This window comes from Arthrobacter roseus (assembly GCF_016907875.1).
GTDB classification, from domain to species: domain Bacteria; phylum Actinomycetota; class Actinomycetes; order Actinomycetales; family Micrococcaceae; genus Arthrobacter_J; species Arthrobacter_J roseus.
The window spans coordinates 1,476,861-1,592,203 of record NZ_JAFBCU010000001.1; the positions used below are offsets into that span (position 1 = coordinate 1,476,861).

At 59.1% G+C, this 115,343-nt stretch carries 100 protein-coding genes, 1 tRNA gene, 3 rRNA genes and 2 pseudogenes (1 of these 106 only partly in view); 87 read left to right on the forward strand and 19 right to left on the reverse strand.

All coding sequences use genetic code 11. The annotated features are described in order from the left end of the window. Positions 1-41 precede the first annotated feature (41 nt). From hisB to JOE65_RS07340, 5 genes are read left to right on the forward strand one after another with little or no spacing between them, the layout of a single operon-like run. Positions 42-659: an imidazoleglycerol-phosphate dehydratase HisB gene (hisB, locus tag JOE65_RS07325; RefSeq protein WP_205162594.1), complete on the forward strand. Its 618-nt coding sequence runs from the start codon at positions 42-44 to the stop codon at positions 657-659. After that, positions 656-1,291 (forward strand): imidazole glycerol phosphate synthase subunit HisH, encoded by a 636-nt coding sequence (gene hisH / locus JOE65_RS07330; RefSeq protein ID WP_205162595.1) that lies wholly within the window; start codon positions 656-658, stop codon positions 1,289-1,291. The genes hisB and hisH overlap by 4 nt, the downstream gene beginning before the upstream one ends. Positions 1,292-1,311: 20 nt before the next feature. Then, positions 1,312-1,443, forward strand: coding sequence for a hypothetical protein (locus tag JOE65_RS15315; protein WP_275587541.1), 132 nt, complete (start codon positions 1,312-1,314; stop codon positions 1,441-1,443). Positions 1,444-1,464: 21 nt separating this feature from the next. Next, on the forward strand, positions 1,465-2,211 hold the full coding sequence (priA, locus tag JOE65_RS07335; RefSeq protein ID WP_205162596.1) for a bifunctional 1-(5-phosphoribosyl)-5-((5-phosphoribosylamino)methylideneamino)imidazole-4-carboxamide isomerase/phosphoribosylanthranilate isomerase PriA: 747 nt from the start codon (positions 1,465-1,467) through the stop codon (positions 2,209-2,211). A 7-nt stretch (positions 2,212-2,218) separates the two neighbouring features. Then, positions 2,219-3,064, forward strand: a complete 846-nt coding sequence (locus JOE65_RS07340; RefSeq protein WP_338021573.1) for an SseB family protein — start codon at positions 2,219-2,221, stop codon at positions 3,062-3,064. 53 nt (positions 3,065-3,117) lie between these two features. Here JOE65_RS07340 and JOE65_RS07345 read toward each other — a convergent pair whose 3' ends face one another. Next, positions 3,118-3,543, reverse strand: a complete 426-nt coding sequence (locus tag JOE65_RS07345) for a DUF1844 domain-containing protein (protein ID WP_205162598.1) — start codon at positions 3,541-3,543, stop codon at positions 3,118-3,120. Between the two features lie 194 nt (positions 3,544-3,737). Between JOE65_RS07345 and infC the strand changes: the two genes are divergently transcribed. The 5 genes from infC to JOE65_RS07370 all read left to right on the forward strand — a co-directional run bounded on the left by infC (position 3,738) and on the right by JOE65_RS07370 (position 7,959). Continuing rightward, complete coding sequence (gene infC, locus JOE65_RS15320) at positions 3,738-4,880, forward strand: translation initiation factor IF-3 (RefSeq protein WP_205162599.1); 1,143 nt, start codon at positions 3,738-3,740, stop codon at positions 4,878-4,880. A 114-nt stretch (positions 4,881-4,994) separates the two neighbouring features. Further along, positions 4,995-5,189: a 50S ribosomal protein L35 gene (gene rpmI, locus JOE65_RS07355; RefSeq protein ID WP_205162600.1), complete on the forward strand. Its 195-nt coding sequence runs from the start codon at positions 4,995-4,997 to the stop codon at positions 5,187-5,189. A gap of 113 nt (positions 5,190-5,302) precedes the next feature. Continuing rightward, on the forward strand, positions 5,303-5,965 hold the full coding sequence (rplT, locus tag JOE65_RS07360) for a 50S ribosomal protein L20, sunset domain variant (protein ID WP_205162601.1): 663 nt from the start codon (positions 5,303-5,305) through the stop codon (positions 5,963-5,965). A gap of 27 nt (positions 5,966-5,992) precedes the next feature. Then, positions 5,993-6,922 carry a TrmH family RNA methyltransferase gene (locus JOE65_RS07365; RefSeq protein WP_205162602.1) on the forward strand — a complete coding sequence of 310 codons (930 nt, stop codon included), beginning with the start codon at positions 5,993-5,995 and terminating at the stop codon, positions 6,920-6,922. 110 nt (positions 6,923-7,032) lie between these two features. Further along, positions 7,033-7,959, forward strand: a complete 927-nt coding sequence (locus JOE65_RS07370) for a cation diffusion facilitator family transporter (RefSeq protein ID WP_205162603.1) — start codon at positions 7,033-7,035, stop codon at positions 7,957-7,959. Here JOE65_RS07370 and JOE65_RS07375 read toward each other — a convergent pair. Beyond that, positions 7,956-9,188 (reverse strand): MFS transporter, encoded by a 1,233-nt coding sequence (locus tag JOE65_RS07375; protein WP_205162604.1) that lies wholly within the window; start codon positions 9,186-9,188, stop codon positions 7,956-7,958. The genes JOE65_RS07370 and JOE65_RS07375 overlap by 4 nt on opposite strands. A 104-nt stretch (positions 9,189-9,292) precedes the next feature. Here JOE65_RS07375 and JOE65_RS07380 point away from each other — a divergent pair, with 104 nt between their 5' ends. The 28 genes from JOE65_RS07380 (at position 9,293) to JOE65_RS07515 (ending at position 42,885) form a co-directional block, all read left to right on the forward strand. Further along, positions 9,293-9,766: a (deoxy)nucleoside triphosphate pyrophosphohydrolase gene (locus JOE65_RS07380; RefSeq protein ID WP_205162605.1), complete on the forward strand. Its 474-nt coding sequence runs from the start codon at positions 9,293-9,295 to the stop codon at positions 9,764-9,766. Positions 9,767-9,817: 51 nt separating this feature from the next. Beyond that, complete coding sequence (pheS, locus tag JOE65_RS07385; RefSeq protein ID WP_205162606.1) at positions 9,818-10,879, forward strand: phenylalanine--tRNA ligase subunit alpha; 1,062 nt, start codon at positions 9,818-9,820, stop codon at positions 10,877-10,879. A gap of 3 nt (positions 10,880-10,882) precedes the next feature. Further along, the gene (gene pheT, locus JOE65_RS07390) at positions 10,883-13,426 is read left to right on the forward strand and encodes a phenylalanine--tRNA ligase subunit beta (RefSeq protein WP_205162607.1); all 2,544 of its coding nucleotides are present in this window, start codon (positions 10,883-10,885) and stop codon (positions 13,424-13,426) included. A gap of 71 nt (positions 13,427-13,497) precedes the next feature. Beyond that, positions 13,498-14,529, forward strand: coding sequence for an N-acetyl-gamma-glutamyl-phosphate reductase (gene argC, locus JOE65_RS07395; protein ID WP_205162608.1), 1,032 nt, complete (start codon positions 13,498-13,500; stop codon positions 14,527-14,529). Positions 14,530-14,552: 23 nt separating this feature from the next. Next, on the forward strand, positions 14,553-15,704 hold the full coding sequence (gene argJ / locus JOE65_RS07400; protein WP_205164076.1) for a bifunctional glutamate N-acetyltransferase/amino-acid acetyltransferase ArgJ: 1,152 nt from the start codon (positions 14,553-14,555) through the stop codon (positions 15,702-15,704). Between the two features lie 28 nt (positions 15,705-15,732). Beyond that, on the forward strand, positions 15,733-16,629 hold the full coding sequence (gene argB / locus JOE65_RS07405) for an acetylglutamate kinase (RefSeq protein WP_239536971.1): 897 nt from the start codon (positions 15,733-15,735) through the stop codon (positions 16,627-16,629). 35 nt (positions 16,630-16,664) lie between these two features. Beyond that, the gene (locus tag JOE65_RS07410; RefSeq protein ID WP_205164077.1) at positions 16,665-17,813 is read left to right on the forward strand and encodes an acetylornithine transaminase; all 1,149 of its coding nucleotides are present in this window, start codon (positions 16,665-16,667) and stop codon (positions 17,811-17,813) included. Continuing rightward, complete coding sequence (argF, locus tag JOE65_RS07415; RefSeq protein WP_205162610.1) at positions 17,810-18,775, forward strand: ornithine carbamoyltransferase; 966 nt, start codon at positions 17,810-17,812, stop codon at positions 18,773-18,775. Before JOE65_RS07410 ends, argF begins: the two co-directional genes overlap by 4 nt. Continuing rightward, the gene (locus JOE65_RS07420; RefSeq protein WP_205162611.1) at positions 18,772-19,290 is read left to right on the forward strand and encodes an arginine repressor; all 519 of its coding nucleotides are present in this window, start codon (positions 18,772-18,774) and stop codon (positions 19,288-19,290) included. Before argF ends, JOE65_RS07420 begins: the two co-directional genes overlap by 4 nt. Positions 19,291-19,361: 71 nt before the next feature. Further along, on the forward strand, positions 19,362-20,564 hold the full coding sequence (locus JOE65_RS07425; protein WP_205162612.1) for an argininosuccinate synthase: 1,203 nt from the start codon (positions 19,362-19,364) through the stop codon (positions 20,562-20,564). Continuing rightward, complete coding sequence (gene argH / locus JOE65_RS07430; protein WP_205162613.1) at positions 20,561-21,985, forward strand: argininosuccinate lyase; 1,425 nt, start codon at positions 20,561-20,563, stop codon at positions 21,983-21,985. The genes JOE65_RS07425 and argH overlap by 4 nt, the downstream gene beginning before the upstream one ends. A 68-nt stretch (positions 21,986-22,053) precedes the next feature. Further along, a complete protein-coding gene (locus JOE65_RS07435) occupies positions 22,054-22,677 on the forward strand; it encodes a DNA-3-methyladenine glycosylase (RefSeq protein WP_205162614.1) in 624 nt (207 codons plus the stop codon). Positions 22,678-22,702: 25 nt separating this feature from the next. Beyond that, the gene (locus tag JOE65_RS07440) at positions 22,703-23,257 is read left to right on the forward strand and encodes an adenine phosphoribosyltransferase (protein WP_205162615.1); all 555 of its coding nucleotides are present in this window, start codon (positions 22,703-22,705) and stop codon (positions 23,255-23,257) included. Positions 23,258-23,340: 83 nt separating this feature from the next. Beyond that, entirely contained in the window at positions 23,341-25,599 is a 2,259-nt protein-coding gene (locus JOE65_RS07445; protein WP_205162616.1) for a HelD family protein, read from the forward strand. A 52-nt stretch (positions 25,600-25,651) separates the two neighbouring features. Next, positions 25,652-26,995, forward strand: coding sequence for a tyrosine--tRNA ligase (tyrS, locus tag JOE65_RS07450; RefSeq protein WP_420827494.1), 1,344 nt, complete (start codon positions 25,652-25,654; stop codon positions 26,993-26,995). 573 nt (positions 26,996-27,568) lie between these two features. Next, positions 27,569-29,091: ribosomal RNA gene (locus JOE65_RS07455) — 16S ribosomal RNA — on the forward strand. A gap of 501 nt (positions 29,092-29,592) precedes the next feature. Then, positions 29,593-32,729 (forward strand): 23S ribosomal RNA (locus JOE65_RS07460). Positions 32,730-32,909: 180 nt separating this feature from the next. Beyond that, positions 32,910-33,026, forward strand: a 5S ribosomal RNA gene (gene rrf / locus JOE65_RS07465). Together the 16S, 23S and 5S rRNA genes form the textbook arrangement of a ribosomal RNA operon. Before the next feature lie 190 nt (positions 33,027-33,216). After that, positions 33,217-34,227 (forward strand): tetratricopeptide repeat protein, encoded by a 1,011-nt coding sequence (locus tag JOE65_RS15135; RefSeq protein ID WP_239536651.1) that lies wholly within the window; start codon positions 33,217-33,219, stop codon positions 34,225-34,227. Between the two features lie 5 nt (positions 34,228-34,232). Then, positions 34,233-35,249: an HAD-IIA family hydrolase gene (locus JOE65_RS07475; protein WP_205162617.1), complete on the forward strand. Its 1,017-nt coding sequence runs from the start codon at positions 34,233-34,235 to the stop codon at positions 35,247-35,249. Then, a complete protein-coding gene (locus JOE65_RS07480; protein WP_205162618.1) occupies positions 35,246-35,392 on the forward strand; it encodes a hypothetical protein in 147 nt (48 codons plus the stop codon). Before JOE65_RS07475 ends, JOE65_RS07480 begins: the two co-directional genes overlap by 4 nt. A 2-nt stretch (positions 35,393-35,394) precedes the next feature. After that, the gene (locus JOE65_RS07485; protein WP_205162619.1) at positions 35,395-36,234 is read left to right on the forward strand and encodes a TlyA family RNA methyltransferase; all 840 of its coding nucleotides are present in this window, start codon (positions 35,395-35,397) and stop codon (positions 36,232-36,234) included. Between the two features lie 17 nt (positions 36,235-36,251). Further along, the gene (locus JOE65_RS07490; protein WP_205162620.1) at positions 36,252-37,208 is read left to right on the forward strand and encodes an NAD kinase; all 957 of its coding nucleotides are present in this window, start codon (positions 36,252-36,254) and stop codon (positions 37,206-37,208) included. Further along, positions 37,205-38,944 carry a DNA repair protein RecN gene (gene recN, locus JOE65_RS07495; RefSeq protein WP_205162621.1) on the forward strand — a complete coding sequence of 580 codons (1,740 nt, stop codon included), beginning with the start codon at positions 37,205-37,207 and terminating at the stop codon, positions 38,942-38,944. Before JOE65_RS07490 ends, recN begins: the two co-directional genes overlap by 4 nt. Before the next feature lie 85 nt (positions 38,945-39,029). After that, positions 39,030-40,733 (forward strand): CTP synthase, encoded by a 1,704-nt coding sequence (locus JOE65_RS07500; RefSeq protein ID WP_205162622.1) that lies wholly within the window; start codon positions 39,030-39,032, stop codon positions 40,731-40,733. Position 40,734: 1 nt separating this feature from the next. Continuing rightward, entirely contained in the window at positions 40,735-41,376 is a 642-nt protein-coding gene (locus JOE65_RS07505; protein ID WP_205162623.1) for an NUDIX domain-containing protein, read from the forward strand. Further along, on the forward strand, positions 41,376-42,332 hold the full coding sequence (xerD, locus tag JOE65_RS07510; RefSeq protein WP_205162624.1) for a site-specific tyrosine recombinase XerD: 957 nt from the start codon (positions 41,376-41,378) through the stop codon (positions 42,330-42,332). Before JOE65_RS07505 ends, xerD begins: the two co-directional genes overlap by 1 nt. A gap of 49 nt (positions 42,333-42,381) precedes the next feature. Then, positions 42,382-42,885 carry an 8-oxo-dGTP diphosphatase gene (locus tag JOE65_RS07515; protein WP_205162625.1) on the forward strand — a complete coding sequence of 168 codons (504 nt, stop codon included), beginning with the start codon at positions 42,382-42,384 and terminating at the stop codon, positions 42,883-42,885. 74 nt (positions 42,886-42,959) lie between these two features. Here the strand turns inward: JOE65_RS07515 and JOE65_RS07520 are convergent, their stop codons facing one another. The 5 genes from JOE65_RS07520 to JOE65_RS07540 form a co-directional block, all read right to left on the reverse strand. Further along, a complete protein-coding gene (locus JOE65_RS07520; RefSeq protein WP_205162626.1) occupies positions 42,960-44,099 on the reverse strand; it encodes a bifunctional 2-methylcitrate synthase/citrate synthase in 1,140 nt (379 codons plus the stop codon). Positions 44,100-44,113: 14 nt separating this feature from the next. After that, the gene (prpB, locus tag JOE65_RS07525) at positions 44,114-45,019 is read right to left on the reverse strand and encodes a methylisocitrate lyase (protein WP_205162627.1); all 906 of its coding nucleotides are present in this window, start codon (positions 45,017-45,019) and stop codon (positions 44,114-44,116) included. 11 nt (positions 45,020-45,030) lie between these two features. Further along, positions 45,031-46,566, reverse strand: a complete 1,536-nt coding sequence (locus tag JOE65_RS07530) for an MmgE/PrpD family protein (protein WP_205162628.1) — start codon at positions 46,564-46,566, stop codon at positions 45,031-45,033. An 11-nt stretch (positions 46,567-46,577) separates the two neighbouring features. Continuing rightward, positions 46,578-47,237: a GntR family transcriptional regulator gene (locus JOE65_RS07535; protein ID WP_205164079.1), complete on the reverse strand. Its 660-nt coding sequence runs from the start codon at positions 47,235-47,237 to the stop codon at positions 46,578-46,580. A 626-nt stretch (positions 47,238-47,863) separates the two neighbouring features. Beyond that, a complete protein-coding gene (locus tag JOE65_RS07540) occupies positions 47,864-48,256 on the reverse strand; it encodes a hypothetical protein (RefSeq protein WP_205162629.1) in 393 nt (130 codons plus the stop codon). 227 nt (positions 48,257-48,483) lie between these two features. Between JOE65_RS07540 and JOE65_RS07545 the strand changes: the two genes are divergently transcribed. From JOE65_RS07545 to JOE65_RS07580, 8 genes are all read left to right on the forward strand, one after another. Then, entirely contained in the window at positions 48,484-49,374 is an 891-nt protein-coding gene (locus JOE65_RS07545; RefSeq protein WP_205162630.1) for an AAA family ATPase, read from the forward strand. Between the two features lie 5 nt (positions 49,375-49,379). After that, complete coding sequence (locus JOE65_RS07550) at positions 49,380-50,258, forward strand: segregation and condensation protein A (RefSeq protein WP_205162631.1); 879 nt, start codon at positions 49,380-49,382, stop codon at positions 50,256-50,258. Continuing rightward, positions 50,255-50,893 (forward strand): SMC-Scp complex subunit ScpB, encoded by a 639-nt coding sequence (gene scpB / locus JOE65_RS07555; protein ID WP_205162632.1) that lies wholly within the window; start codon positions 50,255-50,257, stop codon positions 50,891-50,893. The genes JOE65_RS07550 and scpB overlap by 4 nt, the downstream gene beginning before the upstream one ends. A 20-nt stretch (positions 50,894-50,913) precedes the next feature. Continuing rightward, complete coding sequence (locus JOE65_RS07560; RefSeq protein WP_205162633.1) at positions 50,914-51,915, forward strand: pseudouridine synthase; 1,002 nt, start codon at positions 50,914-50,916, stop codon at positions 51,913-51,915. Beyond that, a complete protein-coding gene (locus JOE65_RS07565; RefSeq protein ID WP_205162634.1) occupies positions 51,916-53,031 on the forward strand; it encodes a prephenate dehydrogenase in 1,116 nt (371 codons plus the stop codon). After that, entirely contained in the window at positions 53,013-53,726 is a 714-nt protein-coding gene (cmk, locus tag JOE65_RS07570; RefSeq protein WP_205162635.1) for a (d)CMP kinase, read from the forward strand. The genes JOE65_RS07565 and cmk overlap by 19 nt, the downstream gene beginning before the upstream one ends. A 66-nt stretch (positions 53,727-53,792) precedes the next feature. Continuing rightward, positions 53,793-55,334 carry a ribosome biogenesis GTPase Der gene (gene der / locus JOE65_RS07575; RefSeq protein ID WP_205162636.1) on the forward strand — a complete coding sequence of 514 codons (1,542 nt, stop codon included), beginning with the start codon at positions 53,793-53,795 and terminating at the stop codon, positions 55,332-55,334. 94 nt (positions 55,335-55,428) lie between these two features. Then, a tRNA-Pro gene (locus JOE65_RS07580) sits at positions 55,429-55,502 on the forward strand. 56 nt (positions 55,503-55,558) lie between these two features. On the opposite strand, the pseudogene JOE65_RS15615 reads toward JOE65_RS07580, so the two are convergent. Next, positions 55,559-56,626: pseudogene (locus tag JOE65_RS15615) on the reverse strand (integrase core domain-containing protein). Positions 56,627-56,910: 284 nt separating this feature from the next. Here JOE65_RS15615 and gcvH point away from each other — a divergent pair. The 5 genes from gcvH (at position 56,911) to JOE65_RS07610 (ending at position 59,870) form a co-directional block, all read left to right on the forward strand. Continuing rightward, positions 56,911-57,297 carry a glycine cleavage system protein GcvH gene (gcvH, locus tag JOE65_RS07590; RefSeq protein ID WP_205162637.1) on the forward strand — a complete coding sequence of 129 codons (387 nt, stop codon included), beginning with the start codon at positions 56,911-56,913 and terminating at the stop codon, positions 57,295-57,297. 72 nt (positions 57,298-57,369) lie between these two features. Continuing rightward, positions 57,370-57,819 carry an FHA domain-containing protein gene (locus JOE65_RS07595; protein ID WP_205162638.1) on the forward strand — a complete coding sequence of 150 codons (450 nt, stop codon included), beginning with the start codon at positions 57,370-57,372 and terminating at the stop codon, positions 57,817-57,819. Positions 57,820-57,825: 6 nt separating this feature from the next. Then, positions 57,826-58,566 (forward strand): transcriptional regulator FtsR, encoded by a 741-nt coding sequence (gene ftsR / locus JOE65_RS07600; protein WP_205162639.1) that lies wholly within the window; start codon positions 57,826-57,828, stop codon positions 58,564-58,566. 15 nt (positions 58,567-58,581) lie between these two features. Beyond that, a complete protein-coding gene (locus tag JOE65_RS07605) occupies positions 58,582-59,082 on the forward strand; it encodes a bifunctional nuclease domain-containing protein (protein WP_205162640.1) in 501 nt (166 codons plus the stop codon). Positions 59,083-59,282: 200 nt separating this feature from the next. Beyond that, on the forward strand, positions 59,283-59,870 hold the full coding sequence (locus JOE65_RS07610) for a MerR family transcriptional regulator (protein ID WP_205162641.1): 588 nt from the start codon (positions 59,283-59,285) through the stop codon (positions 59,868-59,870). Between the two features lie 82 nt (positions 59,871-59,952). Here JOE65_RS07610 and JOE65_RS07615 read toward each other — a convergent pair whose 3' ends face one another. Beyond that, positions 59,953-60,780, reverse strand: a complete 828-nt coding sequence (locus JOE65_RS07615; protein WP_205162642.1) for an AAA family ATPase — start codon at positions 60,778-60,780, stop codon at positions 59,953-59,955. A gap of 90 nt (positions 60,781-60,870) precedes the next feature. On the opposite strand from JOE65_RS07615, the gene gcvP reads away from it, so the two are divergent. The 4 genes from gcvP to JOE65_RS07635 all read left to right on the forward strand — a co-directional run bounded on the left by gcvP (position 60,871) and on the right by JOE65_RS07635 (position 70,150). Beyond that, positions 60,871-63,735 (forward strand): aminomethyl-transferring glycine dehydrogenase, encoded by a 2,865-nt coding sequence (gcvP, locus tag JOE65_RS07620; RefSeq protein ID WP_205162643.1) that lies wholly within the window; start codon positions 60,871-60,873, stop codon positions 63,733-63,735. A 149-nt stretch (positions 63,736-63,884) separates the two neighbouring features. Next, positions 63,885-67,283 (forward strand): pyruvate carboxylase, encoded by a 3,399-nt coding sequence (locus tag JOE65_RS07625; protein WP_205162644.1) that lies wholly within the window; start codon positions 63,885-63,887, stop codon positions 67,281-67,283. 131 nt (positions 67,284-67,414) lie between these two features. Next, positions 67,415-68,698, forward strand: a complete 1,284-nt coding sequence (locus JOE65_RS07630; protein ID WP_205162645.1) for a MinD/ParA family ATP-binding protein — start codon at positions 67,415-67,417, stop codon at positions 68,696-68,698. Between the two features lie 21 nt (positions 68,699-68,719). Beyond that, positions 68,720-70,150, forward strand: a complete 1,431-nt coding sequence (locus JOE65_RS07635; RefSeq protein WP_205162646.1) for a mycothione reductase — start codon at positions 68,720-68,722, stop codon at positions 70,148-70,150. On the opposite strand, the gene JOE65_RS07640 is transcribed toward JOE65_RS07635, so the two are convergent. Continuing rightward, entirely contained in the window at positions 70,147-71,955 is a 1,809-nt protein-coding gene (locus JOE65_RS07640; protein WP_205162647.1) for an AMP-binding protein, read from the reverse strand. The genes JOE65_RS07635 and JOE65_RS07640 overlap by 4 nt on opposite strands. A gap of 193 nt (positions 71,956-72,148) precedes the next feature. On the opposite strand from JOE65_RS07640, the gene JOE65_RS07645 reads away from it, so the two are divergent. After that, positions 72,149-73,117: an ROK family protein gene (locus tag JOE65_RS07645; RefSeq protein WP_205164080.1), complete on the forward strand. Its 969-nt coding sequence runs from the start codon at positions 72,149-72,151 to the stop codon at positions 73,115-73,117. Here the strand turns inward: JOE65_RS07645 and JOE65_RS07650 are convergent. Together JOE65_RS07650 and JOE65_RS07655 are read right to left on the reverse strand one after the other, a co-directional pair. Next, entirely contained in the window at positions 73,087-73,530 is a 444-nt protein-coding gene (locus JOE65_RS07650) for a hypothetical protein (protein ID WP_205162648.1), read from the reverse strand. The two genes, JOE65_RS07645 and JOE65_RS07650, sit on opposite strands and share 31 nt — an antisense overlap. Beyond that, entirely contained in the window at positions 73,530-74,297 is a 768-nt protein-coding gene (locus tag JOE65_RS07655; RefSeq protein WP_205162649.1) for an alpha/beta hydrolase, read from the reverse strand. The genes JOE65_RS07650 and JOE65_RS07655 overlap by 1 nt, the downstream gene beginning before the upstream one ends. Before the next feature lie 63 nt (positions 74,298-74,360). Between JOE65_RS07655 and JOE65_RS07660 the strand changes: the two genes are divergently transcribed. Further along, the gene (locus JOE65_RS07660; protein ID WP_205164081.1) at positions 74,361-75,083 is read left to right on the forward strand and encodes a 1-acyl-sn-glycerol-3-phosphate acyltransferase; all 723 of its coding nucleotides are present in this window, start codon (positions 74,361-74,363) and stop codon (positions 75,081-75,083) included. Between the two features lie 76 nt (positions 75,084-75,159). Continuing rightward, positions 75,160-76,551 (forward strand): class II 3-deoxy-7-phosphoheptulonate synthase, encoded by a 1,392-nt coding sequence (locus tag JOE65_RS07665; RefSeq protein WP_205162650.1) that lies wholly within the window; start codon positions 75,160-75,162, stop codon positions 76,549-76,551. 10 nt (positions 76,552-76,561) lie between these two features. On the opposite strand, the gene pknB is transcribed toward JOE65_RS07665, so the two are convergent. After that, complete coding sequence (gene pknB, locus JOE65_RS07670; RefSeq protein WP_205162651.1) at positions 76,562-78,622, reverse strand: Stk1 family PASTA domain-containing Ser/Thr kinase; 2,061 nt, start codon at positions 78,620-78,622, stop codon at positions 76,562-76,564. 101 nt (positions 78,623-78,723) lie between these two features. Continuing rightward, the gene (locus tag JOE65_RS07675) at positions 78,724-80,097 is read right to left on the reverse strand and encodes a LysM peptidoglycan-binding domain-containing protein (protein ID WP_205162652.1); all 1,374 of its coding nucleotides are present in this window, start codon (positions 80,095-80,097) and stop codon (positions 78,724-78,726) included. A gap of 241 nt (positions 80,098-80,338) precedes the next feature. Here JOE65_RS07675 and JOE65_RS07680 point away from each other — a divergent pair, with 241 nt between their 5' ends. Continuing rightward, positions 80,339-80,692, forward strand: coding sequence for an Rv2175c family DNA-binding protein (locus JOE65_RS07680; RefSeq protein WP_205162653.1), 354 nt, complete (start codon positions 80,339-80,341; stop codon positions 80,690-80,692). A gap of 28 nt (positions 80,693-80,720) precedes the next feature. On the opposite strand, the gene JOE65_RS07685 is transcribed toward JOE65_RS07680, so the two are convergent. Next, positions 80,721-81,818 (reverse strand): polyprenyl synthetase family protein, encoded by a 1,098-nt coding sequence (locus JOE65_RS07685; RefSeq protein WP_205162654.1) that lies wholly within the window; start codon positions 81,816-81,818, stop codon positions 80,721-80,723. Positions 81,819-81,822: 4 nt separating this feature from the next. Continuing rightward, a complete protein-coding gene (locus JOE65_RS07690) occupies positions 81,823-82,122 on the reverse strand; it encodes a hypothetical protein (protein WP_205162655.1) in 300 nt (99 codons plus the stop codon). Between JOE65_RS07690 and dinB the strand changes: the two genes are divergently transcribed. The 26 genes and pseudogenes from dinB (at position 82,121) to nrdR (ending at position 111,535) form a co-directional block, all read left to right on the forward strand. Further along, entirely contained in the window at positions 82,121-83,737 is a 1,617-nt protein-coding gene (gene dinB / locus JOE65_RS07695; protein ID WP_338021575.1) for a DNA polymerase IV, read from the forward strand. The two genes, JOE65_RS07690 and dinB, sit on opposite strands and share 2 nt — an antisense overlap. 114 nt (positions 83,738-83,851) lie before the next feature. After that, the gene (locus JOE65_RS07700; protein ID WP_205162656.1) at positions 83,852-84,229 is read left to right on the forward strand and encodes a DUF3040 domain-containing protein; all 378 of its coding nucleotides are present in this window, start codon (positions 83,852-83,854) and stop codon (positions 84,227-84,229) included. 277 nt (positions 84,230-84,506) lie between these two features. Beyond that, a complete protein-coding gene (gene mraZ, locus JOE65_RS07705; protein ID WP_205162657.1) occupies positions 84,507-84,938 on the forward strand; it encodes a division/cell wall cluster transcriptional repressor MraZ in 432 nt (143 codons plus the stop codon). A gap of 184 nt (positions 84,939-85,122) precedes the next feature. Beyond that, positions 85,123-86,121 carry a 16S rRNA (cytosine(1402)-N(4))-methyltransferase RsmH gene (gene rsmH / locus JOE65_RS07710; protein ID WP_205162658.1) on the forward strand — a complete coding sequence of 333 codons (999 nt, stop codon included), beginning with the start codon at positions 85,123-85,125 and terminating at the stop codon, positions 86,119-86,121. After that, a complete protein-coding gene (gene ftsL / locus JOE65_RS07715) occupies positions 86,118-86,759 on the forward strand; it encodes a cell division protein FtsL (RefSeq protein WP_239536652.1) in 642 nt (213 codons plus the stop codon). The genes rsmH and ftsL overlap by 4 nt, the downstream gene beginning before the upstream one ends. A gap of 62 nt (positions 86,760-86,821) precedes the next feature. After that, the gene (locus JOE65_RS07720; RefSeq protein WP_205162659.1) at positions 86,822-88,588 is read left to right on the forward strand and encodes a peptidoglycan D,D-transpeptidase FtsI family protein; all 1,767 of its coding nucleotides are present in this window, start codon (positions 86,822-86,824) and stop codon (positions 88,586-88,588) included. Positions 88,589-88,611: 23 nt separating this feature from the next. Next, positions 88,612-90,204, forward strand: coding sequence for a UDP-N-acetylmuramoyl-L-alanyl-D-glutamate--2,6-diaminopimelate ligase (locus JOE65_RS07725; RefSeq protein ID WP_205162660.1), 1,593 nt, complete (start codon positions 88,612-88,614; stop codon positions 90,202-90,204). 5 nt (positions 90,205-90,209) lie between these two features. Beyond that, positions 90,210-91,691 (forward strand): UDP-N-acetylmuramoyl-tripeptide--D-alanyl-D-alanine ligase, encoded by a 1,482-nt coding sequence (locus tag JOE65_RS07730; RefSeq protein ID WP_205162661.1) that lies wholly within the window; start codon positions 90,210-90,212, stop codon positions 91,689-91,691. Further along, complete coding sequence (mraY, locus tag JOE65_RS07735) at positions 91,688-92,788, forward strand: phospho-N-acetylmuramoyl-pentapeptide-transferase (RefSeq protein ID WP_205162662.1); 1,101 nt, start codon at positions 91,688-91,690, stop codon at positions 92,786-92,788. Before JOE65_RS07730 ends, mraY begins: the two co-directional genes overlap by 4 nt. A 20-nt stretch (positions 92,789-92,808) precedes the next feature. Then, on the forward strand, positions 92,809-94,344 hold the full coding sequence (murD, locus tag JOE65_RS07740) for a UDP-N-acetylmuramoyl-L-alanine--D-glutamate ligase (RefSeq protein WP_420827495.1): 1,536 nt from the start codon (positions 92,809-92,811) through the stop codon (positions 94,342-94,344). Then, positions 94,344-95,633, forward strand: a complete 1,290-nt coding sequence (ftsW, locus tag JOE65_RS07745) for a putative lipid II flippase FtsW (RefSeq protein ID WP_205162664.1) — start codon at positions 94,344-94,346, stop codon at positions 95,631-95,633. The genes murD and ftsW overlap by 1 nt, the downstream gene beginning before the upstream one ends. Further along, the gene (gene murG / locus JOE65_RS07750; protein ID WP_205162665.1) at positions 95,630-96,739 is read left to right on the forward strand and encodes an undecaprenyldiphospho-muramoylpentapeptide beta-N-acetylglucosaminyltransferase; all 1,110 of its coding nucleotides are present in this window, start codon (positions 95,630-95,632) and stop codon (positions 96,737-96,739) included. Before ftsW ends, murG begins: the two co-directional genes overlap by 4 nt. Further along, positions 96,736-98,166 (forward strand): UDP-N-acetylmuramate--L-alanine ligase, encoded by a 1,431-nt coding sequence (gene murC, locus JOE65_RS07755; protein ID WP_205162666.1) that lies wholly within the window; start codon positions 96,736-96,738, stop codon positions 98,164-98,166. Before murG ends, murC begins: the two co-directional genes overlap by 4 nt. Further along, on the forward strand, positions 98,156-99,001 hold the full coding sequence (locus JOE65_RS07760) for a cell division protein FtsQ/DivIB (RefSeq protein ID WP_205162667.1): 846 nt from the start codon (positions 98,156-98,158) through the stop codon (positions 98,999-99,001). The genes murC and JOE65_RS07760 overlap by 11 nt, the downstream gene beginning before the upstream one ends. Positions 99,002-99,211: 210 nt before the next feature. Next, positions 99,212-100,444, forward strand: a complete 1,233-nt coding sequence (gene ftsZ, locus JOE65_RS07765) for a cell division protein FtsZ (protein ID WP_205162668.1) — start codon at positions 99,212-99,214, stop codon at positions 100,442-100,444. A gap of 119 nt (positions 100,445-100,563) precedes the next feature. Further along, positions 100,564-101,205 (forward strand): annotated as a pseudogene (locus JOE65_RS07770) (purine nucleoside phosphorylase YfiH/LACC1 family protein). Then, complete coding sequence (locus tag JOE65_RS07775; protein ID WP_205164084.1) at positions 101,186-101,938, forward strand: YggS family pyridoxal phosphate-dependent enzyme; 753 nt, start codon at positions 101,186-101,188, stop codon at positions 101,936-101,938. The pseudogene JOE65_RS07770 and the gene JOE65_RS07775 overlap by 20 nt, the downstream one beginning before the upstream one ends. Before the next feature lie 73 nt (positions 101,939-102,011). Further along, positions 102,012-102,533, forward strand: a complete 522-nt coding sequence (locus JOE65_RS07780; RefSeq protein ID WP_205162669.1) for a cell division protein SepF — start codon at positions 102,012-102,014, stop codon at positions 102,531-102,533. 71 nt (positions 102,534-102,604) lie between these two features. Then, a complete protein-coding gene (locus JOE65_RS07785) occupies positions 102,605-102,892 on the forward strand; it encodes a YggT family protein (protein WP_205162670.1) in 288 nt (95 codons plus the stop codon). A 157-nt stretch (positions 102,893-103,049) separates the two neighbouring features. Next, entirely contained in the window at positions 103,050-103,700 is a 651-nt protein-coding gene (locus JOE65_RS07790; protein ID WP_205162671.1) for a DivIVA domain-containing protein, read from the forward strand. A 116-nt stretch (positions 103,701-103,816) separates the two neighbouring features. Beyond that, positions 103,817-104,419 (forward strand): signal peptidase II, encoded by a 603-nt coding sequence (gene lspA, locus JOE65_RS07795; protein ID WP_205162672.1) that lies wholly within the window; start codon positions 103,817-103,819, stop codon positions 104,417-104,419. Beyond that, the gene (locus tag JOE65_RS07800; RefSeq protein WP_338021576.1) at positions 104,416-105,351 is read left to right on the forward strand and encodes an RluA family pseudouridine synthase; all 936 of its coding nucleotides are present in this window, start codon (positions 104,416-104,418) and stop codon (positions 105,349-105,351) included. Before lspA ends, JOE65_RS07800 begins: the two co-directional genes overlap by 4 nt. A gap of 50 nt (positions 105,352-105,401) precedes the next feature. Then, positions 105,402-108,938: a DNA polymerase III subunit alpha gene (gene dnaE, locus JOE65_RS07805; protein ID WP_205162673.1), complete on the forward strand. Its 3,537-nt coding sequence runs from the start codon at positions 105,402-105,404 to the stop codon at positions 108,936-108,938. Between the two features lie 98 nt (positions 108,939-109,036). Continuing rightward, positions 109,037-109,600, forward strand: coding sequence for a hypothetical protein (locus JOE65_RS07810; RefSeq protein WP_205162674.1), 564 nt, complete (start codon positions 109,037-109,039; stop codon positions 109,598-109,600). Positions 109,601-109,609: 9 nt separating this feature from the next. Next, on the forward strand, positions 109,610-110,968 hold the full coding sequence (gene hisD / locus JOE65_RS07815; RefSeq protein ID WP_420827496.1) for a histidinol dehydrogenase: 1,359 nt from the start codon (positions 109,610-109,612) through the stop codon (positions 110,966-110,968). 69 nt (positions 110,969-111,037) lie between these two features. After that, entirely contained in the window at positions 111,038-111,535 is a 498-nt protein-coding gene (gene nrdR / locus JOE65_RS07820) for a transcriptional regulator NrdR (protein WP_205162675.1), read from the forward strand. Between the two features lie 2 nt (positions 111,536-111,537). On the opposite strand, the gene ppgK is transcribed toward nrdR, so the two are convergent. Then, the gene (gene ppgK / locus JOE65_RS07825; RefSeq protein WP_205162676.1) at positions 111,538-112,323 is read right to left on the reverse strand and encodes a polyphosphate--glucose phosphotransferase; all 786 of its coding nucleotides are present in this window, start codon (positions 112,321-112,323) and stop codon (positions 111,538-111,540) included. Between the two features lie 28 nt (positions 112,324-112,351). Further along, positions 112,352-113,230: a type I methionyl aminopeptidase gene (gene map, locus JOE65_RS07830; protein WP_205162677.1), complete on the reverse strand. Its 879-nt coding sequence runs from the start codon at positions 113,228-113,230 to the stop codon at positions 112,352-112,354. 65 nt (positions 113,231-113,295) lie between these two features. Here map and JOE65_RS07835 point away from each other — a divergent pair, with 65 nt between their 5' ends. After that, entirely contained in the window at positions 113,296-113,460 is a 165-nt protein-coding gene (locus JOE65_RS07835; protein WP_205162678.1) for an SPOR domain-containing protein, read from the forward strand. 13 nt (positions 113,461-113,473) lie between these two features. Here JOE65_RS07835 and panB read toward each other — a convergent pair whose 3' ends face one another. Next, positions 113,474-114,355, reverse strand: coding sequence for a 3-methyl-2-oxobutanoate hydroxymethyltransferase (gene panB, locus JOE65_RS07840; protein ID WP_205162679.1), 882 nt, complete (start codon positions 114,353-114,355; stop codon positions 113,474-113,476). Between the two features lie 186 nt (positions 114,356-114,541). Between panB and JOE65_RS07845 the strand changes: the two genes are divergently transcribed. Next, positions 114,542-115,343: the 5' portion of a glutamine synthetase family protein gene (locus JOE65_RS07845; protein ID WP_205162680.1), read on the forward strand. Its footprint extends 539 nt past the window's final position; only the first 802 of its 1,341 coding nucleotides appear in the window; its start codon is at positions 114,542-114,544; its stop codon lies beyond the right edge, outside the window.

Genomic DNA, 115,343 nt, shown 5'->3' on the forward strand with positions numbered 1-115,343 from the left:
CAAGCGAACTCACTAAAATTTTCCACCAAAGGACTACCTCTATGAACACGCAGGTAAGCGGTAGGCGCACAGCATCGCTCGCGCGCTCCACCAGTGAATCGTCGGTGGTCGTCACCGTTGATCTTGACGGGACGGGACGCTCGGACATCGATACGTCGGTACCGTTCTTCGACCATATGCTCACAGCTTTGTCCAAGCATTCGCTGATCGACCTCACGGTCAAGGCGAAGGGGGACACCCATATAGATGTGCACCACACGGTGGAGGACGTGGCCATCACGCTCGGAGACGCATTGAAGGCCGCGCTTGGAGACAAAACTGGAATACGACGTTTTGGAGACGCTGCGGTTCCGCTTGATGAGGCGCTGGCGACGGCGGTTGTCGACATCTCGGGCCGTCCGTATCTGGTTCACGAGGGCGAGCCTGCCGGTCAGGAATACCACCTCATAGGTGGACACTTCACAGGCGCGCTTACCCGCCACGTCTTTGAGTCGATTACGCTCCACGCGCATATCTGTCTGCATATGCGTGTGCTGAGCGGGAGAGACCCACATCACATCGTCGAGGCTCAGTTCAAGGCGTTTGCCCGCGCGTTGCGCACTGCCGTGGAGAAGGACCCACGGGTTAACGGCATTCCATCAACAAAAGGTGCGTTGTGAGCAACCGTGTGACAGTTCTGGACTATGGGTCTGGAAACGTGCGGTCAGTTGTTCGCGCGCTCGAGCGCGTGGGAGCTGAGGTCACCTTGGGGTCCTCAGCCGATGAAGTGCTCGAGGCCGACGGTCTCGTGGTCCCTGGAGTTGGTGCTTTTGCCGCTGTCATGCAGGGACTGAAGAAGGTTGATGCGCTGAGGCTGATCGGCCGGAGGGTTGCCGGAGGCCGACCGGTGTTAGGCATCTGCGTTGGGCTTCAGATCCTGTTTGATGCGGGCGTCGAGCACGGCGTGCGCACCGATGGGATGGGGGAATGGCCCGGTACTGTCGAACCTCTACGGGCACCGGTAGTTCCCCATATGGGCTGGAACACGATTCAGTCGCCGGAAGGCACTCGGCTCTTCGCGGGCCTAGAGTCTGAGCGCTTTTATTTTGTCCATTCCTATGCGGTGCAGGAATGGGACTTCGATGTAACCCAACCTCGAATGAAGGCTCCTATGGTGACGTGGTCGGATCACGGCGGGCCGTTCATCGCCGCCGTCGAGAACGGTCCACTATCAGCGACTCAATTCCATCCAGAGAAATCCGGCGACGCAGGCGCGGCGCTTCTCCAAAACTGGCTTGGAAGTTTCAGCTAGCCGTGGGGAGCTTACTCCTCATGGCCCTAGCAGGTCTGCTCATCGGTGGCGCGATCTCGTTTCGCAGACAAAATTTCTCCACCTTTTTGACTGTAGCCCTATGGATCCTTGCTGGCCTGTCGTTGTTGGCCGCCTATCTGTTGACTCTCTAATCGAAACGAAAGCCTGTTCACATGACTGAACCGATTGAATCACCCCGACTCCAACTCCTGCCCGCCGTTGATGTCGCAGGCGGCCAAGCCGTCCGCTTGGTCCAGGGGGAAGCTGGCAGCGAGACATCCTTCGGTGACCCGTTGGATGCCGCCATCGCTTGGCAGGAGGGCGGTGCGGAATGGATCCATCTGGTAGACCTCGATGCTGCGTTCGGACGCGGATCTAATGTGCCACTTTTGAAGAGAGTCGTCCGTGAACTAACGGTGCAAGTTGAACTCTCTGGCGGTATTCGAGATGACGCTTCCCTCGAGGCAGCCCTTGAACTGGGCGCAACCAGGGTCAACCTTGGTACGGCGGCTCTGGAGGACCCGGAGTGGACGGCGAAAGTCATTGACCAGTACGGGGACGCCATTGCTGTTGGTCTTGACGTGCGCGGAACGACGCTGGCGGCCAGAGGCTGGACGCGCGAGGGCGGGGACCTGTGGGATGTGCTCGCCAGGCTTGAGGATGCAGGGTGCGCGCGCTATGTCGTCACCGACGTCACAAAGGACGGAACGTTACGCGGACCGAATATTGACTTACTGCGGCAGATGCTGGTCCGTACGGAAAGACCTGTTGTAGCTTCTGGCGGAATCTCAAGTCTTGAAGATATCCGGGCGCTACGGACGCTAGTGCCGGCAGGCTTGGAAGGCACCATAGTGGGCAAGGCGCTATATGCCCGGAACTTCACGTTGCCAGAGGCGTTGGACGTCGCGGGAAGGGCTTAGCACGACGGTGACGAAGGAACTGCCAGAACATATAGTCGCCGCTCTGCGTAGGGCCGGTGGCAAGGCTGATTCCGCGGGTGCCCTATGGGAAGGGCGTGATCTTTCGGCGTCGGGTAACCCCTTGCATGATTTCGATAACGACGACGGATCGGTCAACGCGCACTACCAAGGCGCTGTTGACCTTCTTGTCGCTGGCGAGTGCGGAGAAAACGCGGTCGTCCAGGCGCTGAGTCAGGCGCGCGTCTTTGTGCCGATAGTGGCTGAACTAAGCACAGAAGCCTCCGGGCAGCTAGGGATCGTTTCAGACAAGGAGGCCGATATGGCCCTCATTTGGCTGCAGGCTCCGGACGGACGGAAGGCTCTTCCGATCTTTTCCTGTGTGGCGCATATGCAGCGATGGCACTCGGACGCAAGGCCCGTTGCCGTCTACGCTCCCAGAGCGGCTCTCTCCGCAGTCTCCGAGGGAGCTGAGCTGTTGGTTGTGGATCCCGGTTCGAACTTCACCTTCGTGGTTCGCCGGCCTGCGCTGTGGGCGCTCGCTCAGCAGGCTTCTTGGAACCCGTCGTATGAGGATCCGGATGTAGCAATACTGCTCAAAGCAGCAGTTGCCGAGGAGAGCTTGGTCAATAAAGTCATAGCTCAACCGGGCCCGGGCATTGCCTCGCGTACTGCCGCCGGCTCCGTAGTTGCCGGTGGGGGGCCGGGACCTGAATTACTTGTCTGGCTTCAGCTCTTGCCTGGCCTCGGCGCTGCGGAAGTTCAGAAGGTGGCGGCTCGGTTTCGAGAGAGGTTAGCTTCGAACTCGTGCTTCACCGAGAAGGTGGACTCGCTTGAAGTTCGCTTGACGGACTGAGGCACCGTTCAAGCGTCTAGGGTCAATGGGACGGCCATGCTGACCGCGCCGTTCTAGTTGACGGGCCCTGTGTACTTTTCGCCCGGGCCCTTGCCCGGGGCATCCGGAATGCTTGATGCTTCCCTGAAAGCCAGCTGCAGTGAGCGAAGGCCGTCACGGATAGGTCCGGCATGCTGACTTCCGATCTCTGGAGCCGCGGCAGTGACGAAGCCTGCCAATGCTGTGATCAGCTTGCGCGCTTCATCGAGATCTTTAAGCTCCTCCGCGTCGTCGCCTGCAGCCAGTCCGCACTTAACGGCTGCTGCGCTCATGAGATGCACGGCGGCCGTCGTGATGACCTCAACGGCTGCGACCTCTGCAATGTCCCGCATCTGGTTTGCGGCGTCAGCAAGTGGTTCCGAAACCGGTGTCCCGACTTCGGACGCAGGAAAGGCGTTGCGGACGGAACTCTCAGGGGAATTATTGTCATGACTAGTCATACTGCTAAGCTTTACACAGACCGATTGATTGGCGTTATTTACCAATCAATAGCAAGCGGAGACCTCTCCCACCCGCGACAGCCTGTATAACAGAGTTGCCGGGTTCCGGTCGGTGGCGCGCCAGACATCAGCGGCGCTTGCTGTGGTCCCATCCACGGCGCCGTCCACCGAACCCTCGAGGCCTCCTATTGCGCATGCAGTTGGAGGCCTTCTTCATTGTGCAAGCGGCATCAGTTACCACGAACAATCAGGAGTTACACATTAGCGAGCCACGTATCAATGACCGGATCCGCGTTCCCGAGGTGCGGTTGGTAGGACCAGCAGGGGAACAGGTCGGCATTGTCCGTATCGAGGATGCCCTACGCCTGGCAACGGAGTCCGACCTTGATCTCGTTGAGGTGGCGCCGCAGGCCAAACCTCCCGTATGTAAGCTCATGGACTTTGGGAAATATAAGTATGAAGCTGCGGTGAAGGCGCGCGAAGCTCGCAAGAACCAGACGAATACGGTCCTCAAGGAGATTCGTTTTCGCCTGAAGATCGATACCCATGACTATGACACCAAAACTGGGCATGCACGGCGTTTCTTGGCTGCCGGGGACAAGGTCAAGGCAATGATTCAGTTCCGTGGCCGGGAACAGCAGCGACCGGAAATGGGTATCCGGCTTCTGCAGAAATTCGCGGACGACGTATCCGAGGTCGGTCTCGTCGAATCATCACCGCGCATCGACGGTCGAAATATGGTCATGGTTATCGGGCCAACCAAGAACAAGGCCGAGGCCAAGGCAGAGGCACGCCGGTCAGCCCAGCGAACTGAGGCCAAGGCGTTGAACGACGCCAAGAAGCGGGTTGATGAGTCCGGAGATGGCCAGCCATTGACTCAGACCATTGGTGATCAGCTGTCCGCAGAACTGGCTAAGAAGTCCGCGGAGACACCAGTAGTTGAGGCTGAGGTACCCACCGTGGAAGCAGAGCCGAAAGACATAGTCGCTGAAAAGCCGTCGGTTACGGCCGATGCGCCTACGAGCACTCCAGAGACTGTTCCGGAGGAAAAGAAAACACCCAAGGCCAAGGACGAGGAAGCTGCAACGCCAGAATCGGTTGTAGAAAAGTCAGTTCCAGAAAAGTCAGCCGCGGAGAAGACGACGGCCGCTAAACCGGCCGCGGGGAAGTCAGGGCCAGAAAAGCCAGCCGCGGAAAAGACGACGGCGGCCAAGGCGGCCGCGGAGAAGCCAGTGGCTGCGAAGCCCGTCGCGAAGACTTCACCAAGCCCGGCGCCCAAACCCGCACCAAAGGCCAAACCGGCTGCCCCCAAAGGAAAGCCGGGACCGGCCAAGTAAGTGGACAAACCCCTGTCGTCGCTAGGCGGCAGGACAAACCGCCGGTACCCATGACCGTGTACCACAAGACCCGATGGCGTACGCCTGAGGAAAAACGTAAGGAGATCGGTAGCGATGCCGAAGATGAAGACCCACAGTGGGGCGAAGAAGCGCTTCAAACTCACTGGTTCAGGAAAGCTGAAGCGTCAGCAGGCTAACCGTCGTCACTACTTGGAGCACAAGTCCTCGCGTCTGAAGCGGCGCCTGGCCAGCGATCAGATCGTTGCTCCGGCTGACGTACGGAACATCAAGAAGATGCTCGGCATCTAACTGCTACTTCCCGCGACAAGCCCTCATGGGCTGTCGAAAAACCACCAAGTTATCCCGGCTGGAATGTTCGATAACAACCATCCGATCGGGAGTTTTATCAAAGGAGTACGCACGTGGCACGTGTGAAGCGGGCAGTAAACGCCCATAAGAAGCGTCGGGTTATCCTGGAACGCGCCAAAGGCTACCGGGGACAGCGCTCACGCCTGTACCGCAAGGCGAAAGAGCAGCTGCTGAAGTCGTTCGTCTACAGCTATGGCGATCGCCGTAAACGCAAGGGCGACTTCCGTCGCCTCTGGATCCAGCGCATAAACGCGGCATCCCGCGCAAATGGCTTGACCTACAACCGCTTGATCCAGGGTTTGAAGGCCGCTCAGGTGGAAGTTGACCGCCGCATGCTCGCTGAGCTGGCCGTGAGCGATGCCAATGCATTCGCCGCGCTCGTTAAAATCGCCAAGGACTCGCTGCCCTCGGATACCTCTGCGCCCGCGGTAGCCTCCGCACCCGCAACGGCAAAGAGTGCCAAGACCGCGGCCAAGGCTGCTCCGGTCAAGAGCACTAAGCCTGCCATCGAAACTGCTGGTTCCGTCAAGGCCGACGGCGGCGAAGCTCCAACAGGTCACCCCATCAAGGGGAACCAGTCAGGCAAGTACCACGTACCGGGTTCAACCTGGTACGAGCAGACTGAGCCTGAATTCTGGTTTGAGAGCGTGGATGCTGCGAAGGCCGCTGGCTTCGAGCCTGCGGGTGGCGAGTCGCGTCAGAAGATGCAGGACTAGTTTTAGCTGGCAGAACTGAATTAACAAATGCATAACACTGAGCGCCCCCAGATTGCGTCAATGTCCAACCCCAGTGCAGACAGGGTGAAGGATGTGGCACAACTGTCGGGGCGCTCAGCGCGTTCGCGTCGAGGTCTGTTTCTCGCTGAGGGGCCACAGACGGTGAAGGAAGCGCTGAAGCTAGATAGAACTCGTTGCGGTAGTGGAAAAGTTGTGGTGGAGATTTACGCAACAGCGGCGTCTGTAAAACGTGATCCGGAGCTGTTAGAGCTCCTCAATGGTGTTCCGTGGAGAGCCGCTTCGGATGAGGTGCTGGCTGCGATGGCGGACACGGTAAATCCTCAGGGCGTTGTTGCCGTATGCCACAAGGTGGATGTCTCTCTTCAGTCAGTTCTCGATCGGCAGCCCAGACTCATTGCTGTCATGTGTCGAGTTCAGGACCCGGGGAATGCCGGCACGATCCTGCGAGCGGCTGATTCGGCCGGTGCGGATGCCATTATCCTCACATCTGGCAGTGTGGACATCTATAACCCAAAAGCTGTTCGGTCGACAGTGGGCTCACTCTTCCACCTCCCTGTTGTGGTGGGACAGGACTTCAATGTCCTCGTTGCGCAGGCTGGCCAGATTGGGTTGGTGTCCCTTGCCGCCGATGGCTACGGTAGCGAAGATCTGGACACGCTCCAGGATGAAAGCGCCGAGCGCTACTACAAGGCCCATGGGATCAGAGCCGCGGAGATAGCGATGCCTCAAAATTCTAGGGTGGATGCCGCCAGGCCGCGTTTGGAAGACCCTTCTTTCTGGCTGTTCGGTAACGAGGCGAAGGGGCTCAACGGTGAGGAGCTTGGCGCTTCTCGATTCCGTGTTGCGGTCCCACTATATGGGCGGGCCGAGAGTCTGAACGTTGGCACGGCAGCAACGGTCTGCCTTTACGCGTCAGCGCGGGCTCAGCGTCGTTGAGGGATAATTGCTGGTCTCACGATGTGGGGCGGTATGAATAGCCAGGCGTCGGTAGCGTATTCTTCTCAGGAGCCTTAGGGCTAAAATGTACGTAGGTGAGAGGGAAATCGATGTCTGCCAGCGGTGGTACCAAAGCTGTAGTTGCAGCGCTTATAGCTAATCTGACCATCGCTGTATTCAAGTTCATCGGCTGGGCACTAACGCAGTCGTCGTCGATGCTCGCGGAAGCCATCCACTCTGTAGCTGACTCTGGTAATCAAGTTCTTTTGCTGGTCGGTGGAAAGCGTGCGCAGCGTCAAGCCAGTGCCGAACACCCTTTCGGGTACGGACGCGAGCGGTATATTTACGCGTTCATCGTCTCGATCGTGCTGTTTAGTGTCGGTGGACTTTTTGCGCTCTACGAGGCGTACCACAAACTGCAGGATCCACACCCGATCGAGGGAGCATGGTGGTGGGTTCCTCCAGCAGTCCTTATCGGAGCGATCATCGCGGAGTCATTCTCATTCCGCACGGCGATCAAAGAGTCAAACAGAGTCCGGGGGAAGAAGAGTTGGATCCGGTTTGTCCGCTCAGCCAAGTCTCCCGAGCTTCCGGTAATCCTGCTTGAGGATCTTGGTGCTCTCCTCGGACTCGTTTTTGCCCTGTTTGGTGTGTCCATGACCCTGCTGACCGGCAACGGAATCTGGGATGCGTTGGGCACTGCCATGATCGGATTGTTGTTGGTGGTCATCGCGATCATTCTGGCGCTTGAGACCAAGTCTCTTCTATTGGGAGAGTCCGCGACAGCGGAGGATACCAAGCGAATCGAACAAGCAATCGAAGCGAATTCGGCCAACAAGATAATTCATCTCAAGACTCTCCATCTTGGTCCCGAGGAAATTCTCGTTGCCGCAAAGATCTCCATCGGGGCCCAGGCTGCAGGGCATGAGATAGCGGGGGAGATCAATGCCGCGGAGCAGCGGGTGCGCGCTGCCGTTCCGAGCGCCCGGATTATCTACCTTGAGCCGGACCTTCGCCGCGTATCCGTAAAGAGCTAATGGGAGGAACCGACGGACGTCACCGCATCACTGGTTCGGTCCTGGCGTCGCCGCTCAATGACTCCTGACAAAGCGGCTATGCCGAGCCCCAGCAGAGCGAGGATAGCCCCGACGAGTGCTGGTGCCTTCAGTCCCCACCCCCAAGCAATAACGGCTCCGCCGAGAAATGCACCGAGCGCGTTGGCAACGTTGAGGGCTGAGTGGTTCAGGGATGCCGCCAGCGAGGGCGCGTCCGGGGAGACGTCCATCAGCCTCGTCTGGAGCCCGGGAACCAGTGCGGAACCAACCGCCCCGATCACGAAGATCATGATGATTGCTGCCCACGCAAGCTCCACGAGGAAGTGGAACGCCAACAGAGACGCGACGATCAAGGTCAGGACAACATAGATGCTTCTCATGACGTTGTGGTCTGCGAGCTTTCCGCCGATGATGTTCCCCGCGACCATTCCGAGGCCGTAAACCGACGTGATGATGGGAATGGCGGAAGAGGGAAACCCGGATACATCCGTCATGGTCGGTGCAATGTAGGAATAGACTGCGAAGAAGCCGCCGAAGCCGACAATTCCAATGAAGAGGGTGAGCCATACCTGCAAGCTAGCCAGTGCGCCCAGTTCTCGTCGGATGCTGGCTCCTGCATGAACGCTCTGGGCGGGAACGAAGAAGTACAGGAGGACTATGGTCAGTAGTCCGACGACGGCGACGACGGTGAACATATGGCGCCAGCCAGCGTTCTGGCCTAGCCAAGTGACGGCTGCGACGCCCACCACATTCGCCACGGAGAGGCCAAGCATGACCATAGCGACAGCTTGGGCCCTTTTGGTGGGGCCGACCAGAGAGGCTGCGATGAGGACGGCGACTCCGAAATAGGCTCCGTGAGGCAGCCCCGAAATAAACCGAGTCAGAATGAGCCACTCAAAGGTCGGGGCGAAATAGGACGACGCGTTGGCAATGGTGAAGAGAACCATGAGTCCGAGGACTAGTTTCCGGCGTGACATTCGTGCGGTTGCAGCCGCGAGGATAGGCGCTCCCACGACGACACCGAGTGCGTAGGCGGAAATAAGTACCCCGGCGTCGGTGATGGAGACGCCCAGACCTGCGGAGACTTCGGGGAGTAGCCCCATGATAGAGAATTCCGTGGTTCCGAGGGCAAACCCGCCCACTGCCAGGGCGACAACTGCAAACTTCACCTGATGGAGCGAGGAAGCCGGGAGGGGGAGGACGGAAGGCATATACCTCTTTCGATGCCAAAAAATGAGACGAGTGGATGCGCGCCGACAGCGTTGTCCAGGGCACACGTGGAGTCCAGCCTATCGGAGACCGTAGACTCACCGGCATGAATAGTGAAGGGCACCTTAAGCAGATTGTGGGCGGCGCCATAGTGGATTCACTCTCTCGCACCACGCGGCTTCTGGTGGCGCGCAGGAGCGCTCCGGAGACCTTGGCAGGGTTGTGGGAGTTCCCTGGTGGCAAGGTAGAGCCGGGCGAAAATTGTCCGGATGCGTTGCGACGTGAATTGCTCGAGGAGCTGGGGGTGGATGTGTCCTTGGGTTCCGAGCTTATAGGGCCGCTGGATCAGGGGTGGCCCCTCAACGACAGAGCAGCCATGCGTGTGTGGTTCGCTGAGATTGTGCATGGAGTACCTGAACCGCTTGAGGATCATGACAAACTCCGGTGGGTGGACCAGGATTCCGCTGCTGAGCTGCTGGCGCTGCCGTGGATTCCAGCTGACCGGCCCATCGTTCACGAACTCGTTCGGGTGCTGGGTTGGGACCCGTTGGGAGCGATTGATAGGTCCGTGGTTAACTAGACTGGCATTGCCGATTCCAGCTGATAAAGGTAAGACAGGTAGCCCACGCACATGCCACACTCTGAAGACGGTGCCTTAGCGCCCGATCCCCTTGACGAAGCGGCTGTACAGGCCACAGTTGATCTTGCCTTGCAGCACATTGCTACGGCCTCTAATCTCGATGAGCTCAAGGGGGCACGGCTTGCTCATGTCGGTGATAAGTCCCCGCTCAGCCTGGCCAACAGGTCCATCGGGCAACTCGCGAAATCAGAGAAGGCCGCGGCAGGGAAGCTCATCGGTCCTGCTCGCGGTCGCATTTCAGCTGCGCTCGCTGAGCGAACTCTGGCCCTTGAGTCCGAGCGTGAAGCCACGATTCTCGTCGAAGAAGCCGTCGATGTTACGGCTGCGCCAGTCCGTCGTCGGGCCGGAGCTCGGCATCCGCTGTCCCTGCTGCAGGAGCGCGTCGCGGATATTTTTGTCGGTATGGGATGGGAAATCGCCGAGGGGCCGGAGGTGGAGTCAGAGTGGTTCAACTTCGATGCCCTGAACTTTGCTCCGGATCATCCCGCCCGGGAGATGCAGGACACCTTCTTCGTGGAGCCGCCCGAAGCGCATCTGGTCATGCGTACCCACACATCCCCCGTCCAGGTCCGTTCCATGCTGGAGCGCGAAGTGCCCATCTACGTGCTGTGCCCCGGCAAGGTTTTCCGAACCGACGAAGTCGACGCCACACACACACCGGTTTTCCACCAGTTCGAGGGATTGGCCATCGACAAAGGTCTGACCATGGCCGATCTGCGTGGAACACTCGAACACTTCGCCAGACTGATGTTCGGCGGCGAGGCCCAAATTCGGTTGCGGCCTAATTACTTTCCGTTTACCGAACCGTCGGCGGAACTGGATATCTGGCATCCGGGAGCTCGAGGTGGCCCGCAATGGATCGAATGGGGTGGCTGCGGGATGGTACACCCCAACGTACTCTCGGCCGCTGGCATAGATCCAGAGGAATACACGGGTTTTGCTTTTGGTATGGGGATAGAGCGGACACTCATGTTCCGCAATGAGGTCCCGGATATGCGCGACATGATCGAGGGCGATGTCCGGTTCAGCGAACACTTCGGGATGGAGATCTAAGGTATGCGTATCCCACTTTCTTGGCTGCGAGAGCACGCTCAAGTTCCTACAGATGCAACGGCAGAAGACGTTATGGCGGAACTGGTTCGAGTGGGGCTCGAGGAAGAAGACGTTCATCGGCCCCTTGACGAGCTCACGGGCCCCATCGTAGTCGGCCAAGTACTTTCGGCCGAGAAGGAACCACAGTCGAACGGTAAAACCATAAATTGGTGTCAGGTTCGGGTGGTTCCTGAAGGCCAGACCCAAACATTGATCGGGGATGGGATCGATCCGTCGGGGGTCCAGGGCATCGTGTGTGGGGCTCATAATTTCGAGCCCGGGGACAAAGTGGTTGTTACACTGCCTGGCTCTGTCTTGCCCGGAGATTTTCGGATTTCTCCCCGCAAGACCTACGGTCATGTTTCGGCAGGCATGATTGCCTCAGTCCGCGAGCTCGGTATTGGCGAGGATCATGAGGGCATTCTCGTGCTGTCCACACTTGGGCTGGATCCCGAGCTCGGGTCCGACGCACTGGAGGTCCTGGCCCTTCACGATGAAGCGGCCGAGATCAACGTGACGCCAGACCGCGGGTATTGTTTCTCCATTCGCGGTGTTGCTCGCGAGTACGCCCATGCCACCGGTACTGCGTTTACGGACCCGGTCGCGGCAATCGGTAGTCCCGTTGCCAGCGGTGCAGGCTACCCGGTGACGTTGGATGAGACTGCGCCGATCCGCGGCAACGTGGGCTGTGATCGTTTTGTCGCGAGGGTCGTCAGGGGCATGGATCCTTCCCGCCCAACTCCACCGTGGATGTCATCGCGCCTGCGTCTAGCTGGTATGCGGTCAGTGTCATTGCCGGTGGATGTGTCCAATTACGTCATGCTTGAGCTGGGCCAGCCCACGCACTGCTATGACCTCGATAAGCTTGAGGGCACGATTGTCGTTCGTCGCGCTCATCCGGGTGAGACGTTGACAACTCTGGATGAGAAAGTCCGCTCTCTGCATGAGGAGGACTTGCTCATCGCAGACGGCTCGGGCCCCTTGGGCATTGCTGGTGTCATGGGCGGTGCTGCCACCGAGGTGTCCGGTTCTACCCGTGATGTACTCGTGGAGTCCGCGCATTTTGATCCCATTGGAATCGCCCGCGCGCGCCGCCGTCACAAGTTGCCGTCTGAAGCGTCCAAGCGTTTTGAGCGCGGCGTGGATTGGCAGATCGCAGACGTGGCGGCCCAACGTGTGGTGGAGCTACTCACGCAGCTTGGCGGAGGAACTGTCGATGACGGGGTGACGGATGTCGGTATGGAGCCCGGTCAGGTCGTCATAGATCTGCCGCCAGACTTCGCCACGCAACTGGTTGGTAGGGTTTTCGCTGCCCATGAGGTTCGGGACGCATTGGAGGACCTCGGTGCAGTGGTGGTGGAGCATGACGGCGGCTTCCGAGTGACGCCTCCAAGTTGGCGAATGGACCTGCGCATCAAAGAGGATCTCGTCGAAGAAATCGCACGGTTGTCTGGTTATGAAACCATCCCTTCGACGCTGCCTACGGCGCCACCCGGTCGTGGTTTGACGCGCGTTCAGCAGCAGCGCCGCCGCCTCTTGCAGGCACTAGCCGATTCTGGTCTGACTGAGGTGCTTTCCTATCCGTTTGTGACTAAACAGGACAACGACGTGTTTGGGGTCGCTACGCTGGGGGCGGAGCGTCGAGCCGTCAGACTGGCTAATCCGCTCAGTGACGAGCAGGGGTTCCTGCGCACATCGATCCTGCCGGGGCTGCTGGATGTGGCACGGCGTAATCACGCCCGCGGTTTTCGTGATCTTGCTCTGTACGAGGCTGGCCAAGTGGTGCTTCCGGAGGGTGAGCTGGGTTCTGCCGTCCTGCCTGCATCGGGTAGGTTACCGGCCGACGACGTTCTGGATGCCTTGCTGGACGGTGTCCCGAATCAGCCATTGCACATCGCAGCGGTGATGGCCGGATACGACTCGGCCGCTGGTTTTGACCACGCGCCGCGAATGCAGGACTGGAGCGATGCCCTTGATGTGGCGCGGCTTGTCGGAGATGTTCTGGGAGTGGAGCTGGTGATTAGCCAAGGTACGCATCAAGCATTTCACCCCGGACGAACGGCGGCCCTTTCGCTGAGGTCTGGTGAGTTCGTGGGTTATGCGGGAGAGCTTCATCCAAAGTTACTGGCCAAGCGGGGGCTTCCGGAGCGGATGGCTGCCATGGAGCTCAACGTTGACGTGTTGGTTGATGCTGCCGCAGATGTTGTGGTGGCCAGGACTATTTCCACGTATCCGGTGGCCACCCAGGACGTTGCCCTCGTGGTGCCGGCGGATGTGCCAGCCGAGGCTGTGCGTGAGACGCTGCGCGAGGGTGCGGGTGAGTTACTCGAGGACGTCCGACTCTTTGATGTCTATGCGGGTTCAGCGATAGGTGAAGGCAGAAAGTCGTTGGCTTTCGGGCTACGGTTTCGTGCGTTTGATCGAACTTTGACGGCGGACGAGGCCAGCGAAGCAAGATCTGCTGCGGTCGAATTGGCGGTGGAACGGTTCGGAGCGGTTCAGCGATAGCGCGTGACCTCCTTGAGCTAGAGCTGAATACTTATTCGAACTAGCGAATAAAAAGGCGTTAGAGTGTCACTATGACATATTCCGTAGCAGTGTCGGGGGCAAGTGGATATGCGGGTGGCGAAGTCCTCCGTCTGCTGTCCGCCCATCCTCATGTGTCCATCGGAGCGGTGACGGCCCACAGCAACGCCGGAACAACGCTCGGTACCCTCCAGCCGCATCTGCACCGGCTGCGCGACCGTCAGGTTGAAAAGACTACGGTCGCCAATCTCCGCGGCCACGATGTCGTGTTTCTTGCTCTACCTCACGGAGCGAGTGCAGAGATCGTTGCCGGACTGGATAGTGACACAGTAGTCATCGACGCAGGGGCGGACTTCCGTCTGCGCGACGCACGAGTGTGGCAGGAGTTCTATGGCTCGCCGCATGCTGGCACGTGGCCCTACGGATTACCTGAGTTGCCCGGTTTCAGAGACCTACTCAAGAATGAACGGCGCATAGCAGTTCCAGGGTGTTTCCCAACGGGTGCGCTTCTGGCATTGGCACCAGGTTTTGCTGCTGGCCTTTTAGAACCGGACGACGTCGTCGTGGTCTCGGCTTCGGGGACCTCCGGTGCGGGCAGGGCTGCAAAGCAGCACCTTCTGGGGGCTGAAACTATGGGTGGGATGACTCCTTATGGTGTGGGTGGTGGGCACCGGCACACTCCAGAGATTGAGCAGGGTCTTTCTGCCGTCGCTGGCGAACCAGTCACACTGTCGTTCACGCCGACGCTGGCGCCCATGGCCCGCGGTATCCTGACGACAGCTACTGCGCGGGTTAAGCCGGGAGTCACGGCAGAACGGCTGCGCCGGACGTGGTCTGAAACCTACGGAACTGAGGAATTTGTGACAGTCCTGCCAGAGGGTCAGTGGCCGGGCACCAAATCTGTCCTTGGATCAAATCACGTGGCGCTCCAGCTCGCTTTTGACGCGCATACGGGCCGAGTGGTGGTCTGCGCGGTGGTGGACAACCTGACCAAGGGTACAGCCGGCGGTGCCGTGCAGTGTATGAATCTTGTTCTTGGGTTGCCGGAGTCAACGGGGTTACTGCACGCTGGGGTTGCGCCATGAGTGCCGTATCGTCGGATCGGCCTGTGGGAGTCTGCGCGCCGCACGGCTTTGTTGCAACTGGTGTTTCGGCGGGGCTCAAATCCAGCGGCGGACGTGACGTGGCTCTTGTTGTCAACGACGGCCCGCTACAGGCATGTGCGGCGGTGTTCACGTCCAACAGGATCGTGGCCGCTCCTGTCGTCTGGTCCAGGGAAGTCGCCCGTGCAGGCACGGCACATGCCGTGGTTCTCAATTCCGGTGGGGCTAATGCGTGCACGGGTGCGCAGGGATTCCGGGACGCTCAGTTAACAGCAGAGACTATTGCATCTTTACTCGGGGTCTCAGCCACCGATGTTCTGGTGTGCTCCACGGGCCTTATCGGCGAACCGTTGCCGATGCACAAACTCCTGCCGGGCGTAACTGCGGCTTCCAGACTGCTTGGGTCTGAAGGTGGTGCTGATGCAGCAGCTGCCATCATGACAACGGACACGGTGGCAAAACAGACTTTTGTCTCCGGCGTCGGATACACCATTGGGGGGATGGCAAAGGGCGCGGGAATGCTCGCGCCCGGACTGGCCACCATGCTCGTTGTCCTCACCACGGACGCAGCCCTCGGACATGTGGAACTCGATACGGCCCTTCGCGAGGCGACACGGGTGACGTTTGACCGGACGGATTCAGACGGCTGCATGTCAACGAACGACACCGTCGTCTTGCTGGCATCCGGTGCGGCGACGACAACCCCGAATGTTGCGGAGTTTACTCGTGGGCTCACTGAGGTCTGCGCAGATCTGGCGTCGCAGCTGATCCGCGACGCGGAGGGCGCTGCACACAACATCGCCATTACAACGAGAAACGCTGCCTCTGAGCACGATGCCGAAGTGGTCGGGCGGGCAGTGGCCAGATCCAGCCTCTTCAAGACGGCAATTTTTGGAAATGATCCCAACTGGGGACGGATTCTCTCGGCTGTCGGGACCACGGATGCAGCATTTGATCCCGGTGCCATTAATGTCACGATCAATGGCGTACAGATTTGCCGCAACAGCGGTATTGGCGAATCCCGTTCCAGTGTCGATCTCGGAGCGCGTGATGTGGCGGTCGAGATTGATCTCCAGGCCGGCGCCGAGTCGGCAACCATCTGGACCAACGACCTCACGCATGATTACGTGCAGGAAAATTCGGCCTACTCAAGCTGACAGGAAGGATGCCGCCGTGGATACTTCCATGCTCGCAGCGCAGGACAAAGCGGCAACACTGATCGAGGCGTTACCGTGGATTCAGCGATTTGCCGGGACCACCATGGTCATCAAATACGGTGGCAATGCGATGGTCAGCGATTCATTGCGCCGCGCTTTTGCGCAGGACATTGTCTTTCTCCATCACGTGGGGATCCGACCAGTGGTGGTCCATGGTGGCGGACCCCAGATCAGTGCCATGTTGAACCGCCTCGGTATTGAGTCTGAGTTTCGCGGTGGGCTTCGTGTCACAACGCCGGAGATCATGGATGTTGTCCGCATGGTGCTCACCGGCCAGGTCGGCAGGAGCCTTATCGGTATGATCAACGCTCACGGCGCTTACGCCGTCGGCCTCTCCGGCGAGGACGGCCGTCTTCTGGAAGCGGTTCGGTCAAAGACTGCCATTGACGGAGTTGAAGTGGACCTCGGTCTGGTGGGGGACGTGGTCCAGGTCAACCCTGCTGCGATTCACGATTTGCTGGACGCGGGACGGATCCCGGTTATCTCGTCCATCGCTCCGGAGACTAGGGATGACGGCGACGCGACCGGAGAGGTTCTCAATGTCAATGCCGACGCCGCGGCGGCCGCGTTGGCCGAATCGCTTGGAGCTTCAAAGCTGGTCATCCTCACTGATGTGGAGGGTCTCTATGCTCGGTGGCCCGAGCGTAGTTCGCTCATCTCATCACTGTCCACAACAGAACTTCGCGGACTGCTGCCTAGGCTTGAGTCCGGCATGATTCCGAAAATGACGGCGTGTCTGCGAGCCGTTGAGGGAGGTGTCCCTCGGGCGCATATTGTCGACGGAAGGCTGGCGCATTCCATGTTGCTGGAGACTTTCACGGAATCGGGTATTGGGACTCAGGTTGTCCCGGAGGGGGAGCAGTGACTGAGGAGCTCGGCCCGCGCTACGCGCGATCGCTCATGGGTGTGTTCGGGACACCCCAACGGGTTCTGGTGCGGGGGGAGGGCTGCTTCGTCTGGGACACCCACGGAGAAAAGTATCTAGACCTCCTGGGCGGTATCGCCGTGAACTCGTTGGGGCATGCTCATCCTGCACTGACGTCGGCTGTCACGCGGCAGATGCAGACCCTTGGCCACGTGTCGAACTTCTTTGCTACCGAGCCACAGATACGTTTGGCAGAAAAACTTCTGGAGATTGCCAAAGCGCCGAACGGTTCCAAGGTGTTCTTTGCCAACTCTGGGACGGAAGCCAATGAGGCCGCCTTTAAACTGGCACGACGGAATCAGACAGCCCAGCGACACCGCATCATTGCCATGGACGGTGCCTTCCACGGTAGGAGCATGGGGGCTCTTGCTCTTACCGCCAAAAGTGCGTATAGGGAACCCTTCGAACCGTTGCCAGCAGGGGTGGAGCATATTCCGTTCGGAGATGCCGAGGCACTGGAAAGCTGCGTAGATGACACTGTCGCCGCCGTCGTCCTTGAACCCATTCAGGGAGAGGCTGGCGTCAGGCTTGTGCCAGAGGGATATCTTGCGCTCGTCCGGAGGTTGACACAGAGGTCTGGTGCCCTGCTAATCGTTGATGAGGTGCAGACAGGAATGGGCCGCACCGGGCAGTGGCTCGCGTCGGCGGACATTATGCCTGATGCCATCACGCTGGCAAAGGGCCTTGGAGGTGGCTTTCCAATTGGCGCTTTGATCACGTTTGGCGACGTTGTGTCCGGACTCCTGACAGCTGGGCAGCATGGGACAACTTTCGGAGGAAATCCGGTGGCGGCGGCGGCTGCGCTCGCGACCATCGAAACGATCGAAGATCTTGAATTGCTCGCGCACGCCCATGCCGTGGGCGAATGGCTGCGGCTCAGTCTGGCCGCAATTCCGGGTGTGAGGGAAGTCCGTGGGCGCGGGCTACTCATTGGTTTTGATCTGGAGTGGGCATCCGCACCACGGTTGGTTTCTCAAGCCCTGGAAGAAGGCTTCATTATCAACAGCACAGGACCGCACACGGTTCGGCTCGCACCACCACTTATTATCAAACAGGCGCAATTGGCAGATTTCTTGACCGCTCTGCCTCGCCTCCTGACTGACGTGAAGGACCCCACACCATGACACGGCATTTTCTCGTCGATACTGACCTCGCCGCCCATGAGCAGGCGGAAGTACTTGACCTTGCGGCGGAGCTGAAGGTACAGCCGTTCTCCCAATTGGCGTTGGCGGGGGAACCAGGCGGCGCGCAGACTGTGGCCGTCATTTTTGACAAGACCTCCACTCGGACACGAGTGTCTTTTTCATCTGGAATCGCCCAACTCGGCGGGAACCCTCTCATCATCAATCCCGGGGAATCTCAAATTGGGCACAAAGAATCGGTTGCGGATTCCGCTCGAGTCCTGGCACGTATGGTCTCGGCTATCGTCTGGCGCACCTTCGGCCAAGAGGGGCTGGAGGAGATGGCTAATCATTCAGTGGTGCCGGTCATCAACGCGCTCTCCGACGATTACCACCCGTGTCAGCTTCTGGCAGATCTCCTCACCATCCGCGAGCACAAGGGCGATCTTCAGGGGCTCACCCTTGCTTACGTTGGAGATGCAGCCAACAATATGGCCAACTCTTACCTGCTCGCATGTGCCACCGCCGGGATGCACGTGCGAGTAGCCGGTCCGGACGGCTACCTTCCGGCCGCCAGCGTTGTTTCAGCCGCTACGACGAGGGCAGATGAGACTGGGGGTTCGGTAGTTGTCACAACGGATGCGGCGGAAGCGCTCAGGGGAGCCGACGTCGTCGCGACGGACACCTGGGTCTCCATGGGGCAGGAGGATGAAACGGCGGAGCGCAGGACACTCTTCGCCGGCTATTCTCTGGATGCGGAGGCGATGAGCCTTGCGGACCCCGGGGCGATTGTTCTGCACTGTCTGCCTGCCTACCGCGGGTATGAAGTCTCTGCCGATGTGATCGATGGCCCGCAGTCAGTCGTCTGGGATGAGGCGGAGAATCGTCTTCACGTGCAGAAGGCCCTTCTCGTGTGGTTACTGAACCATGCAAGAGCTAGCACTCAGGCGGGGATTTTACGATGACGGCACCGGCTACCAAGACAGCACGACAGGCACAGATCAGTGCCATCCTTTCGTCTGAATCGGTGCATTCGCAGGCGGATTTGGCGGCGCGTCTTGCGGACGACGGCGTTCAGGTCACGCAGGCGACCCTCTCGCGCGATCTGGTGGAGCTGCGTGCGCTCCGGGTGCGCAGCGAAGACGGGTCGCTGGTCTATGCCGTTCCAGCCGAGGGGGGTGAGCGGTCGTTGCAGAGCAGCCTGTCACGGGAAGTTCTGGACACACGGTTGACCCGGTTGTGTTCTGAGCTGCTTGTGACTGCAGAGGCATCAGCGAATATTGTCGTTCTGAGGACTCCTCCGGGTGCCGCTAATTTTCTCGCGTTGGCGATCGATCATTCGGTTATGCCGTCTCTACTGGGGACTCTGGCTGGTGACGACACCGTGATGTTGATCTGCCGTGATCCGCACGGAGGGCAGTCGATGGCCGAGCGGTTTCTCTCGATGGCAGGGAGTCGAGACCGCACTTGGAGTGAATAGATACTCACAATCATGTATTGTAATTCATAAGGGTTTATCGTCGTGAATTAACGCACATCTAGGAGTACGTCGTGAAAGAACGCATTGTTCTCGCCTATTCGGGCGGGCTGGACACCTCAGTGGCCATCGGCTGGATCGCCGAAGCCACGAAGGCTGAGGTCATCGCAGTCGCCGTCGACGTCGGACAGGGCGGTGAATCGCTGGAAACCATCCGCCAACGGGCGCTGGACTGCGGCGCTGTTGAGGCCTACGTGGCAGATGCCCGGGAAGAATTCGCAACGGAATACTGCATGCCGGCGCTGAAAGCGAATGGTCTCTACATGGATGCGTATCCGCTGGTGTCCGCGATTTCGCGTCCGGTGATTGTCAAGCACCTCGTGGCCGCAGCGCGTCAGTTCGGGGCCACGACCGTGTCTCATGGCTGCACCGGCAAGGGTAATGACCAGGTCCGGTTCGAGGTGGGTATCCAGACTCTGGGCCCCGACCTCAAATGCATTGCTCCGGTCCGCGACTTGGCACTGACCCGGGACAAGGCAATCGATTTTGCGGAGAAGAACAACCTACCGATCGAAACCACCAAGAAGAACCCATTCTCCATTGACCAGAACGTGTGGGGCCGCGCAGTGGAAACCGGATTCCTGGAAGACATCTGGAACGCACCCACCAAGGATGTGTACAACTACACCGACGATCCCACCTTTCCCCCTGTCGCGGACGAAGTGATTATCACGTTCCGCAAGGGCGTCCCGGTTGCACTCGATGGCGTTGGATATTCGCCCCTGCAGATCATTCAAGAAATGAACCGCAGGGCAGGCGCTCAGGGGATCGGCCGGATAGACATTGTGGAGGACAGGCTCGTCGGTATCAAGAGCCGCGAAATCTACGAGGCGCCGGGCGCGATGGCACTGATCGCTGCGCACAAGGAACTTGAGAACGTCACCATCGAACGTGAGCAGGCCCGGTTCAAAATGACGGTTGGCCAACGGTGGACCGAACTCGTGTATGACGGCCAGTGGTTCTCACCATTGAAGCGTTCCCTCGATGCGTTCATCGAAGACACTCAGGAGCACGTCAACGGTGACATCCGTCTCGAGATGCACGGCGGCCGCGCCACGGTGACCGGTAGGCGTTCGGAAACTGCACTCTACGATTTCGATTTAGCCACGTACGACACCGGCGACAGCTTCGATCAGTCCATGGCACGCGGATTCATCGAGATCTTCGGCCTGTCCTCCAAGGTAGCTTCCGGGCGGGACCAGCGGGCTGCACAGTGAGTGAGGCGCAGGGAACGAACGCCGGTGCACTGTGGGGCGGACGATTTGCGGGAGGTCCCGCGAACGCGCTCAAAGCATTGAGTAAGTCCACCGACTTCGACTGGCGATTGGCGAAGTATGACATTGCGGGATCGCGGGCCCATGCTCGAGTCCTCCACACAGCCGGACTGCTGAGCGCCGATGAACTCGACGGCATGCTCGACGCCCTCGACGCGCTCGACGACGACGTCACTTCCGGCGCCTACACCGCGGCAGAATCCGACGAGGACGTGCACGGTTCGCTGGAACGCGGTCTCATTGAGCGGGCAGGCGCACAGCTCGGCGGCAAGCTGAGAGCCGGCCGTTCACGCAATGATCAGATTGCCACGCTGGGACGAATGTTCCTCCGGGACCACTCGCGCATTGTTGCCGGGGGAGTTCTGGGGACCATCGATGCGCTCGTGGAACAGGCCAGGACACATCTCGGCGCAGCCATGCCTGGCCGTACCCATCTTCAGCATGCGCAGCCGGTCCTGCTGAGCCATCACTTATTGGCCCATGCGTGGGCGCTGCTCCGCGACGTTCAGCGCTTGCAGGACTGGGACCGCAGAGCTGCCGTTTCACCTTACGGATCGGGGGCGCTAGCAGGCTCTTCGCTTGGGCTGGATCCTGTGGCAGTCGCCACGGAGCTGGGCTTCACATCCGCAGTGCACAACTCGATTGACGGTACTGCGTCACGGGACGTTTATGCGGAGTATCTGTGGGTTGCTTCCATGATCGGGGTGGACCTGTCCCGGATCAGCGAAGAAGTCATCCTGTGGGCCACGAAGGAATTCTCGTTCGTCACCTTGGACGATTCGTATTCGACAGGATCCTCCATCATGCCGCAGAAGAAAAACCCGGATGTGGCAGAGCTCGCCCGCGGAAAGGCAGGGCGACTCATCGGTAACCTCACCGGACTTCTGGCGACGCTGAAGGGGCTGCCACTTGCCTATAACCGCGATCTGCAGGAGGACAAGGAACCAGTCTTCGACGCAACGGACACGCTGGAGCTGCTGCTACCGGCCGTATCCGGAATGATCGCCACGTTGAGGTTCAACACAGATCGAATGGCTGAACTCGCGCCTCAGGGCTTTGCGCTGGCAACGGACATTGCGGAGTGGCTGGTCCGTCAGGGCGTTCCCTTCCGCGAAGCTCACGAACTCTCCGGGGCTGCGGTGCGGCTGGCTGAGAGTCGCAGCGAGGAACTATGGGACCTGAGCGATGACGACTACGCTGGCATCTCGCCACACCTGACTCCGGGTGTCCGGGACGTTTTGACCGTCAAGGGTTCGTTGGACAGTCGCTCTTCACAGGGAGGCACCGCAGCAGCTGCGGTAGAACGGCAGCTGGAGGCGCTTGCAGAGCAACTCCGCGAGGTCAGGCCGTTCACCCACGACTAGTGGTATCTCAACCGGATGTCCTTGCTGCTCAATACTCTGGCAACACGCAATTTAGAAAGCTCGTGTCCATGACTAACGTGGAAAAAATTCTGGCGGGGGCTGGACCGGACGTTGCCCCGATGCTGCTGGGAAGCGTCCTCAGCCGCACCAGTGAGGGCCGTGAGGTATCCATCCGGATCACCGAAGTCGAGGCTTATTTTGGTTCGAGGGATCCGGGATCGCATGCGTTCAAGGGCAGAACCACCCGTAACGCGGTGATGTTCGGTCCAGCAGGAAGACTCTACGTCTATTTCACCTACGGGATACATCACTGTACGAACATCGTTTGTGGCCCCAATGGAACCGCAACCGCGGTGTTACTGCGTGGTGGTGAGGTACTCACCGGACTTGAGACGGCACGTGAACGACGACGGCACCCGGTTCAAGAGCGAACATTGGCGCGCGGCCCTGCTAACTTCGCCCAAGCGCTGGGGCTGGACTTGTCCCATAATGGGCTAGCCGTTAGTGGGCCGGAAGTGGTCCTGAGTTTGCCGGAGGTTCCGGTGCCGTCGTCGTCAATCAGCACAGGACCGAGGGTGGGGGTCAACGGTGAGGGCGGTTCGACGGAGTACCCCTGGCGCTTCTGGATCACGGGCGAGCCGACGGTCTCTGCCTACCGCGCCGCGTCCTCACGGAACCGGAGCAAGCAATGACGCACGAGCCCAGTAGAGTGGACGGGTGAATCAGACCATCGGATCAATCAGGAATACCGAGTCCGTCGAAGAGATCGTTAGCCGGCTCTGTGTCAGCGTGGCGGATTACCCCAAGCCTGGCATCGAGTTCCGGGACCTCACCCCGGTCTTTGCTGATGGGCCTGCTCTGCGGGCTGTTGTCGATGCATTGATCACACCCTTTGAAGGGCAGTTCGACGCCATCGCGGGCGTTGAAGCCCGTGGGTTTCTGCTGGCATCCGCGGCCGCCTACGCCAGTGAGTGCGGCTTGATCACCGTGCGGAAGCCCGGAAAGCTCCCGAGGCGTGTTTTCTCCGAGCCCTACGAACTTGAGTATGGCAGCGCCGCACTTGAGATCCATCGTGATGATCTCCGTCCTGGAACGAGGGTGCTTATCCTGGACGACGTGTTAGCCACGGGGGGAACACTCGCCGCAGCATCCCGCCTTTTTGAACGGGCGGATGTGCATGTTGCTGGCTTTGGTGTCGTCCTTGAACTCGGGGAGCTGAGAGGGCGAGCAGCACTGGCCGGGCGCCGCGTCCGTTCGCTGGTGCGCGGATAGCGGTAAAGCACCTTTCCCGGAGTATCATTGACGGTCCGCCTTTGCGAGAGGGGACGGTCCGCCTTTGCGAGAGGGATTGCCACATGCAGGAAACATATTCAGCCCGCGTCGAGCTTGCGCAGGAGCGCGAGTACGTCGATGGGCTCTACGCTCGTCTGGATGAATTGCGGGATGAAAAGCACTCCCAACTGGCCCAGATTCGCCGCTCTTCGTCGTCGGGTTCTCACCAGAACCGGTCTGAGCGCGATGCCTTCGCCACGATGTATGAGGACCGTTTGGCGCAGCTCAATGCGGTGGATGACCGGTTGGTGTTTGGGCGGCTTGACCTGGACGACGGCGAGAAGCGATACATCGGGCGCATCGGGCTGTCTACTGAAAGTCTGCAACGGCTCATGGTGGACTGGCGCGCACCGGAGGCAGGTACGTTTTATCAGGCCACGGCTTTCGAGCGTCAGGGTGTCTGGCGCCGTCGTCATCTGATCCTCAAGGGACGGAACGTTCGTGCCATCGAAGATGACATTCTCGATGCGGCAAGGCTCGACGACGAGTCCTCGTTGCAGGGTGAAGGCGCGCTGCTCGCGGCGCTGGACGCAAGACGGACCGGGCGGATGTCGGACATTGTCGGAACTATTCAGTCCGAACAGGACCGTATCATTCGTGCTCCCCTGCCCGGTGTACTCGTCGTTCAGGGCGGGCCGGGAACGGGAAAGACCGCCGTCGCACTCCATCGCGCAGCGTATTTGCTCTACACCTATCGCGACCGTCTGAAGTCCGCCGGGGTGCTGCTGGTTGGGCCATCAGATGCCTTCATGCAGTACATCGAACGTGTGCTGCCTTCGCTGGGCGAGACCGGAGTCGTGATGTCTAGCGTCGGTCATCTGTATCCGGGAATTAGCGCAGTCAATGAACCAAACGATGCGACCGCCGAAATCAAGGGCCGGGCGTCCATGGCTGGCGTCGTGGCGGCTGCGGTGGCCAATCGGCAGCGCATTCCTGCTGAACCAAAGCGCTTGAACGTTGAAGGAACAATTCTGACGTTGACGCCGAAACAGGTGCGCAGGGCCAGAGACAAGGCCCGTGCAACCGGAAAACCGCATAATGAGGCACGCACTACATTTGTCAAGATTCTCCTGCGCGATCTCACTGAGGCGTTGACCGAGCAACTGGAGGAGTCTTCCGGTGCCGGCAACAACGCGGACAGGTCGTACCTGGCCGAAGATGTTCGTTCCTCGCGGGATGTACGGGTGGCGCTGAACCTGGCGTGGATGCCGCTGACTCCGCAGAAGCTCATCGACGAGCTGCTCTCAAAGGCAGCACTCCTAGCCGCTGCAGCCCCGACGCTCAGCCCGGAAGAGGTTCAGCTGCTGCTTCGTCCGCCCGGTTCGTCATGGACCGAGCCGGACATTCCGTTACTGGACGAGGCAGCCGAGCTGCTGGGGGAGCTGGACCCAACCGGTGGGCGAGATAAGGCGGCAGAGGAGCAGGAACGCAAGCGCAATGTTACTAACGCGGTCCAGGCCATTGAGAACATGGGACAGTCCATGGCTGATTCCGGCGTCGACGGCATGCTCTCGGCTGAAGCATTGGCCGAACACAACGCAGTGGCGGAGTCGAGGTTCTCGTCTGCGGAGCGGGCTTCGCAGGACAGGGCGTGGGCTTTTGGTCATGTTGTTGTCGATGAGGCCCAGGAACTATCACCTATGCAGTGGCGCATGCTAATGCGCAGGTGCCCGATGAAATCATTCACGATCGTCGGAGATATTGCACAGACGTCTTCGGCCGCCGGCGCCCGATCGTGGCAGCAAGCGCTGGAACCGTTCGTGGGTGAAAGGTGGCGTCAGGAGGAACTGACGGTCAATTACCGGACTCCGATGCAAATCGCTGAGGCTGCCGTTCGGATGGCAAACGCCGCCGGATTGGTTGTCTCCGCGCCGAAAGCTGTCCGTGACGGCAAATGGGATACGTTCGTGGACGAGGTTTCCGAAGGTGAGGTCGTGTCCCGGCTCTTGCAGACGTTGCCAGAAGATCTTGCTGCCATCGAGGGCGGGCTTGTGGCCGTCGTCGGGCAGGAGCATTTCCAAGGGCCGGTTCTGGCCGCGCTCCGGGACGCGTACGGAGCGCGGGCTGGCACGGGCGCTGGCGGCTACGAACAAGACATCATCGTCACGACACCGGCGAATGCAAAGGGCCTGGAGTTCGATGCTGTCGTGGTTCTGGAGCCCGCTGAATTGCTTTCCGGTGGCGGAGGGCTCGTTGGTGATCTGTACGTGGCCATGACGCGCCCAACTCAGCGGCTGCGGTTGATCGGCGCGAAGGGGATACCTGCAGGGATCCGCACCTGACACATAACTGATTCTTCGGCCCTGTCCAGTCAAATGCGCTAATTTGGTAGACGTGCTGCAAACTACTGAGGATCAATCGCAAAAACCCGCCGCCAGTTCGTTGCTCGAGGGCCAGTCGAACGACGCTACGTTCGAAAATGTTTGGCAGGAGTTGAAATGGCGTGGACTCGTTCACGTCTCCACGGATGAGGCACAGCTTGAGCAGATGCTGTCCGGCGCACCGATTACCTACTATTGCGGCTTTGATCCGACTGCCCCAAGTCTTCACTTGGGAAACTTGGTGCAGCTGCTGACCATGCGTCGACTGCAGTTGGCTGGTCACCATCCATTGGGGCTGGTAGGTGGTTCAACAGGCATGGTGGGGGATCCGCGCCCAACCGCCGAGCGCTCTATGAATCCCAAGGAAACGGTTGCAGAATGGGTGGGCTACCTCCAAGGGCAGGTAGCTCGGTTCCTGTCATTCGATGGCGAGAACGCCGCCCGCATGGTCAACAATCTGGACTGGACCGCACCCATGAGCGCTATCGACTTCTTGCGGGACATTGGAAAACATTTCCGGGTCGGGACCATGATCAAGAAGGACAATGTTGCCTCCAGACTGAGTTCGGACGAAGGTATCAGCTACACGGAATTCAGCTACCAGATTCTTCAGGGCATGGATTATCTGGAACTTTATCGGCAGTACGGCTGCCTCCTTCAGACAGGCGGATCTGATCAGTGGGGAAATCTCACCAGCGGTACTGAGCTGATTCGCAAAGTTGAGGGCAAACAGGTTCAGGCTTTCGGTACACCGCTTATTACCAACTCTGACGGTACAAAGTTCGGCAAGAGCGAGGGCAACGCTATCTGGCTGGATGCGAACATGTGTTCGCCGTTCACCATGTACCAGTTCTGGTTGAACTCAGCCGACGCCGACGTCATCAGTTTGCTGAAAGTGTTCACCTTCAAAACACGTGACGAGATTGACGCCCTGGCGAGAGCGGTTGAGGAGCGACCACATGCCCGTGAGGCGCAGCGTGTACTTGCGTTCTACGTCACCTCTTTGGTCCATGGGGAAGAGGCAACTCAAAAAGTCATTGATGCCTCGGCAGCGTTGTTTGGAAAAGCAGACCTAGATCTCCTGGACGAAGCGACACTGGTAGCGGCTACTTCCGAAATTTCACGGGTCGCTATCGGAGGCAAGGACTTGTCAGTTCTCAATCTGCTCGTGGTTTCCCAACTCACTGCCAGCCTGTCCGCTGCCCGTCGTACCGTGGGCGAGGGTGGCGCGTATGTGAACAATGTTAAAATCACTGACCCACATGCTGTGATCGACCGTACAGATCTGCTCCACGGGCGATACTTGCTCCTGCGTCGAGGGAAACGCACCCTTGCGGTGGTCGAGGTCGAGTCCTAGAAACGATAAGAAACGTCGGCAACTCGGGGAATTTGCCACCGAGTTCCGGCGATTTCTCATTTCCTCGCTGATACTCGGAGGCACATCCATGCGTGCTGATGCAGACGATTTGCCCCCATCGAACCGGACGTGTATTGTCTTCTAAGTCGCCGCAGCCACGCAGTGAAAACCGCAAAGCAGAGACGGAGACCAACCCCAAAACCTTCACAGTACATCCGTTGGACGACGTGCGTCCTGGAGGAATTACTGTGATGGGCCATGGGGAATTCATGGTAGTTCTAGAAATACCGCGAGAAAAGCGGATTTGACAGAGCGAATATGAATAGAATAAGTTTAGATAAGTCGCTACGGAGAATAAAGAATTCAGATTGTTGAATTCCTGTAGTATTCGGAAGTGCCTGTTGTTTGAGAACTCAATAGTGTGCCAAGTTTGTTGATACCAATTATTTATTGGTTGATTTGGTTGTGGTGCCACACCCCGTGTGGTGGCTATGACTTTTTTAGCTGAGGTTGAATTTAGTGCAATGCTGTTACCCGTTTTCCCGGGTGGTGGTGTTGTGTCTGTAGTAATCATTTACGGAGAGTTTGATCCTGGCTCAGGACGAACGCTGGCGGCGTGCTTAACACATGCAAGTCGAACGATGATGCCTAGCTTGCTGGGTGGATTAGTGGCGAACGGGTGAGTAACACGTGAGTAACCTGCCCTTAACTCTGGGATAAGCCTGGGAAACTGGGTCTAATACTGGATATGACTTTTCACCGCATGGTGGATTGTGGAAAGAATTTTGGTTTTGGATGGACTCGCGGCCTATCAGCTTGTTGGTGAGGTAATAGCTCACCAAGGCGACGACGGGTAGCCGGCCTGAGAGGGTGACCGGCCACACTGGGACTGAGACACGGCCCAGACTCCTACGGGAGGCAGCAGTGGGGAATATTGCACAATGGGCGAAAGCCTGATGCAGCGACGCCGCGTGAGGGATGAATGCCTTCGGGTTGTAAACCTCTTTCAGCAGGGAAGAAGCGAAAGTGACGGTACCTGCAGAAGAAGCGCCGGCTAACTACGTGCCAGCAGCCGCGGTAATACGTAGGGCGCAAGCGTTGTCCGGAATTATTGGGCGTAAAGAGCTCGTAGGCGGTTTGTCGCGTCTGCTGTGAAAGCCCGGGGCTCAACCCCGGGTCTGCAGTGGGTACGGGCAGACTAGAGTGATGTAGGGGAGACTGGAATTCCTGGTGTAGCGGTGAAATGCGCAGATATCAGGAGGAACACCGATGGCGAAGGCAGGTCTCTGGGCATTAACTGACGCTGAGGAGCGAAAGCATGGGGAGCGAACAGGATTAGATACCCTGGTAGTCCATGCCGTAAACGTTGGGCACTAGGTGTGGGGGACATTCCACGTTTTCCGCGCCGTAGCTAACGCATTAAGTGCCCCGCCTGGGGAGTACGGCCGCAAGGCTAAAACTCAAAGGAATTGACGGGGGCCCGCACAAGCGGCGGAGCATGCGGATTAATTCGATGCAACGCGAAGAACCTTACCAAGGCTTGACATGGACTGGAAACACCTGGAGACAGGTGCCCCGCTTGCGGCCGGTTCACAGGTGGTGCATGGTTGTCGTCAGCTCGTGTCGTGAGATGTTGGGTTAAGTCCCGCAACGAGCGCAACCCTCGTTCTATGTTGCCAGCACGTGATGGTGGGGACTCATAGGAGACTGCCGGGGTCAACTCGGAGGAAGGTGGGGACGACGTCAAATCATCATGCCCCTTATGTCTTGGGCTTCACGCATGCTACAATGGCCGGTACAAAGGGTTGCGATACTGTGAGGTGGAGCTAATCCCAAAAAGCCGGTCTCAGTTCGGATTGGGGTCTGCAACTCGACCCCATGAAGTCGGAGTCGCTAGTAATCGCAGATCAGCAACGCTGCGGTGAATACGTTCCCGGGCCTTGTACACACCGCCCGTCAAGTCACGAAAGTTGGTAACACCCGAAGCCGGTGGCCTAACCCCTTGTGGGAGGGAGCCGTCGAAGGTGGGACTGGCGATTGGGACTAAGTCGTAACAAGGTAGCCGTACCGGAAGGTGCGGCTGGATCACCTCCTTTCTAAGGAGCATTTGCAATACATCGCATCGCCAACTGGTGGTGGTCAGGTGGTTGTGAGGTTACTCATTGCAGGGACGTTTGTTTCCTGGTGGGTGCTCAAGGGTGGAATATCAACAGATAGTCGCGTCGTAGTGTTCGGGTTGTGGTGAGTACGGGCTTCCTTTGAGGGAGTTGTGGAAAGCTGTGGATTCGTTCGGTGGGGCGTATGCGTTTGGCACGCTATTGGGTTTTGAGGCAACAGGTTCATTGGTTGGTGGTTTCGCATCTTTTGGGTGTGGGGTTCATTGGTTGGTGGGTGTTGTTTCTGTTTGTTCCTGTCCTTGACTGGTAGGCATGTCTGTGTGATGTGTTTGTTGGTGGGGTTTGGGGTTGTTGTTTGAGAACTACATAGTGGACGCGAGCATCTTGTAAAAGAAGCAATTTCTAAGAAGAACCTGGTTTTGTCATGTCCTTTGGGGCATGGTTGATTTGGTTCTCTCGAGTAGCTGTTTTGATCTTAGTGGTCAAGTTTATAAGGGCACACGGTGGATGCCTTGGCATCAGGAGCCGAAGAAGGACGTAGGAATCTGCGATAAGCCTGGGGGAGTCGATAACCGGACTTTGATCCCAGGATGTCCGAATGGGGAAACCCCGCCCGGCCAGCGATGGACCGGGTGACCCGCATCTGAACACATAGGGTGCGTGGAGGGAACGCGGGGAAGTGAAACATCTCAGTACCCGCAGGAAGAGAAAACAATAGTGATTCCGTTAGTAGTGGCGAGCGAACGCGGAACAGGCTAAACCAGTGGTGTGTGATAGCCGGCGGGCGTTGCATCACTGGGGTTGTGGGACTTTCCATACCAGTTCTGCCGGATTGGTGAAGTGAGTGCAGGCGTAGAGGTGAATGGGTTGGAATGCCCGACCATAGACGGTGAGAGTCCGGTAATCGTAATGCGTGCTGCCGCTTGGAGAGTATCCCAAGTAGCACGGGGCCCGAGAAATCCCGTGCGAATCTGCCAGGACCACCTGGTAAGCCTAAATACTACCTGATGACCGATAGCGGACCAGTACCGTGAGGGAAAGGTGAAAAGTACCCCGGGAGGGGAGTGAAATAGTACCTGAAACCGTGTGCCTACAAACCGTCAGAGCGGGCTAGTTCCTGTGATGGCGTGCCTTTTGAAGAATGAGCCTGCGAGTTAGTGTTACGTCGCGAGGTTAACCCGTGTGGGGAAGCCGTAGCGAAAGCGAGTCTGAATAGGGCGAGTTTAGTGGCGTGATCTAGACCCGAAGCGAAGTGATCTACCCATGGCCAGGTTGAAGCGCGTGTAAGAGCGCGTGGAGGACCGAACCCACTTCAGTTGAAAATGGAGGGGATGAGCTGTGGGTAGGGGTGAAAGGCCAATCAAACTTCGTGATAGCTGGTTCTCCCCGAAATGCATTTAGGTGCAGCGTTGCGTGTTTCTTACCGGAGGTAGAGCTACTGGATGACTGATGGGCCCTACAAGGTTACTGACGTCAGCCAAACTCCGAATGCCGGTAAGTGAGAGCGCAGCAGTGAGACTGTGGGGGATAAGCTTCATAGTCGAGAGGGAAACAGCCCAGACCACCAACTAAGGCCCCTAAGCGTGTGCTAAGTGGGAAAGGATGTGGAGTTGCGAAGACAACCAGGAGGTTGGCTTAGAAGCAGCCATCCTTGAAAGAGTGCGTAATAGCTCACTGGTCAAGTGATTCCGCGCCGACAATGTAGCGGGGCTCAAGTACACCGCCGAAGTTGTGGCATTCAAATATTAGCCAAGCCTTCGTGGTTCAGGCGTTTGGATGGGTAGGGGAGCGTCGTGTGGGCGGTGAAGCTGCGGTGGAAACCAGTGGTGGAGCCTACACGAGTGAGAATGCAGGCATGAGTAGCGAAAGACGGGTGAGAAACCCGTCCGCCGAATGATCAAGGGTTCCAGGGTCAAGCTAATCTGCCCTGGGTAAGTCGGGACCTAAGGCGAGGCCGACAGGCGTAGTCGATGGACAACGGGTTGATATTCCCGTACCGGCGAAAAACCGTCCATACTAAACTGGTGATACTAACCATCCAATCTATGTGCCAGTGCCCTTCGGGGCCCGTGTATGTAGGGAGCGTGGGACCTGATCCGGGGAGGTAAGCGTATTAACAGGTGTGACGCAGGAAGGTAGCCAGGCCGGGCGATGGTAGTCCCGGTCTAAGGATGTAGGGTCGCGGATAGGTAAATCCGTCCGCGTGTGTTCAATCACGCTCCTGAGATCTGACGGGACCCCCGTAGGGGGGAATCTGGTGATCCTATGCTGCCAAGAAAAGCATCGACGTGAGGTTTTAGCCGCCCGTACCCCAAACCGACACAGGTGATCAGGTAGAGAATACTAAGGCGATCGAGAGAATTATGGTTAAGGAACTCGGCAAAATGCCCCCGTAACTTCGGGAGAAGGGGGGCCCCAACTGTGAAGGTAACTTGCTTACCGGAGCGGATCGGGGCCGCAGAGACCAGGGGGAAGCGACTGTTTACTAAAAACACAGGTCCGTGCGAAGTCGCAAGACGATGTATACGGACTGACTCCTGCCCGGTGCTGGAAGGTTAAGAGGACCGGTTAGCTCACTTGTGAGCGAAGCTGGGAATTCAAGCCCCAGTAAACGGCGGTGGTAACTATAACCATCCTAAGGTAGCGAAATTCCTTGTCGGGTAAGTTCCGACCTGCACGAATGGAGTAACGACTTCCCCGCTGTCTCAACCATAAGCTCGGCGAAATTGCAGTACGAGTAAAGATGCTCGTTACGCGCAGCAGGACGGAAAGACCCCGAGACCTTTACTATAGTTTGGTATTGGTGTTCGGTGTGGCTTGTGTAGGATAGGTGGGAGACGTTGAAACCCGGACGCTAGTTCGGGTGGAGTCATCGTTGAAATACCACTCTGGTCACTCTGGACATCTAACTTCGGCCCGTAATCCGGGTCAGGGACAGTGCCTGATGGGTAGTTTAACTGGGGCGGTTGCCTCCTAAAGAGTAACGGAGGCGCCCAAAGGTTCCCTCAGCCTGGTTGGCAATCAGGTATCGAGTGTAAGTGCACAAGGGAGCTTGACTGTGAGAGCGACAGCTCGAGCAGGGACGAAAGTCGGGACTAGTGATCCGGCGGCACATTGTGGAATGGCCGTCGCTCAACGGATAAAAGGTACCTCGGGGATAACAGGCTGATCTTGCCCAAGAGTTCATATCGACGGCATGGTTTGGCACCTCGATGTCGGCTCGTCGCATCCTGGGGCTGGAGTAGGTCCCAAGGGTTGGGCTGTTCGCCCATTAAAGCGGCACGCGAGCTGGGTTTAGAACGTCGTGAGACAGTTCGGTCCCTATCCGCTGCGCGCGTAGGAAATTTGAGAAGGGCTGTCCTTAGTACGAGAGGACCGGGACGGACGAACCTCTGGTGTGTCAGTTGTACTGCCAAGTGCACCGCTGATTAGCTACGTTCGGGAAGGATAACCGCTGAAAGCATCTAAGCGGGAAGCCTGCTTCGAGATGAGATTTCCATACACCTTGTGTGTGAGAGGCTCCCAGCTAGACCACTGGGTTGATAGGCCGGATGTGGAAGCAGGGACTAAAGACCTGTGAAGCTGACCGGTACTAATAAGCCGATAACTTACACCACACCATCACCTTTAACAGGTGATGGCTAGATCAAAGTGCTACGCGTCCACCATGTGGTTCCCAACCAACAAACCAGGGAACACTTACAACAACATAAAACGAAGTTGTAACCATATACTTCCACCCACCACACCTCCTGAGACGATCGGGACGGTATGGTTTGAGGGTTAGGAAAAAGAGTTACGGCGGTCATAGCGCGGGGGAAACGCCCGGTCCCATTCCGAACCCGGAAGCTAAGACCCGCAGCGCCGATGGTACTGCACCCGGGAGGGTGTGGGAGAGTAGGTCACCGCCGGACACATACTAAGGCTCAGGCCCCACACCACTCGGTGCGGGGCCTGACCCACTTAACACCCCAACGCGCCACGCTGGACTAGACTTGAACGGGCTTGCCAACATAACCGTTCGGCCCAAGAATTTTCCATATCAATAGTGTCGATCCGGAACCCGCACATTAGTAGGGATCAGGACGAGAGGATGCAGCTGCCATGCCAGAGAACAACGACCGCCAACGTGGTCAGGGGCGCGATGTCGGTAAGCGGGAGTATGGCACCGGGAAGCGAGACGACGCTGGAAAACCGAAGCGTTCGTTCTCGTCTCGGGACGGGGGCGGTCCAAGCAAAGGCTCAGACGACAGGGCACCCAGACGCCAGGAGGACCGTTCGTCCAGGCCTAGACGCGACGATCGGGCTCCAACCGGCCGTCAGTACTCGGAGCGGCCGTCAGACGGTGATCGTGATCGGTCCGAGAGGGTCCACAATCCAGCCGACCTGCGCAGTGCCAATCGCGCCGACAGGGAACGGTCTCCGGAAATCGATGATGATGTAACCGGGGACGAGCTCGACCGGGCAACGCTACGCCAAGTGCAAACGTTGGAGACGCGCAATGCCGAATGGGTATCCAAGCACCTTGTCATGGCAGGTCGGCTGCTGGACGATGAACCTGAGATGGCTTTTGAACATGCGCTGGCTGCGAGTCGCCGTGGCGGCCGGCTCGCAGCTGTTCGTGAAGCAGTCGGCCTCACTGCCTATGCTGCCGGGAACTATTCAGAGGCGCTCCGCGAACTTCGAACGTTTCGGCGCATCAGCGGGTCCAACATTCATCTTCCATTGATGGCTGACTGTGAGCGTGGAATGGACCGTCCGGACCGCGCTCTGGAGATGGCGCGTTCGGAAGAAGCTACCACTCTTGATGCTTCGGGCCAGGTGGAAATGGCGATCGTCGTCTCCGGTGCCAGGCGAGACATCTCTCAGCCCGAGGCGGCTCTTGCCGCTTTGGAAATTCCTCAACTAGACCGGAACCGTGCCTTTTCGTATAGCCCGCGTCTCTTCCGTGCATATTCCGATGTTCTTGCTGAGCTCGGTCGGACAACGGAGGCTCGAGATTGGGAGCGCCGGGCAGCGATGGCTGAGGACGCATTGGGTATTGGAGCTGGTGCGGAGCCCGAAATCCTGGATTTGGCCGGTGATGAGGATACGTCGCGAAGCCCCAGACGGTAAGTATTATGCGTAGTGATGAGCTAATTTCAGGCTTCGATGCAGTCCTGTCCGATCTCGACGGTGTGGTGTACGTCGGTCATGAGCCAGTGCCCGGAGCCGTGGAAACCCTGAAATCACTGTCGGATCGCGGTGTTGCTCTGGCGTATGTAACCAATAATGCATCCCGTTCCCCGGATCAGGTGGCACAACATCTTCAGGATCTCGGTGTTCCGGCTACCGCGCTCCAAGTGTTCGGCTCAGCGCCTGAGGGCGCTCAGCTCCTGGCGCGAAAGCTGCCACCTGGTGCGAGCGTACTCGTGATTGGCAGCCAGTATCTTAAAGAACAGGCCGTCGAGGTCGGTCTGACACCAGTTGACTCTGCTGATGACAAGCCGGTAGGTGTGCTCCAGGGATTCGACTCAACGTTGGCGTGGACTGATCTGTCGGAGGCAGCGTACGCCGTTGCCAGCGGTGCAGTTTGGGTGGCTACGAATACAGACATGAGTCTTCCGGGGAGTCGGGGGACTGCTCCCGGAAATGGAACGTTGGTTGCTGCGGTCAGCTCCGCTACCGGTAAGTACCCAGAGGTGGCCGGCAAGCCGGAGGCGGGGTTGTTCACAACGGCGGCCTGCACATTGGGCTCCCATCGGCCACTCGTCGTCGGAGACCGGTTGGATACTGACATCAGGGGTGGTAACCGCGCAGGTATGACCACAGCTCTTGTGATGACAGGGGTCAACAGTTGGATGGACGCCCTCGGCGCACCAGCTTCGGACCGACCAGATCTCCTACTTCACGGTCTTTGTGGCCTATATGACAGCTACCTTCCGGTTGAAGAGTCGAATGGTGTCTATAGGTGCGGAAAGTCCCGCGCGCAATCGGATCAACGAACGCTGTACGTAGACGGTGACCAGCAGAACATAGAATACTGGCGTGCTGCTTGTGCGAGTTGGTGGGCGTCCCGGCCCCTTGCGGAGTCGTTGGAGCTTCCGGAACTGGTGAACAACGGTCCTGACATTGGTCAGGGAGGCAGGCCGACGTGACGGAGCCCGTTGAATCCATGAATCAGGGTCTTGCAGAGAGATTGAAGGCCGTGGAAGCGATGGCTTCTCACGCTCAGCTTCTCGCGTTCGAGGAGATTCTCAGCGAGCTGCGTGCTGAACTGGATCAGAAAGCGCAAGGCTAGAGATGCCTCGCCTCGATCAGGAACTAGTGCAGCGGGGTATGGCCCGTTCACGGTCACAGGCAGCGGCGCTCGTCGCGGATGGCCGGGTGCTGCGCAACGGCGTTGCAGCATTGAAAGCGGCGCTCAAAGTGTCCCCACATGACCAACTGTGTTTGGTCGAGGATGGCCGCGAGGAATTTGTCAGCCGTGCTGGCAGGAAGCTGGCTGATGCACTCAGTGCGTTTAGTGACGTTCTGCCAGCGGGGCTGAAGTGCCTCGACGCAGGAGCATCCACGGGTGGGTTTACCGATGTTCTATTGCGCAGGGGAGCGGCGTCTGTGGCCGCCGTCGACGTCGGCCATGGTCAGTTGGTTCGCTCCATCAGGAACAATCCACGCGTGGCGGTCCATGAGGGTATCAACGTCAGATATCTTGATGTCGACGCTGTTGGTGGTCCGTTCGACCTTACTGTGGCGGACCTGTCATTTATTTCGCTGACCGTCGTGATGGAAGCCCTTTGCGGAGCAACGTCGTGTGGCGGCTCGCTCTTGCTGATGATAAAACCCCAGTTCGAGGTCGGTCGGCAGCGCCTGCCGCACACCGGCGTTGTCGTCAATGAAACGGATCGACAGCAAGCTGTTACGGAGGTCCTCGCCTCGTCGTTGTGCAACGGTGGCGTGCCTGCAGGGCTCGTCCGAAACCCGATCGCTGGACGGGACGGCAATGTAGAGTTTTTCCTGTGGTTGAGGATGCCGATGTTGGTGCAGGCACATACCATCGATGATGTGGAAGCCTTGGAACGCGCAACGCGCTTCGTCAGCGAGAGCATGGCCTTCGGTATTGAAGGGCAGGAACGCAACTGATACGGAAAGATGAAACTGTGGCTACCAGACGCATATTGGTCCTCGCACATACAGGCCGCACGGATGCCATAGAAGCAGCCCAGGAGACGTGCAGCCGGCTCCATGCCGCTGGCCTCGTCTCCGTCATGCAGCGGCGGGAGCTCACCGACATCCAGAAGGGCTACGGCGAACTCACCGTACCGACGGAAATTCTCGGCGAAGACGTTGAACTTTCTGCTCTGGAGCTAGTCATGGTGCTTGGGGGAGACGGAACCATTCTTCGGGCTGCTGAACTCGTCAGACATTCTAGCGTCCCGTTGTTGGGAGTAAACCTCGGACACGTTGGTTTCCTGGCTGAGAGCGAGCGCGGAGACCTCGCCGATACCGTGCAGTGTGTTGTGGATCGAAACTACTTGGTCGAGGAAAGAATGACCATCGACGTCAAAGTGTTCTCGGGAAAGCAACTCATCGCGCACACCTGGGCGTTGAACGAGGCCGCCGTGGAGAAGGCGGACCGCAAGCGCATGCTGGAAGTTGTGGCGGAAGTCGATGGCCGTCCCATCAGTTCGTTCGGGTGTGACGGCATCGTGATGGCGACGCCCACTGGGTCAACTGCCTATGCGTTCTCTGCCGGTGGGCCCGTGGTCTGGCCCGGAGTTGAGGCCCTTTTGATGGTGCCGATCAGCGCACACGCGCTCTTTGCCAAGCCGCTGGTCGTTGCACCGTCTTCGGTCATAGCGGTTGAAACGTTGACCCGCACGGGCACTCGAGGAGTACTCTTCTGCGACGGACGCCGGACCTTCGAGTTACCTCCGGGGTCCCGTATTGAAGTAACGAAGTCAGAGGTCCCGGTTCAGTTGGCGAGGACTCAGCAGACACTGTTCTCTGAGCGGCTGGTCCGCAAATTCGAGCTACCGACCAGTGGCTGGCGGGGGCCCACGGCACAGAAATCAAGGGATGGCGTCATTGCTGGGCACCGTGAGGAGGACTCGTGATCGATGAAATCAGGATCCGCGACCTTGGCGTTATCACTCAGGCCTCGCTGCAACTTGACCCTGGGTTCAACGTGGTCACAGGAGAGACCGGAGCGGGTAAAACCATGGTGGTCACGGCTCTCGGGCTGCTGCTGGGGTCACGGTCGGATGCAGGCTCCGTACGGACTGGCGCTAAGGCGGCGGTTGCGGAGTCGATCGTTCGGATTCCCGCGCGGGGAAGCGTTGCCGAAAGAGTCCTGGAGGCAGGTGCCGAGCTCGAGAACGAAACCGACGGTGTTGCCGACCTGACGCTGGTACGTACCGTGAATGCGGACGGCCGCAGCCGTGCCCACGTGGGCGGCCGGACAGCGCCGGTAGGTGTTCTTGGCGAGATTGGAAGTTCGCTCGTTGCAGTACATGGTCAGTCGGACCAGCTGCGACTCAGGAGCGCGTCCGCTCAACGGGACGCTCTGGATAAGTTTGCGGGGAGAAAGCTCCGGGAAGTCCTTGGCGACTATGCAGAAGATTTTCGCCGATGGAAAGATGCCACCGCCGAGCTGGAGGCGCTCAAGCGCGACTCACGGGAGCGGCTCCGTGAGGCTGAATCGCTGAGGCAGGCACTGGAGGAGATCGATGGTGTGGATCCACAGCCCGGGGAGGATGAAGCACTCAAGGCCGTGGCCATGCGTCTGGGAAATACGGAGGAACTGCGCGAAGCCGCCGAGAACGCTCACCAAAAACTCGTAGCAGGAGAGTTTCCCGATGCCTCTGACGCAACCTCACTGGTGGAAGAGGCCCGCCGGCATCTGGAGCTGGTGTCCGAGCACGATCCGGCATTGGACGAGGCAACTCGCAGACTGTCCGAGACCAGTATTATCTTGACCGATATCGCTGCGGAGCTGGCTAGCTACACGGCATCCCTGGACGCTGACGGCCCGGGCCGGCTGGCAGAAGTGGATGCTCGCCGATCGGAACTGTCGATCTTGATCCGAAAGTACGCTCCGAGTATCGACGAAGTCCTTCAGTGGTCTACGACAGCGCGCAGTCGGCTCGAGGAACTGACGGAAGACGGTTCCCGTATCGAGGAACTTGAACACGAGCTTGCTACAGTCCATGCGGCATTGATCCACCGCGCAGCTGAGGCCACTGCGATCCGTACTGACGCTGCACGGGAACTGGAGTCACGAATCTCGGCAGAGCTCTCTGCCCTGGCTATGCCGGATGCGTCGCTGCACGTGCAACTCTCTTCCTCCGCAGAGCTGACAGCCTACGGGCAGGATGAGGTAACACTGGCGCTTGCACCACATGCGGGGACAACACCTCGTCCGTTGGGTAAAGGCGCCTCCGGGGGTGAGCTGTCTCGGGTCATGCTCGCCATTGAAGTTGTCCTCGCCGAAGTGGACCCGGTCCCTACTTTTGTGTTCGACGAGGTAGACGCAGGCGTTGGAGGTAAGGCAGCCGTCGAGATAGGTCGCCGTCTAGCCATGCTGGCCAAGCACGTTCAGGTCATTGTGGTGACGCATCTACCCCAGGTTGCGGCGTTCGCTGACCGGCACGTGCGGGTCATTAAAACTTCTGGCGGGGGCTCCGATGGCGTCACGGCCAGCGACGTCGTGACCCTGGACAGGGCAGAGCGGGTCAAGGAGTTAGCGCGCATGCTCGCCGGCCAAGAGGATTCTGCTACGGCTAGGGCGCACGCTGAGGAGCTGCTCGAGGACGCAGCAGGTTTCGCCAGCGCGAAGACGGTGGCACGTTGATGACTCTGATCGAGTGTGGCGTTGGGCACTTTTTGGTGTCAGCGCGCGGAATACAACGTAGGTGCAATCCAGTAAGGACAGAAAGGTGCTAGGCTCAAATTCCGTGGTGCAGCAAACTAATCCCAGTGAAAATACCCGCCCAGGTTCGTCGCGGACGACCAAACACATTTTTGTGACGGGCGGTGTTGCTTCCTCACTCGGTAAGGGCCTAACGGCTTCTAGCCTCGGTCATCTTTTGAGGGAACGCGGCCTTACTGTCACGATGCAGAAACTCGATCCTTATCTCAACGTGGATCCAGGCACAATGAACCCATTCCAGCACGGTGAAGTTTTTGTGACAGATGACGGCGCAGAAACCGACCTGGACATCGGGCACTATGAACGTTTCCTCGATGAGAACCTTGACGGCTCGGCAAACGTGACCACAGGTCAGGTGTACTCCACGGTGATCGCCAAAGAGCGGCGCGGTGAATACTTGGGAGACACCGTTCAGGTTATCCCGCACATCACAGATGAGATCAAGCGCCGGATGCGGCTCCCGGCAGAAGGATCTAAAGCACCGGACGTCATCATCACAGAAATCGGCGGCACAGTGGGTGACATAGAGTCGCAGCCGTTTTTGGAGTCCGCTCGGCAGGTGCGCCAGGATGTCGGCCGGAACAATGTTTTTTTCCTCCACGTCTCGCTCGTGCCCTACATTGGGCCATCGCATGAACTCAAAACCAAGCCGACCCAACATTCCGTCGCTGCGCTGCGATCCATCGGGATCCAGCCGGACGCAATCGTGCTTCGATCCGATCGCGAAGTACCCTCCGCCATGCGTGACAAGATCGGCCGCATGTGTGACGTGGATCGGGATGCCGTCATCGGCTGCCCGGATGCGCCGAGCATCTACGACATCCCCGTCACGCTCCATGATCAGGGACTGGATGCTTACATCGTTCAGGCGCTGGACCTGAAGTTCAAAGATGTCAGCTGGGCTAAATGGAACAAACTGCTGGACGCTGTACATAATCCCCAGCATCACGTTGAGGTTGCACTGGTTGGCAAATACATAGATCTCCCAGATGCATACTTGTCCGTGACCGAGGCACTGCGCGCCGGCGGTTTTGCGAACAATGCCAAAGTCAATATCCGTTGGGTTCCCTCTGATAATTGCGACACCGAACTAGGTGCCTTGCAGGCCCTTGGCGACGTCGACGCGATCTGCGTACCGGGCGGATTCGGTATCCGCGGGCTGGAGGGCAAGCTCGGAGCGCTGACCTATGCACGCGAACACAAGCTTCCTGTTCTGGGGCTCTGCCTCGGGCTGCAATGTATGGTCATTGAGTTCGCCCGTACTGTGGTGGGCCTTGAAGGTGCGTCTTCCACAGAATTTGATCCGGATACCAAATTTCCCGTCATCGCGACCATGGAGGAGCAGCTGGAGATCGTTGCCGGTGAAGGCGACATGGGCGGGACCATGCGTCTTGGCTTGTGGGATGCCACACTTCAGGCTGGTTCCGTTGTCGCAGAAACCTATGGGCGGACCAAGGTCAGTGAACGGCATCGTCATCGCTACGAGGTCAATAACCAGTTCCGCGAGCAGCTTGCTGATGCTGGCCTTGTGTTTTCCGGAACGACGACGGATGGCAAGCTTGTGGAGTTCGCGGAATTGCCCGCTGAGGTTCACCCGTACTATGTTGCCACTCAGGCTCATCCGGAATTGAGCTCCCGGCCCACACGCCCGCATCCGCTCTTCACGGGCCTGATCAAGGCTGCTCTTGAATTTCAGGCCGCAAGGGGCTGAGATGAGCCTCGATCAGCGGCTCCCGGTCTGTGATGAGACAAGTCAGCGGCACATAGTTGAGTCGTCGGTGTCTTTCGAAGGCCACATCTGGAGCGTCGTCAGCGATTCCTTTCTGCTTAACGCAGGGCAGAATCCGCTGACGCGGGAGTACATTGAGCACCCTGGTGCTGTGGCCGTTGTCGCTTTGAATGACACATCCGAAATTTTGATGATCCGCCAATACAGGCATCCCGTGCGCATGAATCTGTGGGAGATTCCCGCCGGGCTTCTGGACGTTGATGGCGAGGATTACCAGAGTGCGGCGGCTCGCGAACTAGCCGAGGAAGCCGATCTCACGGCAGGACGTTGGAACGTGCTCACTGACATGTTCAACTCACCGGGGTCTTCAAACGAAGCTATTCGCATTTACCTTGCGAGGGGCATCACCGAGGTGCCTAAAGCGGAAAGACACACCCGTACGGGCGAGGAATCAGAGATCGAGGTTTTGTGGGTTCCTCTGAACGACGCCGTGGCTGGTGTCCTGGCAGGGCGAATCCATAACGCCACGGCAGTGGCAGGTATTCTAGCCGCGGCTGCAGCCTCCGGTACTGACTTCGCGGCCCTCCGTGGGGCAGAGGCTCTGTGGCCTGAACACCGTTCTTGATGACTGTCGCAGAGCACGACGCAGGTGAGATCGCGCGTGCCGTGCATGAGTATTTGCAGCACACCGCGGTTGAACGTGGGCTAGCGCTCAATACCGTGGCAGCATATCGTCGCGACTTGACACGCTACGGTCGGTTCCTTGCGGAGCGCAATATTTCGTCTGTTCGAGACATCACCCGCCGAGACGTCAGCGCTTTCGCGCAGGCGGTGGTCGACGGATCCGACGGCGGCTCCCCGCTTAGCGCACGTTCCGCGGCCCGGACCGTGGTCGCAGTTCGAGGACTTCACCGGTTCTGGGCTCTGGAAGGGCTGAGCGAAACCGATCCGGCGACGGAGGTCCATCCGCCGTCTCTTGGACAGCGGCTTCCCAAAGCCATTTCCGTGGCAGAGGTCACTGCCATCCTTGAAGCGGCAGATATGGATTCGCCAGCCGGGGCCAGGGACAGCGCGCTACTTGAGTTTTTGTATTCGACGGGCGCGCGGATCAGCGAAGCTGTGGGGTTGGACGTCGATGACATCGCACTGGATCCTGCCCTTGAGGGTCCCGGCGTCGTGCGTTTATTTGGCAAGGGGTCCAAAGAACGGCTGGTTCCCCTGGGCTCCTTCGCGGCCAGGGCCATCGGGACCTATCTGGTGCGTTCCAGACCGTCCCTGTCCGCTAAGGGCAAAGGAACGCCTGCCTTGTTTTTGAATCAGCGTGGTGGACGCCTCAGCAGACAGAGTGCCTGGAGCGTTTTAAAGGCGGCCACGGAGCGGGCCGGCATCACCAAGGACGTTTCGCCGCACACCATGAGGCATTCTTTTGCCACCCACCTGCTAGAAGGTGGGGCGGACGTCAGGGTAGTTCAGGAGTTGCTCGGTCATGCGTCGGTAACCACCACACAGGTTTATACGCTGGTAACTGCTGAGACACTTCGCGAAATATATGCCGCTGCGCACCCTCGGGCGCTCGGCTAGCCGGTACGGTGCAACTGCCGCGGGACCGGGGACAGCTAGAATGACGCTCATGTCTGCCCGCGCCGTCGTCCTGTGTTTCGTTTTTCGTCCTCACCCAGAGACGGGCGCCCAGCAGGTGCTACTGGGATTGAAGAAGTCCGGTTTCGGGGCAGGGAAAGTGGTGGCACCAGGCGGCAAGGTGGAACCCGGTGAATCGGATGCGGTAGCTGCGTCCCGGGAGCTGCAGGAGGAGACGGGGCTGGAGATTACGGCTGAGGCGATGACCCGCCTCGGAACCATTGATTTTGTCTTTCCTGCCAGACCGGCGTCGGATATGTGTTCGGCGGTCTTCACGGTTCCACTCTCCGCTGCCCGAACGGTGCTGGAGCCACACGAAAGCCAGGAGCTGTCGCCGGAATGGCATGACGTCAACCGGCTGCCCTTTACGCGCATGTGGGACGACGCCGCGCATTGGCTTCCGAACGTGATTATGGGTGAGCCGTTTGCCGTGACCCTAACGCTGAATCAGGACAACCTCACTCTTGCCTCCGCTGTCTTCGCTAATGTGGACTAACGTCTGGAGAAACAGCTGTGGCCATCATCCGCGCTCAACGGGTGACGACCACAGCTCATTCAGCTGGCCTAGATTCAGGGGACCTGGCGCTGCTCAGGACCGTTATATTCGCTGAGTGGGCGGATCAGAGCGTTGTCCGCCACTTGTTCCATGATATGGGCGGTCCAACCGGTGATGCGCGCGGCGATGAAGAGCGGAGTGAACATCTCCGTGTCAAAGCCCATCAGGTTATAGGTGGGTCCTGCCGGGTAGTCGAGATTCGGCTTGATCTGCTTGGCCTCTTCCATAGCGGCTTCGAGTCCGTTGTACAGGCCGAGCATTTCCGGACGATCATAATGTTTGATCATGGCGTCCAGAGCGCTCTTCATGGTGGGGACCCGGGAGTCACCATTCTTGTACACGCGGTGCCCAAAACCCATGACCTTTTTCTTCTGCGCAAGGGCATCGACCATCCAAGCTTTCGAACGCGTGGCTGCCTCATCGAGGGATTCGTCCTTGCGGATCCCAATCTCCTCAAAGGTATGCATCACGGCCTCGTTGGCACCCCCGTGCAGCGGCCCCTTGAGGGCACCTATGGCTCCGGTCACCGCCGAATGCAGATCCGCCAGGGTGGAGGTGATGACCCGGGCCGTGAACGTCGAGGCGTTGAAGGAATGCTCCGCGTAGAGAATCATGGAGACGTTGAAGGCTTCCACAACCTCCGGCGCTGCCTCTTCGCCAAAAGTCATCCACAGGAAGTTCGCGGAGTAATCGAGATCCTCTCGTGGTTCGATAAGTTCCTCACCGCGTCGTCGCCTTTGGTCGTAGGCGACGACGGACGGGAAGGTTGCCAGCAGCGACATCGCCTTTTCTAGATTTGCTTCCGGGGAGGAATCCTGCGCCCTGGCGTGGTTGGCTCCCAGAACTGAGACGGCGGTCCGCGCAACGTCCATAGGGTGACAGGCAGTGGAGAGGAGGTCTATTGCCCCTTTGACGTTCTCATCCAGTTTCCGGTGGGAGCGTTCGAAATTTACGAAAGCTTTCAGCTCGGAATCGTTGGGCAGTTCGCTGTTCCACAGCAAGTAGGCCACCTGTTCAAAGCTGCACTTAGCAGCCAGTTCCTGAACGGGGTATCCACGGTACAGCAGCGAGTTGGTATCAGAATTGACCTTCGAAATGGCGGTGACATCCGCCGTGACGCCGGCAAGGCCCTTATGAATTGTTGGTTCGGTCATGGGTAGGACTCCTTTTAGCGTGTGCCGGGCACCTGGAAATTAAACACGGAAGTGTCGAAGTGGTTGTAGGCCTCGTAGTCCACGAGCTCGTATAAACGTGCGCGGGTCTGCATGGATTCGACGGCACTCTGCTGTGAGCCATCGGCCTTGATGGTATCCAGCGTACGCTCCGCGGCTCCCATTGCACTACGAAGAAGGGTAACGGGGTAGATCACCATATTGACGCCTACGGAAGCCAGCTGCTCAATGGTGAAGAGATCACTCTTACCGAATTCGGTCATGTTTGCCAGAATTGGAACGTCAACAGCCTCGCGGATGGCCTGAAACTCGCTGAGATCTTTCATTGCTTCGGGGAAGATGGCGTCGGCACCGGCGTCGACCAGTGCGCGGGCACGGTCCTGGGCGGCCTGAAGTCCTTCAGTTCCGCGAATGTCAGTGCGCGCCATGATCAGGAAATTCGGATCCCGGCGTGCGTCTGCTGCAGCCCGAATCCGTTTGGTAGCGGTCTCGAGGTCCACGATATTTTTTCCGTCGAGATGCCCGCATCGTTTGGGGTTGAACTGGTCCTCGATGTGGCATCCTGCCAAGCCCGCGTTCTCGAGCTCCTGGATGGTTCTCGCCACGTTCATCGGCTCGCCGAAACCGGTGTCAGCGTCAACGATCGCCGGAAGGTCTGTCATGCGGGAAATCTGTGCCGCTCGGGTAGCTACCTCGGTCAACGTTGTCAGGCCGATGTCTGGGAGCCCGAGATCATTGGCCAGTACGGCCCCGGAGATGTAGACACCGTCGAATCCCTTGTCTTCGATGAGTCGGGCCGAGAGTGGATTGAACGCTCCGGGAAATTGCTGAATTTTTCCGGAAGCAAGACCGTCACGGAAGCGCATTCGCTTCTGCTCGGGCGTGGTGTGTGCATAAAGCATGGTGTTCCTTCCTAGAAGAGGCCCGTGGGCACGTTGTCGGCGGAGATGAAGCCGGACCGGGTCAGAATGTTGAGCTGATCCAGTTCTCCGGCAGCCAATTCAGGTAGACGCTGCACGGCGGTGAGGAAGCGTTCAATCTCCTCTTCGTCGACAATGCGCTCACCGTTCTCGCCGGCGGCCAGGGTGCGCAACTTATTGATGTATTGCTCGCGTGCAAACGGCCTGGCACCCAACGGGTGGGCATCCGCTACTGCGATGCTGTCCGTGATGAGCGTGCCGTCATTGAGTGTGATCTCCACGGTTCCGCCGAACGCCTTTTCGCTGATGTCCATGGAGTGGTAACGGCGGGTCCATTCCTGATCTTCTTCAGTGGTGACCTTGTGCCAGAGCTCCACTGTGTCCGGACGTCCTGCACGCTCGGGGGAGTAGGAGGCAACGTGGTGCCAGGCACCGTCCTGCAGCGCGACCGTGAAGATATAGGGGATGGAATGGTCCAGAGTTTCCCGTGAAGCAGTGGGATCGTACTTCTGCGGATCATTGGCGCCGGTTCCGATGACGTAGTGCGTATGATGCGACGTCTTGATCAGGACGCTCTTGACATTCGCGGGGTCTGTCGCCTCGGGGTGTTCGCCGTGCAGTTTTCGCGCCAGGTCGATCCACGCCTGTGCCTGATATTCAGCAGAGTGTTCCTTGGTGTAGGTATCGAGGATGGCGCGCTTGGCCTCCCCTTCCTCTGGCAGCGGCACGTCGTAGCGTGCGTCTTTGCCATCCAGCATCCAGGCTATGACGCCGTCCTCACCTTCATAGATGGGTACCGGCGAGGTCTGACCCCGCATGGCGCGGTCTACGGCCTCGACCGCCATTTTGCCGGCGAAAGCGGGTGCATGTGCTTTCCAGGTGGAGATCTCGCCCTTGCGGGACTGGCGGGTCGCCGTCGTCGTGTGCAGTGCCTGACCCACCGACTGGAAGACGGTTTCGATGTCGAGTCCAAGGAGGGTGCCGATTCCGGCAGCCGCGGACGGGCCCAGGTGTGCCACGTGGTCGATCTTGTGCTTGTGAAGGCAGATGGCTTTGACCAAGTCCACCTGTATTTCATAGCCGGTAGCTATCCCACGAACCAGGTCATTGCCGTTAGCACCTGTGTGCTGCGCGACGGCGAGGATGGGCGGGATGTTGTCCCCGGGGTGGGAGTACTCGGCGGCGAGGAAGGTGTCGTGGTAGTCAAGTTCTCGGACCGCTACACCGTTGGCCCAGGCAGCCCACTCAGGGGATGACTTATCAGCGATGCCGAAAATGGTTCCACCGTTACCGGACCGTGAAACGGGGTGGCTGAGCGCTTGGGACCGAGCCGCGATGATCGGTGCGCGATTCAGGGAAGCAACGGCCACAGAGGCGTTGTCGATGATGCGGTTGATCACCATGGCGGTCACCTCGGCGGTTACCTCGACTGGGTCGACGGCGACCTTGGCGATCTTGTACGCGAGTTGGTCCTCGCGAGCCAGGCTTTCGTCACTTCGATAGACGCGGACCGGATGGATCTTGACCATGGGTGTTCCTCTCAGGCGCTGAGGCCGTGCTGTTGGGCTGGTTCTGATGTCAATAGGTGGTGCAGGCTGTTGTGTAGGTGAACTCGTGTTGCGGCGGCAGCGAGATCTGGATTCCCCAGGTGTATGGAGCGAGCGATCTGCTGGTGCTCAGTGGCGGATGCGAGCAGACGGATTGGATTGTCTTTGGCAAGCTGACGGACCCTCACCAGATGGGTCCGCAGCTGACGTTGCGCCTGGAGCAGGTAGGCGTTGTCGGCGGCAGCGTCGATGGCTGCATCGAGTTCACCTACCAGTGTGTAGTAAGCAAGTTGTTCAGGATCTTGGCCGGCAATCAAATTCGGTGCCGCTTTGAATCGGCGGGTGAGGTCTTCGAAGGCTCTCCGGTCCGGAGCATTCGCGGCCAACTCGGCGGCACGGCAGTCCAATGGAATGCGAACGTCGAAGAGCTCGGTCATCCTGTCCAGAGAAATGTGTGTGACCACGACGCCGCGGCCAGGGTGGGCGGCGACCAGCCCTTCGGTAGTCAGCCGAGCGAGTGCTTCGCGAAGGGGTGTTCTGGAAATGCCGAGCCGCCGGGATTGCTCCACCTCGGCAAGGACCGTTCCTGGGGAGAGACGCCACTGGATGATGTCGGCTCGGAGGGACGAGTAAGCACGGTCGCTGGCTCGCATGATTCCCTCCGCAGCATTCATCGATGTCAACAGTTCACCTTCGACGGTCATTGTATACACGCAGTGCTCAGATGGTAGCGAATTCACCCAGTACCGAAGCAGAAGCACTTTTCTGTATACAGTATCTGAGATTTACTCGGGATGGGCAGCCGGTGGGTGCCGTGAGGATGCTCCTCATCAGTACTGGTCGTAGCAGTAGGGGCCGGGGGCAGGATTTGGTCGCAGTGGGCCGCAGACTATGTCCTGATTAGAGCGGTCGATGGTCCAGATGTGAGAGCTGTCAACGTACTTGATGCTGTTACCCGCAAAAGGAAAACCGCGAATCAAGACATCGTAACTGCCGTTGGCAGTTGCTCTTACAGCGTCCATATTGTCGTTTGTGACAACGTTGTCACTTTGATACAGCGAGCCAGGATTGTGGTTCTTCAGTAACCGCCAGGCCGTCGTGCCAGATGACCTGATCAGGATTTCCTACCGCTGGATACCCGTACGGCTAGTGTCCCACTCCACTGAGGCATCCGGGCAGGCCCACTGGAGGGTGACACGATTCTTGCTGAAGGCGTTGTCACAGGGGCTGGTTCGTGCGCCGTTCGGATTGACATAGCGGGGGACTGCCGGTGGCAGATTCAGCCGGTACGGTCTTGTCCACGTGAAGTCTCGAGTCCACGACGAATTGCGCGGGCTTGTGGCGGTGATCGTTGTCGATACTTGAATTCACGCCCGGCAAAGTAGCTGTACTTGTCCCGGTCCAGCATGTCTGGCTGCACAATCATGCACAGCTCATGACCAACGGCCGCTTCGGCCAAGGGAAAACCCGCTTCTCCGCCGACCGGGACGACAGCGTAGTTGGTACCGACAGCCAAGTCCTGGAGGGGGACCTGCCACTGAGCAGCACTGGGAGGCGCAGTCTGGCATGCGACAGCCTTGTTCAGAATCTTGACCGTGGTTCCTCTGCTCCAGCTGAAGAAATTAGTGGTTTCCGCTGTGGTGGTAGGACTCGACGGACGTGCGGCCACCACGCCCCGTAGCTGGAGCGCTGTCAGAATCTCTGGATCGGAGGCGTTGTTGTCGCCTTTGGTGGTGAAGAGCCGGGCGCCGTCAGTGCTGATCTGAACCTTCGAGCTCTACTTGAGCATCAAGGCTCGCGTGGTCACTACAGCCAAAATTCGCGGAGTGCGTGTTACATCGTTGTAATGTGGCACAGAGGAAGACCGCATCAGCTAGTTACGGAAGCGTGGAAACATACGTGAGTACCGACCAGAGTTCAGCCACTCTGCAGGACGAAACGAAGCGTCCGGTAACGGGCCCCACCGGCCGCCCGCAGACTGATTTCCCAGAACCGCCCAAACTTGACTCGCACGGTCCAGCACGCGTCATTGCCATGGTCAACCAAAAGGGTGGCGTGGGCAAAACCACTTCCACCATCAACCTGGCAGCAGCGCTCGCCGAATACGGTCGTCGCGTGTTGCTCGTTGATTTCGACCCGCAGGGCGCGCTCTCCGCGGGATTCGGAACCAACCCTCACGAACTCGATCTAACCGTGTATAACGTTCTGATGGATCGGAAGGTTGACGTCCGCGATGCCATCCGGAGCACCGCAGTGGACGGTGTGGATCTATTGCCGGCCAACATCGATTTATCTGCGGCCGAGGTCCAGCTGGTCAACGAGGTGGCCCGCGAGCAGGTCCTGGATCGAGCGTTGAGGAAAGTCTCGGACGATTACGACGTCATTCTCATCGACTGCCAGCCCTCGCTCGGACTACTCACGGTCAACGCGCTGACGGCAGCCCATGGCGTCATCATCCCCTTGATTTGCGAGTTCTTCGCGCTACGGGCCGTGGCACTTTTGGTGGAAACTATTGAAAAGGTCAAGGACCGCCTCAATCCTGGTTTGCAGGTGGACGGTGTCCTAGCCACAATGTACGACGCACGTACGCTCCATGGCCGCGAGGTAATCAACCGGCTCGTAGAGGCGTTCGGTGACAAAGTCTTCGAAACGGTCATCAAGCGGACCATCAAGTTTGCCGATGCCACAGTCGCCGCCGAACCCATCACCACCTACGCGGGCAACCACTCTGGCGCGGATGCGTATCGCAGGCTCGCCAAGGAGCTCATTGCCCGTGGCGGTGCTCCCTAACGGACATGGAGTTGCCCACGGTCGCAGCGGCGGAGGCCAACCCGGCCAAGGTCGGCCCTCCTCTGTCGGCTGGTTTCAAGGTCCGACTTGAAAATTTCAGCGGACCTTTCGATCTACTGCTGGGGCTGATATCCAAGCACGAACTGGACGTGACCGACATTGCCCTTGCCCGGGTCACGGATGAGTTCATTGCCTACATCAAGGGTGCAGGCGAGAGCGAACCTGGGTGGGCGCTGGACGAGGCGAGCGAGTTCTTGGTGGTCGCGGCGACCCTTTTAGATCTAAAAGCCGCACGGCTACTACCCTCCGGTCAAGTGGAGGACGACAAGGACATCGCACTTCTCGAAGCTCGGGATCTGCTGTTTGCCCGGTTGCTGCAGTACAAGGCTTTCAAACACGTAGCTGCCAACCTGGAAGAACGGTTGGGGCAGGAGAGCGCCCGCTTCCCTCGGGAGGTGCCACTTGAAACCCAGTTCACGACGCTGCTGCCGAGACTTGCCTGGAAAGCTGACGCCAACGTTCTGGCCGCTCTGGCCACCAAGACCCTCGAGGCGCGTGAACCGGAGGCAACCGCCGTCGGACTTGATCATCTACACGGCTCGTCCGTGACCGTCCGCGAAGAAGCAGCGTTCCTGCGGACACTCCTTGTCGGTGGACGTCCCCATAGCTTTCTTGAACTGACGGCCGACGCCGAAGAGATCCTGGTCGTCGTCGCCCGATTCCTTGCCTTGCTTGAGATGTTCCGCGACGAGGTGGTGTCCTTCGACCAGCTTTTCCCGTTGGGTGAACTCACCGTGCGTTGGATAGCACACGACGACGCGTGGGACGGTAGCAGCCTCAGCGGCGAGTTTGACGACACGCCGACACCCTCGGAGGACGAATGAACAGTGGTGAGCCTCAGAGCGAGCACGGAGGAGAAGATGCCCCGACGTCTTGGTCGGACTTGGCCGCACCGCTTGAGGCAGTGCTGATGGTGGTGGGGGAGCCGGTCCGTGCGGACGAACTTGCCGAAGTCCTCAAAGTGCCGCTCGCTGATGTCCTCGAAGCGTTGGAGAATCTGCGACGCGAATACGACGGCTATACTGGAAGCGGAGCCTCAGAGTCCGCTAGCAGGTCTAGGGGTTTTGAGCTTCGACAGGTCGCCTCCGGATGGAGATTTTACTCGCGAAGTGAGTTTGCTCCGGTCGTCTCACAATTCGTCACGGCTGGCCAGTCGGCCAGGCTTAGTCAGGCCGCACTGGAAACTCTGGCCGTCATCGCCTACCGGCAGCCGGTATCCAGAGCGAGGGTTTCAGCCATCCGGGGAGTCAACGTTGATTCAGTAGTTCGCACTCTCGTCGTGAGAGGCATGGTGGAGGAATGCGGCACGGAACTGGAAACCGGCTCCCTCCGATACAGGACTACTCCCCATTTTCTGGAAAGATTGGGGCTGGACTACATCTCCGAGCTTCCGCGCATTGCCCCGCATCTAGCGGGAGTCGATAATTTGGCTGACGTGGAAGACTCCACAACATACTAAACGCAACAAAGAGGACAATCATGACACCTGCACCCCGCTCCGGCTCCGGCCGCAATCAGCCGTCCGGCAAGGGCGGGCAGGGAGGCAAACGCGGAGGCCGTCCAGGATCGGACAGCGCGGGGAAGCCTCGCGCCGGCAGCGGCAGCAAGCCCGGCAACGGTGGCAAGCCTGGACAGGCTCGCAAGTCCGCAGCGCCCAAGGCTTTCGGTGGTGAACGTTTCGGGAAGAACCTCGGGCCGGTAAAGGCTGCCCCGCGCAAGAGCAGTAGCTCCCATGGTCAGCCGGCCGAACATCATCCCGACGGCGTCCGTCTGCAGAAGGTCATGGCGCAGGCAGGTGTGGCCTCTCGGCGCGTCTGCGAGGAGATGATCGAAGAGGGCCGCGTAGAAGTCAACGGTGCAGTCGTCACTGAACTTGGCGTGCGGGTCAAACCTGATGAGGCAGCAATTCACGTTGACGGCATCCGGCTGCAGCTGGATGAGGAGATGATGTACTACGTCTTCAACAAGCCGCAGGGTGTGGTCTCCACTATGGAGGACCCCGAGGGCCGCAAATGCATCAGCAATTTCCTCCGCAAGGGTACCGAGCGTCTTTTCCATGTAGGCCGCTTGGACGTTGCCACCGAGGGTTTGCTGCTGCTGACCAACGACGGCGAGCTGACCAACAGACTCACCCACCCCTCTTACGAGGTTCCCAAAACGTACCTGGTTCAGGTTCGTGGCCCGATGCCCAGCGGTATCGGCGCGAAGATGAAGGAAGGCGTTGAGCTCGAAGACGGCAGGGCCTCCGTGGACTCATTCCGCCTGGTTGACTCGACGCCGGGTCACATCCTCGTCGAGGTGATCCTTCACTCCGGGAAGAATCGTGTTGTCCGTCGTCTCTTCGACGCCGTCGGATTCCCCGTCGAGCGTCTGGTTCGCGTCAAGGTGGGCCCAATCGCCCTCGGAGATCAGCGACAGGGCACCATCCGCGCGCTCGGGCGTCAGGAAGTCGGACATCTACTCGCATCAGTAGGAATGTGAGTGGAGGAAGACACAGTTAGCGAGGGAGCGCATCTACGCGGTCCTGTTCTCATCATCGGCTCGGGCTTGCTCGGCGCCAGCATTGGACTGGGTCTGCGCGCCAAGGACGTTGAAGTTTTCTTGTCAGACATTTCACCGTCCACGCAGGCGGTGGCCGAAGATATAGGGGCCGGTAAAAGTGTCGATGTCGCACGGCCGAATTTCAGCCCGGAGCTAGTGGTCGTGGCGACTCCGCCGGACGTCGCCGCGACAGCTGTTCTGGATGCACTGCACCGCTATCCTCGTGCCGTCGTTATCGATATCGCCAGTGTCAAGACATCGGTGCGTGAGGCTGTTGAAGCCGATCCCGGTGCGAATAACCGGCACTATATCGGAACACATCCGATGGCGGGACGAGAGAAGTCTGGGCCGGTTGCGGCCAGGACGGAACTGTTCATCTCCATGCCGTGGGTCATTTGCCCGACGCCGACCAGCAACCCCGCAGCGGTCCGAACCGCGGAGGCCCTGGCCGTTGACCTTGGTGCTGTTCCGGTTCGAATGCCGGCAGAGGAGCACGACGAGGCGGTCGCTCTGATCAGCCACCTGCCGCAGGTCATGTCATCGCTGGTGGCCAGCCAATTGCAGAACACCCCCGGCACCGCGTTGGCGTTGGCAGGCAACGGGCTGCGTGACGTCACTCGGATTGCAGCGAGCGACCCGGCTTTGTGGGTCCAAATTCTATCAGCCAACGCTCCCCGCCTTGTGGGCATCCTGAAGGGAGTGCGTGAGGACCTTGGGCGGCTCATCGACACGCTGGAGCGCCCAACTGCACCGGGAGCACGTCTTGATATGGCGCAGCTGATGAGTGAAGGAAACGCTGGCCAGGCCCGAATCCCCGGAAAACACGGTGCACCGCCACAATCGTTCGCGAAACTCACTGTTCTTGTAGACGACGTTCCCGGTCAGATCGCTGCGCTCCTGACCGAGATCGGACAGATTGGCGTGAACCTGGAGGATTTGCGCCTAGATCATGCCCCCGGTAGGCCGGTCGGCATGGCAGAGGTCTCTGTACTACCAGGAAAGCATCAGCTACTAGTTGACGAACTCACCTCCCGCGGATGGAAGGTCATCCAGTGAACAACCCAGATCCCGCACTATTTAGGCAGGGAAAATCCCTGGTGGTTGCAGTCGACGGTCCCTCGGGTTCTGGTAAATCCAGTGTTAGCCGTGAGGCAGCTCGCCGGTTCCACGCCGCATACCTTGATACCGGCGCCATGTACCGGGCTGTGACATGGCATTGCCTTGACCGTGGTCTGGATTTGACCGATGCCGAGGCGGTCGAAGCCGCTGCGAAGTCTGTGACGATTGAGTTGAGCACCGATCCGGACGTCGAGTCGGTGAGAGTCGAGGGTGTGGATGTGACCGCGGAAATCCGAGAACCGCTGGTTTCGACGGCGGTGAGCGCAGTCGCGACAACCCTTGGCGCCCGTGCCGAATTGGTCCGGCGGCAACGCCAACAGATCATGGACTCCAACCGCCGTATCGTGGCCGAAGGCAGAGACATCACCACGGTTGTGGCACCGGATGCGGAAGTTCGTATCCTGCTCACCGCCAGCGAAGAAGCAAGGCTGCGGCGGCGTGGAGAGCAGCTGCAGGGAACGCAGAATGCCGAGCAGCTCCGGAGGCAGGTGACGCACCGCGACCGCTTGGATTCGACGGTCGTGAATTTTCAGCAGGCGGCCGATGGCGTGGTCACGATCGACTCTTCGGAGCTCGACTACGAACAGACCGTCAACGCAGTACTAAGAACAGTTTTTGAGGTTGCGCACTAGCGCAGCCCACCGTGTTTCAATGGTGCCGGTAGCGAACCGGCGATCAGCAACAAGAGGAACGAGATCATGAGCCAGAATCAGCCGCCCATCGGCGACCGGGACGAAGAGTACGTTCCGAAGGGTGAGGACCAGGTCCTTGAACGTCTGCGGACCCTCGACGACGAAGAGGCGGAAACGCGGGCGCGGTCTCTCCGTGCTGGACTGGCGGACTATGAACTGGATGAGGAAGACACCGCGCTGCTGGACCGCCGCGAGGAGGATTTCGACGACGAGCAGGAACTGCGCCAAGACCCGGTGTTGGCCATTATTGGCCGCCCGAACGTGGGCAAGTCAACGCTGGTCAACAGAATTCTAGGCCGCCGTGAAGCCGTGGTTGAAGATACCCCGGGCGTGACTCGGGACCGCGTCAGCTACGCCGCAGACTGGAACGCACGGAATTTCACGTTGGTGGATACCGGCGGTTGGGAACATGACGCAAGGGGCATTCACGCCCGCGTTGCTGATCAAGCAGAGATCGCCGTCGACATGGCCGACGCCGTCCTGCTGGTGGTGGACGCCACCGTTGGCGCGACTGCCACTGACGAAGCTGTGGTCCGCATGCTGCGACGCAAGAAGAAGCCGGTGATCGTTGTTGCCAACAAGGTAGACAACATCCAGGTTGAGGCTGACGCGGCAACGCTGTGGGGGCTGGGCTTCGGTGAGCCGTATCCGGTGTCCGCGCTTCACGGACGTGGTACTGCGGACATGCTCGACGCCGTCCTGAAGGTCCTTCCCGAATTCTCGGCTTACGAAGGACTGGATCGTACGGGCGGACCTCGTCGTGTTGCCTTGATCGGCCGCCCGAACGTGGGCAAGTCCTCGCTGCTGAACAAGCTTGCAGGTTCCGAGCGCGTGGTGGTGGACGCAACGGCAGGAACCACCCGCGATCCAGTTGACGAGATGATCGAACTCGGTGGCAGGACGTGGCGATTTGTGGACACCGCCGGTATCCGCCGACGCGTGCACATGCAGCAAGGAGCAGACTTCTATGCGTCGCTGCGGACCCAGTCCGCACTGGAGAAAGCGGAGGTAGCCGTCGTCCTGTTGGCTGTTGATGAGGTGCTGAGCGAGCAGGACGTTCGTATCCTGCAGCTGGCCATCGAATCCGGACGTGCACTGGTTCTGGCATTCAACAAGTGGGATCTACTGGAGGACGAGCGGCGCAAGTACCTGGAGCGAGAGATTGAGCAGGATCTCGCGCATGTGGAGTGGGCTCCCCGAGTCAATCTGTCGGCTAAGACAGGGTGGCACCGTGACCGCCTTGTGCCTGCGCTCGACGCAGCGCTGGAGAGCTGGGACAGAAGAATCCCGACAGGCAAACTGAACGCGTTCCTTGGTGAGCTTGTTGCCGCCCACCCGCACCCACTGCGCGGGGGAAAGCAACCCCGCATCCTCTTCGCGACGCAGGCATCCAACCGTCCGCCCAGATTCGTGTTGTTCACCACCGGCTTCCTGGATCCTGGGTACCGCCGCTTCATTATCCGCAGGCTCCGTGAAACCTTCGGCTTCGAGGGAACCCCCATCGAGGTGTCTATGAGGGTACGTGAAAAGCGGGGTAAGAAGAGGTAGCTTCACCACTCATAGCCCAATTCCTGGTCAAAAGTGGTCCGGGAATGTTGTAGAGTGTTCGAGGTAGTTCGGCCCGATTCGTCGGGCTGGACATCGGGATGTGGCGCAGCTTGGTAGCGCACTTGACTGGGGGTCAAGGGGTCGCAGGTTCAAATCCTGTCATCCCGACAGTGTGATGTCGCAAGACATTGGAATAGTTCGAACCCACGGTTTGTGGGTTCGAACTATTTTTTTGTGCCGGCGGGTTGGTAGTCGCGGTTGAGGTCGATAGTGAGCTCCCGCAGGATCTCTCCGGTTGTGGCGTTGGTGACGGTGACGTCGAGTTCTTGGATGAGTAAGGTGACGTGGGTTCCGGCGTGGGTTCCGGCGTGGGTTCGGCCGACGCCGATGTGACGAAGTTGTCCAGCGACGCGAAGGCTGACGGTGCCAGATTTGTCGATGCGATCGTGGCGGACCCGGTTGTGGGTATCGTCTCGCGGGCTGGTGCTGGGGTGTGGCTTTGATGCTCGTTGTGTAGGCCGTCGCTGGTGTGGCGCGGTGTTCTAGCGAGCGGTGTGGGCGACGTTGGTTGTATTCCTCGGCAAACTCATCCAGTAGTAGCTGCAGCTCGGTGATCGTGGTTGGCTGATCGGGCTGAGCTCGAAGCCACTTGTTGAGTGTTTGTTGAAAGCGTTCGACTTTGCCTTGGGTTTGAGGGTGGTGGGCCGTGCTGCTGGGCGGTGCGAGTGAAGGTATCGAGCACGATGACGGCAGAGATTCGGTGGTGTGCGGAGATGTGCAGTGTAGCGGGAGTGGTCATCAAGCCAGGTAATGATCTCGGTGTCTGGACCGGGTCGCCCATCGGGGGTGCTGAGACGGTAGCGAGTGAAGTCTGACTGCCAGCACTGGTTGGGTTGGGCGGCAGCGAAGTGCAGGTAGGAACTCTTCGGACGCTTCTTCGGTTCTGCCTCAACCAGCCCGTGCCGGGTCAGGATGCGGTGGATGGTGGCCCGGTTCAGGGGGATCTGGTGGGTGTGGCTCAGATGCCAGCCGATGGTGTCAGCCCCGGCATCCAAACCAGCGCTGTCTAGCCGCTGTCGCAGGGCGATTACGAGCTCGATCACTGCCGGTGGTGTTGCGGTGGGGCTGGTCTGAGGGCGGCGGGATCGTGGCTCGAATGCCGCCTCTCCCTCAAGCCGCCAGCGGGTCATCAGTTTCGAGATCCACCCTTGCGAGACACCGTATCGGCGGGCCACGTCAGACTGTGTTTGGCTGGCAAGAACGGCGGTGATCACGAGGCGTTGTTTACTCATGCCTCAGCCTGAACGTATGCCTATGACGCGCGACAGCTTATTCCGATGTCTTGCGACACACTATTCCTATGTCCTGCACCAGAACACTGTCATCCCGACAGAAAGCCCCGGCGAAGCGAAAGTTTCGTCGGGGCTTTGTTGTGCCCACGCGGGCAATGGCCAGTTACAGACGCCGCAGTAGGGCAGGGCACCCCGGCTCGAAACACCGCCCGTATGCCTATACTCTTGAGGTAGCTGTAACGGAGACCACTATCAGCGAGAATCCAGCAACTGAGAGGCATCACATGAGCAACATTCCCGCCGACCTGCATTACACGGCCGAGCATGAATGGGTCACAAGCCCCAGTGATGACGGAGTGGTACGGGTCGGGATCACCGACTTCGCCCAGGATGCCCTCGGAGACGTCGTCTATGTGCAGATGCCCGAGGCCGGGACCGCGCTGACAGCTCAGGATGTAATAGGCGAAGTTGAATCGACCAAGAGCGTCAGCGACATTTACGCGCCGCTTGCCGGAGAGGTCACCGCACGCAACGAAGCCCTCGACGGCGATCCTGCGTTGATCAACAGCGACCCCTACGGCAATGGATGGCTGTTCGAGCTAAAGCTCGAAGACAGCGCCGCTGCTGCAGCATTGATGAGTGCGGAAGATTACACTCAGCAGGTAAGCTAGGAGTTTCGGTTTTCAACAGGAATGGCTAACCGGCCACCGGGTAGCCATTCAGTATCCAGGGGAGAATTTTTAATGGCGGGTTCACACAACGCGGAGCACGACGAGTACAGCCCGGTCAAGGCCACGGAGACCACTTCCATCAGCCTGCCACCGCAGCCACCGTCGTCCCTCGTGGAGCCCAATCTCTCTCCCGAGGACAGGGGTGCCGTCTCCGCACTGCCCGCAGGATCAGCCCTGCTGATAGCGCACGAAGGGCCCAACGTGGGTGCTCGCTTCCTGCTCGATCAAGACATCACAACAGCTGGTCGTCATCCCAACGCGGATATCTTCCTCGACGACGTCACAGTATCTCGTCACCACGTCGATTTCTGCCGCGATGGGGACAACTTTGACCTAGTGGATTCCAGAAGCCTCAACGGTACCTACGTCAACAACGACCGCGTGGACAAGATCACCCTCAAAACCGGGTACGAGGTGCAGATCGGCAAGTTCCGCCTCACGTTCTACGCGGCCAGGGACTAACAACGCATGCCGCTACCTCACAGCGCACCATCGGCTAACGTACGGCCCGGCCACAGGGGCGTACGAAACATCGGGGAAGTCCTGACTGAACTCCGCGAGGACTTTCCGCGCATCACCGCTTCGAAAATCCGGTTCCTGGAAGAAAAGGGACTGATTTCGCCGCAGCGCACGGCAGCTGGTTACCGCAAATACACGGCGATAAACATCGAACGGCTCCGCTTCATCCTTGCGCTCCAGCGCGACCAATACCTTCCGCTGAAAGTTATCAAGGATTATCTGGACGCCATCGATAGAGGCGAACGCCCAGAATCCTTGCCCGAGGGCGTCACCGTCGCGCCGCGCGGACTAACCGATAACCTTGCTGGTGAGCTCCAGGCGCACAGCCGCTCACTGGGGCTCGAGGAGCTGATGACAGAAGCCGGAGCGAACGCGGACCTCGTTTCAGATTTGTGTGACTACGGGCTCATTTCCAATGAGAACGGCAAGTTCAACGAGCACGCTTTGAAGGTGGCGCGGGCCTGCGTTCAGTTGAGGAGCCACGGCATTGAACCACGCCATCTGCGCTCCTTTCGGGCAGCAGCGGACCGCGAAGTCGGACTCGTTGAACGGGTCGTCGCGCCGATGGCCTCCCGGAGGGACGTATCGTCAAGGGCTCAGGCCGCAGAGACAGCACGAGAAATCAGCGACCTTTGCCTCGGGCTGCACAGCGCCCTGGTCCAAGGGCAGATTTCCCGGATGGATACATAACCGAAGGAGGAAACCGTGCTGGAAGTAGAAGTAGTAGGAGTACGGATCGAGTTGCCCTCCAACCAGCCCTTGGTGCTCCTGAAAGAACGGCAGGGACAAAGGCATTTGCCCATATGGATCGGGGCCCACGAGGCCAGTGCTATCGCCTTCGTCCAACAGGGAATTACACCTCCACGGCCCATGACACACGACCTATTGGTCAACCTGTTGGACGCCACCGGCCAGAAACTCACCGAAGTACGCGTCGTCGCTGTTCATGACACCGTCTTCCACGCAACTTTGGTCCTTGAGAACGGCACAACTGTTGAATCCCGTGCCTCCGACGCCATCGCGATTGCACTCAGAGTCCCGTGCCCCATCATGTGTGCCCAGGACGTCATGGACGAAGCCGGTGTGGAAGTGTACGCCGATGCGGAGAGCGAAAACGGTGTTGAAACACCTGAACAGGCAGAACACGAATTGAGAAAATTCCGAGAGTTCCTTGCAGACGTGGAACCAGAAGACTTCGAAAAATAGCCGATGATGCGTCCCTATCGACGGCGACACACCCTTTACTGAACGTCAACGTCGTTGACCTCGGGCGAGAGTAGATCTAACGTCAAAGTATAAAGTTCCCACTGCGCCGACAGCACTTACTATCGCGCATCCATTGCGGGTGAGGAAAGTACCTCGGCTATTGACTTCCCGTCCGGGAACTGACAACAAGGAGGCACCACGTGAGTCCCAAGGGCGACGCCACCGAGCGTTCACGAGATGCGGCCACTTCGGTCTCCGCTAGTACCCAAGGCCTTCTCTTCACAGAAGACCTCCCTGTTTTGGATGAGGATGCCGGCTACCGCGGCCCAACGGCATGCAAAGCCGCTGGTATCACCTACCGCCAATTAGACTACTGGGCACGTACCGGCCTCGTGGAACCGGCCGTACGCGGCGCCTCCGGGTCTGGCTCCCATCGGCTCTACGGATTCCGTGACATTCTGGTTCTGAAAGTCGTCAAACGACTCCTCGATACTGGCGTATCCCTTCAACAGATCAGAAGTGCGGTCGAACATCTGCGCGATCGCGGAGTCGAAGATCTTGCGCAGATCACTTTGATGAGTGATGGTGCCAGCGTCTACGAGTGCACGTCAGCGGACGAGGTCATCGACCTCGTCCAAGGTGGACAAGGGGTCTTTGGCATTGCTGTCGGCCGGGTGTGGCGCGAAGTGGAGGGCAGCCTTGCCCAGCTTCCCAGCGAACATGCCGAGGAGACAGCGACGGCCGAAGACGAACTCAGCAAGCGTCGCGCAGCTCGCAAGGTGGGCTAGGACGGTCCTCAGCGACACCAGTAGAAGTACTAGAAGGGCGGCCCGAATGGGACCGCCCTTTGTCGTTTAAGGAACTGCTATCTCAGGCATTTCGGGAGGCACGGGTGCGCACGCGACCCGAATCAACAACCTTGGTGAGAAGTTCATCGAAATAACCCGAGGCCTGCCGCGCAGATTCGCCCGGCCATTGATGAATGCCGTGAGCTGCGCCCTGAATCTGTTGCCAGTTGGCTTGTTCCGGGATAGTGGGGGAGAGGAGTAGCTTCCCGAACATCTGCTTCATCTCGCCCAGACGAAAAGTGTGTTCCTGAGAGCCCTGGCGAACTCGGTTCGCCACAATACCCGCGGTTGACAATTCCGGTGCAAATTCTTTGCGGAACAAATCGATAGCTCGCATGGTCCGTTCCGTCCCGGCCACGGAAAAGAGCCCCGGTTCAGCCACGAGGAGGACCTTACTGCTCGCCGTCCACGCTATTCGAGTCAGCCCGTTCAGCGAAGGCGGGCAATCGATGAGGATTAGCCCATAGCCGGAGACGCGGTCCAGTAGCGTGGACAGGCGCCGCAGATCGCGCTTCCCGAGATCCGGACGATCGTAGATGCCCGAGTAAGCCGAACCCATCGCCACGTCCAGGACCCGACGGCCTCCGTCTTTGGCTGGCTCCGCCCGGCTGACCCAGCCGCTGGGCGCGACATTCGCCGAGAGGTCGCCCTTGCGGGCATTCTTCAGCAACCGTCCGATATCCACCTGACGACCGGCCTGTACACCGAGAGCCGTCGTCGCGTCTGCATGAGGATCCAAATCCACCACTAGAGTGGGGATGCCTGCTGCGAGTGCCGCAGACGCCAATCCCATGGTTACGGAGGTCTTGCCGACTCCGCCTTTGAGACTGCTGATGCTCACTACTTGCACGAGAAGAACCAATACCTAACATGTCTAGTAACCGCGGTCATTTCATCCCAGTAGACTGGCGCATGGAATGTTCGCTACTTGGAGAACGCTTTGACACATAACGAGCCTAACGGCAACACGCCGGCACCTTTCAGTGACCGACACATCGGGGTATCAACAGAACCCCACCTTCATCATATGTTGAGCACCCTTGGATTCGACTCACTGGATGCTCTGTGTGAGGCCGCGTTGCCTCAGACTATCCAGTCAACGGAAGCGATGAAGCTTCCTGCGGCTGCGTCGGAAGAAGCCATGCTCGCCGAATTACGCGGCCTGGCGGATAAGAACACGGTGCGGAAGTCACTTCTGGGTCAGGGTTACTACGGCACCTTTACTCCGGGAGTCATCCAGCGCAATGTCTTGGAGAGCCCTGCCTGGTACACGGCTTATACCCCGTATCAGCCCGAAATCTCGCAGGGACGGCTGGAAGCTCTCTTGAATTTCCAAACCGTGGTCGCGGACCTGTCTGGGATGGAAATCGCCAACGCATCCCTCTTGGACGAAGCGACGGCAGCAGCAGAAGCCATGACTTTGTTGCGTCGTACCAACCGTAAGGCAAAGCCCCAAGCGGCTTTCGTTGTGGACGCAGACGTCCTTCCGCAGACACTGGCTGTTATCCGCACCCGTGCAGAGGCGTTGAAGCTACCCATTCTCGTCCATAACTTTGACACCGGTCTTCCCGAGAGCGATTTCTATGCGGCGCTGGTCCAGTACCCGGGCGATTCCGGCCGGGTCCGCGATCTCCGTCCGTTGATTGACTCCATCAAGGAACGCGGAGCGCAGGTTGCGGTGGCGGCAGATCTGCTGGCACTGACCCTGCTCGAGGCCCCGGGAACTCTAGGGGCCGACGTCGCTGTCGGCACCTCCCAGCGCTTCGGGGTTCCCATGGGATTCGGTGGTCCCCACGCCGGCTACATGGCCGTCAGGAAGGGATTGGAACGATCACTTCCAGGCCGTCTCGTTGGTGTATCGAAGGACGCCAATGGCGCACAGGCGTACCGGCTTGCCCTGCAAACCCGCGAACAGCACATTCGCCGCGAAAAGGCGACATCCAATATCTGCACCGCGCAGGTGCTTCTGGCCGTGATGGCCGGTATGTACGCCGTTTACCACGGTCCGACTGGATTGAAGGCAATAGCCCACCGAACCGCTGGGTACGCTGCGTCCGTAGCTGCAGCTGCAACGGCAGGTGGACATGATGTCGTCCATGACAGCTACTTCGACACCGTCCGCATTAAGGTCAACAGCGTCAGTGGCCACAGCGCAGCGGAACGTGTCGCCGCGGCCCATGAGGCGGGCTACCTGATTCGCCTGATCGACACGGACCATATCCAGATTGCGGTCGACGAGACCACCAACGACGCCGACCTTGCGGCTATCGCAGAGGTGCTGGGCGCCGAAGCCGCACCAAGCGTCAGGAACATCGCGGTAACGCCAGCGCGGACAACGGATTACCTCACCAACGATGTCTTCCACAGTCACCACTCCGAAACTCAGATGCTGCGTTACCTGCGGCGCCTGGCGGATGCAGACTACGCGCTGGACCGGGGCATGATTCCACTGGGATCGTGCACCATGAAGCTCAACGCGACAGCGGAAATGGCCTCCGTCACTTGGCCGGAATTCGCCGGGCTGCACCCGTACGCACCTGCCTCAGACACCGTCGGCATTGTGGAAATGGCCACGCAGCTTGAAGATTGGCTCGCGGAAATTACCGGCTACGATGCAGTATCGGTCCAGCCGAACGCCGGTTCACAGGGTGAGTTGGCGGGCCTGCTGGCTATTAGGGCGCACCACCGCAGCCAGGGAGAGCCAGAGCGCAACGTCTGCCTGATCCCGAGCAGTGCCCACGGAACCAACGCGGCCTCCGCTGTCATGGCGGGGCTCAAGGTTGTTCCTGTCGCTACCGACGGTTTTGGCAACGTGGACATAGATGACCTCAAACGCCAGATCACTGTTCACAGTGACGATCTCGCGGCGATTATGATCACCTACCCGTCGACGCACGGAGTGTTCGAAACGGAGATATCCAACATCTGTGCCATGGTGCACGACGCCGGAGGCCAGGTCTACGTCGATGGTGCCAACTTGAACGCACTGGTAGGCCTCGCCCAGCCCGGCAAATTCGGCGCAGACGTGTCGCACCTGAACCTCCACAAGACGTTCTGCATACCGCACGGTGGTGGAGGTCCCGGCGTCGGGCCTGTCGCTGTTCGTCAACATCTGGCACCGTACCTGCCAGCACGCAGCATTGACGGTGATTCCCCGGTGGGACTGATCTCGGCTGCACCGTATGGATCCGCCTCGATCCTGCCGATCTCTTGGGCGTACATCAGAATGATGGGACCGGACGGTTTGCGTCGCGCAACACAGACCGCGATCCTCTCGGCCAACTATATCGCCAAGCGGCTGGAGGAGTACTACCCGGTCCTCTACACAGGCGCACACGGTCTTGTTGCCCATGAGTGCATCCTCGATCTGCGGCAGATCACCGCAGATAGCGGTGTCAGCGTAGACGACGTAGCGAAGCGCCTGATTGACTACGGCTTCCACGCTCCCACCATGTCGTTCCCTGTCGCCGGAACGCTGATGGTGGAGCCCACCGAATCCGAGGATCTCGGGGAAATCAATCGCTTTATTGATGCAATGGTGGCCATCCGCCGTGAAGTAGCAGCAGTTCAAGACGGTCTTTGGCCAGCCGATGACAATCCATTGGTCAACGCACCGCATACGGCGGAGTCCCTGACTGGCGAGTGGGAGCGCTCCTACAGCCGCCAAGACGCCGTCTTCCCGGCCGGAGTTGACCCACGCGCCAAATACTGGCCCCCGGTGGGCCGGGTTGATCAGGCATACGGGGACCGTAACCTGATCTGCTCATGCCCGTCGCTGGAGGAACTAGCCGAAGCCGACTCTTAAGCAACATTCCTGCAGTGATTCCGGAGCCGAACCTGACGTTCGGCCCCGGGCTCACTGCAGGATGACGCATCTTATGCAACATTTAGGGCAACGACGCCGGTCAACTGTAGTCTGTTTCCGTTGACCAACATCCCCACTCAAGGAGAGCTATGTTCTCAAAGATTCTGGTAGCCAACCGCGGTGAAATCGCGATCCGGGCCTTCCGGGCCGGACACGAGGTGGGTGCGAAGACCGTTGCGGTGTTCCCTCACGAGGACCGGAACTCGTTCCATCGGCAAAAAGCGGATGAAGCGTACCTGATCGGCGAGGAAGGACACCCTGTCCGGGCCTACCTTGATGTGGATGAGATCGTTCGCGTGGCTCTGGAGTCAGGTTGCGACGCCATCTACCCTGGTTACGGGTTTCTCTCAGAGAATGCGCAACTGGCACGCGCGGCAAAAGCGGCAGGCATCGCCTTCGTGGGGCCTCACGCGGAAGTGCTGGAACTAGCAGGTAATAAGGTCAATGCACTTGAAGCGGCCAGAAACGCGGGGATACCCGTCCTGAAGTCTTCTGCACCCAGTGCCGACGTGGACACTCTACTGGCCGCCGCAGACGAGGTTGGATTCCCCATCTTCGTCAAGGCCGTAGCCGGTGGTGGCGGCCGCGGAATGCGCCGGGTGGATACCCGACCAGAACTTCCCGAAGCACTGAACGCAGCCATGCGTGAAGCCAAAACAGCGTTCGGCGATGAGACCATGTTCCTTGAACAGGCAGTCCTGCGCCCGCGTCACATCGAAGTTCAGATCCTGGCAGATGCCGAAGGTAACGTCATTCACCTCTTTGAGCGTGATTGCTCCCTGCAGCGGCGGCACCAGAAGGTCGTTGAAATTGCGCCCGCACCCAACCTTGATGAAGGCATTAGGCAGGCCCTCTACCGCGACGCGGTCAAATTCGCGAAAGCACTGAACTACGTCAACGCCGGAACCGTAGAATTCCTTGTGGACACCGTCGGAGAGCGTGCGGGGCAGCACGTCTTCATCGAAATGAACCCGCGTATCCAGGTTGAGCACACTGTGACTGAAGAGGTCACCGACGTCGACCTGGTCCAGTCTCAATTGCGGATCGCAGCCGGGGAGACGCTGGCTGATCTGGGGCTCAGCCAAGATTCGGTGCAGCTCAAGGGTGCCGCCCTCCAGTGCCGGATCACGACAGAGGACCCAGCCAACGGCTTTAGGCCCGACGTTGGCAAGATCACCGTCTACCGTTCCGCTGGTGGCGCGGGCGTCAGGCTCGACGGCGGTACCGTCTACGCAGGAGCCGAAATCAGCCCGCACTTCGACTCGATGCTGGTAAAGCTGACCTGTCGTGGACGCAACTACCCCGCGGCCATCACTCGGGCGCGACGGGCTCTTGCTGAGTTTCGCATCCGTGGTGTTTCCACCAACATCGCCTTTCTGCAGGCCGTGCTCGCGGATCCGGAGTTTGTGGCCGGCAACGTAGCCACATCATTCATTGACGAGCGCCCTGAGCTGCTTGACGCGCGCGTGTCTGCCGACCGGGGGACGAAGCTGCTGACCTGGCTGGCTGACGTCACGGTGAATAAGCCGAACGGCGAGCCGACTCTGGAGATCGAGCCCAGTGAAAAGCTACCAGCGATTACCTCGCAACCAGTTCCAGGCTCGCGCCAGCGATTACTGGAACTCGGTCCTGAGCAGTTCGCTGCGGAGCTGAGGAAGCAACAGGCCGTGGCGGTCACCGATACAACGTTCCGTGACGCTCATCAGTCACTGCTGGCCACCAGGGTTCGTACACGGGACCTCGCAGCCGCAGGATCGGCAGTTTCGACGTTGACACCGCAATTACTCTCCGTTGAAGCGTGGGGAGGCGCAACCTACGACGTCGCGCTGCGATTCTTGGGAGAGGATCCCTGGGATCGTCTCGCATCTCTGCGTGAAGAGATCCCCAACATCTGTCTTCAGATGCTGCTTCGAGGCCGCAACACCGTGGGGTACACGCCATACCCCACTGAGGTGACCGACGCCTTCATCCGGGAAGCTGCAGAGACTGGAATCGACATCTTCCGGATATTCGATGCACTCAACGATGTTTCGCAAATGGAACCTGCCATCAAGGCTGTCCGCGCCACAGGTACGGCTGTCGCCGAAGTTGCGCTCTGCTATACGGCAGACATGATGGACCCCGCCGAGAAGATCTACACTCTGGACTACTATTTGGAACTCGCGGAAAAATGTGTTAGTGCCGGAGCCCACATCCTCGCAATCAAGGACATGGCCGGTCTGCTGCGTCCAGCGGCAGCGGCGAAACTGGTCAAGGCCCTGCGCGAACGCTTCGATCTTCCCGTACACCTCCACACCCACGACACAACCGGTGGCCAACTCGCGACGCTGCTGGCTGCCGTTAACGCTGGCGTTGACGCGGTCGATGTGGCCAGTGCCAGCCTGGCAGGAACCACCAGCCAGCCCCCGGCGTCCGCACTCGTGGCAGCCCTGGCCCACACGGACAGGGATACTGGAATCAGCCTCGACGCCGTTACGTCCCTTGAACCGTATTGGGAAGCTGTGCGGAAGTTGTACAGTCCTTTCGAATCAGGGCTGACCAGTCCCACCGGCCGCGTATACACGCACGAAATCCCGGGAGGTCAGCTCTCCAACCTGCGCCAGCAGGCTATCGCCCTTGGTCTGGGTGAGCACTTCGAGGCGATCGAAGACATGTACACGGCCGCGGACAGGATGTTGGGCCGGCTGGTCAAAGTAACGCCCTCGTCGAAGGTCGTTGGCGACCTCGCGCTCCAACTCGTGGGTTCCAGAGTGGACCCGGCTGACTTTGAGGAGAATCCGCAGAACTACGACATCCCAGATTCTGTGATCGGTTTCTTGGGTGGGGAACTCGGCGATCCTCCGGGAGGCTGGCCCGAACCGTTCCGCACCAAAGCATTGCAGGGACGTACCGTCAAGAAGCGGGATGTACGGATTGACGATGCAGATGCCGCGGGCCTGTCCGGTGATTCACAGAAGCGGCGGGCAACACTGAACAGGTTGCTGTTTCCTGGCCCGGCCGCAGATTTCCAGCGAATCCGCGATACCTACGGCGACGTTTCGGTCTTGGGGACTCGCGATTATCTTTTTGGCCTGCAGCAGGGTAGCGAGCACGTCATCGAGCTGGAAAAGGGTGTCAAGCTCATTGCCACGCTCGGAGCCATCTCTGAGGCGGATGAAAAGGGTATGCGCACCGTGATGTGCACGCTCAACGGGCAGTTACGTCCCGTCATGGTGCGGGACCGCAGCGTGGAAAGCGACGTCGTCGTGGCCGAGCGGGCCGATCCAGCTAACAATGGGCACGTACCAGCCCCCTTTGCAGGTGCCGTTACCGTCACTGTGAAACCGGGTGATTCCGTGTCCGCGGGCGATACTGTGGCAACCATCGAAGCCATGAAAATGGAAGCATCGATCAGCGCGCCCATCGGGGGAACCGTGGACCGGGTGTCGGTTTCGAATGTGGCTCAGGTTCAGGGCGGAGACCTTCTGCTGGTACTCATCACCAATTAGGTGGACCCGAGTGTGTCAGACTCCACGGACGAGTCGCGCCCGTGCGCGATGTTGTGTGCGCTACTCTGGGGGCTAAACACGGGTTGTCGGGACTACTCTGTCGGCCTTGGAAGCTAGCAGCAAGGACGGTCATGCCTGCCGAAAAGAAGGACCACGAGCCATCGGGAACGCCTGAGACTATCGATGAGCCTCAGGGTACGCGGGTCATCCAAGCGCCGGCGCTCCCAACAGAGCAGCCGACAACACCGGTAGTTAATCGGGATGAAAGCGAGAAAGCATCCCCGCCCCAAGCCGCAGCGGCACCTGCCCCCGATGACCCGACGAGTCCGGTCTGGATGACATCCTCCGATCTCGCCGTTGGACGAAAGCAGCCGGAGGACGCTGAATTGACGCTCACAACGGGTACCTCAACCGATCAGACGATCACTGGTGGTCCCGATACGTCACAGGAGGGTGCGCTTCGCAGCGCGCGCCGCGACAGAGAGGACGGCCCGGAGTCAGCCTCGTCGCTGACGGCCGAGAGGCTCCTCGCTGGAACGGAACGTCCGCCCATGGGTGGTTGGCGGCGGTGGCTGTACAGTGCGAGCTTTGGACGGATCAACGTTGGAGATTCGGATAAAGTGCGTATCGCTCGCGCGATGGAGAACCGTGTCGGCTACCGAATGGGGGATCGGACCCGCTACGTGCCTATCCTTTCCCGAAAGGGTGGTGTCGGTAAGACAACGGTCACAACTTTGCTTGGAATGGTTCTGGCGGACATTCGTGAAGACCGAATAATTGCCCTGGATGCTAATCCTGATCGCGGAACGCTCTCGGACAGATCACCGGGTCGCGCCGAATTCACAGCCCGGCAGCTCGTGCAGAACCGGTTCATGGTGGACTCGTTCTCGCAGCTGTCCAACTATGTTGCCCGTGATGGCTCCAGGCTCGACGTCCTGGCCTCCGATACCGACCCGGCAGTAGCCCAAGCGTTCGACGATTCGGACTACCGCGCTGTTACGGACATTCTTGGACGGTATTACTCAATCGTACTGACGGACTCTGGCACGGGAATGGTCCACTCTGTGATGAACGGCACACTGGACAAGGCGGATTCTGTGGTCTTGGTCTCCGGTGGAAGCGTCGATGAAGCACGGTTGGCATCGGAAACGCTGTCCTGGTTGGAAGCCCACGGCCGGACAGACCTGGTGTCCAGCGCAATCGTGGTCATCAATATGTCTGCTGGAAGTACAACCAAGGTCAACGTGGACGAAATTGAAGAGCACTTCCGTTCGCGCGTAGGCACAGTGGTGCGCTTGCCGTACGACCCTCACTTGGCCGAGGGGTCACGCGTGGATCTTGCGAAACTGCGACCAGCTACTCGAATGGCAGCTACTGAACTTTCCGCGCTCGTGGTGGACGGCCTTCACAGCTAACGAGCCGATACACTGCTGGGTGTGACTTACTACGACCTTGCAATTATTGGTTCTGGATCCGGCAACTCCCTCGTGACGAAGGACTGGGACAACAAAAGGGTTGCCATCATTGACGGAGGAATTTTCGGCGGTACCTGTCTAAATGTGGGCTGCATCCCCACCAAGATGCTTGTGTATCCAGCCGAGATCGGCCATATGGTCGCAGAGGGTAAGGTACTTGGCGTCGACGCTACAGTGATCAACACCCGCTGGACCGATATTCGCGATCGGATCTTCGGGCGGATCGATGCCATCTCCGAGGGCGGCCGGAAGTACCGCGCGGAGGAACTCGAGAACGTTACGCTCTATGAAGAGAACGCACGTTTCACATCTCGGACCACTCTTGAGACTGCATCGGGCGCGGTTATTGAGGCCGGACACATTGTTGTGGCCGCCGGCTCGCGGGCTGTGAAACCTCCTATTGAGGGTATCGATCTGCCGCAGGTTCACACCTCGGACTCCGTCATGCGCGTTGACGAGCTACCTCGACGTGTGCTCATCATCGGCGGCGGTTACATCGCGGCGGAATTCGCGGGCATCTTTACCGGTCTGGGTTCTAGCGTCACCATGGTGAACCGCTCAGGCACGCTATTGCGCGGCCAGGACTCAACCGTTACCGAACGTTTCACGGATGCAGCCGCCGGGTTGTGGGACCTGAAACTCAACTGTGTCGTACAGTCCATCATTGAGAATACGGACGGCAGTGTAACCGCCAACCTGGCTTCGACGCAGGATAACCGACAGGAATCCATCCAGATCGACCTCGTGCTCGTGGCAACAGGGCGCGTCCCCAACAGCGACACCCTGGCCTGTGAGGTGGCAGGGATAGACAGGGAGTTGGATGGACGCGTGAGAGTCGATCAGTATCAGCGTGTATTGTCTGACGGCGAACCGGTAGAGGGGCTGTGGGCGTTGGGCGATGTAAGCTCCGAGCACCAGCTCAAGCATGTTGCGAACCATGAGGCCCGCGTCGTCGGCTACAACCTCATCCATCCTCAGGACCTGCGAGCGAGTGATCACCGGTTCATTCCAGCAGCCGTGTTCACACACCCGCAGATTGCATCCGTTGGATTAACGGAGGACCAAGCCCTTGCTCGCGGAAGCAGGACCGGCGTTGCGACCGTTCTCGCTGTGCAGGAGTATACCTCTACTGCCTATGGCTGGGCCATGGAAGACACCACCGGATTCGTGAAACTCATTGCAGAGAAAAAATCGGGACGGCTCCTGGGCGCACACATCATGGGCCATGAAGCGTCCATACTCATCCAGCCGCTCATCCAGGCAATGTCCCAGGGCCTTCCCGTAGCTGAAATGGCCCGTGGTCAATATTGGATCCACCCGGCGTTGACGGAGGTCGTTGAGAACGCGCTGCTGTCTCTCAACGTTGACCCCACGCCGGGCGATCCAATCTAGCGGCTGGCTCCTTCATAAATGGAGTCGACCGTCTCCGAGTAGTCCTTGAGAACTTGGGCTCGCTTGATCTTCATGGAAGGAGTTAAGTGACCGCTGGCCTCAGTGAAGTCCGTTGGGACAACACGGAATGTTTTGATTGATTCTGCACGGGATACTGTTGAATTCGCGCGGTCTACGACGGCTTGGATTTCTGCGAGCACAGTTTCGTTCTGACCAGCGTCTTCGATGCTTGTCGATGCTGAGAGGTTGTGCCGTTCGAGCCAACCGGGAAGGGCTTCTTCATCCAGGGTGACCAATGCGGAGATGAAGGGTCGCTGGTCACCGACAACTACGCACTGGGACACTATGGCACTGGCACGGATGGTGTCCTCCAGCTTGGCAGGAATCACATTCTTGCCGCTGGCGGTGACAATAATTTCTTTCTTGCGGCCGGTGATTCTCAGGTATCCCTCGTCGTCGAGTTCGCCGATGTCGCCGGTGTGGAACCAGCCATCGGTGAATTCACGTTCTGTGAGATCCGGCCGGTTGAAGTATCCCCGGAAAACACAAACACCCTTGGCGAGAATTTCGCCGTCGTCGGCGATTTTGACCGCGTTCCCGGGCAGCGGCACTCCGACAGTTCCGATTTTGAACTGCTTGGGCCTGCTGACTGTTATAGGGGCCGTTGTCTCCGTCAGCCCGTACCCTTCCAACACCATCAGGCCGATACCGTGGAAGAAGTGGCCGAGCCGCTCTCCCAGCGGACCTCCGCCGGAGACTGCGTAGCTGACCTGCCCGCCCATGGCCTCACGGAGAGTTTTGTAGACGAGTTTATCGAATAGTTTGTGCTTAAGATTCAATAGCAGCGGCACCTTGCCTGCGCTCTGAGCCCTTGACCATTCGATCGAAGTGTTTGCGGCTGCAGCGAAGATCTTGCCCTTGCCGGCGGCCTCGGCTTTTTGCACTGAACCGTTGTAGACCTTCTCAAAGACGCGCGGAACAACCAGCAGAAAGGTGGGGCTGTACCCCTGGAGGTCTGGCAGAAGATTCTTGATGTCCGGGGTATGCGCAACGGTAGCACCTGATGCAACGCAGAGAACTGAAATGAAGCGCGCAAATACGTGTGCGAGTGGTAGGAACATGATGGTCCGTGCGTTTTCGTGAACGCACTCGGGCAGTGCCGCAGCGGCGTTGTCACACAATTCAACGAAGTTGCCGTGTGTGAGCTCGCAGCCTTTGGGTTTACCAGTGGTGCCGGAGGTGTAGATGATGGTCGCCAGGTCAGTCAGACCGGCGTTGGACCGGCGCTCTTCAATGACCCGTGCATCGGCGTCGGCACCACTTTTCCGAAGGTTATCCAGTCCGGTGCCGTCAAACTGCCAGATGTTGGCCAGGACCGGAAGATCGTCGCTGGAGGCAGCTTGACGCACGATGGTCTCGTGGGCTTCGGACTCGACGAATATAGCCACAGCTCCGGAGTCGCTGAGGATCCAGGCTACCTGCGATGGGGAGGATGTCTCATAGACCGGCACGGAGACGGCGCCGGTGAACCAGATGGCGAAATCAACGAGTGACCACTCATAGCGGGTCCTGGCCATGATGGCGACGCGATCTCCAATGTCAACGCCCGAAGCTATCAGGCCTCCCGCGATCCGCTGAACGTCCTTAAGGAATTCAGTGGCACTGATGTCCTGCCATTGGCCGGCTGCGTCCTTGGTAGAAAAGAGCGAACCCACGTTCGTTTTGTTGGCCTGTCGGAGCAAAAGATCCGTGATGTTAGTGTCCGGCGACGTTTCAACCATGACAGGAACGCTGTTCTCGCGCACTATGACTCCTCATTGTTAGCTCGGTCACTCACAGGATACCCCGAAATACTAGTCTCACGCGGTATCGCTACTGGTCAGTAACATATCTCTGCCGATAGTAGTCTGTTGTCGTCTTCGGCAGTGCGCCGCCCATCCAGCACAAAGGAAGCAGCCCGTGGAGAATTCAGACCATACCGGAACCTTGGCTATCGGGATGGACGTAGGCGGGACCAAAGTCGCAGGCGGTGTCGTCGACCAGCAAGGCCGCGTTCTGTCCCGGGTGGAACTGCCATGTCCCGGACATGACATCTGGGCTGTGGAAGACATCATCGTCAGCATAGTAGAGGGACTTTCAGAACAGTTTCCGGTCGCGACCATCGGTGTTGGGGCGGCAGGGTGGGTCGATCTTGACGGTTCTAGGGTACTTTTCAGCCCACACCTCGCGTGGCGGGATGAACCGTTGCGGGAGAACCTCGAGGGCCTGTTACGGCGCTCAGTGCATCTGGTCAACGATGCCGACGCCACTGGCTGGGCCGAATGGCGCTTCGGTTCGGGACGGAGCGAGCGCAGATTGATCTGTCTGACGCTCGGTACTGGAATCGGCGGATCTCTGATCATGAATGGAACAGTAGAACGCGGACGTCACGGCGTCGCGGGGGAGTTTGGCCATCAGTTGATCGTCCCGGGCGGTCATCAGTGTGAGTGTGGCAACCGCGGTTGCTGGGAGCAGTATGCCTCAGGGAACGCCCTTGGACGGGACGCGCGCGAGCTTGCTTCAGCCAGTCCCCGAGCGGCAGCATCGCTGCTTGAGGCCGCTGGAAACGACGCGGCCAGCATCACAGGAAGTCTGGTCACCACTCTGGCGCTGGCAGGGGATGTCGTGAGCCGGAAACTTATTGAGGAAACTGGGCGTTGGCTGGGACTCGGCCTGGCTAATCTGGCGGCTGTGCTGGATCCAGGAGCTTTTGTTATTGGGGGAGGTCTGGCCCGTGCAGGTGATCTGCTGCTGGAGCCCGCCAGACGGGCATTTGCCCAGCAACTAACGGGGCGTGGATACCGACCGGCCGCACCTATTCACGGTGCTGCGCTCGGGCCCGACGCCGGACTGATTGGTGCCGCCGACCTCTCCCGGAATGCCACGATATGCAGCACTCAGACCTCAGCCCCATCGTTGTTGGAGTAATCCCGGCCCCGGGGGAGACGCGAGAGCAGATAGCCGACGCCTGCGAGGAAGGCCGCGATGATTCCCAGGGTGAGAGCCATGGGTGCTGACGGCCAGAGAATGGTGAGAAGAAGTAAGGCCAACGGCCCTCCCGCGGCCGCCAACCAAGAAAGTACGACAAGAGGTTCGCCGGATCCAAGCGGCGGCAGATCATCAGGAACGTACTTCTCGTCGGCTGGTTCTTCCGGAGCAATGTGGTCTCTTGGACCGTGGTGGGAAAGAGTTGGTTGGCCGTCGAAAATTTGCCTAACGCGTTCGGACGCCGGAAGTTCCTGTGGCGCCGCGTCAACCGGCTCCGGTTTCTGCTCGTCATCCGACAGGCGCGAGACCAAGTCCTGCCAAACCGCGTCTTCATTGTCGTTCCTGTCGCTCATCAGGCACCTCCGCCGCGTCCGCCGCCAAGGCGGGTGATGAAATCAGCTGTGCCGGAAAAAATCGTTTCGGCCTCGTGATCCATGGTGGCTACATGGTAGCTGTTCGTCAACGACACGATCTCCAATAATTCGGATGAAATTCCTGCACGCAGAGCGTCCATACTACTTTCGGCGACCACAGGGTCAACCGTTGAGCGGAAGGCTAGAACAGGCACTGTGATACGCGGCAGTAGCGCGGTGGTGTCACGAAACAACTTGCCTAGTTGGTGAACTGCCGCCACTGGCGTCCGCGGATAGGCTTGTTCGTCAACGCCTTCCTTCTTAATGCTGTTGCCGATGGATGGAACCGATTTGACGAGGTACTTCATCAGCCCGGAGAAGCGGGCGCGTGGATCTTCTATGGTGAGGCCGGGATTCACGACGGCGGCGCCGGCTACGTCCTCGCACGCGGTGAGGCGCAGTGCGAGCGCTCCGCCCATGGACAGTCCGGCCGCAATCTGCACGTCCGTCTCACCACGGAGGTCGATATAGCTGCGCTCCACCTCCTCGTACCAGGCACGCCACGGTGTTGCGGCCAGTTCCTGCCACGTCGTGCCATGGCCGGGGAGTAGTGGAACGCGCACCGCAAAACCCAGGTGGGACAGGTAGCGCGCCCATTCCAAGACGCTGACGGGCGAACCCGTGAACCCATGGCAAAGGACAACGCCGATGCGGCCTCGCTCACCATGTCCGGAAGAAGAGAATGCTGCGCTGCTGGATGTGGCCATACACATAGACTAGTGTCACAAACGCCACAGCAAAGGCGTCAGAACGTGAGAGAGGCCTACGGAGTGTTTTACTGGTTCATGAAGCGGATCATCATCGGGCCGGTGATAAACATGCTGTTCCGCCCGTGGGCCAAGGGCCTGGAAAATATACCGGAGGACGGCCCGGCTATTCTTGTCAGCAATCACCTCTCGTTCTCGGATTCGATCTTCCTTCCGTTGGCTGTCCCACGTCCTGTGGCGTTTCTCGCCAAGAGCGAATACTTCAACGGCACCGGCTGGAAAGGCAAGCTAACAGCGGCGTTCTTCCGCATGACCAACCAGCTCCCCATGGACCGATCCGGTGGGGCCGCGTCAGCTCACTCGCTGTCAGCTGGTGTGGACATTCTGCAGGCCGGCACTCTGTTGGGAATCTATCCTGAAGGCACGCGGAGTCCTGACGGCCGCCTGTACCGCGGGAAGACCGGCGTTGCCAAGCTTGTGCTGACGGCAGGAGTGCCCGTCATCCCCGTCGCCATGATCGGAACGGACAAGGTGCAGCCCATCGGCCGCCGCATTCCCAATATCAGGCGCATCGGCGTGATTGTGGGGGAGCCGCTTGACTTCAGCCGATACGAGGGACTCTCGGATGACCGGTTCATCCAGCGCTCGGTCACGGACGAGATCATGTACGAGCTGATGCGGCTATCCGGTCAGGAATATGTGGACGTCTACGCCGCGACGGTCAAAGAAAAGCTGGCTGCTCTCAAGGCCAAGGCCGCAAAACGCACAAATTCTCGCAAGAAGTGACCGAGTATTACCTTCTGACCCCGGGTTCGTTACCGCCGGTGTCGGTGAGTGGCACGGCGACTTGTACGCTGGAGGAGTGCCAGAATCTACCAGCAGTGACAGCTTCCAGCCGAAACCCCTCATAGTTTCGGGGGCGGCCACGTATCCGGGCCTTGACGATTGGCGTTCTCTGCCGATTGCGCAGCAGCCAAGCTGGGCGGCTACTGACGAGTATCACGCTGCCACAGCTGAGCTGTCGTCGCTGCCTCCACTGGTTTTTGCCGGTGAAGTCGACGTTCTGCGCGAACGCCTAGCTGCTGCGGCCAGAGGAGAGGCTTTTCTCCTTCAGGGCGGGGACTGCGCAGAAACTTTTGACGGTGCCACCGCGGACAAGATCAGCGCAAGGGTGCGCACTATCCTACAGATGGCCGTGGTGCTCACCTATGGGGCGTCGCTGCCAGTCATTAAAATGGGTCGTATGGCCGGACAGTTCGCCAAACCCAGGTCCTCGAATGACGAAACGCGTGACGGTGTGACATTGCCGGCTTACCGTGGCGACATGGTGAATGGCTATGATTTTTCGCCAGAGTCGCGGCGGCATGATCCGTCCCGGTTGGTGCGGGCGTACCACACGTCCGCTTCCACTTTGAATCTCATCCGCGCCTTCACTCAGGGTGGCTTCGCGGACTTGCGTCTGGTCCATCACTGGAATCAGGGTTTCATGGCGAACCCCGCACATTCCAGGTACGAATCCACGGCACGGGAAATCGACCGTGCTGTGAAGTTCATGGAAGCGTGCGGAGCGGATTTTGAGGCGTTAAAGCGGGTGGAGTTCTTCGCCAGCCACGAGGCATTGCTACTCGACTATGAGCGGGCCCTGACAAGGATCGATTCGCGGACCGGGCTGCCTTACGACACCTCAGGACACTTCCTCTGGATCGGGGAGCGCACGCGTGACCTGGACAGTGCGCACGTGGATTTCTTGTCGCGTGTCCGCAATCCTATTGGTGTGAAACTTGGTCCTACTTCGACTGCGGACGACGCACTGGCGCTTATCGATAAGCTGGACCCGCAGCGGGAACCGGGCCGTCTGACGTTCATCACCCGCATGGGGGCGGGCAACATCCGCGAGAAGCTGCCGTCGCTGGTCGAAAAGGTCACGGACTCCGGCGCACAGGTCCTCTGGGTAACGGACCCAATGCACGGTAATACGGTGACCTCGCCGAACGGCTACAAGACGCGCAATTTCGACGATGTCATCGACGAGGTCAGAGGCTTTTTTGAGGTGCACAATTCCTTGGGCACGTTCCCGGGCGGACTTCACGTAGAGATGACCGGCGATGACGTAGCTGAATGCCTGGGCGGTGCCGATCCTATTGATCAGGATGCTTTCCTCGAAGGGTACGAGTCTGTATGTGATCCACGTCTGAATCACATGCAGTCGCTCGAGATGGCGTTTCTCGTCGCTGGTGCTCTCTCTAAAAGCTGATTGATGCGGCTTAGGACACTGTGAGGGTCACGGTGGAGCCCTTCGGCTCTGTGCCGGTTTTGTCCTGCCCAGCAACCAGCCCCAGCACCGACTTGCCGTAGGTATACTTCACCTCGACGTCGAATCCAGCGTCTTTGAGTTTACGGACCGCCGCATCCTCGCGCTGGAAGAATACGTTGGGTACGTCCACCAGCTCGGGGCCGAGCGAGAGTGTGAGCGTAACCGGCTCATCCCGGTGCAGCGTTCCGTCGGACGGTGTTTGGTTGACTACAGCACCGGCGGGAACCTCCGGATCATGCACGGCATCCGATGCGATCACGGGCTGCAGCCGCGCGGCGTCGAGCGCCTGCCGTGCCTTGCTTTCCGGCAGTCCTACGACGACCGGGACTTGGATCGGTTCCCGTCCTTTGGAAACAGTGAGCCCGATCTTCACGGTTGCGCGCACCTGTTCGTCGGCTTTCGGTTTCTGAGCGATGACATTGCCACGTGCCACTGTCTCGCTGTACACCTCCGTGATGTCGCCCACAGACAGGGCACTTTCCTCGATATCCACACGTGCGGAGTCTGCCTCGCGCTGAATGACGTTGGGAACAGCGAACAATTGCGGCCCTTTAGAAACGAAGAGCGTCACTGAACGGAACTTGCGGATCTTGGTGTCGGCACCCGGTTCCGTCGAGACGATTTTGCCTTGATCCAGCTGATCGTGGAATACGGCTTCGGTACTGGACTCCAGCCCAGCATCCGCGATTCGGTCCTGTGCCGCGTTGACTGGCTGATTAGTCACGTTCGGGACAGTTGTCAGGGCACCCGGTCCAGCGCCGAAATACCAACCTCCAACGGCCACGGCCAGGGTCAGCAGAATTACCACAGCGATCCAGATGGCATTGCGGCGTTTGTTGCCCGCATTTAGCTGCTTCTGCGGGGTCCTGGCGGTGCGCGCTTTGGTTCGGTTTCGATCTTTCGCTGTGCGTCGTTGTTGCCGTGGTGACAAGTTGTCCACGCCTCCGTCGTTGTGGCCAGACAGTTCCCTAACGGACAAAGCCTGAGTACGGTTCGACGATGGGGCAATAACAGTGGTCGCGTTGCTCGGCCTCGCAAATTTCGTTGTCAGATCACCAGTGCGGAAGAGAGCTTCTGTGGCATTGTCCGTGGTTCTTCGGGCGGCAGCGTGAGGCTGAATCTCTTTGCCCGTTGCCGGTTCATCTGGATGGACATAGTCCAGCTGCTCACCGGACAGAGTGACCTCTATATGCCGAAGCTCCCCAAGCAAGGCAGCACCATCGACGGGCCGTTCCTCAGCATCGCGGGCCGTGCACCACTGCACCAACTCATCAATGTCTTCCGCGAGGCCGGGCAGGAGGTGCGATGGTGGCGGCACATGCTGGTGGACGTGCGCGAACGCGACCTGGATCGCATCCTCTCCAGTGAAGGGCTGGGTACCGGTAAGCATCTCATAAAGCATGACGCCTATGGCGTAGATATCGCTGCGCGCATCGGCGGGCTGGCCGCTGACGAGTTCGGGGGAGAGGTACGCCACCGTCCCGAACAGCTGCCCGGTTCCCGTGTGGCGGGAAATCGCGCGGGAGAGGCCGAAATCAGCGATTTTGATGCGCCCATCATCGGAAATCAGGACGTTCTCGGGTTTGACATCGCGATGGATAATCCCGGCAGTGTGTGCTGAGCTCAAGCCCTCTATGACAGGATCCAGAACGGCGAATGCTGCCCGGGGAGTCAGCTTTTCGTGTTGGTCCAGGAGGTCCCGGAGTGTTTGGCCCGGGACGTACTCCATAACAAGATAGGCGAGCTCGCCGTCAACGCCCTGATCCAGTACTCCGACCACGTGGGGGTGGGATAAACGTGCCGCAGATTTTGCTTCCCGTTCGAAACGGTCCACAAAGCTGTCGTCGTCAGCCAGGTGGGGATAGAGCACTTTCAGGGCGACGTGCCGCTCCAGGCGGATATCTTCTGCCAGATACACAGTAGACATACCGCCGCGCGCGATGCGGGATAGAACCCGGTATCGTTCGTCCACAAGGGATCCGGACAGGGGGTCCTTCGGCTGCTCGTACACCCTTATGATCCTACGTCTATCGGTGTCGTGCCCGTTGACGAACACGGGTTAAACGGGAACGGGCGCCTCCGTCAGGAGGAGCCCGTTCCCGGAGCCGAGGGTCAGCGGAACAAGGACACGTGCGCTTTCACTGCGCGCACGTAATTCTTCGTGTCGTCGTACATTCCATGCTTCGACACCGAGTACTGCCCCTGGTAATAAGAGGCGATAGCGATGTCCAAGTTCTTGCTGGTATGCACGAGCGCACGGATAATGGCGACTCCGGCCGTTGCATTATCTTTCGGGTTCAGTAGATTCAGTTTCCGTCCGACCAGGTCCGAGGCCCATTCCCCGGAAGACGGGATGACCTGCATAGCCCCGATGGCGTTGGCCGGTGAAACTGCCCGCTGATTGAACCCTGATTCCTGGTATGAGAACGCCAGAGCCAGTGCGGGGTCCACGCCGAGCTGGCGTGCGGTGTCAGCGATGATGGCTTTCATCTGTTCTTGTGTGGGTGCGGGCATCGAATTGAGCGTCTGCTTGTTGACGTTGGCCTGCGCGACAACTTTTTCCGGGTACGTGTAATTCAGAAACGATGACGGCACCAGATTCTTTGGTGTCGTGGTGGAGGTTTTGGCAATTTTCGCGGTGCCGCCCAGCGCGAGTTTCTGGCCTGGTCGAATGATGTCCGTGGAGCGGATGCCGTTAGCCGAGAGGATGGTCCCCAGACTTACTCCATGGCGGGCGGCAATGGCGCTGAGAGTATCACCGGAAACCACCGTGTATGTGCGCGCGCTGCTGGAGGGCTTGGGTGTAGTCGTTTTCACTGTCTTGCCCGGAATATGGGTGGGTCCTCCGCTGGAGCTCTTGCCTGAGACACTGATCTTCTGGCCTGGATAAATGATCGATGTCATCTTTAGGCGGTTCGTTGAGAGGATGCTTCCCAAACTCACACCATGGCGGGCAGCGATGGCGCTGAGCGTGTCGCCGGATCGAACAATGTACGATGCACCACCGGAGTGCTTTGGGGCGGCGTTCTGAGTGGCTGGGGGAGTGGGCGTTGACGTATGGCTGGTCATCGGGATCGAGCCGCCGAGTTTAATTTTCTGCCCGGGGAAGATGAGCGAATGGGACTTCAATCCATTGAGCTGCAGAAGCTTGCCGGTGTTGAGGCCGTGCCGCGAAGCGATCGCGCTGATGGTGTCGCCCGCCCTGACAGTGTATGTCGTGGAAGTTTTAGCCAGCGGGAGCCGGCCGGGAATCAATGAGGGCACTTTCGAAGCGGCAATAAGGCCTGCTCCGCCCGTCGCAGGAAGTTGGGTTGGCACGGCGCCGGGTAGCCGCAGCTGCACTGGGTTTACCGGAGATGCTGTCGCGGGTTCGGCCAGGGCAACTGAAGAGAGGATGACAGCTGGTATTGCGGCCGAGGTAACAGCAGCATGTATCCTCCGGCTGGCGGTCGTCTTCTTGCGTGCCGGCGCGGGCGTGGAAGGCATGTGCATGTTCCCCATTCGGTCGTGGTCAGCGGCACAACCTTTGAGGCGGCGCGCATGTTTCCCGTGTTACTGATGTGATTGATGATGCTTGCGTGACTAATGTGAACTTACACTAGTTTTGACTTAGCACAAACAGTTCTAATCTCCCGGATTTGAATTGAATATGCGTGTCGAGGCCAACGGGCGCAGATGCCTCATCATGAAGTGGCAGCCGACGGCAAATTCATGTGATCCTTGAGGGGTGAACGATTTCGAGAATCTTGTACCCCATTGGCTCCCATTGCCCGATGTCGCCGAGCAGCTGGACGCGACCATCACTCAGGTGCACGGCCTGGTAAACGACCGATCCCTTATAGCAGTTCGGGTCGGGGACCGCGCCATTCGTAGTGTGCCAGCGGACTTTTTGATGGAGGGGAGCGTTCTTGAGAGCCTGAAAGGGACCGTCATGGTCTTGGCCGACGCCGGATATACCGATGAAGAGATGATCATCTGGCTCTTCACTGACGATGAATCGCTACCGGGCAAGCCAGTGGACGCCCTCCGAAGCGGCCGCAAGACGGAAATTCGCCGCCGTGCTCAGGCTCTCGCCTGGTAAATTACCCGCACGGGATAGGGAAACGGCCTCAGGCGGTGCGTCGGATTGCTGCCTTGCCGAGAGAGCTAAGTGCTTCCCGCACCAGAGGCTCCACCGGTAAGTCGTGAAGCGCGCCCATGGAGCGCTCTAACAGTTCGTCAATCAGCCTTTCGGTGGCTTCCCTGGCGCCAGAGGTACAAACAATCGTGCGAAGGTGCTCGATGCCAGTTTCATCCAGATCAGGATTGCCTAGGAGCGTGGCGATGTCTGTGGATTCTTCCGCGGTGCAACCCGCAACGGCGTAGGCAATGAGGACTGTCCGCTTGCCTTCACGCAGGTCGTCTCCCGCAGGTTTGCCCGTAGTAGCAGGATCCCCGAAGACGCCGAGCATGTCATCGCGCAGCTGGAACGCTTCGCCCAACGGCAGCGAGAAATCGGAATACGCCTGTAGCTGCGCCATGGAAGCACCCGCAAGCGCGCCGCCGATGCCCAGCGGGTGCTCCGAGGAGTACTTCGCTGACTTGAAGCGCAGAACATTACGGGCGCGTTCAACCGCGGTTCCGGGATGGCTTCCACGACCCGCCGCTTCTTCCACAATGTCCAGATATTGTCCCGCCATCACCTCTGTGCGCATGGTGTCGAAGAGGCTGCGTGCTTGAGGAGAGGTTTGTGCTACCGAGGCAAAAAGCTCTTCGCTGAAAGAAAGCGCCATATCGCCGCAGAGAATAGCCGCGCCCTCGCCGAAGCGTCCAGCGTCCAGGTGCCAACCGGATGCCTGATGGAGGTTGGCGAACCGACGGTGGACGCTGGGCGCACCTCGACGAGTATCGGAATTATCGATGACGTCGTCGTGGATCAGCGCGGCAGTCTGGAAAAGTTCAAGGCCCGCACCCGCAGTGACGATCGCTGCGTCCTCCGCCGATCCACCTGCACCCCGAAAGCCCCAGTAGCAGAGCTTGGCACGCATGCGCTTCCCACCGGAGGCCAGACTGGCTATGGCACGGACCGGTTCTGCGGCGTCCGCCGTTATTTCTTCTAACGTCTGCTGCCGAATAGCAAGAAAAGAGTCAAGCTCACGCGAGAGCCGTTGAAGGAAAGAGGTCTCCTCGCGGGTGATGTCTTCGGTTAAGGGCCGGGAACCATCCATCTCGCTAATCCATGCTCTCGGTCAAAAGGGTACCGCCAACGGTGTAAACGGATTCTTTTTGATTCTTGGTGCCAGCCACGACGCTCACGTTAATGGTTTCCGTGCCGTTGCGGAAGAAATCTTGGCTGGCAATTGAATCATCGGAGAATTCGTCCTTGAGTTCTTTGAATCCGGCCTTCGACAGCGATGAGCGGTAGTACTCGAGAACTTCGTCCGCCGACTTATCCACCGATGCCGTTATGGAGACAACGGCCATGTCTCCGGTCAGGTCCACGGAGGATGAAAGGACCGTGGACGCGCCCATGACAGGCAACACTTCTGTGGGGAACGGCTCGACCAGTGCGCTCGACGAGGGGGACGGGGACGCCGATGCCGACGTCGATATCGAGGGGCTGGCCATGTCATCTGTCGATCCTGCATCCACACTGCTGGTGGGAGGCACAGACGTGGATTGCAGGGATTCTGAACCCGCTTCGGCAGGCGAATCGTCCAACCCGGGTGATGAGCAGGCCGAGATCCCTGCGGCAATGACGCATACGGCTGCCAGGAACTTGATCGCTCTCATGATGTCTTTCGTGGTGGTGTCGGTCGACGGGCGCCGGAAGGCTCCGACCAGTCTATGCGCAGGGTCGGCGGGATGCTGCTCCGGTACTCCAGCAGCCGCCCAAAATGTCAGGTGGCCCGTCTACCATGGGACAAGGAATTCGACGGCGGACTGGAGAACCATGGCGAGTGCCGAAATGGCCCACACAGACTGTCCTGTGTTGCACGTGGACATGGATGCCTTCTTCGTGTCCGTTGAACTGCTGGAGCGCCCGGAACTACGTGGTAGATGCGTTGTCGTCGGGTCAGCGTCGGGACGTGCAGTGGTGCTCTCTGCGTCCTACGAGGCGCGAAAATATGGGGTCCGCTCTGCGATGCCCATGTCAACCGCGCGGCGGCTGTGCCCTGCAGCTGTCATTGTGGAACCCCACCAGCACAAGTACAGGAACATGTCCGTCCGTGTCATGGAGATATTCCGCTCCATCACTCCACTCGTGGAACAGGTCAGCGTCGACGAAGCTTTTCTGGACGTGTCCGGCTCCACCCGCAGGCTTGGCACCCCCCTGGATATAGGTCGTCTCATCCGGCGGCGCGTGTCCAACGAGCTGGGATTGCCCTCGTCAGTTGGTATTGCCAGTACCAAGTTCGTGGCAAAGATTGCCTCCACCAGGGCAAAGCCCGACGGTCTGCTGCTGATTCCCGCAGAGAACTCAGTGGAGTTTCTTCACGGCCTGCCGGTCTCGGCATTATGGGGGGTGGGCGAGAAATCCCGAAAGGTCCTTTCGGGCCTGGGCATATCAACGGTTCTCGACGTCGCACATACTCCGCGCCCAACACTCCAACGGCTACTAGGGACCTCTGGGCTTCACATTCACGACCTGGCCTGGGGGCTGGACCCTCGACCGGTGCAACCGGTACATGAGGAAAAGAGTATCGGGGCAGAAGAGACCTTCGCCGAAGACGTGGGCTTAGACTCAAGGCTGCACCAAGAACTCTTGCGCCTTGCACATAAAACCGCGCATCGTCTCCGCACAGCCGGCAAGTTGGCTGGAACCATATCCATAAAGGTGCGATACGAGGATTTCACGACGTTGACCCGCAGCAGGAAAGTATCCCTACCGTCCGATAACGCCCACGTTCTGTATGCATCGGCGCTGGGCCTGCTCGAAGGACTTGGAGTCCGTCCAATGAAGGTCAGATTGATCGGTCTGCGGGCGGAACAACTTGTTGTCGCGTCCTCGGTGGCGAGTCAGCTGACCATCGACCGACGGGACGAGAACTGGCGTCTTGCCGAAGGTGCCCTGGACAGAATCAACCTGCGCTTCGGTGATTCCGTTATACAGCCTGCGCAACTGCTTCCCCCGCCGGAAGAGTAGGACGGACGACTGGCCTCGATCGTCAATGCGAACTATCCTTGAACAAAGGGAACCGCATCCCTGCGGCGTTCGTTGACAGCATTAACAGGTGGTTTCTCAGCAATGGAGGCAGTGATGGCACTCTCAGAACACGAGCAGAGATTGCTTGAACAGCTGGAACAGCAGTTAAATGCTGAAGATCCAAGGTTCGCCCATTCCATGGCGTCGTCCGGGCGGTCCTTCTCAACACGACGAATTGTGCTCAGCGCGCTGGTCGGTGTTGCCGGTATTCTGGTGCTCCTTGTCGGAATTTCTTTCCAGAATATTTTTATCGGCGTCGGCGGCTTTCTGATTATGGGCGCGAGCGTCTACTTCGGCACCGTCCGGCCGGTCGTCGGAGACGAGTCCCGCGGTAAGGGCCAGTCCGTTCCCAAGTCGTCGTCAACACCTCGTGGTGGTTTCATGGGAGGGCTGGAAGAAAAGTGGGATCAACGCCGCCAGGGTGAGCCGTAGCTCCACTTTCCTCCCCAAACAACAGAATCCGCATCAAACCTCAGCACGAAGACCTCGACACTCGGGGTCTTCAGCTTTTTAACGACTCGCTAGCCGCCCTCACCCAGCAACCTTGTTGCATTTCCCATAACGGTCTCTTTTTCGCGTCTTTTCGGGCGTTTGACGCAAGCTTCACTCGACACGCCGTAGAATCCGTCGCCACACTCGTTGACTGTGGGGGACTGTGGAGTAAAGTGGAGGATATAAGAGGGTAAAAGTAACAGATGGGCGGTGGTGAATGTTCCTCGGAACGCATTCGCCGCGTCTTGATGAGAAGGGCAGGCTCATCCTTCCAGCAAAGTACCGCGAGGAGTTGGCGGACGGAGTTGTGCTCACCAAGGGACAGGAACGTTGCATTTACGTCTTTGGTACGCAGGAGTTCGAACGCATGTACGAACAGCTGCGGGAAGCATCTTTGGCATCGCGGCAGTCGCGTGACTACATTCGCGTGTTTCTTTCGGGGGCCTCAGACGAAATTCCGGACAAGCAGGGCAGGATTACTATTCCGCCGGCCCTGCGGAACTACGCAGGCCTTGACCGAGAACTGGCGGTGATCGGCGCTGGGACGAGGGCCGAAATCTGGGACGGGTCCACGTGGGATAACTACCTACTGGAGAAGGAGGAGTCATTCTCCAATACCGATCAAGAAGTCCTACCGGGCATCTTGTAAAGAAAAACAATCGTGGACAGCAGGATTTTCTTGGATGAGATCTCCAGCCGCCCCACCGCAGATCGACCTGGCTCACCTTCCCCGGAGTCAGGCGGATGCTGCGGTTGGACGCGGAGGGAGATCTGGTTCAAGAAAATGGCACGTCTTACGGCTATACCGGCCATGAGTCCGGAAGGGGGAAGCAATGAGTGAAAAAAGGTTTGCAGAAGACCGCCACGTGCCTGTCCTTCTGGACCGATGCGTCAATTTACTGGCACCGGCGATCGAATCAGCAGTCTCGACGCAAGGCAGCGCCGTCGTCGTCGACGCCACCCTCGGGATGGGTGGGCATTCACAAGCCATTCTGGAACGCTTCCCACAGGTCCACCTTGTCGGTATCGACCGCGATGAACAGGCGCTTGATTTAGCTGGTGAACGCCTCGAAACCTATCGCGACCGGACGGACCTAGTCCACGCGATCTATGACGAAATAGCCGACGTCGTTCGGTCCCTCGGGCTCGACGGCGTTGACGGCGTGCTTTTCGACCTCGGGGTCTCGTCCCTGCAACTGGATGAGCGCGAACGTGGCTTTGCGTATTCCTACGACGCACCTCTGGACATGCGGATGGACACAAGCCGTGGCCAGACAGCGGCCGACGTCGTCAACCATTACACCGAAGCTGACCTCGTGCGCCTGATTCGCGGTTGGGGCGAAGAAAAGTTTGCTGGGAGGATTGCCTCCGCCATTGTCTCTGCCAGATCCACGGAGCAACTGCACAGTACTGGACAACTGGTGGACGTGGTTCGCAGTGTTGTGCCGGCCGGGGCCGCTAGGAAAGGCGGACATCCGGCAAAGCGAACGTTTCAGGCGTTGCGGATCGAGGTCAATGAGGAATTGACGGTGCTTGCGGACGCTGTGCCGGCGGCCATTGAGTCACTCAATATGGGCGGACGCATCGTTGCCATGTCCTATCACTCACTTGAGGACAAAACAGTGAAGAAGGCTTTCAGCGCCGGAACGCAATCCTCAGCACCTCCAGGGTTCCCCGTTGAACTCGAGCAACACAAGGCCTACCTCAAAACACTTACCCGCGGAACCGAAACTCCAACGGAAGACGAAATTCAGCAGAATCCGCGCGCAGCCTCAGCAAGACTGCGGGCAGTGGAACGTATCAGGCAACGGGCGGACGGGACGAGAACATGAGCCAGGGCAACCAAAGTCAGACTGCTGAGGTGGGCAATACCGTTCGCAAACTGAGTGTGCCGGAGCATTGGGTTGAAAGACCTGTCCGACGCCGAACGCCCTTGGCGCTTGTGGCCCCAGTCCCTGTCCGGCAGCGCGTCCCTTTCGCCGTCTTTTGCAGCGCCGTTCTGATCGTCGCCTTGGCAGCAGTAATGCTGATCAACATCTCTGTGTCCACGGGACAGTACAAGCTGGTCCGGCTGGCCCAGGAGGAAACAGCACTCAAGCAGCAAAACGAGGCGCTGACGCAACAGGCCGAAAATCTCAGGGCTCCACAACATTTGGCCGCAGAGGCCGCACAATTGGGAATGGTTGCATCGCCCTCTTTCGGATACGTGGACCTGAAGGCAATGAAAGTTCACGGGGACCCGAAACCTGCAGGCAAGGATGATGAACCGCTGGTAACTATTCCCCCGGCTGAGACCGGGAGCCCGGAAACAAGCGGTGAAGAATCCGAGCAGGCAGTGGACGAACCAGCGGTACAGACGCCCTCGGCAGAGGATGCCGGCGCACTGTCACCGGAGCCAGCTCCAGAGCACACGGCGCCGGAGCTCAACGGGGGAACCGTGCCAGCACCACAGCAGAAGACCGGGCAGTAGGGTCAGTCGAGGTAACAACGTTCTGAGGGGCCACAGTGGCAGGATCACCATCCACAGGCAACATGCCACGCGAAAGGATCAGTGCGCGCAGGCTCCGCATTGGACTCGCGCTTATTCTGGTCATGCTGCTGGTCCTTGGATTCCGGCTCTTTTACCTTCAGGCCCTTGACCCTGCTGGGTGGGCCAAAGCTGCGGTGGGCAAGCGACTCACACACGTCGATGTGCCTGCCATCAGGGGGAGCATCCTCGACACGAACGGTAAAGTTCTTGCGCGAAGCGTCGAACGGTTTGATCTCGTCGTGGATCAGACCCATGCAGACAGCTATAAGGATGAGGGCTATGACCGGGTGGTGAACCCTGAGACCGGAGAAAAAGAGACGATCTCCCTTGAGCAGGGGCTGCGTGAGCTTGCAGACGCTCTGGGCCAGGACGTTGACACACTCTCGAGGTCCCTTCTCGGCGATGATCCGTACAGCGTGATCGCCACGGGCGTTACACCGCAGGTCAAAGACAAGGCGGTAGCAGTTCACTTTCCAGGCATCTATGCCAAATCCACAGTCCAGCGTATCTATCCCAAGGGACAGGTTGCCGGTTCCATCGTTGGGTTCATGAATGCAGAGGGTCCCGCCGCGGGCTTGGAGCTGATGCAGAATGAGCGTCTCAGTGGAGAGCCCGGCAGCAAGACGTTCGAAATAGGCGGCGACGGCATCCGCATTCCGTACGCAACCAACGAAGTGGTACCGGCCAAGGACGGACAATCGATACGCCTCACGATCAATGAGGACCTGCAGTGGTATGCCCAGCAGGTCATTGGTGCCCAGGTGGAGGAATACGACGCCCAGTGGGGCAACATCGTGGTTGTAGAAGCTGACACCGGTAAGGTTCGCGCCATGGCAGAGTCCACCACCCCAGACCCCAACAACCCGGGGAAAACACTCCCTGAATTTCGGCTTCCGCTTTCGGTCACGGCGTCGTACGAGCCAGGATCAACAACAAAACTCATCACTATGGCCGCAGCTCTGGAGGAAGGGATCATTGAGCCCACCTCCAAATTTGAGATCCCGACCAGCTACACGGTCGATGGCCAGACGTTCAGCGACGCTTTCGATCACGGGACCGTGCACATGACTGCGGCCGGCATATTCGCCAAGTCCATGAATACAGGGACGGTGATGATCGGAGAACAACTCAGCAAACAGAAACGCTATGAATGGCTGCAGAAGTTCGGTATCGGCCAGCCAACGGGCATCGGGCTCAACGGCGCCACTGCGGGCCTGTTGGCCGAACCCAAGGACTGGGACGTACGCCAGCAATACACCGTGCTCTTTGGGCAGGGACTTGCTCAAACGAGTTTGCACACTGCCATGGCGTACCAAATTATTGCCAACGATGGAGTGCGCCTCAAACCGCAGCTCGTGGAGGCCTACATCGACCCGGACGGAACCGAACACATCATTGAGCCGGAAGAAGGAGAACGCGTCGTCTCGGAAGACACCGCGGGTACGCTTCGAAAGATGCTGGAGACGGTGACCGAGAAGGGATCCGGAAAGCAGGGCAAACTGGAGGAATACCGGGTGGGCTCAAAGACCGGTACAGCGGAGGCCTCCAGTCCACAGGGCGGCTATGACGGATATACACTTTCCTATGCAGGAATGGCGCCGCTGGAGTCACCAGAATATGTGGTGGTTGTGACCCTTCAACGTCCTCAGGGAGACCTCTATTACCTCTTGCCGGGTAACTCGTTCAAAAAGGTGATGTTGCGGGTTCTGCAGATGAACAACGTGCCACCATCCACCGGAAAACCGGAAACCTTCCCCCTCGAATACTGACCAGCAGCGAGAGATACGAATAGATGAAGACATCCCCTATGCGGCCCACGACGACACCTGCGACACCGCTGACGAAGGTCCTGCTGGGGGTTGGAGTCGACGCCAGTGCATTACAGGGTCCAGGACGCGCGGATGTGCTGATCTCAGGCGTTGCCATGGACTCGCGGCACGTATACGGTGGTGACCTCTACGCCGCACTTCCTGGCGCTGTGCAGCATGGAGCAACTCACGTTGCGGCGGCTATCACGGCAGGTGCCGTCGCGATTTTGACGGATCCAGAGGGCGCTCGGATAGTGGGTACCGATCTACCAGTGCCGGTCATCGTAGTATCCACGCCCCGGAAGCTGGTGGGGGAGCTCGCGGCTGCCGTTTACGGAACGCGCTCGGCAAGTCCTACGCTGTTCGGAGTCACGGGAACCAACGGCAAGACCACCACCACGTACTTCATCAATTCGTTGCTGGCAGCCACCGGACGGTCCACAGGACTGATCGGGACTATTGAGATACTTGCCGGCGGTGAGCCGATCCCCAGCGCTCTGACGACTCCGGAGTCACCGCAGGTGCACGGATTGCTTGCCCTGATGAAGGAGCGCGGCATCGATGCCGCGTCGATGGAGGTCTCCTCGCACGCACTGCACTTCCACCGAGTTGATGCCGTGAAATTCGACGTTGTAGGATTCACGAACCTGACCCAGGATCACCTTGATCTTCACGAGACAATGGACGACTACTTTGCTACAAAGTCACAGTTGTTCCGTGGAGAATCCGCGCAGAAGGCCGTCGTCATCATCGACGACGACTGGGGGAGAAAGGTGGCTGAAGCCGCTGACTCGGTTGTCACGACGCTGGCGACGCAGCCGGAGTCAGCGGCGGATGCTGACTGGGTTGTAGAGAATGTTCTCAGACAGGGGCTGGGGCATACCTTCACGTTGACCGCCTGCGATGGCCGCAGGTTGAATTTACGCACGGGGCTTCCCGGCAGGTTCAATGTAGCGAACGCGGCCCTCGCCGCCACCATGGTGTTGACTTCCGGTGTTCCCGTTGAGGTTCTGCAAGAGGCAGCGGACCAGCATGACCCCTTCACGGTCGAGGTTCCAGGACGCATGCAGCTTATTGGTGAGGCCCCCGCGGCCATTGTGGACTTTGCGCACAACACCGATGCTCTCGCTCTGACCCTTGAGGCTGTACGTCGACCGGAGAAAGGGTCGCGTGTCATCGTCGTCTTCGGCGCTACAGGTCAACGGGACGCGCTCAAGCGGCCCATGATGGGTGAGATAGCGGCGAGCCTTGCCGACGTCGTCGTCATCACCGATGACGATCCTCACGATGAGGACGCCGCGTCAATCCGTGCTGATGTTCTGGCGGGGGCGAAGCGGGAACAGGGGCGGCAGCACGTCCCCTGCATCGTGGAAGAGGTGTTTCCGCGACAGAAAGCTATTCGACGCGCCGTTGCTCTGGCGAACGAGGTGGACACGATTCTCATTGCTGGTCGAGGTCATGAAGTGTGGCAAGAAATCAAGGGTGAGAACCAACCCCTCGATGACAGGGTGGAGCTTCGGGCTGCAATGGAGGAACGCGGATTCAACACCGTGCAGATCGAGACGGTAGAATCCTAGCCGACATGATTGAGTTAACTGCCGCTGACATTGCGGACATTACAGACGGCGAACTACGTGTACCTGAACGGTCCAAGGACTCGCTCACGGTGACGTCTGCCACTACCGATTCGCGAGAGTGTGAGCAGGGTGGCTTGTTCGTCGCTCGCGCGGGAGAGCATTCTGATGGGCACCTGCACCTGAAATCCGCTTTCGCCAACGGAGCGGTTCTAGCGTTGACTGAACGGGTTATTACCCTGGCGGACGAAGAACTGTATCCGTGCGTCGTGGTGAAGGACTCCGTGCTAGCTATGGGGGCTCTCGCAGCGGAGATTGTCCGCAGGCTCAGAGCCGCCGGGGAACTTACCGTCATTGGGGTCACTGGATCAGCAGGTAAAACGACCACCAAAGATCTACTCAAAGGCCTGCTCGAGACCCAGGGAACCACGATCGCACCACGGGGTTCGTACAACGGTGAGGTAGGAGTACCCCTCACCGTTTTCACCGCCGGCTACGGCACGCGATTCCTCGTTATCGAGATGGGAGCCACTGGCGTCGGCCACATCAAGTACCTCGCGGATATGGTGCGTCCGGACATTGGCGTGGTGCTCTGTGTCGGTTCGGCGCACGCGGGTGAGTTCGGCGGAGTGGAAAACATTGCTGCCGCCAAGGGTGAGCTGCTGGAATCTCTTGCCCCCGACGGCGTGGCGATTATCAACGCTGATGACCAGCTGGTGCTCTCTATGGAGAGCAGAACGTCCGCAACCCGTATCTATTTCACCTCCTCAGACGGATTCATTCGCTCCGGTTGCGAACAATTGACTGCACTGAATCTGCACACAAACGACGACGGCCATCCCTTTTTCGATCTTGCTTTCCCGGATGGTTCCTCTCATGAGGTGCAGTCGCGCCTCATTGGGCTACATCACGCAACGAACTTGCTGGCAGCCGCTGCTGCTGCGTTCGCGGCAGGAATGGCGCCGGAGGGGATTGCTACTGGCCTGTCGTCTCTGGGTGCCGCCAGCCGCTGGCGGATGGAGCGCGTTGAAAGGGCTGACGGCGTCACCGTCATCAACGATGCCTACAACGCCAACCCCGAATCCATGAAGGCAGCACTGCGTACTCTTGCCGAGCTGGCACGCGGGCGTCGTTCGTGGGCTGTGCTGGGCGAAATGCTCGAACTCGGAGACAGCAGCATCGAGGAACATGACGCAATCGGACGCGTTGTCGTTCGGCTTAACATCTCACGGCTGATCGTCGTGGGGCGCGCTGCCAAAGCCATGCACAACGCCGCAGTCCTCGAAGGCTCCTGGGGCAACGAAGCGGCATTTGTGGAAACGGCAGAGGAAGCGGAGCGGATCCTCACTGCAGAGTTGGCACCGGAGGACATCGTGCTGTTCAAGTCCTCGAACGCAACGGGGCTGCGGCACCTCGGCGATCGTATAGCATTGCGATCTGACGCACTGCCTGGTGCGGGCACCGAACACGAAGGGAGTGGTCACTTGTGATCGCGCTACTCGTCGGTTCTGCTCTGGGCCTGGTTTTCTCGCTGGTAGGAACCCCGTTTTTCATCAAGCTCTTGGTGCGCCGCCAGTACGGGCAGTTCATTAGAGATGATGGGCCGACGGCGCACCACACCAAGCGTGGAACGCCAACCATGGGCGGCGCCGTCATCCTGGCATCGGTCCTCGCGGCATACTTCGTGACACACCTGCTGATGTTGATGGTCAACCCGCATAGCGGCGGCCCCACTGCGTCGGGAATTCTCCTCCTGTTTCTGATGGTGGGAATGGGTGTGGTCGGCTTTTTTGACGACTTCACAAAAATTTCAAATCAGCGGAGCCTGGGACTCAGCGCCCCTGCCAAAATCATTGGTCAGTCAGTGGTAGGCGTGGCCTTTGCCATTCTGGCACTGAACTTTCCCAATGGTCAGGGGCGAACGCCGGCATCAACTCGCGTGTCTTTCGTCCGCGACACCGGACTTGACCTCGCTTTTGCAGGGACAGTTCTGGGAATAATACTGTTTGTCATCTGGGCCAACTTCATCATTACAGCCGCTAGCAATGGTGTGAATCTGGCTGACGGACTGGACGGACTGGCTGCCGGTGCAGCCATCATGGTTTTTGGTGCGTACATGCTGATGGGCATCTGGCAGTTCAACCAGAGCTGTGCACGACTGGGCGGGTCCGGCTGCTACGAAGTCAGAGACCCCTTGGATCTGGCAATGCTGGCCGGCGCCCTGTGTGGGGCACTGATCGGTTTCCTCTGGTGGAACACATCCCCCGCCAAAATCTTCATGGGTGACACTGGGTCATTGGCCATCGGCGGGGCGATCGCCGGATTCGCGATCCTGTCCCGTACGCAACTTCTCCTTGCAGTCATCGCTGGGCTCTTCGTCCTCATCACGCTGTCGGTGATTATACAAGTTGGTTACTTCAAGGCCACGGGTGGAAAACGCTTCTTCAAGATGGCGCCCCTCCAGCACCATTTTGAGCTCAAGGGATGGGCGGAAGTGACCGTCGTCGTCCGCTTCTGGATCCTGTGCGGACTGTTCGTCTCAGCCGGCCTTGGCATCTTCTATGCGGAATGGGTCGTAGCGCTGTGAGCGGAGCCAACGAAAACCAGATGTCCCGAATTGAGTCACTGAGATCTTGGGATTCAGAGTGGTCCGGACTCAGAGTTGTCGTTGCCGGTATTACCAAAACAGGTTTTTCGATCGCGGACACGATGGCAGAGCTCGGTGCCCGCGTTGTCGTGGTTGCTACTTCTGATAACGCAGAGGCGCGGCAGGCAGCGCAGACGCTGGAGATCGTAGGCGTCGAAGAGGTCGTTCTCGGACCAGGCGCGGACCAAGCGCTGCCCCTGGTGGGTGGCGAGCTGCCGGATCTGGTTTTCGGTTCACCAGGCATGCCTCCAACGCATCCGCTACTTGAGGCCGCGGCCGCACACGGAATTCCGGTCTGGGGGGACATGGAACTTGCTTGGCGCCTCAGAGCGCGGCCAGGAAGCAAAGCCGGAGAGTGGCTGGCGGTAACAGGGACCAACGGGAAGACGACCACCGTTGGCCTGACCGAGTCCATACTCGTTGCGGCGGGCCTTAGAGCAGTAGCGGCGGGCAACGTAGGTACCCCAATTCTGGATGTCATCCGTGATCCTCAGGGCTGGGATGTAATTGTCGTTGAACTCTCCAGCTTCCAGCTTCACTGGGCTCAATCGCTCTCACCCGCGGCAAGCGTTTGTCTCAATGTGGCAGAGGATCACGTTGACTGGCATGGTTCCTACGACGCATACGTCGCAGACAAGGCCCGTGTCTATAGCAATACCAGGCTCGCCTGCATCTTCAACGCGGAGCAGGAAGAAACCATACGCATGGTTGAGGAAGCCGACGTCGTTCAGGGGTGCCGAGCCATCGGTTTCACCACTGGGCTCCCGGCGATTTCCATGCTGGGGGTGGTGGAGGACCTGCTCGTGGACCGTGCCTACATCACAGAGCGGAAGGATTCCGCCACAGAACTGGCATCGCTGGCCGATGTCGGTGAACCGGCGCCACGACACCTCGTCGCCAATGCCTTGGCCGCGGCAGCCCTCGCGCGTGCCCTCGGTGTTGAACCGGCAGCTATACGAGATGGCATCCGTAACTACCAGCCCGGAGATCACCGGATTCAGCTCGTAGCACGGAAGAACGGCGTCGCCTGGATCAATGACTCTAAAGCCACCAACCCGCATGCGGCGGCAGCGTCCTTGAAATCTTTCGAATCTGTGGTCTGGATAGCCGGCGGACTGTCCAAGGGCGTCAGCTATGACGAACTGGTCGCTGACAGCGCGGCTCGTTTGAAAGCGGTTGTGCTCATCGGCGTGGACACGGCACCTCTGGAAACGGCATTGCAGCGACACGCTCCGGATGTCAGCGTTATTCACCTCCGCACGGGTGACACTGAAATGGTTCAGGGAGAAGATCTTCCAGACTCCATAGGGACGCGAATCATGGAACAGGCCGTTGCTGCAGCCGCCCGCGTGGCTGTGAGCGGAGATACAGTCTTGATGGCCCCGGCCGCGGCGTCCATGGATCAATTCACGTCCTACGCCCATCGCGGCAGCGCGTTCGTCGACGCAGTCCGTTTACGGGTGGAGGATCAGGCGCCGACCACGAAGGAGTCCTGATGGTCACGACGCCCAAGGGGCACACGGGCAAGAAACCCCGCGTGGTCATGCACCCGAAACCGAGAACGCACCAGCCCTCAACGGTAAATGCGCCTTCGAGTGACGTGGCGCCACAGGAACCGCCAGCAAACCCTAATATTTTCAAACGCATTGTGTCCCGAGTTGAGGGGCGCGGGAAAGCCAGCAGCGGCAGCGCCTACTACATGATTCTCGGCGCCACGCTGGCGTTGACCGCCATCGGTCTCATGATGGTCCTCTCTGCCTCATCCGTTGAAGCCATCGCCGAGGAGACAAACACTTTCAAGCTGTTTCTCAAACAGAGTGTTTTCGCGGCAATGGGCATCATTCTCATGTTGCTGCTCTCACGTACCGGTAAACGGTTTTATACCGCGATAGCTTGGCCTAGCCTGATCGGAGCTTGGGTTCTGCTTGCATTGGTGCAGATCGTCGGCAAAAACGTCGGTGGAAACAAGAACTGGATCGACATCGCCGGAATCACATTTCAGCCCTCTGAACCTACCAAGCTGGTGCTGGCACTGTGGTGCGCCACGGTACTGGCCCGCAAGGCCGGGTTGGTCCGTCACCCCATGCATGCCCTGATCCCCGTCCTTCCGCTGGGAGGGTTAGCGATTCTGCTGGTACTCATTGGCGGCGACCTGGGAACGGCGATGATCCTCATGCTCATTGTGGTGGCGGCCGTGTTCTTTGCGGGCGCCCCGGTTAAAATCTTTGCGCTGGCAGGGCTCGCTGGTGCCGTGGCCTCGGTGGCCCTGGTTATTTTGAGTCCTAACCGTAGTGGTCGAATCCAGTCGTGGTTGCGACTGAACTGTGACCTCGCCAGTGATCCATGCTTGCAGGCCACCAATGGGTTCAAGGCGATGGCATCGGGTGGTTGGTGGGGAGTCGGCATCTTCCAGAGTCGGCAGAAGTGGAATTGGATTCCAGAAGCCCACAATGACTTCATTTTCACCATCATTGGAGAAGAGTTTGGCTTGATAGGGACAACTATCGTCGTCGCACTGTTCGCCGCTCTAGCGATCGCGGGGATCAGGGTGACCCTTCGGCACACCGACCCATTTGTGCGGATTCTGGGCGGCTCCATACTGGTTTGGCTCATTGGACAGGCGTTCGTCAACATTGCGGTTGTCACCGGTGTTCTTCCTGTCGTCGGTGTGCCACTACCCTTTATTTCCTACGGAGGTTCCGCACTGACCTTCTCCCTGGCCGCCGTAGGCGTCCTCTTGTCATTCGCCCGAAAAATACCCGAAAGTGAAACCACTTCTGCATGAACGATTCAACACTGTCCGTAGTTCTGGCCGGCGGGGGGACCGCTGGACACGTCGGTCCTCTTCTTGCCATAGCAGCTGCCCTGGCTCAACTCCGGCCGGGAACACGGATTGCTGCTGTGGGGACAGATACGGGCATGGAGACGCGTCTGGTCCCGGCCGCAGGACTGCCATTGCAGACCATCGACCGTGTGCCGATGCCGCGAAGCCTGTCCATCGACCTACTGAAACTTCCGCTGAGATTCGTGCGCGCCATCGGACAGTCCGTCAGAGTCCTGCGTACAGCCAAGGCCGACGTCGTCGTCGGGGTAGGCGGTTACGTCTGCACCCCGGTGTATATCGCGGCGGCTTTGCTCCGTATACCGCTGGTCATTCACGAGGCAAATGTCAGAGCTGGTCTGGCGAATAGGGTGGGTGCTTTCCTGGCCCGCCGTATCGGGGTGGCCTTTGCCTCTACTGGACTGCGCCGCGCGGAATGGGTGGGGATGCCGATGAGCCGCGAAATTTCCGGTCTTGACCGGGCAGCTACCCGTGAGACAGCACGCTTGGCTCTGGGGTTGGTTGTCGACATGCCCACGGTTGTCGTGACCGGTGGATCGTCCGGAGCCGCCACCATGAACTCTGCTGTAGCCGCGTCGCTTGATCATTTCGCCGCCGCCGGAGTGCAGGTCCTGCATATCACTGGGCGTGGAAAGGCCATCGTGGACGAGTCCGGTGCTCAAATTGGGGGAACGCACTACCATCAGGTTGAATATGTGAACGGGATGGAGTCCGCCTATGCTGCCGGCGATATCCTCATCGCCCGGGCAGGGGCCGGAACCGTTTCGGAGGTGTGTGCAGTGGGGCTTCCGTCGGTGCTGGTGCCTTTGCCGCATGGCAACGGTGAACAAGCCCTTAATGCGGGGGCCCTGGTCGCCGCTGGCGGAGCACTGCTGGTGACGGACCAGGAGTTCACCTCCGAATGGATCAATGAGGAGCTTCTGCCCTTGGCAACTGATGACGTGCGTTTAAGCGCCATGTCCTCAGCCGCACTTTCGCTGGGGAGTCGTGATGCAGCGGAGCAGATGGCGCAGATGATTCTTGCCGAATCAGGGGTGCAGGACGCATGAGTTCCCAGACATCGACTTCCGAGCTTGCCTCGCTGGGCCGGGTCCACTTCATTGGACTCGGCGGAGCAGGCATGTCCGCCGTGGCACGCATCATGATCGCGCGCGGTACTGACGTTTCCGGTTCTGACAGCCGCGATTCCGCTCTGCTACGAAACCTGGAACAACTGGGTGCGACAGTCCGCGTAGGTCAGTCCGCGGACAACGTCCACAACGCAGACACCGTTGTCATATCCACGGCGATTCGCGTAACTAATCCCGAATTGGCAGAGGCACGGCGTCTGGACCTGCGCATCATTCACCGTTCTGAGGCACTGGCCGCGACGATGATGGGACAACGTGTCATCGCCGTAGCGGGGACCCACGGCAAGACGACCACCACGGCTATGACAACAGTCATGCTCCAGAGCGCCGGCGCCGATCCGTCGTTCGCGATTGGCGGTGATGTGTCGTCGCTGGGAGTCAATGCGGCGTACGGCGACGGCGGAGTTTTTGTTGCTGAGGCAGATGAATCGGACGGGTCTTTCCTGAACTACACGCCCTCAATATCGGTCGTCACGAATGTCGAAGCCGACCATCTGGACCATTACGGGACGGCCGACGCAGTTCACGCAGTGTTTGATGAGTTTGTTACCCGGCTGGATTCGCGTGGCCTCCTCATTGTCTGTGCGGACGACGACGGTTCATCGGCGTTGGCCGCACGATCGATTGGGTCGAGGCGCGTGCAGACATACGGCTACAGTGATGATGCCGATGTGCGTATCGCCGACACGAGCAGATTGGGGAGCAGCTCGGTGAGCACTCTGATCTTCCAACTGGATGGCCGGCAGAGGACCCAGGAGCTGTCGCTTTCCGTGCCCGGTGATCACAACATCCGAAATGCTGTGGCCGCGTTCACGGTGGCACTGGAACTTGGCATTGATCCCTCACTGGCCGCTGAAGGTCTGAACGGGTTCTCCGGTGCCGCGCGTCGCTTCGAGTTCCGGGGCGAATCGAGGGGTGTGCGGGTCTATGACGAATATGCACATCACCCGACCGAGGTTCGTGCAGCGCTCAACGCGGCACGAACAGTTGCCGGATCCGGGTCGGTCCACGTCATTTTTCAGCCGCACCTCTTTTCACGAACCCGTGAATTCGCCGCCGAGTTCTCCAGCGCCCTAGCACTGGCGGATTCCGCAGCGGTGCTGGACATCTACCCGGCGCGCGAAGATCCCATACCTGGAGTCACGAGTGAACTGATCACTGGAACGGTCGGTGGCCGGGCCGTCTACCACCCGGACCCACGCGGCGCCCTCAACTCCGTGGAGGCCCGCGCACGGAGCGGTGACGTTATCCTCACCGTTGGCGCAGGGGATGTGACAGCTCTGGGTGCGGAGCTCGTTCGGATCCTCGACCGTTCCGTTGATTCAAAGGATCCCAGTGGCCTCTAAGAAGCGGCCGGTTGCGCGGGCCGGAAAGCCTGCTTCAGAAAGTCTGGGGGAGGACATCATCACTGCCCAGAAAGACGCTCCAGAGGCGCGGGAGGATTCGGCGAAAGGGTCGCAGGTTGTTTCCTTTCCGGAACCTCCCCGGCGCCGGCGCCGGCGTCACGCGCTGATCGGGGCAGCGGTGACGTTTACTGTGATTTTGCTCGTCATGGTGTTGGTGATCTTTACACCCCTGCTTCAGATTCGGACCATTACGGTGGAAGGTACCCGGCTCTCGGCGTCGGAGAACGTGTACCTCGCCCTTGAGCCGTTAAAGGATAGAACCCTTGTTCAGGTTTCGGAGTCGGATGCCCGACACCTGCTAAAGGACCTCCCGGCGGTCAAAAATGTTGAAACGGTGGCAGTCCCGCCGTCGACCCTTCAGGTGACCGTCCATGAATACATTCCGGTAGCGGTATTGGAGCAGGGCAAATCCTTCGTTCTGATTGATGAGACTGGACGGAAGCTTGGATCTGCGAAGGATAGAGCCTCAGCAAAGCTGCCGCTGATTGAAGGCGGGACGGCGGCAGTCAACAGCGACGTTTTTTCTTCTGTCACGTCAGTTCTTGCTTCGCTACCGGAAGAAGTTCTCTCCAGGCTGAAGCACGCATCCGCTAAATCTGTGGATTCGGTCCAGCTTCGGCTGGAGGATGGACGTCGGGTGTTCTGGGGGAGCGCTGATGAAAATGCAGCAAAGGCACGCGTTCTACAAGCTCTGCTCCAGGAGCCGCGGTCTGATCCGCCAGTGACGGAGTTTGACGTGAGTACGCCGGAGCGGCCCGTCACACGGATTGAATGATCAAGTTTCGAAGCGACACGCGGAAGCGGTCATTGCATGAGCGAGCCGGGACCCATAGCGTCTCATTAGGAGTTACTTGACATAACTATAAGCCTCAACCAGAGGGTTAAGGTTATGTCAATTGAAGCATAAACCAAGGGTTGAAGCCGGGCTCATATCCGGTGAATCCACACCAGATCAGTGTAAAGATTCGAACAAGGGACACACGACGTGGCAGCACCGCAGAACTATCTGGCCGTGATCAAGGTCGTCGGAATTGGCGGCGGTGGAGTGAACGCCGTTAATCGCATGATTGATGTTGGCCTACGCGGGGTGGAGTTCATCGCCATCAACACGGACGCGCAGGCTCTTCTCATGAGCGACGCCGACGTCAAGCTTGACGTGGGACGCGAACTGACCCGAGGGCTGGGAGCTGGAGCGGACCCCGAAGTTGGCCGCCGGGCGGCCGACGATCACGCCGAGGAGATCGAAGAAGTGCTTCGCGGCGCGGACATGGTATTCGTCACAGCTGGCGAGGGTGGTGGAACCGGAACCGGCGGTGCTCCCGTTGTCGCAAGAATCGCACGGTCGTTGGGTGCGCTGACTATCGGTGTCGTCACCCGACCATTCACGTTTGAGGGCCGTCGCCGGTCCAATCAGGCCGAAACAGGCATCGAAACACTTCGCGATGAAGTGGACACCCTGATCGTGATCCCCAACGACCGGCTGCTATCGATCAGCGACCGCAATGTGTCCATGCTGGACGCTTTCCGCTCTGCTGACCAGGTCCTGCTGTCGGGTGTCCAGGGCATCACAGACCTCATCACTACTCCAGGTCTGATCAACTTGGACTTCGCCGACGTGAAGTCGGTCATGCAAGGTGCAGGTTCGGCCTTGATGGGTATTGGGTCTGCACGCGGCGACGACCGTGCTGTCAAGGCCGCTGAACTCGCCATAGCGTCGCCACTGCTTGAAGCTTCCATCGATGGTGCACACGGAGTGCTGCTGTCCATCCAGGGTGGGTCGGATCTCGGCCTCTTCGAGATCAACGAGGCTGCCCGGCTGGTGCAGGAGGTTGCTCACCCCGAGGCAAATATCATTTTCGGCGCGGTCATTGACGATGCTCTGGGAGATGAAGCACGGGTTACAGTCATCGCAGCGGGGTTCGATCAGGTTGACGTCACCTCGCAGCCCGCACAGCCAATTCCGTCCACCACCAGGCAGCAAGTGCCTTCAGAACCCAGGAATAGTCCCCAGCGCGACGTCGGCGATCAGCGGCAGTCCACGGGAACCGGCAACGAACCAGCAGTATCAGGCGTCGGTGCTTGGTCGCAGCAGCGTTCGCAGCAGAACAGCGATGTGCCCGCGGACGCTGGATTCGATGTTGACCTGCCAGCCGTCGTCGAGCCAGACCTCGGTGCAGGCCGTGCTGATGACCTCGACGTTCCGGACTTTCTCAAGTAGCACAGGCCCGCGAGGTGTCTGGATCAAGTGCACCATCCGGGTCCGCTTTTGACTGGATGAAGAACGTTGGAAACGGTTTATCCGTTGGTTTCACCGGTGTCGAAGCTGGCAATCTGGCGATGAATACCGGGGCTGACGCTGACGCTGACGCTGTGGTCGAGCGGCGACGCCGCCTCGAGCAGCGAATCGGTGCTGGCGCGGGTGAGCTGAAGTTCATGCATCAGACGCACTCCACCACGGTCGTCGCTGTTGATCGTGCGCGGGGGGATCTGAGGGCAGATGCTCTGATGAGCACTGATGGTAAGACGCCGCTGGCCGTCATGGTCGCCGATTGCCTCCCTGTCCTGCTCGCCGGACGAACCCACAAAGGGTGGGCAACTGCTGCAGTACATGCCGGGCGGGTAGGGCTGCTCGGCGGGATCCTACCCAACGCGGTTGCACAAATGCGCGGAGCGGGAGCACACGATATCCAAGCATGGATCGGTCCTGCTATCTGCGGTGCCTGCTACGAGGTTCCGTCCTAAATGCATGACGAGGTTGTGGCGGCTCTACCCATGTGTGCAGCCACCACCCGTGAAGAAGCGCCGTCGTTGGACCTACCCGCCGGCGCACTGGCTCAGCTAGAACAGCTGGGAGTGGACGCTGACTGCATCGGCATTTGTACGCTGGAGGATTCCCGGTTCTACTCGTACCGTGGGGGTGCCAACCGTGAACGGTTCGCGGGAGTCATATGGACGGAAGTTGGACGACGTGGAGCGTGAAAAGGAACTTGCGGGCAACCTGAAGAGAGTTCGGAACCGCATCGCCGAGGCTGTCAGGATGGCTGGGCGAAGCGAAGAGCCAGAGCTGATCGTCGTCACCAAGTACTTCCCGGCATCGGACGTCCGGCTCCTGGCAGGCATGGGCGTCAGCGAGTTCGGTGAGAATCGAGATCAGGAAGCGGGTCCCAAAGCAGCTGAGTTGGAGGATCTGAATCCCACGTGGCATTTCATTGGACAGCTACAGGGAAACAAGGCCAAATCCGTTGTCCGCTATGCACGGGCTGTCCAGTCGGTGGATCGCCAGTCGCTGGTCAGCTCCCTTGCCAGGGCTATGGAAAATGAACAGCTGCGAAGGGCATCAGTTGGTCAGTCCTCACGTGAGCGCCTTGATTGCTATCTGCAGGTGAACCTCGACCCGCACAACGATGAGGCCCCACAGGGTAGTGGGCGCGGGGGAGCCCGTCCGGAGGACCTGCAGGGACTGGCCGATGTCGTCGCACAGTCGCCATGGCTTGTTCTTGCTGGTGTGATGGCCGTCGCTCCAGTGCGTGATGATGCTGCCGCTGCCTTCGACCGACTCCGCGGGATATCCGATAACCTGACACTCTCGTATCCCAGTGCAACTGCTATATCCGCCGGAATGAGTGCCGATCTGGAGCAGGCAGTCGCTGCGGGCGCGACACACCTCAGGATCGGCTCCGATGTGCTCGGGGCCCGCGCAACCGTGCGGTAGCGTCAGTGCTGTGGGAGGGCTGGTTCTTCAACCAGCGTGACCATCACTGAACATGACACGATTAGGAGCTACCATGGCTGGCGCACTGCGCAAGACAATGATTTATCTTGGGCTCGCCGACGGTGACGAGCACTACGAGTCCGAACCCAGAAATTATAAGGAACCAGTTGAGAATGACGAGGATGACTCGGTGGAGAATAGCCGCGAAGACAGCCGCTCTGAGCCAACTGTATCGAAGCGGACAGTTGATGAATACCGTGCACCGGTGACGCCAATCAAACGAGCGCCTTCCACGCGCGAGGATGTCTCCCACCTTCGCCAGATCACCACCATTCATCCTCGCTCTTACAACGACGCGAAGGTGATCGGAGAGAGTTTCCGCAGCGGGATCCCCGTGATCATGAACGTGACCGATATGGGCGAGGGCGATGCCAAACGCCTCGTTGACTTTTCGGCGGGTCTCGTTTTTGGGTTGTACGGAAGCATTGAACGTGTGACCAACAAGGTTTTTCTGTTGTCACCGTCGTACATCGAGGTGTTGGGCGAAGAGAAAAAGAACAGCGACGCAGAAAGCAGTTTCTTCAACCAGAGTTGAGCATCGGGTAGAGTGACGTCGAATCCGACCACCCCCGGCATTGCCGTCCCCGAAGGAAATGTGATCGACGCGTGAGTCTAGTCTTTCAGCTGCTTTATCTTGTCTTGATGCTTGTTCAGCTCGCATTAATCATCCGGATTGTGTTTGACGCCATCCAAATGTTTGCCCACCAATGGAAGCCCAAAGGGCTCGCTCTCGTGTTGGCTACTGGCGTCTACGGGGTCACGGATCCTCCTATCAAAATGTTGCGAAGGCTGATTCCGCCGCTTCGTCTGGGTGGAATCTCCCTAGACCTTGCCTTTCTGGTGCTCTTCTTCGCCGTGACGATTCTTATGGGGCTCACCGCCAGGGGCATATAACACGTTCGTTTGCCAGTTCTGCATTTGAGACCAAATAGATATAGTCTTGGCAAGGATGATCGTGGTTCAGCGAATCCACTTTCGACAGCCCGTATCAACACATGAAGCGTCTCGTCGTATGGCAGACGAATCTAATAATCCAGTATGAGGTGACCAGATGGCCTTGACGCCAGAAGATGTTGTCAACAAGCGGTTTCAGCCGACCAAGTTCCGTGAGGGATACGATCAGGACGAGGTCGACGATTTCCTGGACGAGATCGTAGTCGAGCTTCGTCGTCTGACGCAGGAGAACGACGATCTGCGCCGAAAGCTGGCTGAAGCTTCATCCAGCACCTCCGCCAACGCAGCTGTTCCTGCTCCAGTAGCGGCGACCAAGACCGAACAGGTCCAGGAAGAGTCCAAACCGGAGCCGGTCAAGGCGACGGAGCCCAAACCGGAGCCCAAGGTTGCAGAATCTGCTCGGCAGCCGGCACAGGTCAACACCGCTGATTCGGCCAAGTCCGCAGCGGGCGTGCTTGCCATGGCCCAGAAGCTCCACGACGACTATGTCAACACCGGTATCGAGCAGCGCGATAAGATCATTGCCGAAGCGCAGATCGAGGCAAGTAGCCTCGTCAATGATGCCCAAGAGAAGAGTCGGAAAACGCTTGGCGCCCTTGAACAGCAGAAGGCCGTGCTGGAGCGTAAGGTTGAACAGCTGCGTGGATTTGAGCGCGATTACCGTTCGCGCCTGAAGTCCTACATCGAAGGACAGCTTCGCGATTTGGACGCTCGCGGGTCCGTAGCATCGGACACCGGGGAATCCTGACCGTCATGCCCACAGCACAGATGGGCGTATGAGAATAGTGAATAATGGGAAGCCGACGACCGGATCACTCCGATCGTCGGCTTCCTCCGTATCTCCATCCTTCTACCGAAAGCATCATGGCACACCAGAACCCGGCCGACCACCCTCCGGCAGACCAATCCGTGACGACCAGATCCAGTGTCTCGGCGCCCTCGGCCAGGTGTGTTCTGATGCTCGGGGCCGTCGCGATGACTGCCTACTTGATTGATCTCGCCACGAAGACCTGGGTCGTCTCCACGATGGTGGAGGGGGACTCGATCGATGTTCTTCCGCCTTTCCTGGATTGGCATTTCATCCGGAACCCAGGGGCTGCCTTCTCTATCGGAACGGATTTCACCTGGTTTTTCACCATCATCATGGCGGTCGTGGTATGCGGCATCATTTTGCAGATTCGCCGTATCCATTCAGCGGGTTGGGCTATTGCCCTCGGGCTGGTCCTTGGCGGGGCCTTGGGAAACCTGACGGACAGATTGTTCCGGGAACCTTCTTTTGGTCAGGGACACGTAGTGGACTTTATCGCTCTTCCCAACTTCGCCATCTTCAACATCGCAGATATGGCAGTGGTTTCAGGTGTCGTACTGATCTGCCTCTATACCCTGCGAGGGGTGGGTATGGACGGACGCCGAAGCAACGAGGCTGACTCAGACGGTGAAGGGCAAGAAAAAGAGGCATCAGCGTGAGCGCCAACGTGCTCGAAGTCTTAGCCTCTGCGGAGGACGCTGGGACCCGTGCCGATGCCGCCGTGGCACGATTTGCTGGCGTTTCACGGTCAACGGCCGCACAGTGGTGTGGAAATGGTCTGGTGAGCTCAGGTGGCAATGCGTTGTCCAAGTCGGACAGGCTAGTAGAGGGACAGGAACTTTCCATTCTGGTTCCAGAAGCAATTGATCCTCTTTCGGTTCTCGTTGAACCGGTAGAAGACCTGATGATCCTTGGCGAGGATGATGACTACGTGGTGATCGACAAACCGGTGGGCGTCGCCGCGCACCCTTCGCCGGGATGGGTGGGTCCAACCGTGGTGGGCGGTCTGGCCGCGGCCGGTTACCGTATCTCGACATCAGGGGCTCCAGAGCGGACAGGTATCGTCCATCGGCTTGACGTTGGTACGTCTGGTGTCATGGTGGTTGCCAAAACCGAGCATGGTTATACGCTGCTCAAGCAAGCATTTCGCGACCGTACCGTTGAGAAGGTTTATCACGCTGTCGTTCAGGGTTTGCCGGACCCCGTCCGCGGTACGATCGATGCACCAATCGGGCGTCACCCGGGAAAGGACTGGCGCTTCGCTGTGATCGAAGACGGCAGAGACTCACGAACGCACTATGAGGTTCTTGAAGCCTTTGGACGTGCTGCGCTGGTCAAAGTGCATCTCGAAACGGGGCGCACGCACCAGATTCGCGTGCATTTTTCCGCCTTGCGACATCCCTGTGTCGGAGACCTCACCTATGGGGCCGATCCACGACTCGCTGCTGAACTCGGTTTGACCAGGCAGTGGTTGCACGCACAGCAGCTGGCCTTCGCGCATCCGCGCACCGGTGAACGGGTGGAGTATTCAAGTGTCTATCCATTGGACTTGCGATACGCATTGGATACGCTGCAGAGCGGTCACGTTTAGAACAGCCCAGCTGCGTCCTCCCCCCGCCTCATCTGGCCTAGAATGAGTGGGTGGCTTCAGCATCCGGTTCAGCGTCTTTTGTCCATCTTCACAATCACACCGAGTACTCAATGCTCGACGGCGCGGCCCGTCTGAGCGACCTTTTCAGCCAGACCGATGAACTCGGTATGAACGCGCTGGCGACGACGGACCACGGTTTCGTTTTCGGTGCCTTCGACTTCTGGAACAGGGCTCGGTCGGCGGGTGTGAAACCCATTATCGGCGTTGAGGCATATGTGACGCCGGGCACGGCCCGCCAGGACAAGGCGAGGGTCAAGTGGGGCGATGGCGGTCGCAACGACGTTTCCGGCGGCGGGGCGTATACGCACATGACGTTGTGGTCAGAGACAACCTCGGGCATGCACAACCTCTTTCGGATGTCATCCCTGGCGTCCCTCGAGGGCTACCTCTACAAACCGCGCATGGACCGCGACCTCCTGCAGACCTACGGCAAGGGCTTGATCGGGACAACGGGCTGCCCGTCCGGTGAGGTTCAAACCAAGTTGAGGCTGGGCCTTTACAAAGAAGCGGTCCAGGCAGCATCAGACCTTCGGGACATCCTGGGGCGCGAGAACTATTTCTGCGAGCTCATGGATCATGGCCTGGACATCGAACGCAATGTTAGCGCCGACCTGTTTAAACTCGCGCGTGAACTGGACCTGCCACTGGTCGCCACAAATGACCTGCACTACACCCACGCGGAGGACGCTAAATCCCATGCGGCCCTGCTCTGCGTGCAGTCTGCGTCCACTCTGGCTGACCCCAAGCGGTTCAAATTCGACGCAGACGAGTTCTATCTGAAGTCACCGGCCGAAATGCGCTCAATTTTCCGCGATCACCCGGATGCCTGCGACAACACGCTTCTCATTGCGGAGCGCTGCAACGTCGAGTTCAATACCAAAGCCAACTACATGCCACGCTTCCCCGTGCCCGACGGTGAGGACGAGCAGTCTTGGTTCGTCAAGGAAGTCGAAATTGGCCTCCACTTCCGCTACCCGAGCGGCATCCCCGATGAGGTGCGCAAACAGGCGGAGTTCGAGGTCGGCGTCATCACCCAGATGGGCTTCCCGGGGTACTTCCTCGTCGTTGCGGACTTCATCAACTGGGCGAAGAACAAAGGCATCCGAGTGGGTCCGGGGCGAGGTTCGGGCGCAGGATCCATGGTTGCCTACGCTATGCGGATCACGGATCTCGACCCGTTGAAGCACGGGCTGATTTTCGAACGGTTCCTCAATCCCGAACGCGTTTCCATGCCTGACTTCGACGTGGACTTCGATGACCGGCGTCGGTCCGAGGTCATTCACTACGTGACAGAGAAATACGGCGACGAGCGCGTGGCCATGATTGTCACTTACGGGACGATCAAGGGAAAGCAGGCGTTGAAGGACTCCTCACGTGTCATGGGGTACCCGTTTTCTACTGGTGAGCGCCTCACCAAGGCGATGCCGCCGGACGTTATGGGTAAGGGCATCTCGCTGGCTGATGTGCACAACAAGGAAGCCAAGCGGTACGGCGAGGCGGAGGAACTTCGCGAACTACTCAAGACGGACCCGGACTCGGCGAAGGTTTTCGAGACTGCGCTGGGGTTGGAGGGTTTGAAGCGTCAGTGGGGCGTCCACGCTGCCGGCGTCATCATGTCCTCCGATCCACTCATCGACATCATTCCCATCATGCGCCGTGAGCAGGATGGGCAGGTCATCACTCAGTTTGACTATCCAACCTGTGAGGGCCTCGGCCTGATCAAGATGGACTTCTTGGGTTTGCGGAACCTGACGATCATCACCGATGCGCTGGAGAACATCAAAGCGAACAAGGATCATGATCTCGTTCTGGAGGACCTGGAGCTTGATGATGCAGCTTCTTACGAGTTGCTGGCCAGAGGTGACACCCTTGGTGTCTTCCAGCTCGATGGCGGTCCCATGAGGTCCCTGCTGAAGTTGATGCGACCCGATCACTTCGAGGATATTTCTGCAGTGCTTGCTCTGTACCGGCCGGGCCCTATGGGGGTGAACTCGCATACAAATTACGCCCTTCGCAAGAACGGTTTGCAGGAAATCGAGCCAATCCACCCTGAGTTGGAGGGGCCGCTTGAGGAGATCCTCGGCGGAACCTATGGGTTGATTGTGTATCAGGAGCAGGTGATGTCGGCCGCGCAGAAGTTGGCCAACTTCAGCCTGGGGCAGGCAGACATGTTGCGCCGAGCGATGGGTAAGAAAAAGAAGTCCGAATTGGACAAGCAGCAAGCTGATTTTTTCGCCGGCATGAAGACGAACGGTTTCTCGCAGGCAGCCATGGATAAGCTGTGGACGGTCCTTGAATCCTTCTCAGATTATGCGTTCAATAAGGCGCATACTGCCGCGTACGGAATGATTTCTTACTGGACTGCCTACCTCAAGGCTCACTATCCGGCGGAGTATATGGCTGCCCTCCTGACTTCCGTTGGGGACGACAAAGACAAGTTGGCCATTTACCTCAACGAATGCAGGCGAATGGGGATCACGGTGCTCCCGCCAGACGTCAATGAATCGGCGTTGAACTTCACCCCGGTTGGACGGGACATCCGGTTCGGTATGGGGGCCATCAGAAATGTTGGCGCCAACGCTGTCAACGCCATGGTCTCGGCACGAGAGGAAAAAGGTTCCTACACCGCTTTCAGCGATTATTTGCAGAAAGTACCTGCCGTCGTGTGCAATAAGCGAACCATAGAGTCGCTTATCAAGGCTGGCGCCTTTGATTCACTGGGCCACCCGCGTCGTGCCCTTGCCATGATCCACGAGGAAGCGGTGGATTCGGTCATCGTTCTGAAGCGGAATGAGGCGGCCAACCAGTTCGACCTTTTCAGCACGTTCGACGAAGGTGATGCCAAGGGCGGACTCTCCGTGGATGTTCCGGAGCTCCCGGAATGGGAAAAGAAAGACAAGCTGACATTTGAACGCGAAATGCTGGGACTCTACGTGTCCGATCATCCGTTGCAGGGGCTTGAGGGGATTCTCAGTCAGCACGCTGATTCCTCCATCACCTCGGTTATCAGCGAGGAGGGTCCGGCCGACGGCGCCATCGTCACCATTGCGGGAATGATTACGTCGTTGCAGCGCAGGATCGCGAAGAATAGCGGCAACGCCTACGCGCGGGCTGAGATCGAGGACCTCGGTGGGTCTATGGAAGTCATGTTCTTCGGCCAGGTCTATGGCCCAATTTCCGGTGTTTTGGCGGAAGACCTCATCGTTGTGGTCCGCGGGCGCTTACAGCGAAGGGACGATGGCGCCGTCACCCTCAACGCTCAGGAGCTGACCGTACCGGATCTGAGTGAGGGGCACACCGGACCAGTGGTGATCTCGGTGCTCAATCACAAGGCGACGGAACCCGTTGTATCTGCCTTGGGAGAAGTTCTGCGTACCCATCCGGGGACGTCCGAGGTTCAGATCCGGTTGAACAGTTCCAGCAGGGTCGAGGTGATGAAGCTCGGAGTGGATCTGCGCGTCACTCCGTCGTCGGCGCTCTTCGGAGATCTCAAGGTCTTGCTTGGACCCGCGTGTCTTGACGTATAGGCGCAGGAAGTTGCCGAGCTCCTGCGGGAAGTGGGTTTGCTCCGATTCCACCCCGTTGCGCGACCACAACAGCTCTGCGATTTGTTAATGTGGACACCATGTCCACTTCGTCCCGCTCTGGCCGGCAGCAACCTTCGTATCCACCACCCGTTTATGCACTGGGGGCGTCCGACGGTCACCATGATGTACCTCCTTCGGGCGGGTGGTGGTGGTTGCTCGCCACTGCAGGTCTGGGCCTTCCCCTCGGCGCCCTCTGGTGGCTCATTGCCCCGGGCGGGGCCGCGTATTCGGATTCGGGTGATCCGACGGTGTGGCTCGCGCAGGAAATGACGCTCGCCGTCATCATGCTGGTGACCGGTATCGTCGTTGGCTGTGTCGTGAGCACGCGCCCAGGTGGAAGTGTGGCGATCCGGACTGTAGCGACCGTGCTGGGAGCTGTCGTGGGTTCGGTGATGGCGTGGCAGCTTGGAACTTTGCTGGGCAGCCTCACATCTGAACCCAACGACGGACACATGGGGCTGGATACCGGTTTTGGGCTTCGGTCGGTCTCTATTCTGGTTCTGTGGCCATTCGCGACGGCCGTCGTCGTGCTGGTACTCAGCGGGTTTGGCCCGGACCGGCGCCAAGACACGAAGGCTTTGGAGCCGGACACAAGCAACTAGACTGAAGCGGTGACTTCAGCAGATCTGACTCAACCGAATCCGCAGTTCCAGCAGATTGATCTTCGCGGACAGCATAGGGGCATGGCTGCCCTGAAGAAGGCGATGCCGCGAGCCATCGTCAGTAGTGAACACGCTACAGATGCCGTCGCATCGATTATCGCGGATGTTCGCGCCCGGGGCCTACCTGCGTTGACCGAACTTGCAGAACGGTTCGACGGCGTCGTTCAGGACTCGCCCGTTGTGCCTGCCCATGCACTCTCGGAAGCGCTCGAATCACTTGATCCTTCGATTCGTGCTGGACTGGAAGAATCTATTCGCCGAGCTCGCGTTTTTGCCGATGCGCAAATGCCTGCGGACGCGAGTGTTGCCTTCGGTGCCGGAGCCACTGTTCGGAGCAAATGGGTACCCGTTGCTCGGGTGGGGCTTTACGTTCCGGGTGGGCTCGCGGTTTATCCATCGTCGGTGGTGATGAACGTCGTCCCGGCGCAGGTTGCCGGTGTCGATTCGATTGCTTTGGCATCGCCGCCCCAGAAAGAATTTGGAGGGCTTCCCCACCCCGTCATCTTGGCCGCAGCGGCACTACTGGGCATTGAAGAGGTCTACGCGATCGGCGGAGCACAAGCAATCGCAGCCTTCGCCTACGGCATCCCAGGAGAGGGGCTGGAAGCAGATTCGCTGCTGGCACCGGTGGATGTGGTGACCGGCCCTGGGAACATCTACGTTGCGACGGCGAAACGCTTGGTTCAGGGTGTGGTCGGCATCGATGCCGAGGCGGGCACCACCGAAATCGTCGTGCTGGCGGATGATTCCGCCGACGCCGGCCTCGTTGCAGCGGACTTAATCAGTCAAGCCGAGCACGATCCACATGCGGCATCGGTCTTGGTGACTCCATCTACACGGTTGGCCGGGGAAGTCAGCGAAGAGCTGCTCACCCGCACGGCGCTAACCCGTCACCGCGAGCGGGTCACTGAAGCCTTGTCCGGACCACAGTCGGGCGTCATCCTGGTCGACGACGTCGCGCACGGAATTGACGTGTGTAATGCCTATGCGGCGGAACATTTGGAGATTCATACCGTAGATGCCGCGGCGGATGCGGAACGAATTCGTCATGCCGGGGCAGTGTTTGTTGGTCAGAGCAGCCCGGTGAGCCTGGGGGATTACTGCGCCGGCTCCAACCACGTTCTCCCGACGGCCGGAACTGCCGCGTTCGCTTCCGGCCTGAATGTGACATCTTTTCTCAAAGCGATGCAGATCGTCAACTACAGCAAAGCGGCGCTGCTCGAGGTTGCCGCTCACGTGGAGAACCTGTCGGAAGCGGAAAACCTGCCAGCCCACGGCGACGCCATACGTGCTCGCAGGGATCGGTAAAAGTGCGGAACCCTCAGTTGATAAAGTAATGCACGGCACAGTCAGTGACCGTGGTCCGGAGGTTTTCGAATGTTTTGTCCGTTTTGCCGACACCCTGATTCTCGTGTGGTCGATTCCCGGCTTGCCGACGATGGTTCGAGCATTCGACGTCGTCGGCAGTGCCCTGAATGTGGTCGACGGTTTTCGACGGCGGAGACAACAAGCTTGAGTGTTATCAAGCGTTCCGGAGTTGCTGAACCGTTCAGCAGAGGCAAGGTCATCAACGGTGCCCGAAAGGCGTGCCAGGGGCGTCCGGTATCAGAGGACGATCTTGCCCTGCTGGCTCAGGAAGTAGAGGAGTCAGTGCGGGCCAGAGGCGTCGCTGAGATCGACGCACATGAGGTGGGACTGGCTATTCTTGGGCCACTACAGAAGCTGGATCAGGTTGCTTTTCTGCGGTTTGCCAGCGTCTATCAGGACTTTAGCTCGTTGGAGGACTTCGAATCGGCGATAGCGCAGCTTCGCACCGACTCGGCGCGTGCGCCGAACACTCCCTCGGGCGTGCAGCGTCCGCTCGGCGCTCATTAAGTTTAGTCACCGTGCGAGGCCTGGAGTGCGGCGCCCACTATTCCGGCATGATTTTTCAAGCGTGCCGGGACTATCCGCGTGCGCAGTTTCAGCCTTGGCAGGAACTCGTCGCTTCTTTTGGAAATGCCGCCGCCCACCACAAAAAGTTCGGGCGAGAACAAGAACTCCACGTGGGACAGATAGCGTTGTAGCCTCTTTGAATACTCTTCCCAACCTAATCCCAGACGCTCACGGGCTACGGCTGAGGCCTGTGTTTCGGCGACGTGCCCATCCAGTTCAAGATGTCCTAGTTCCGCATTGGGAATCAGCAGGCCATTGTGAATGAATGCCGAACCGATTCCGGTTCCCAAGGTGATCATCAAAACCGTACCGTCAACGTCCTTTCCGGCGCCGTAGCGTGACTCGGCGAGGCCGGCTGCGTCGGCGTCATTAATGACGTGAACGGAGCGTTCCAGCCGTTTGGTGAATAAGGCGTCGACGTCGGTGTCTATCCATGATTTATCGATATTGGACGCGGAACGGGCAATGCCGCGTTGGATGATCGCCGGAAACGCTGCGCCCACGGGAACGTCCGGGCTTGGGCATTCCGGTCTGCTGGCGAGTTCGTCCATAATCTTCGCTACTGTCTGCGCCACACGCTCGGGCGTAGCGGGCGCTGGAGTGTCAAACCGAACGCGGTCCCCGATGAGCTTGCCTTTGGTCAGGTCGACGATGCCGCCTTTGGTCCCGGTGCCTCCTATATCGATACCTACGACCACGGATGGGCTGGGCTTCAGTTTCTTGGGCATGGTTCTCCAGATCAGGGACGGCGGGATCCTATGGAAGGGTCAGGACTTCGGCTCCGGTTTCAGTGACGAGAAGTGTGTGTTCAAACTGTGCCGTTCGCTTGCGGTCGCGGGTGACTACAGTCCATCCGTCCTCCCACATCTCCCATTCGATGGTTCCCAGGGTGAGCATTGGTTCTATGGTGAAAGTCATGCCGGGTTCGATTAGTCGACTGTACGCGGGAGCCGCGTCGTAGTGCGGAACGATGAGTCCAGTGTGAAAAGCTTCGCCGACTCCGTGACCCGTAAAGTCGCGAACCACGCCGTAGCCAAACCGGCGTGCGTAGGACTCGATGGTCCGCCCAATGACATTGAACTCTCGTCCTGGGGCCACTGCTTTGATGGCTCGCCGCAGTGATTCCTCTGTACGCTCCACGAGCAGACGTGACTCGTCGTCGACATCGCCGGCGATGAAGGTGCGATTGGTGTCCCCATGGACTCCATTAAGGAAGGCGGTGATGTCGATGTTAATGATGTCACCGTCGTTGACAACTGTTGTATCGGGGATGCCGTGGCAGATGACTTCGTTGAGCGATGAGCACAGCGACTTAGGGAACCCGCGGTAGCCGAGGGTCGAGGGATAGGCCTTGTGATCGAGGAGAAACTCATGGCCCACGCGGTCCAACTCGTCCGTGGTCACTCCGGGAACAATGTGACGGCCGACTTCCACGATGGCCTGAGCCGCCACTTTCGACGCGTGCCGGATCTTTTCGATCGTCTCCGGCGACTTGATCTCAGAGCCCTCGAACTTTGCGGGGGCTTCCTTTCCCACGTACTCGGGCCGAGGAATGGAGGTCGGAACAGCGCGCTTCTGCCCGACAGCTCCGGGTTCCAGGATTCCAATGGGTGCGTTCGAATCGTTCATAGGCATACCATCGATCCTATAGCCCGCAACGGGACAAACCAGAGCGCAACAGCTCAGAATAGGAGAAGACCATGGCCGAGTACTGGTACAACGTTGTCACCAAAGAGGTCGAAGAAGATGCCCAGTCGGACTGGTCACAGTTGATCGGTCCATATCCAACCCGCGAGGAAGCCATGAAAGCTCCAGCGAAGGTTGCGGCCCGCAACGAGGCCTGGGAAGCCAAGGACGAGAACTGACTCTGACCCGTTCCTAAGTGAAGCTGTGCTCTGGGCCGGGGAATGACCCGGAGTGGACATCATCACGGTAGGCCGACGCTGCGTTGCCCAGAACAGTTCTAAGATCAGCGTACTGCTTGACGAACTTTGCCTGTTTGCCCCCACGGAGCCCGGCCATGTCTTGCCATACCAGCACCTGGCCCGTCGTTGCGTTGCCTGCCCCGATGCCGATCGTGGGAACCGACACCGCCGCGTCCACCATGGCCGCGACATCTGCGGGCACCATTTCCATGAGCACGCAGAAGGCTCCGGCCTCGGCAAGGGCGACGGCGTCCTCTACGACCGCCCTCGCTGCGTCGCCACGGCCCTGAACCCGATAGCCTCCCAGCGAGTGCTCGCTCTGAGGGGTGAACCCGACGTGGGCCATGACCGGGATACCGGCAGCAGTCATTGAGGCAACATGGTCCACGTAATGCTTGCCCCCCTCCATCTTGACAGCATGAACGAGGCCCTCTTTCATGAGCCGAACGGAGGACTTTATGGCCTCCGCCGGGGAGACCTCGTAGGAGCCAAATGGCAGGTCGCACACCACCAAAGCATGCGATGCGCCGGCAGAAACGCCCCGGGCAAAGACAATCATCTCGTCCAAGGTGATCGGCAGCGTCGTTGCGTGACCCATGACGTTGTTGGCAGCGGAATCACCAATGAGCAGGACCTCGATACCGGCTTCGTCGAAGATCTCCGCCGTGTACTGGTCATATGCCGTCAGCATTGCGAACTTGCGGCCCTCGTCTTTTGCCTGCTTCAGATGATGCGTGCGCACGCGGCGACGCGCAACCGCAGTCTCACCTGAGGCACCGGTGTCAGTACTGGCGGGGCCCGAACCGTAGGGCGCGGGAATCTCTGCATTGTCCATAGCCCGAGCCTAGCCCCGCCATAGTTGCCCCTGCCAGTCCTGCACCATTGGTGAAGCGTGGTTCCGTCAGGGCTGCAACCACCGTCGGTGATGGCATTAGGCTTGCCGCAGGGGCCTATACGCTTTGACGGCACCGGCCCTCGAACAGAACACATAGCGTCATATTGAGCGGGAGAGAGGTCATTCATGGACAGACAGCAAGAGTTTGTGCTGCGCACCATCGAAGAGCGCGACGTGCGGTTTGTGCGGTTGTGGTTCACCGACGTTGTCGGATCCCTCAAATCCGTGGCGCTCGCTCCGGCCGAAGTGGAAGGAGCCTTCGAAGAGGGCCTCGGCTTCGACGGATCGTCCATTGAAGGACTCGCTCGAGTTTTCGAAGCGGACATGCTTGTCAAACCGGACCCGACAACGTTTCAGATCCTGCCCTGGCGCGGAGAGAAAGAGCAAACGTCTCGTATGTTCTGCGACATCCTTGCCCCGGACGGGCAACCATCGGCGGCAGACCCTCGACACGTCCTCAAACGATGTCTTGCAAAAGCCGCCGATATGGGTTTCAGCTGCTACACGCACCCAGAGGTCGAGTTCTACCTCCTCAAATCAGCCGTACCCGGGGCAGACGGCCGTCCAGTCCCGGTCGACGACGCTGGCTACTTCGACCACGTCCCGGGCGGCGTCGCCCAAGATTTTCGCCGAACCGCTGTGGCCATGCTCGAAGCCGTAGGTATCCCCGTTGAGTTCAGTCACCATGAGGCAGGTCCGGGGCAGAACGAAATCGATCTCCGTTACGCCGATGCGCTTCAGACGGCCGACAACATCATGACCTTCCGCACTGTGATCAAGGAGGTGGCGCTGATGCAGGACACCTACGCCACCTTCATGCCCAAGCCCTTCAGCGATCACCCGGGTTCCGGGATGCACACGCATTTTTCCCTCTTTGAAGGCGACAGCAACGCTTTTTTTGAAGCGGGCGCCGAATATCAGCTCTCGA

Bases quoted from the DNA above. Each gene is read 5' to 3' on its own strand.
- JOE65_RS07515 (WP_205162625.1), top strand. From the start codon at position 42,382: ATGTCTGCCCGCGCCGTCGTCCTGTGTTTCGTTTTTCGTCCTCACCCA.
- JOE65_RS07645 (WP_205164080.1), top strand. From the start codon at position 72,149: ATGGACGTAGGCGGGACCAAAGTCGCAGGCGGTGTCGTCGACCAGCAA.
- JOE65_RS07380 (WP_205162605.1), top strand. From the start codon at position 9,293: ATGAATAGTGAAGGGCACCTTAAGCAGATTGTGGGCGGCGCCATAGTG.
- JOE65_RS07505 (WP_205162623.1), top strand. From the start codon at position 40,735: ATGAGCCTCGATCAGCGGCTCCCGGTCTGTGATGAGACAAGTCAGCGG.
- rsmH (WP_205162658.1), top strand. From the start codon at position 85,123: ATGAGTGAAAAAAGGTTTGCAGAAGACCGCCACGTGCCTGTCCTTCTG.
- JOE65_RS07690 (WP_205162655.1), bottom strand. From the start codon at position 82,122: ATGGGCGCGTCCACGGTCCTTTCATCCTCCGTGGACCTGACCGGAGAC.
- lspA (WP_205162672.1), top strand. From the start codon at position 103,817: ATGGCACACCAGAACCCGGCCGACCACCCTCCGGCAGACCAATCCGTG.
- JOE65_RS07700 (WP_205162656.1), top strand. From the start codon at position 83,852: ATGGCACTCTCAGAACACGAGCAGAGATTGCTTGAACAGCTGGAACAG.
- JOE65_RS07720 (WP_205162659.1), top strand. From the start codon at position 86,822: ATGCCACGCGAAAGGATCAGTGCGCGCAGGCTCCGCATTGGACTCGCG.
- JOE65_RS07675 (WP_205162652.1), bottom strand. From the start codon at position 80,097: ATGCCTTCCACGCCCGCGCCGGCACGCAAGAAGACGACCGCCAGCCGG.
- scpB (WP_205162632.1), top strand. From the start codon at position 50,255: ATGAACAGTGGTGAGCCTCAGAGCGAGCACGGAGGAGAAGATGCCCCG.
- JOE65_RS07655 (WP_205162649.1), bottom strand. From the start codon at position 74,297: ATGGCCACATCCAGCAGCGCAGCATTCTCTTCTTCCGGACATGGTGAG.
- pheT (WP_205162607.1), top strand. From the start codon at position 10,883: ATGCGTATCCCACTTTCTTGGCTGCGAGAGCACGCTCAAGTTCCTACA.
- JOE65_RS07625 (WP_205162644.1), top strand. From the start codon at position 63,885: ATGTTCTCAAAGATTCTGGTAGCCAACCGCGGTGAAATCGCGATCCGG.
- JOE65_RS07650 (WP_205162648.1), bottom strand. From the start codon at position 73,530: ATGAGCGACAGGAACGACAATGAAGACGCGGTTTGGCAGGACTTGGTC.
- murC (WP_205162666.1), top strand. From the start codon at position 96,736: ATGAGTTCCCAGACATCGACTTCCGAGCTTGCCTCGCTGGGCCGGGTC.
- xerD (WP_205162624.1), top strand. From the start codon at position 41,376: ATGACTGTCGCAGAGCACGACGCAGGTGAGATCGCGCGTGCCGTGCAT.
- nrdR (WP_205162675.1), top strand. From the start codon at position 111,038: ATGTTTTGTCCGTTTTGCCGACACCCTGATTCTCGTGTGGTCGATTCC.
- hisB (WP_205162594.1), top strand. From the start codon at position 42: ATGAACACGCAGGTAAGCGGTAGGCGCACAGCATCGCTCGCGCGCTCC.
- ftsW (WP_205162664.1), top strand. From the start codon at position 94,344: ATGGTCACGACGCCCAAGGGGCACACGGGCAAGAAACCCCGCGTGGTC.
- JOE65_RS07560 (WP_205162633.1), top strand. From the start codon at position 50,914: ATGACACCTGCACCCCGCTCCGGCTCCGGCCGCAATCAGCCGTCCGGC.
- JOE65_RS07725 (WP_205162660.1), top strand. From the start codon at position 88,612: ATGAAGACATCCCCTATGCGGCCCACGACGACACCTGCGACACCGCTG.
- priA (WP_205162596.1), top strand. From the start codon at position 1,465: ATGACTGAACCGATTGAATCACCCCGACTCCAACTCCTGCCCGCCGTT.
- der (WP_205162636.1), top strand. From the start codon at position 53,793: ATGAGCCAGAATCAGCCGCCCATCGGCGACCGGGACGAAGAGTACGTT.
- JOE65_RS15315 (WP_275587541.1), top strand. From the start codon at position 1,312: ATGGCCCTAGCAGGTCTGCTCATCGGTGGCGCGATCTCGTTTCGCAGA.
- cmk (WP_205162635.1), top strand. From the start codon at position 53,013: ATGGAAGGTCATCCAGTGAACAACCCAGATCCCGCACTATTTAGGCAG.
- JOE65_RS07790 (WP_205162671.1), top strand. From the start codon at position 103,050: ATGGCCTTGACGCCAGAAGATGTTGTCAACAAGCGGTTTCAGCCGACC.
- JOE65_RS07530 (WP_205162628.1), bottom strand. From the start codon at position 46,566: ATGGTCAAGATCCATCCGGTCCGCGTCTATCGAAGTGACGAAAGCCTG.
- JOE65_RS07345 (WP_205162598.1), bottom strand. From the start codon at position 3,543: ATGACTAGTCATGACAATAATTCCCCTGAGAGTTCCGTCCGCAACGCC.
- JOE65_RS07810 (WP_205162674.1), top strand. From the start codon at position 109,037: ATGTCCACTTCGTCCCGCTCTGGCCGGCAGCAACCTTCGTATCCACCA.
- JOE65_RS07375 (WP_205162604.1), bottom strand. From the start codon at position 9,188: ATGCCTTCCGTCCTCCCCCTCCCGGCTTCCTCGCTCCATCAGGTGAAG.
- JOE65_RS07420 (WP_205162611.1), top strand. From the start codon at position 18,772: ATGACGGCACCGGCTACCAAGACAGCACGACAGGCACAGATCAGTGCC.
- JOE65_RS07475 (WP_205162617.1), top strand. From the start codon at position 34,233: ATGCGTAGTGATGAGCTAATTTCAGGCTTCGATGCAGTCCTGTCCGAT.
- JOE65_RS07780 (WP_205162669.1), top strand. From the start codon at position 102,012: ATGGCTGGCGCACTGCGCAAGACAATGATTTATCTTGGGCTCGCCGAC.
- JOE65_RS07520 (WP_205162626.1), bottom strand. From the start codon at position 44,099: ATGACCGAACCAACAATTCATAAGGGCCTTGCCGGCGTCACGGCGGAT.
- infC (WP_205162599.1), top strand. From the start codon at position 3,738: ATGCAGTTGGAGGCCTTCTTCATTGTGCAAGCGGCATCAGTTACCACG.
- ftsL (WP_239536652.1), top strand. From the start codon at position 86,118: ATGAGCCAGGGCAACCAAAGTCAGACTGCTGAGGTGGGCAATACCGTT.
- JOE65_RS07535 (WP_205164079.1), bottom strand. From the start codon at position 47,237: ATGCGAGCCAGCGACCGTGCTTACTCGTCCCTCCGAGCCGACATCATC.
- ppgK (WP_205162676.1), bottom strand. From the start codon at position 112,323: ATGCCCAAGAAACTGAAGCCCAGCCCATCCGTGGTCGTAGGTATCGAT.
- JOE65_RS07630 (WP_205162645.1), top strand. From the start codon at position 67,415: ATGCCTGCCGAAAAGAAGGACCACGAGCCATCGGGAACGCCTGAGACT.
- JOE65_RS07435 (WP_205162614.1), top strand. From the start codon at position 22,054: ATGACTAACGTGGAAAAAATTCTGGCGGGGGCTGGACCGGACGTTGCC.
- panB (WP_205162679.1), bottom strand. From the start codon at position 114,355: ATGGACAATGCAGAGATTCCCGCGCCCTACGGTTCGGGCCCCGCCAGT.
- JOE65_RS07410 (WP_205164077.1), top strand. From the start codon at position 16,665: ATGGGTGTGTTCGGGACACCCCAACGGGTTCTGGTGCGGGGGGAGGGC.
- JOE65_RS15135 (WP_239536651.1), top strand. From the start codon at position 33,217: ATGCCAGAGAACAACGACCGCCAACGTGGTCAGGGGCGCGATGTCGGT.
- JOE65_RS07365 (WP_205162602.1), top strand. From the start codon at position 5,993: ATGCATAACACTGAGCGCCCCCAGATTGCGTCAATGTCCAACCCCAGT.
- JOE65_RS07445 (WP_205162616.1), top strand. From the start codon at position 23,341: ATGCAGGAAACATATTCAGCCCGCGTCGAGCTTGCGCAGGAGCGCGAG.
- gcvH (WP_205162637.1), top strand. From the start codon at position 56,911: ATGAGCAACATTCCCGCCGACCTGCATTACACGGCCGAGCATGAATGG.
- ftsR (WP_205162639.1), top strand. From the start codon at position 57,826: ATGCCGCTACCTCACAGCGCACCATCGGCTAACGTACGGCCCGGCCAC.
- pheS (WP_205162606.1), top strand. From the start codon at position 9,818: ATGCCACACTCTGAAGACGGTGCCTTAGCGCCCGATCCCCTTGACGAA.
- prpB (WP_205162627.1), bottom strand. From the start codon at position 45,019: ATGCTTTATGCACACACCACGCCCGAGCAGAAGCGAATGCGCTTCCGT.
- argB (WP_239536971.1), top strand. From the start codon at position 15,733: ATGCTCGCAGCGCAGGACAAAGCGGCAACACTGATCGAGGCGTTACCG.
- rpmI (WP_205162600.1), top strand. From the start codon at position 4,995: ATGCCGAAGATGAAGACCCACAGTGGGGCGAAGAAGCGCTTCAAACTC.
- JOE65_RS07370 (WP_205162603.1), top strand. From the start codon at position 7,033: ATGTCTGCCAGCGGTGGTACCAAAGCTGTAGTTGCAGCGCTTATAGCT.
- argF (WP_205162610.1), top strand. From the start codon at position 17,810: ATGACACGGCATTTTCTCGTCGATACTGACCTCGCCGCCCATGAGCAG.
- argC (WP_205162608.1), top strand. From the start codon at position 13,498: ATGACATATTCCGTAGCAGTGTCGGGGGCAAGTGGATATGCGGGTGGC.
- JOE65_RS07485 (WP_205162619.1), top strand. From the start codon at position 35,395: ATGCCTCGCCTCGATCAGGAACTAGTGCAGCGGGGTATGGCCCGTTCA.
- murG (WP_205162665.1), top strand. From the start codon at position 95,630: ATGAACGATTCAACACTGTCCGTAGTTCTGGCCGGCGGGGGGACCGCT.
- murD (WP_420827495.1), top strand. From the start codon at position 92,809: ATGTCCCGAATTGAGTCACTGAGATCTTGGGATTCAGAGTGGTCCGGA.
- mraZ (WP_205162657.1), top strand. From the start codon at position 84,507: ATGTTCCTCGGAACGCATTCGCCGCGTCTTGATGAGAAGGGCAGGCTC.
- map (WP_205162677.1), bottom strand. From the start codon at position 113,230: ATGCCTATGAACGATTCGAACGCACCCATTGGAATCCTGGAACCCGGA.
- dinB (WP_338021575.1), top strand. From the start codon at position 82,121: ATGACAGGCAACACTTCTGTGGGGAACGGCTCGACCAGTGCGCTCGAC.
- JOE65_RS07685 (WP_205162654.1), bottom strand. From the start codon at position 81,818: ATGGATGGTTCCCGGCCCTTAACCGAAGACATCACCCGCGAGGAGACC.
- JOE65_RS07835 (WP_205162678.1), top strand. From the start codon at position 113,296: ATGGCCGAGTACTGGTACAACGTTGTCACCAAAGAGGTCGAAGAAGAT.
- JOE65_RS07730 (WP_205162661.1), top strand. From the start codon at position 90,210: ATGATTGAGTTAACTGCCGCTGACATTGCGGACATTACAGACGGCGAA.
- JOE65_RS07595 (WP_205162638.1), top strand. From the start codon at position 57,370: ATGGCGGGTTCACACAACGCGGAGCACGACGAGTACAGCCCGGTCAAG.
- JOE65_RS07550 (WP_205162631.1), top strand. From the start codon at position 49,380: ATGGAGTTGCCCACGGTCGCAGCGGCGGAGGCCAACCCGGCCAAGGTC.